Source organism: Methylobacterium pseudosasicola (assembly GCF_900114535.1).
Lineage (GTDB): Bacteria > Pseudomonadota > Alphaproteobacteria > Rhizobiales > Beijerinckiaceae > Methylobacterium > Methylobacterium pseudosasicola.
Genome location: NZ_FOTK01000007.1, coordinates 114,927 through 211,363, shown reverse-complemented (window position 1 = coordinate 211,363; position 96,437 = coordinate 114,927). Strand labels below are relative to the sequence as shown.

The 96,437-nt window shown below is 68.2% G+C and carries 90 protein-coding genes and 1 tRNA gene (1 of these 91 only partly in view); 50 read left to right on the top strand and 41 right to left on the bottom strand.

Translation table 11 applies throughout. The annotated features are described in order from the left end of the window. From BM228_RS09985 to BM228_RS09975, 3 genes are all read left to right on the top strand, one after another. The coding region (locus tag BM228_RS09985; RefSeq protein ID WP_139234071.1) for an integrase core domain-containing protein at positions 1-299 on the top strand (299 nt) is incomplete at its 5' end. A 168-nt stretch (positions 300-467) separates the two neighbouring features. Continuing rightward, on the top strand, positions 468-2,609 hold the full coding sequence (locus BM228_RS09980) for a tetratricopeptide repeat protein (RefSeq protein ID WP_092039475.1): 2,142 nt from the start codon (positions 468-470) through the stop codon (positions 2,607-2,609). A 657-nt stretch (positions 2,610-3,266) separates the two neighbouring features. After that, complete coding sequence (locus BM228_RS09975) at positions 3,267-4,460, top strand: flagellin N-terminal helical domain-containing protein (protein WP_092039473.1); 1,194 nt, start codon at positions 3,267-3,269, stop codon at positions 4,458-4,460. Between the two features lie 67 nt (positions 4,461-4,527). Here the strand turns inward: BM228_RS09975 and BM228_RS09970 are convergent, their stop codons facing one another. Then, on the bottom strand, positions 4,528-6,846 hold the full coding sequence (locus BM228_RS09970; protein ID WP_092039471.1) for a Tex family protein: 2,319 nt from the start codon (positions 6,844-6,846) through the stop codon (positions 4,528-4,530). 78 nt (positions 6,847-6,924) lie between these two features. Then, positions 6,925-7,164 carry a hypothetical protein gene (locus BM228_RS09965; protein WP_092039518.1) on the bottom strand — a complete coding sequence of 80 codons (240 nt, stop codon included), beginning with the start codon at positions 7,162-7,164 and terminating at the stop codon, positions 6,925-6,927. A gap of 409 nt (positions 7,165-7,573) precedes the next feature. On the opposite strand from BM228_RS09965, the gene BM228_RS09960 reads away from it, so the two are divergent. Further along, positions 7,574-7,774 carry a hypothetical protein gene (locus tag BM228_RS09960; RefSeq protein WP_092039469.1) on the top strand — a complete coding sequence of 67 codons (201 nt, stop codon included), beginning with the start codon at positions 7,574-7,576 and terminating at the stop codon, positions 7,772-7,774. An 11-nt stretch (positions 7,775-7,785) separates the two neighbouring features. Here BM228_RS09960 and BM228_RS34620 read toward each other — a convergent pair whose 3' ends face one another. From BM228_RS34620 to BM228_RS09940, 5 genes are all read right to left on the bottom strand, one after another. Further along, positions 7,786-7,944: a hypothetical protein gene (locus BM228_RS34620; RefSeq protein WP_167367703.1), complete on the bottom strand. Its 159-nt coding sequence runs from the start codon at positions 7,942-7,944 to the stop codon at positions 7,786-7,788. A gap of 41 nt (positions 7,945-7,985) precedes the next feature. Next, positions 7,986-8,777, bottom strand: coding sequence for a DUF3108 domain-containing protein (locus BM228_RS09955; protein WP_092039467.1), 792 nt, complete (start codon positions 8,775-8,777; stop codon positions 7,986-7,988). A 264-nt stretch (positions 8,778-9,041) separates the two neighbouring features. After that, positions 9,042-9,440 (bottom strand): (R)-mandelonitrile lyase, encoded by a 399-nt coding sequence (locus BM228_RS09950; RefSeq protein WP_092039465.1) that lies wholly within the window; start codon positions 9,438-9,440, stop codon positions 9,042-9,044. A 165-nt stretch (positions 9,441-9,605) separates the two neighbouring features. Next, positions 9,606-11,771: a glucans biosynthesis glucosyltransferase MdoH gene (mdoH, locus tag BM228_RS09945; RefSeq protein ID WP_092039463.1), complete on the bottom strand. Its 2,166-nt coding sequence runs from the start codon at positions 11,769-11,771 to the stop codon at positions 9,606-9,608. A gap of 38 nt (positions 11,772-11,809) precedes the next feature. Then, positions 11,810-13,387 carry an OpgD/OpgG family glucan biosynthesis protein gene (locus BM228_RS09940; RefSeq protein ID WP_092039461.1) on the bottom strand — a complete coding sequence of 526 codons (1,578 nt, stop codon included), beginning with the start codon at positions 13,385-13,387 and terminating at the stop codon, positions 11,810-11,812. 158 nt (positions 13,388-13,545) lie between these two features. On the opposite strand from BM228_RS09940, the gene BM228_RS09935 reads away from it, so the two are divergent. The 3 genes from BM228_RS09935 to BM228_RS09925 all read left to right on the top strand — a co-directional run bounded on the left by BM228_RS09935 (position 13,546) and on the right by BM228_RS09925 (position 15,073). Further along, complete coding sequence (locus BM228_RS09935; protein WP_092039459.1) at positions 13,546-14,142, top strand: ribosome hibernation promotion factor; 597 nt, start codon at positions 13,546-13,548, stop codon at positions 14,140-14,142. A 134-nt stretch (positions 14,143-14,276) separates the two neighbouring features. After that, positions 14,277-14,744, top strand: a complete 468-nt coding sequence (gene ptsN / locus BM228_RS09930; protein ID WP_092039457.1) for a PTS IIA-like nitrogen regulatory protein PtsN — start codon at positions 14,277-14,279, stop codon at positions 14,742-14,744. Continuing rightward, positions 14,744-15,073 (top strand): hypothetical protein, encoded by a 330-nt coding sequence (locus BM228_RS09925; protein ID WP_092039456.1) that lies wholly within the window; start codon positions 14,744-14,746, stop codon positions 15,071-15,073. Before ptsN ends, BM228_RS09925 begins: the two co-directional genes overlap by 1 nt. A 255-nt stretch (positions 15,074-15,328) precedes the next feature. Here BM228_RS09925 and BM228_RS09920 read toward each other — a convergent pair whose 3' ends face one another. From BM228_RS09920 to ftsE, 3 genes are all read right to left on the bottom strand, one after another. After that, positions 15,329-16,099 carry a YdcF family protein gene (locus BM228_RS09920; RefSeq protein ID WP_092039455.1) on the bottom strand — a complete coding sequence of 257 codons (771 nt, stop codon included), beginning with the start codon at positions 16,097-16,099 and terminating at the stop codon, positions 15,329-15,331. Positions 16,100-16,251: 152 nt separating this feature from the next. Then, positions 16,252-17,220 (bottom strand): cell division protein FtsX, encoded by a 969-nt coding sequence (locus BM228_RS09915; RefSeq protein ID WP_092039453.1) that lies wholly within the window; start codon positions 17,218-17,220, stop codon positions 16,252-16,254. Then, entirely contained in the window at positions 17,217-17,909 is a 693-nt protein-coding gene (ftsE, locus tag BM228_RS09910) for a cell division ATP-binding protein FtsE (protein WP_058193336.1), read from the bottom strand. Before ftsE ends, BM228_RS09915 begins: the two co-directional genes overlap by 4 nt. Before the next feature lie 197 nt (positions 17,910-18,106). Between ftsE and BM228_RS09905 the strand changes: the two genes are divergently transcribed. From BM228_RS09905 to BM228_RS09885, 5 genes are all read left to right on the top strand, one after another. After that, positions 18,107-18,859: a zinc-ribbon domain-containing protein gene (locus tag BM228_RS09905; protein ID WP_092039452.1), complete on the top strand. Its 753-nt coding sequence runs from the start codon at positions 18,107-18,109 to the stop codon at positions 18,857-18,859. Positions 18,860-19,369: 510 nt separating this feature from the next. Next, a complete protein-coding gene (locus BM228_RS09900; protein ID WP_244537083.1) occupies positions 19,370-20,236 on the top strand; it encodes a helix-turn-helix domain-containing protein in 867 nt (288 codons plus the stop codon). Between the two features lie 620 nt (positions 20,237-20,856). Then, positions 20,857-21,813, top strand: a complete 957-nt coding sequence (locus BM228_RS09895; protein ID WP_092039449.1) for a helix-turn-helix domain-containing protein — start codon at positions 20,857-20,859, stop codon at positions 21,811-21,813. Positions 21,814-22,070: 257 nt separating this feature from the next. Further along, entirely contained in the window at positions 22,071-23,027 is a 957-nt protein-coding gene (locus tag BM228_RS09890; protein ID WP_092039516.1) for a helix-turn-helix domain-containing protein, read from the top strand. A 380-nt stretch (positions 23,028-23,407) separates the two neighbouring features. Continuing rightward, positions 23,408-24,343 carry a helix-turn-helix domain-containing protein gene (locus tag BM228_RS09885; protein ID WP_244537082.1) on the top strand — a complete coding sequence of 312 codons (936 nt, stop codon included), beginning with the start codon at positions 23,408-23,410 and terminating at the stop codon, positions 24,341-24,343. A gap of 67 nt (positions 24,344-24,410) precedes the next feature. Here BM228_RS09885 and BM228_RS09880 read toward each other — a convergent pair whose 3' ends face one another. The 3 genes from BM228_RS09880 to BM228_RS09870 all read right to left on the bottom strand — a co-directional run bounded on the left by BM228_RS09880 (position 24,411) and on the right by BM228_RS09870 (position 26,513). Further along, positions 24,411-25,583 carry a glycosyltransferase family 2 protein gene (locus BM228_RS09880; RefSeq protein WP_092039445.1) on the bottom strand — a complete coding sequence of 391 codons (1,173 nt, stop codon included), beginning with the start codon at positions 25,581-25,583 and terminating at the stop codon, positions 24,411-24,413. A gap of 117 nt (positions 25,584-25,700) precedes the next feature. Beyond that, positions 25,701-26,096 carry a thioredoxin family protein gene (locus BM228_RS09875; protein ID WP_092039443.1) on the bottom strand — a complete coding sequence of 132 codons (396 nt, stop codon included), beginning with the start codon at positions 26,094-26,096 and terminating at the stop codon, positions 25,701-25,703. 120 nt (positions 26,097-26,216) lie between these two features. Beyond that, entirely contained in the window at positions 26,217-26,513 is a 297-nt protein-coding gene (locus BM228_RS09870; RefSeq protein WP_092039441.1) for a hypothetical protein, read from the bottom strand. A 273-nt stretch (positions 26,514-26,786) separates the two neighbouring features. On the opposite strand from BM228_RS09870, the gene BM228_RS09865 reads away from it, so the two are divergent. Beyond that, positions 26,787-27,434 (top strand): TetR/AcrR family transcriptional regulator, encoded by a 648-nt coding sequence (locus BM228_RS09865; RefSeq protein WP_092039439.1) that lies wholly within the window; start codon positions 26,787-26,789, stop codon positions 27,432-27,434. 57 nt (positions 27,435-27,491) lie between these two features. After that, on the top strand, positions 27,492-27,953 hold the full coding sequence (locus BM228_RS09860) for a DUF2852 domain-containing protein (protein WP_092039437.1): 462 nt from the start codon (positions 27,492-27,494) through the stop codon (positions 27,951-27,953). 54 nt (positions 27,954-28,007) lie between these two features. Here the strand turns inward: BM228_RS09860 and BM228_RS09855 are convergent, their stop codons facing one another. Next, positions 28,008-29,693, bottom strand: a complete 1,686-nt coding sequence (locus tag BM228_RS09855) for a methyl-accepting chemotaxis protein (protein ID WP_092039436.1) — start codon at positions 29,691-29,693, stop codon at positions 28,008-28,010. Positions 29,694-30,290: 597 nt separating this feature from the next. Between BM228_RS09855 and upp the strand changes: the two genes are divergently transcribed. The 3 genes from upp (at position 30,291) to BM228_RS09840 (ending at position 32,770) form a co-directional block, all read left to right on the top strand. Then, complete coding sequence (upp, locus tag BM228_RS09850; RefSeq protein WP_092039434.1) at positions 30,291-30,926, top strand: uracil phosphoribosyltransferase; 636 nt, start codon at positions 30,291-30,293, stop codon at positions 30,924-30,926. Between the two features lie 361 nt (positions 30,927-31,287). After that, positions 31,288-32,301, top strand: a complete 1,014-nt coding sequence (locus BM228_RS09845; RefSeq protein WP_092039432.1) for an NAD(P)H-quinone oxidoreductase — start codon at positions 31,288-31,290, stop codon at positions 32,299-32,301. 163 nt (positions 32,302-32,464) lie between these two features. Continuing rightward, entirely contained in the window at positions 32,465-32,770 is a 306-nt protein-coding gene (locus BM228_RS09840) for a hypothetical protein (protein WP_092039431.1), read from the top strand. Between the two features lie 62 nt (positions 32,771-32,832). On the opposite strand, the gene BM228_RS09835 is transcribed toward BM228_RS09840, so the two are convergent. From BM228_RS09835 to BM228_RS09785, 11 genes are all read right to left on the bottom strand, one after another. After that, a complete protein-coding gene (locus tag BM228_RS09835) occupies positions 32,833-33,714 on the bottom strand; it encodes a 3-hydroxybutyryl-CoA dehydrogenase (RefSeq protein ID WP_092039429.1) in 882 nt (293 codons plus the stop codon). A 190-nt stretch (positions 33,715-33,904) separates the two neighbouring features. After that, positions 33,905-34,858 (bottom strand): electron transfer flavoprotein subunit alpha/FixB family protein, encoded by a 954-nt coding sequence (locus tag BM228_RS09830; RefSeq protein ID WP_092039427.1) that lies wholly within the window; start codon positions 34,856-34,858, stop codon positions 33,905-33,907. A 73-nt stretch (positions 34,859-34,931) separates the two neighbouring features. Continuing rightward, on the bottom strand, positions 34,932-35,681 hold the full coding sequence (locus BM228_RS09825) for an electron transfer flavoprotein subunit beta/FixA family protein (RefSeq protein WP_092039425.1): 750 nt from the start codon (positions 35,679-35,681) through the stop codon (positions 34,932-34,934). Between the two features lie 369 nt (positions 35,682-36,050). After that, positions 36,051-36,623 (bottom strand): cob(I)yrinic acid a,c-diamide adenosyltransferase, encoded by a 573-nt coding sequence (locus tag BM228_RS09820; protein WP_092039423.1) that lies wholly within the window; start codon positions 36,621-36,623, stop codon positions 36,051-36,053. Between the two features lie 91 nt (positions 36,624-36,714). After that, a complete protein-coding gene (locus BM228_RS09815) occupies positions 36,715-37,341 on the bottom strand; it encodes an acyloxyacyl hydrolase (RefSeq protein WP_092039421.1) in 627 nt (208 codons plus the stop codon). 166 nt (positions 37,342-37,507) lie between these two features. After that, positions 37,508-37,693, bottom strand: coding sequence for a twin transmembrane helix small protein (locus BM228_RS09810; protein ID WP_092039419.1), 186 nt, complete (start codon positions 37,691-37,693; stop codon positions 37,508-37,510). Between the two features lie 143 nt (positions 37,694-37,836). Then, positions 37,837-40,500, bottom strand: a complete 2,664-nt coding sequence (locus BM228_RS09805; protein WP_092039417.1) for a TIGR02302 family protein — start codon at positions 40,498-40,500, stop codon at positions 37,837-37,839. Between the two features lie 124 nt (positions 40,501-40,624). After that, positions 40,625-41,401 (bottom strand): class I SAM-dependent methyltransferase, encoded by a 777-nt coding sequence (locus tag BM228_RS33720; protein WP_139234070.1) that lies wholly within the window; start codon positions 41,399-41,401, stop codon positions 40,625-40,627. Between the two features lie 162 nt (positions 41,402-41,563). After that, positions 41,564-42,772 carry a polyhydroxyalkanoate depolymerase gene (locus BM228_RS09795; protein ID WP_092039514.1) on the bottom strand — a complete coding sequence of 403 codons (1,209 nt, stop codon included), beginning with the start codon at positions 42,770-42,772 and terminating at the stop codon, positions 41,564-41,566. Between the two features lie 258 nt (positions 42,773-43,030). Then, positions 43,031-43,276 carry a hypothetical protein gene (locus BM228_RS09790; RefSeq protein ID WP_092039413.1) on the bottom strand — a complete coding sequence of 82 codons (246 nt, stop codon included), beginning with the start codon at positions 43,274-43,276 and terminating at the stop codon, positions 43,031-43,033. Between the two features lie 161 nt (positions 43,277-43,437). Further along, entirely contained in the window at positions 43,438-43,647 is a 210-nt protein-coding gene (locus BM228_RS09785; RefSeq protein WP_092039411.1) for a hypothetical protein, read from the bottom strand. Between the two features lie 372 nt (positions 43,648-44,019). Between BM228_RS09785 and BM228_RS09780 the strand changes: the two genes are divergently transcribed. The 6 genes from BM228_RS09780 to BM228_RS09755 all read left to right on the top strand — a co-directional run bounded on the left by BM228_RS09780 (position 44,020) and on the right by BM228_RS09755 (position 47,776). Then, positions 44,020-44,673 carry a Maf-like protein gene (locus BM228_RS09780; protein ID WP_092039409.1) on the top strand — a complete coding sequence of 218 codons (654 nt, stop codon included), beginning with the start codon at positions 44,020-44,022 and terminating at the stop codon, positions 44,671-44,673. Beyond that, positions 44,670-44,867: a DNA gyrase inhibitor YacG gene (locus BM228_RS09775; RefSeq protein ID WP_092039407.1), complete on the top strand. Its 198-nt coding sequence runs from the start codon at positions 44,670-44,672 to the stop codon at positions 44,865-44,867. Before BM228_RS09780 ends, BM228_RS09775 begins: the two co-directional genes overlap by 4 nt. A gap of 106 nt (positions 44,868-44,973) precedes the next feature. After that, positions 44,974-45,049: transfer RNA gene (locus BM228_RS09770), tRNA-Phe, on the top strand. A gap of 508 nt (positions 45,050-45,557) precedes the next feature. Next, entirely contained in the window at positions 45,558-46,607 is a 1,050-nt protein-coding gene (locus BM228_RS09765; RefSeq protein ID WP_092039405.1) for a ketopantoate reductase family protein, read from the top strand. A gap of 129 nt (positions 46,608-46,736) precedes the next feature. After that, a complete protein-coding gene (locus tag BM228_RS09760; protein WP_092039404.1) occupies positions 46,737-46,952 on the top strand; it encodes a hypothetical protein in 216 nt (71 codons plus the stop codon). A gap of 209 nt (positions 46,953-47,161) precedes the next feature. After that, positions 47,162-47,776, top strand: a complete 615-nt coding sequence (locus tag BM228_RS09755) for a PAS domain-containing protein (RefSeq protein ID WP_092039402.1) — start codon at positions 47,162-47,164, stop codon at positions 47,774-47,776. 18 nt (positions 47,777-47,794) lie between these two features. Here BM228_RS09755 and BM228_RS09750 read toward each other — a convergent pair whose 3' ends face one another. After that, positions 47,795-48,547 carry a Crp/Fnr family transcriptional regulator gene (locus tag BM228_RS09750; RefSeq protein WP_092039400.1) on the bottom strand — a complete coding sequence of 251 codons (753 nt, stop codon included), beginning with the start codon at positions 48,545-48,547 and terminating at the stop codon, positions 47,795-47,797. Positions 48,548-49,452: 905 nt separating this feature from the next. Here BM228_RS09750 and BM228_RS09745 point away from each other — a divergent pair. Both BM228_RS09745 and BM228_RS09740 read left to right on the top strand, forming a co-directional pair. Continuing rightward, positions 49,453-51,405 (top strand): methyl-accepting chemotaxis protein, encoded by a 1,953-nt coding sequence (locus tag BM228_RS09745; RefSeq protein ID WP_244537081.1) that lies wholly within the window; start codon positions 49,453-49,455, stop codon positions 51,403-51,405. A 116-nt stretch (positions 51,406-51,521) separates the two neighbouring features. Next, the gene (locus BM228_RS09740) at positions 51,522-52,511 is read left to right on the top strand and encodes a phosphoribosylaminoimidazolesuccinocarboxamide synthase (RefSeq protein ID WP_092039398.1); all 990 of its coding nucleotides are present in this window, start codon (positions 51,522-51,524) and stop codon (positions 52,509-52,511) included. Positions 52,512-52,550: 39 nt separating this feature from the next. Here BM228_RS09740 and BM228_RS09735 read toward each other — a convergent pair whose 3' ends face one another. The 3 genes from BM228_RS09735 to BM228_RS09725 all read right to left on the bottom strand — a co-directional run bounded on the left by BM228_RS09735 (position 52,551) and on the right by BM228_RS09725 (position 55,514). Next, complete coding sequence (locus BM228_RS09735; protein ID WP_092039396.1) at positions 52,551-52,832, bottom strand: DUF2312 domain-containing protein; 282 nt, start codon at positions 52,830-52,832, stop codon at positions 52,551-52,553. Positions 52,833-52,887: 55 nt separating this feature from the next. Then, on the bottom strand, positions 52,888-54,057 hold the full coding sequence (locus BM228_RS09730) for an alpha/beta hydrolase (protein ID WP_092039394.1): 1,170 nt from the start codon (positions 54,055-54,057) through the stop codon (positions 52,888-52,890). A 92-nt stretch (positions 54,058-54,149) separates the two neighbouring features. Continuing rightward, positions 54,150-55,514 (bottom strand): MFS family transporter, encoded by a 1,365-nt coding sequence (locus tag BM228_RS09725; protein ID WP_092039392.1) that lies wholly within the window; start codon positions 55,512-55,514, stop codon positions 54,150-54,152. Positions 55,515-55,754: 240 nt separating this feature from the next. On the opposite strand from BM228_RS09725, the gene BM228_RS09720 reads away from it, so the two are divergent. The 3 genes from BM228_RS09720 (at position 55,755) to BM228_RS09710 (ending at position 61,274) form a co-directional block, all read left to right on the top strand. After that, on the top strand, positions 55,755-56,540 hold the full coding sequence (locus BM228_RS09720) for a DUF1236 domain-containing protein (RefSeq protein WP_092039390.1): 786 nt from the start codon (positions 55,755-55,757) through the stop codon (positions 56,538-56,540). A 354-nt stretch (positions 56,541-56,894) separates the two neighbouring features. Beyond that, the gene (locus BM228_RS09715; protein WP_092039388.1) at positions 56,895-58,895 is read left to right on the top strand and encodes a methyl-accepting chemotaxis protein; all 2,001 of its coding nucleotides are present in this window, start codon (positions 56,895-56,897) and stop codon (positions 58,893-58,895) included. 378 nt (positions 58,896-59,273) lie between these two features. Next, the gene (locus tag BM228_RS09710; RefSeq protein ID WP_244537080.1) at positions 59,274-61,274 is read left to right on the top strand and encodes a methyl-accepting chemotaxis protein; all 2,001 of its coding nucleotides are present in this window, start codon (positions 59,274-59,276) and stop codon (positions 61,272-61,274) included. Between the two features lie 112 nt (positions 61,275-61,386). Here the strand turns inward: BM228_RS09710 and hrcA are convergent, their stop codons facing one another. Continuing rightward, positions 61,387-62,442: a heat-inducible transcriptional repressor HrcA gene (hrcA, locus tag BM228_RS09705; protein WP_092039509.1), complete on the bottom strand. Its 1,056-nt coding sequence runs from the start codon at positions 62,440-62,442 to the stop codon at positions 61,387-61,389. 166 nt (positions 62,443-62,608) lie between these two features. Between hrcA and rph the strand changes: the two genes are divergently transcribed. Genes rph through hemW form a run of 3 tightly spaced genes read left to right on the top strand, consistent with a single transcriptional unit; the run spans position 62,609 to position 65,162 of the window. Further along, positions 62,609-63,322 carry a ribonuclease PH gene (gene rph, locus BM228_RS09700; RefSeq protein ID WP_092039387.1) on the top strand — a complete coding sequence of 238 codons (714 nt, stop codon included), beginning with the start codon at positions 62,609-62,611 and terminating at the stop codon, positions 63,320-63,322. Continuing rightward, a complete protein-coding gene (gene rdgB / locus BM228_RS09695; RefSeq protein WP_092039385.1) occupies positions 63,319-63,948 on the top strand; it encodes an RdgB/HAM1 family non-canonical purine NTP pyrophosphatase in 630 nt (209 codons plus the stop codon). The genes rph and rdgB overlap by 4 nt, the downstream gene beginning before the upstream one ends. A gap of 38 nt (positions 63,949-63,986) precedes the next feature. Then, positions 63,987-65,162: a radical SAM family heme chaperone HemW gene (hemW, locus tag BM228_RS09690; RefSeq protein ID WP_208612010.1), complete on the top strand. Its 1,176-nt coding sequence runs from the start codon at positions 63,987-63,989 to the stop codon at positions 65,160-65,162. Here the strand turns inward: hemW and BM228_RS09685 are convergent, their stop codons facing one another. Continuing rightward, on the bottom strand, positions 65,163-66,449 hold the full coding sequence (locus tag BM228_RS09685; protein ID WP_208612009.1) for a penicillin-binding protein activator: 1,287 nt from the start codon (positions 66,447-66,449) through the stop codon (positions 65,163-65,165). A gap of 135 nt (positions 66,450-66,584) precedes the next feature. Between BM228_RS09685 and rsmI the strand changes: the two genes are divergently transcribed. Together rsmI and BM228_RS09675 are read left to right on the top strand one after the other, a co-directional pair. Continuing rightward, positions 66,585-67,559 carry a 16S rRNA (cytidine(1402)-2'-O)-methyltransferase gene (gene rsmI / locus BM228_RS09680; protein WP_244537079.1) on the top strand — a complete coding sequence of 325 codons (975 nt, stop codon included), beginning with the start codon at positions 66,585-66,587 and terminating at the stop codon, positions 67,557-67,559. A gap of 8 nt (positions 67,560-67,567) precedes the next feature. Then, a complete protein-coding gene (locus BM228_RS09675) occupies positions 67,568-67,945 on the top strand; it encodes a YraN family protein (RefSeq protein ID WP_092039383.1) in 378 nt (125 codons plus the stop codon). Between the two features lie 9 nt (positions 67,946-67,954). On the opposite strand, the gene BM228_RS09670 is transcribed toward BM228_RS09675, so the two are convergent. The 3 genes from BM228_RS09670 to BM228_RS09660 form a co-directional block, all read right to left on the bottom strand. After that, positions 67,955-68,344 (bottom strand): response regulator, encoded by a 390-nt coding sequence (locus BM228_RS09670; protein WP_092039381.1) that lies wholly within the window; start codon positions 68,342-68,344, stop codon positions 67,955-67,957. A 256-nt stretch (positions 68,345-68,600) separates the two neighbouring features. Then, the gene (locus BM228_RS09665) at positions 68,601-69,701 is read right to left on the bottom strand and encodes a L,D-transpeptidase family protein (RefSeq protein WP_092039501.1); all 1,101 of its coding nucleotides are present in this window, start codon (positions 69,699-69,701) and stop codon (positions 68,601-68,603) included. Positions 69,702-69,786: 85 nt separating this feature from the next. Further along, complete coding sequence (locus BM228_RS09660) at positions 69,787-70,680, bottom strand: extensin family protein (RefSeq protein ID WP_092039379.1); 894 nt, start codon at positions 70,678-70,680, stop codon at positions 69,787-69,789. Between the two features lie 182 nt (positions 70,681-70,862). Between BM228_RS09660 and BM228_RS09655 the strand changes: the two genes are divergently transcribed. Together BM228_RS09655 and BM228_RS09650 are read left to right on the top strand one after the other, a co-directional pair. Further along, a complete protein-coding gene (locus BM228_RS09655) occupies positions 70,863-72,938 on the top strand; it encodes a M3 family metallopeptidase (protein WP_092039378.1) in 2,076 nt (691 codons plus the stop codon). An 85-nt stretch (positions 72,939-73,023) separates the two neighbouring features. After that, entirely contained in the window at positions 73,024-73,908 is an 885-nt protein-coding gene (locus tag BM228_RS09650) for a hypothetical protein (protein WP_092039377.1), read from the top strand. 7 nt (positions 73,909-73,915) lie between these two features. Here the strand turns inward: BM228_RS09650 and BM228_RS09645 are convergent, their stop codons facing one another. Together BM228_RS09645 and BM228_RS09640 are read right to left on the bottom strand one after the other, a co-directional pair. Beyond that, positions 73,916-74,134, bottom strand: coding sequence for a hypothetical protein (locus BM228_RS09645; protein WP_092039376.1), 219 nt, complete (start codon positions 74,132-74,134; stop codon positions 73,916-73,918). Between the two features lie 220 nt (positions 74,135-74,354). Then, the gene (locus BM228_RS09640) at positions 74,355-74,747 is read right to left on the bottom strand and encodes a DUF2267 domain-containing protein (protein WP_092039499.1); all 393 of its coding nucleotides are present in this window, start codon (positions 74,745-74,747) and stop codon (positions 74,355-74,357) included. Between the two features lie 280 nt (positions 74,748-75,027). Between BM228_RS09640 and BM228_RS09635 the strand changes: the two genes are divergently transcribed. The 10 genes from BM228_RS09635 to BM228_RS09590 all read left to right on the top strand — a co-directional run bounded on the left by BM228_RS09635 (position 75,028) and on the right by BM228_RS09590 (position 86,863). Continuing rightward, on the top strand, positions 75,028-75,627 hold the full coding sequence (locus tag BM228_RS09635; RefSeq protein WP_092039375.1) for a cysteine hydrolase family protein: 600 nt from the start codon (positions 75,028-75,030) through the stop codon (positions 75,625-75,627). A 124-nt stretch (positions 75,628-75,751) separates the two neighbouring features. Next, positions 75,752-77,482 carry a ubiquinone-dependent pyruvate dehydrogenase gene (gene poxB / locus BM228_RS09630; protein ID WP_092039374.1) on the top strand — a complete coding sequence of 577 codons (1,731 nt, stop codon included), beginning with the start codon at positions 75,752-75,754 and terminating at the stop codon, positions 77,480-77,482. A 66-nt stretch (positions 77,483-77,548) separates the two neighbouring features. After that, positions 77,549-78,292, top strand: coding sequence for a (Fe-S)-binding protein (locus BM228_RS09625; RefSeq protein ID WP_092039367.1), 744 nt, complete (start codon positions 77,549-77,551; stop codon positions 78,290-78,292). Beyond that, positions 78,289-79,872, top strand: coding sequence for a lactate utilization protein B (locus BM228_RS09620; RefSeq protein ID WP_092039365.1), 1,584 nt, complete (start codon positions 78,289-78,291; stop codon positions 79,870-79,872). Before BM228_RS09625 ends, BM228_RS09620 begins: the two co-directional genes overlap by 4 nt. Further along, complete coding sequence (locus tag BM228_RS09615) at positions 79,869-80,456, top strand: LutC/YkgG family protein (RefSeq protein WP_092039363.1); 588 nt, start codon at positions 79,869-79,871, stop codon at positions 80,454-80,456. Before BM228_RS09620 ends, BM228_RS09615 begins: the two co-directional genes overlap by 4 nt. 69 nt (positions 80,457-80,525) lie before the next feature. Then, positions 80,526-81,386, top strand: coding sequence for a transglutaminase-like domain-containing protein (locus BM228_RS09610; protein WP_092039361.1), 861 nt, complete (start codon positions 80,526-80,528; stop codon positions 81,384-81,386). 64 nt (positions 81,387-81,450) lie between these two features. After that, complete coding sequence (locus BM228_RS09605) at positions 81,451-82,830, top strand: ethanolamine ammonia-lyase subunit EutB (RefSeq protein WP_092039359.1); 1,380 nt, start codon at positions 81,451-81,453, stop codon at positions 82,828-82,830. Beyond that, a complete protein-coding gene (gene eutC / locus BM228_RS09600; RefSeq protein WP_092039357.1) occupies positions 82,827-83,612 on the top strand; it encodes an ethanolamine ammonia-lyase subunit EutC in 786 nt (261 codons plus the stop codon). Before BM228_RS09605 ends, eutC begins: the two co-directional genes overlap by 4 nt. 631 nt (positions 83,613-84,243) lie before the next feature. Next, a complete protein-coding gene (gene ilvD / locus BM228_RS09595; RefSeq protein ID WP_092039355.1) occupies positions 84,244-85,974 on the top strand; it encodes a dihydroxy-acid dehydratase in 1,731 nt (576 codons plus the stop codon). Beyond that, positions 85,961-86,863: a tetratricopeptide repeat protein gene (locus BM228_RS09590; RefSeq protein WP_092039353.1), complete on the top strand. Its 903-nt coding sequence runs from the start codon at positions 85,961-85,963 to the stop codon at positions 86,861-86,863. Before ilvD ends, BM228_RS09590 begins: the two co-directional genes overlap by 14 nt. A gap of 116 nt (positions 86,864-86,979) precedes the next feature. On the opposite strand, the gene BM228_RS09585 is transcribed toward BM228_RS09590, so the two are convergent. The 4 genes from BM228_RS09585 to xth form a co-directional block, all read right to left on the bottom strand. Then, complete coding sequence (locus tag BM228_RS09585; RefSeq protein WP_092039348.1) at positions 86,980-87,603, bottom strand: glutathione S-transferase family protein; 624 nt, start codon at positions 87,601-87,603, stop codon at positions 86,980-86,982. Between the two features lie 188 nt (positions 87,604-87,791). Then, on the bottom strand, positions 87,792-88,415 hold the full coding sequence (locus BM228_RS09580) for a glutathione S-transferase family protein (RefSeq protein WP_092039346.1): 624 nt from the start codon (positions 88,413-88,415) through the stop codon (positions 87,792-87,794). Positions 88,416-88,561: 146 nt separating this feature from the next. Next, positions 88,562-89,065, bottom strand: coding sequence for a peptide deformylase (locus BM228_RS09575; RefSeq protein ID WP_092039344.1), 504 nt, complete (start codon positions 89,063-89,065; stop codon positions 88,562-88,564). A gap of 135 nt (positions 89,066-89,200) precedes the next feature. Then, complete coding sequence (xth, locus tag BM228_RS09570; protein ID WP_092039497.1) at positions 89,201-89,995, bottom strand: exodeoxyribonuclease III; 795 nt, start codon at positions 89,993-89,995, stop codon at positions 89,201-89,203. A 102-nt stretch (positions 89,996-90,097) separates the two neighbouring features. Between xth and BM228_RS09565 the strand changes: the two genes are divergently transcribed. From BM228_RS09565 to glpX, 3 genes are all read left to right on the top strand, one after another. Further along, positions 90,098-90,778 (top strand): ceramidase domain-containing protein, encoded by a 681-nt coding sequence (locus BM228_RS09565; protein ID WP_208612011.1) that lies wholly within the window; start codon positions 90,098-90,100, stop codon positions 90,776-90,778. Positions 90,779-90,894: 116 nt separating this feature from the next. Continuing rightward, the gene (locus BM228_RS09560; RefSeq protein ID WP_092039342.1) at positions 90,895-92,211 is read left to right on the top strand and encodes a homoserine dehydrogenase; all 1,317 of its coding nucleotides are present in this window, start codon (positions 90,895-90,897) and stop codon (positions 92,209-92,211) included. Positions 92,212-92,355: 144 nt separating this feature from the next. Beyond that, entirely contained in the window at positions 92,356-93,339 is a 984-nt protein-coding gene (gene glpX / locus BM228_RS09555) for a class II fructose-bisphosphatase (protein ID WP_092039340.1), read from the top strand. A gap of 23 nt (positions 93,340-93,362) precedes the next feature. Here glpX and BM228_RS09550 read toward each other — a convergent pair whose 3' ends face one another. Then, the gene (locus BM228_RS09550) at positions 93,363-94,325 is read right to left on the bottom strand and encodes a L,D-transpeptidase (RefSeq protein WP_092039338.1); all 963 of its coding nucleotides are present in this window, start codon (positions 94,323-94,325) and stop codon (positions 93,363-93,365) included. 342 nt (positions 94,326-94,667) lie between these two features. Here BM228_RS09550 and BM228_RS09545 point away from each other — a divergent pair, with 342 nt between their 5' ends. Continuing rightward, positions 94,668-94,895 (top strand): hypothetical protein, encoded by a 228-nt coding sequence (locus tag BM228_RS09545; RefSeq protein ID WP_092039493.1) that lies wholly within the window; start codon positions 94,668-94,670, stop codon positions 94,893-94,895. Positions 94,896-95,289: 394 nt separating this feature from the next. Next, on the top strand, positions 95,290-96,437 hold the 5' portion of the coding sequence (locus BM228_RS09540; protein ID WP_092039336.1) for a nitrate/nitrite transporter. It continues 97 nt past the right edge of the window; only the first 1,148 of its 1,245 coding nucleotides appear in the window; its start codon is at positions 95,290-95,292; its stop codon lies beyond the right edge, outside the window.

The window sequence follows — 96,437 nt, the reverse complement described above, 5'->3', positions numbered from 1 at the left end:
CCAAGACGGCTTACATCGCTCCAGGCTCACCATGGGAGAATGGCTACGTCGAAAGCTTCAACGCACGGATTCGTGACGAACTTCTAAACGGCGAAATCTTCTACACACTCAGGGAGGCGCAGATCGTGATCGAAAGCTGGAGGCGGCACTACAACACCGTACGCCCGCACGCCTCACTGGGATACCGGCCGCCGGCACCGGAAGTGTTCATGCCAGCCTTCACCGCTTGGCCGGCTGCGCTCGCCCGACCAGCTCCGCCGGCCAAGCTACCCGTGGTGGAGCGGCCAACCGTGCACTAACTTTAACCTTGGACCACCCCGTGGGGGCCGATCATTATCCCCGCACGTTTCGGGCCCGAGCCCCCTCACTACGACGAGCCGTCGATACGCCCGATAACGCAAATCTCGGCCGGATTTACGCGTCCTTAACCCTGCTTTCGCAATCTCCGCGCGACGGGAGGGCGTGGAATGCTCGATCAATATGGCGGGCGGGCACGCGGTGCTGCGCCGGCGGCGGCCTCCATGCGCAGCTTGGCGAAGGCCCGGGACCATCGGGCGGCCGGCCGTTTCGACCGGGCCGAATCCAGCCTGCGGCGCATGCTCGGCGCCGAGCCCGACCATCCCGAAGCGCATTACGAGCTAGGCCAACTCGCGGCGAGCCGCGCGCCGGAGAAGGCCGTGCCCCATTTCGTCACGGCGTTGCGGGGGGCGCCCGAGCGCCCGGGCTACTGGCTGGCGCTGGCCACCGCGCTGCTCGCCGTCGACCGGCAGCCGGACGCGCGGGCGATCCTGGAGCGCTACAGGGCGCAGAGTTTCGGTCCCGAGGCAAAGACCCTCGACGCGGCCTTCATGGAGCGCACCTTCGCGGCCGCGCAGATTCACTACGACCGGGGTGAGTACCGCCCGGCGGAGGCGCTGCTGGATCTCGTGCTCCTCCTCGACGACACCCACGCCCATGCGACCTACCTCGCCGGCGCCGTCGCGGCCCGCACGAACCGCCCCGAGCTCGCCTACGACCTGATCAGCATCGCGCTCTACCGCGAGCCCGAGAATGCGCTGTTCTTCAGCGGCCTCAGCTCGGTCCTCACCAATCGCGGCGACCACGATGGCGCCATCTCCGCCCTGGAGAAGGCCCTCGAGCTCGATCCGGATCTCGCGATGGCGCATGCCAACCTCGCCGGCGTCTACCAACGCCGGTTCCGGTACGGCGAGGCCCTGCGGCACGCCGAGCGCGCGATCGACCTGGAGCCCGGCAATGCCGGCGCGCACAGCAATCGCGGCAGCGCCCTGCTGGCCCTCGGGCGCCTGGGCGAGGCGGTGGAGGCTTTCGACCGCGCCCTCGGTCTCGATCCGACCAAGCTGTTCGTCGCCTCCAACCGCCTGTTCGCCAAGCTGTACGCCGCCGATATCCCGCATGCGGAATACGCCGCCGACGCGCTGGCCTATGGCCGCCGCTACGCCGACCTGCTCCTGCGCCGCCGCCCCTTCGCCAACGATCGCGACCCGGATCGCCGCCTGCGCGTCGGCTTCGTCTCGGGCGATTTCTGCAACCACGCCCTGGTCCGCTTCTTCGAGCCGTATCTGCGCGCCATCGATCGGGACGGCATCACGGTGCTGGCCTACATGACGCATGCGAGCGAGGACGCGGTCTCGGAGCAGCTCAAGACGCTGTTCGACGGCTGGCTCAACCTCGCCGGCCTCGACGACGACCAGGCGGCCGATCGGATCGAGGCCGACGCCATCGACATCCTGGTCGACCTGTCCGGCCACAGCGCCGGCAATCGCCTGCTGGTCTTCGCCCGCAAGCCCGCGCCCGTGCAGGTGACCTGGATCGGGCATCCCGGCACCACGGGGCTGACAGCGATCGATTATCGCCTCACGGACCCGACCACCGATCCGGTCGGCCTCGCAGAGCCCGTGCATGCGGAGCGGCTCTGGCGCCTGCCGCGGGTGACCGCCACCTATGCCGGCGTCGACGATCTTCCGCCGGTGCGCGCGCGGGCGCCGTTCGAGGATGCGGGCCACATCACCTTCGGCTGCTTCAACCGCCTGACCAAGGTCTGCGACGACGCGCTGAAGACCTGGGCCGCGATCCTGTCGGCGGTCTCGGATGCGCGGCTGTTCATGGTGGTGGGCGACATCGGCACGCCGGAGGTCCGCGAGTCGGTCGAGACGCGTCTCACCGCGGCGGGCCTGCCCCTCGATCGGGTGATCTTCCAGCCGCGGGTCAACAGCGGCTACCACGAACTCTACCACCGGGTGGATATCGCCCTGGATCCGTACCCATATAACGGCGGTACGACGAGCTACGATACCCTGTCGATGGGCGTGCCGTTCGTGACGCTGCGCGGCGGCCACGCGGCGGCGCGCACCGGCGTCTCGGTGCTCACCGCGATGGGCCTACCCGAGCTGATCGCCGACAGCCAGGCGGATTACGTGGCGATCGCCCGGGATCTGGCCTGCGATCGTGAGCGCTTGCGGACGGTCCGGCATGGGCTGCGCGAGCGCCTGCATGCCAGCCCGCTGATGGACCATGCCGGCCTCGCCGCCGATGTCGACGCGGCGTTCCGGGGGATGTGGCGGGCCTGGCTGTCCGAGGGGCAGGCCTGAGGCGCGACCCAGACGGAAGCAAGGCGGTGGATCCCGTCTGGGATCGGCGGAGCGTCGGCGCCCGCGCGAAGAGGTTGCGACGTCGCTAGTGCCGCGCTCGATCGCGCCAGGCGCAGGGGTGATCGATCGTTTATCCGACGCGCTGAACGGCTTTCACGGTCCGGTGCCGCGCGTTCCGAGCCCCGTGTTGCCCGCCGGATCTTGCGCACACTGTTCAGCGGATTCCGGGAGCGTCAAAACCTGTGACGCGGCTCTCGGCTGATCACAACGATCCTGTTTGTCCCGCGCGTGAGGGCCGCCCATGATCCGCCTTTGGGCCGCAGGGCCCAGGCCCTGATGGCGAAGCTCGGGTCGGCCGCAGGCGCTGTCAAATGGATCGACTTGGCATTTGACCGCCGAATATCAGTCGAGCTCATAGTCGTCTTGCTAAGCAATCAGGACTTGGCCTCGTCAATGACAGAAATAAAACGATCGCAATCTTGATATAGAGCGGGAGCAAGAGTTCGAACAATTTCTATTCGTTCGCGAAAAAAACTTATTAACGATGTCTCGCAGATACATTTTTTGGAGAATCGAATTAAGGTCTCAGCAAGTCGCCGGGCGATACACCGCAGGAGCCGCCAATAAGACGGCTTCGCGATCAAAAGGATCGACCCGATGTCTTCCAGCGTCACCCTCACCGCCGCCACCCGCCAGAACCTGCTCTCCCTGCAGGATACGGCCTCGCTGACCGCGACCACTCAGAACCGGCTCTCCACCGGCCTGAAGGTCTCCTCGGCCCTCGACAATCCGGTAAGCTTCTTCACCTCCCAGTCCCTCAGCCAGCGTTCGGGCGACCTCGGCAACCTGCTCGACGGTATCTCCAACGGCATCCAGTCGATCCAGGCCGCCAACCAGGGCATCACCTCGATCCAGAAGCTGGTCGATCAGGCCAAGTCAGTCGCCAACCAGGCCCTGTCCACCCAGATCACCACCACCGGCACCGCCTCGACCGCCTACTCGGCCCCGGCCGCCAACACCACGCTCAACCTCTACGTCAACGGCTCGGCGACCACCGTTGCCCTGGCCTCGACCGACACCCTCGACCAGGCCCTGACCAAGCTCAACACCGCAGTCGGCGCCGGCAGCTTCTCCAAGAGCACCGACGGCACCAAGATCGTGATGAACGCGTCCTCGGACGTGGAATTCAAGAGCTCGGCCGATCAGACGGCCCTCGGCTTCTCCGGCGGCACGGCCTCTTCCGGCCCGACCTACGGCACGACCACGGCGGTCGGCCAGAGCTCGGACCTGAGCGTGTCCGGCGTCTCGGCCCGGGCGACGCTGGCTTCGCAGTACAACAGCCTGCTGACCCAGATCGATCAGCTCGCCGGTGATTCGAGCTACAACGGCACGAACCTGATCAACGGCAAGGGCGACAACAACAACCTGACGATCAAGTTCAACCCGAAGGGCAACTCGAACCTCACGGTCACGGCGACCGACGAGACTTCGAGCGGCCTCGGCCTGACCTCGATCACCAGCACGTCGGCGAAGACCTCGACGGTCGGGCAGGGCAACTTCCTGCTCAACGGCGACATCAACACGACCCTGGGCAAGCTGACGACCGCGTCCAGCCAGCTGCGTACCGATGCTTCGACCTTCGGTTCGAACCTGTCGGTGGTGCAGAACCGTCAGGACTTCAGCAAGAACCTGATCAACGTGCTCGATACCGGCTCGTCGAACCTGACGGCGGCGGATCTGAACCAGGAGGCTGCGAACTCGCAGGCCCTGTCGACCCGTCAGTCGCTGGGCATCTCGGCCCTGTCGCTGGCCAACACGGCTCAGCAGGGCATCCTGCAGCTCCTGCGCTAAGTCTCAGCCACATCGACACCGAGACGGCCGGGGCCTTGCCCCGGCCGTTTCTTTTTGTGCGCCCGGGTCAGTTTCTTTTGGACGGGGCGGCCCCCGCCCGCCGGAGCGCGTCGGCCAAGGCCCCACCGCCGGTTGCCGGCGTCGGCTTGGATTGCATCCGCCGCGGGTCGGGGGCGGGTTCGCTGGCGCGCCGTGGCTGCGCGCCCGCCTCGATCGGGTCGTCGAGCCGCATCGACAAGGCGATGCGCTTGCGCGGGACATCGACGCTCAGCACCAGGACCCGGACGACCTCGCCGGTCCGGACCACTTCGGCGGGCGAGGCGATGCGCCGGCGTGCCATCGCGGAGATGTGGACCAAACCGTCCTGGTGGACGCCGATATCCACGAAGGCGCCGAAGGCCGCGACGTTGGTGACTACGCCTTCGAGCTGCATGCCGGGCCGGAGATCGCCGATTGTCTCGACGCCCTCCTGAAAACTTGCCGTCTTGAAGGCCGGGCGCGGATCGCGGCCGGGCTTCTCCAGCTCGCTGATGATGTCGCGCACGGTCGGCGGCCCGAAGCGGTCGTCGGCGAAGGCCTCGGGGGCGAGCTGGCTCAGGGTCGCGGTGTTGCCGAGCAGCACGCGGATGTCGCTCTTGGTCGCCTGCAGGATCCGGCGCACCACCGGATAGGATTCCGGGTGGACCCCGGAGGCGTCGAGCGGATCGTCGCCGCCCTGGATGCGCAGGAAGCCGGCGGCCAGCTCGAAGGTCTTGGGACCGAGACCCTGCACCTTCTTGAGGGCCGTCCGCGTCCGGAATGGGCCGTTGGCGTCCCGGTGCGCCACGATCCGGTCGGCCATCGACGCGCCGAGGCCCGAGACCTGGGCGAGCAGGGCCGGGGAGGCGGTGTTCACATCGACGCCCACCGCGTTCACCGCATCCTCGACCACCGCCGAGAGCTGGCGCGACAGCTTCGTCTCGCTGACGTCGTGCTGGTACTGCCCGACCCCGATCGATTTCGGATCGATCTTCACCAGTTCGGCGAGGGGATCCTGGAGCCGGCGGGCGATCGAGGCGGCGCCGCGATGGGACACGTCGAGATCAGGCAACTCCCGCGAGGCGATCTCCGAGGCCGAGTAGACCGAGGCGCCGGCCTCCGAGACGGTAACTTTCGCGAGCGTCAGGTCGGGATTGGCCGCCACGATCTCGGCGGCCAGCCGCTCGGTCTCCCGGGAGGCCGTGCCGTTGCCGATGGCGATCAATTCGACCCGGTGCTGGCGGCAGAGCCGACCGAGGCTCGCAACCGCCTCCTTCCAGCGCCGCTGCGGCTCGTGCGGGTAGGTGGTCTCCACCGCCACGATCCGGCCGGTCGCATCCGCCACCGCGACCTTCACGCCGTTCCGGTAGCCGGGATCGAGCCCCAGCGTCGCCCGCCCACCGGCGGGGGCGGCGAGCAGCAGATCTTTCAGGTTGCCGGCAAAGACTTTTACAGCCTCGTCCTCGGCGCGCTCGAACAGGCGGGTGCGCAGATCCTGCTTGATCCCGGTCCGAATCTTGGTGCGCCAGGCGGTGCGCACGACCTCCATCAGCCAGGCATCCCCCGGCCGACCTCGGGCCGCGATGCGATGCCGGCTGCAGATCGCGGTCTCGAACGGACCGGGCTTCCCGGGTTCCGAATCCTCGCCTTCGGCAGCGAGATCGACATCGAGCACGCCTTCGCGTTCTCCGCGAAAGATCGCCAGGATCCGATGCGACGGCATCCGTTCCAGGCACTCGCTCCATGCGAAGTAATCCGAAAATTTCGCGCCTTCGGCAGCCTTGCCCTTGCGCATCTTCGAAGCAAGTTGGCCGCAGCGCCAGAAATCCGCGCGCAGCCGGCCGACCAAGTCGGCATCCTCGGCAAAATGCTCGATCAGGATCGCCTTGGCGCCTTCCAGGGCGGCCTCCGTATCGGCGATGCCCGTGTCGGCGGACACGAACGGCGCCGCGGCGCGCTCAGGCGCGATCTCGGGCTTCGCCAGCAGCGCCTGGGCCAGGGGCTCGAGCCCGGCCTCCCGGGCGGTATGGGCCTTTGAACGACGCTTGGGCCGGTAGGGCAGGTAGAGATCTTCCAGCCGCGCCTTGGTGTCGGCGGCGGCGAGGGCGACGGCGAGCGGCGGCGTCAGCTTGCCCTGGGCGCGGATGCTCTCGACGATGGTGGTCCGGCGCTCGTTGAGGTCGCGCAGGTAGCCGAGGCGCTCGTCGAGCTTGCGTAGCTGCGCGTCGTCGAGGCCGCCGGTATTCTCCTTGCGGTAGCGGGCGATGAACGGGACGGTCGCGCCACCATCGAGCAGCGCCACGGTGGCGGCGACCTGCGCTTCCCCGACCCCGAGTTCTTCGGCGATCAGCGCGTTCACGGATGTCATGCGGGCTCCGGCGGGCGAAGGGCGGGGCCCTGCCATAGCCGCCGCACGGTCGGATGCAAGGCGCCGGGGGAAAGCCGGTCAGTCGTCGTCGGTCTTGGCATCAGCGGCGGCTTTGATGGCGCGGGCGAAGTCCAGAACGCGAAGCCTTTCCGACGAGTCCGCGATCGAAAGCCACAGGCCGAGCAATTCTTCGGCGTCCGCGAGATGGTCGGGCGGCGTCTCGCCGAAGAAAACCTCGGTCGAGCATCCGAGCGTCTTCGCAAGGTTCTGGAGTGTTCGGCGCGACCGTTCGACCGAGGTTCCGCTGCCGTCCGCCATCGATTCGGTCCGCTTCGTCGCCTCGGCCAGAGAGGCCGCACACACGACCGCTGATTTGGGGCAACAGGTGAGGGGAGGACGGTCCGTCGAACGAGGCACCTGCCGCATGCAGGAGCCGGGGTGACGACCGGACCATGAGGCGCGGAGGCTGCAGAACGAAGCAGGAAGCTTGCATCCTGTCGCAGTGGGATCGAACCGGTTCCGGGTAACCCGGTCAAGGGATGCGGTGCGACATTCCGGCCTGCGTACGGTATCAGACATTTCAACGGCTAAGCGCGGTGGACGTTCCCGAGCGGGCATCGGGAGCCGCGGGATTCTCGGATGCATCACCGGGATCGGGGGCCGTCATCCCCCTGTCACCGGTCCATGCTGAGCTTTTGGCGGCACGTTGTGAATCGGCGGTGAGCCAGTGCGCTTCGAGATTCGCGCCAGCAACCGATCGCACTGGTCCTGGGTCCTCGTGAACGAGACCGAGGAGACGGTGGTCGAGTCCCGGCGCGATTTCCCGTCCCAGGCGCAGGCGACGGCGGCCGCGATGGCCTTCGCGCAGCTCGTGGCGCGGGCCGGGCGAAACCTCGCCGGTGTCCCCCGCGCCAACGGCTTTCTGTGAGGTGTCCCGGCTCAGGCCCGGTGACGCAGCAGCCCCATCACGCTCCAGCAGGCGATGAAGCAGCCGACGCCCATGGCGCCGAGGCAGCTGATGGTGCGCACCGGCTCGCCGCGGGCCAGCACGATGGCGAGGGCGAGGGGCAGCAACAGCAACGCGAGCAACAGGGTCATGGACAACTCCGTTCGACCCGGTCGACCCTAGGACCCGATGGTTAATCGGTCCTGACGGATGCGGCCTGTGGGGCGCCCCAGGTGGTCGCATCGATCCGGGCCGTGCCCCAGCCGGTCCCGACCGCGATGCTGAGGGGCAGCAGCAGACGGCCGCCGGGGACGGGGGCGAGGCGGACCCGCAGATCGTCGTTCTCAGCCATCCGCCGAACCGACGAGCCCTTCGCCCGGTGGCCGGCGACCGGAACCCAGCGGATCCGGCAATCGAGAGCCGGGCCGCGATACGGGCCGGTGGTCACTGTCACGACCGCGCCGCGCGACAGCACGAGATCGGCCCGCACCGCCCCGTCGAAGACCGGGATGCGGCGGTCGCACAGGGATGGCACCAGCGGACCGGGCCCGACTGGCACGGCGAGCATGCCGATCGGATCGGTGACGCTACGCGTGTCGGCCGCGGTCACCGGGACCCGGTCGGGCTTCGGCACCGGTGCCGGCTCGACCTCAGACTTGCGCACGGTCCCGGCCTCGAAGGCGACATGGACGAGGACCGGCATCGTGCCGTAGTGGCTGTCGATCCGGAAGTCGGCCGGCACCGTGCCGTTGGCGGAGAGGTGTCCTTTCGAGCGGGCGCTGCCGGAACCCTGGAAGAACCAGCCGGCCAGGCCGGACAGGCCACCGTCGAGGCCGATCGCGTATCGTTCGCCCGTGAGATCCGCGGTGAGGTCGGCCTGGCCGACCGGAACGTTCAGGAAGCTCAAGCTGTAATGCGCGACGAAGCGCTGCCCCGGCTCCGCCGCCAGCGCGCCGCCGCCTGTGTGCTCCAGAAGCAGGGCCATCGCGACAGCACCAAACACGCGCCACCGCGCGACGATCGATCCGCGTCCGCGCTCGACCCGATCCGGTAAGACGGTGCCGCTCACCCTGATCCCCGTGCCGTCATGCGACGATCCAAGTTTCAACGGGACATCGCCCCGTTACGCCCCGATCCGGATGACCACCTTCCGCCGCTCGGGGGCCGCCTGCAAGATGAGGCGATAGCCAGGGCGCGGTCGTCGGTGCGCCACCTGGATCGGCGCCCAGGAAAACGCCCGGGGTGCCGCTCACCCGCCCCGATACTGATCGTCGCTCACGGGTTCCAGCCAGGTCACCGCCTTGCCGTCCTGGCGCTCCTGGATCGCGATGTGGCTCATCGCCGTCGTGGCGGTGGCGCCGTGCCAGTGCCTCTCGCCGGGCTCGAACCAGATCACGTCGCCCGCCGCGATCTCCTCGACCGGGCCGCCTTCCCGCTGGACCCAGCCGCGGCCGAAGGTGACGATCAGCGTCTGGCCGAGCGGGTGCGTGTGCCAGTTGGTGCGTGCCCCCGGCTCGAACGTCACATGCGCCCCTGCCACCCGGGCGGGATCCGGCGCGGAGAAGAGCGGATCGATCCGGACCGTACCGCTAAACCAGTCGGACGGGCCGGGCCCCGACGGTTGCGAGCCGCTGCGCTTGATCTCCATGCGCTATCTCCATCGGTTTCGTGTGCGACGATTCTCAGAGAACCAGCACGCGCGACGCGGGTCCAGCGAGTCTCGGCCATCCGTACCTGCGGGATGCCCGGAGGAGCGGCGGCGCAACAGGCGACAGATCATGGCGCCGCCCCTCCGAGCAACGCTGACGCCGCCCTAATCCAGCCGCACCAGCCGGTCGAGCAACGCCCGGTCGTGCAGCAGCGCCATGCGCTCCTTGGGCGACAGCCAGGCCCGGGCCTCGGCCACGGTCTCGGCCTCGCAGATCTTGGCGGTGGCCAGCGTCTGGTCCGGGTCGATAGCGCCGCGGGGGCGCGACAGGCCGGCGGGCAGCATGGTTGCGTGGGCTTCGGCCAGTTCCGGGTCGGCGTGGATGGCCGCCAGGGCGTCGGCGTCGTCGAGGCCTTGCGCCGCGTTGCGGGCGGCCAGGGTGCCGGCCCGGATTGCGATCTCCGGCGGGGAGGCCTCCTCGGGTGTGGCGAGCAGGAGGCGGCGCTTGAGGGCGAGGCCGAGGCCGAGTTGGCCGCTCGCCCAGGAGATCGGGATCGCCAGCACGAGGCCCAGGATCGTCGGGCTCATCCAGAGGAACAGCGAGGTCGCGAGCGCGAAGGCCGCGATCCCGGCGACGAGACCGAGGACCATGTGCCAGCGGTGCCGGGCGACGATGTCGCGCAGCGGGATCGAGCCGTCGTCCCGGCGCTGCGGGTTCCAGCCGGTGTCGCGGCCGAGCAGGATGCCCATCACCGAGCCGGACTGGATCACCATCGCCACCGGGGCGACCAGGGCGGAGAGCAGGATCTCGACCAGGCTCGACAGGATCAGCCGGCCGGCGCCGCCGCAGGCCCGGCGCACCGGGCCGTCGAGGAGAGCCAGGATCAGGCCGAGGATTTTCGGGGCCAGCAGCACCGCCATGGTCAGGCCGAACAGCTGGAGCGCGCGAACCGGGTCGAACCGCGGGAAGACCGGCGAGAATCCGGCGCCGCCGAAATAGTCCGGCCGCTCGGTGGCGGTCTGCAGGACGAGCAGGATGCCGACCACGAGCTGGCACAGCCAGAACGGCGAGGCGAGGTAGCCGGCAATGCCGGTGGCGAAGTGCTGCCGGGTCGCCGGGTGCAGGCCGGCGGCGCCGATCACCCTTGCATGCTGGAGGTTGCCCTGCGCCCAGCGGCGGTCGCGCACCGCCACGTCGATCAGCGAGGGCGGGCTCTCCTCGTAGGAGCCCGGCAGGCGGTGCAGCATGTAGACCGCCCAGCCGGCCCGGCGGATCAGCGCCGCCTCGACGAAGTCGTGGGACAGGATGTGCCCGCCGAAGGGCGGCTTTCCGGGGAGGTCCGGCAGGCCGCAGGATTGCGCGAAGGCGCGGGTCCGGATGATGGCGTTGTGGCCCCAGTAATTGCCGTCGCGCCCCGACCAGGCCGACAGCCCGGCGGCGATCACCGGCCCGTAGATCCGGGCGGCGAATTGCTGGAGCCGGGCGAACAGGGTGTTGCGGTTGATGATCAGCGGCAGGGTCTGGATGATGCCGGCATCCGGGTCGGCCTCCATGGCGGTGGCCAGAGCGACGATCGCCGGGCCGCTCATAAGGCTGTCGGCATCGAGCACCAGCATGTGGTCATAGTGCCCGCCCCAGCGGGTGACGAAGTCGCCGATATTGCCGGCCTTGCGGTGATGGTTCTTGGGCCGGTGGCGGTAATACAGCCGGGCGCCGGGGCCGAGGCGGCCGCGCAGGTCGAGGAAGGCGCGCTCCTCGGCGATCCAGGCATCGGCCTGCGTCGAATCCGAGAGTACGAACCAGTCGAAATGGTCTCCGAGCCCGGTGGCCTCCACGGCCTCGCGCATGGCCTCGACGCCCGCAAAAGTCCGGGCGGTGGCCTCGTTGTAGACCGGCATCAGCACGGCGGTGCGGGTGTGGAGCGCGGTCGGGACCGGATCCGGCCGCTTCCGGCGCAACAGCAGCGCGAAGCCGAGCAGGCCGCTGGTGAAGGCGAGCGCGATCCACGAGAAGGTCAGGCAGAACAGCACCACCAGGACGAGCTGGAGGGCGGTCGGGCTGCCGGAGACCGACACGGTCTCGACCATCTGCCAGCCGCCGTAGCCGGTGAGCGCCAGGGCGCCGCCGAACACGAACAGCCGGGAAGCCCAGGGCGACCTGTGCCTGCGCGTCGGCCGGTGGGCGGCGGCGCGATCCCAGCGCGCGAGATCCTGCACCGGCATCGCCAGGGGCGCCTCAGGCGGCATCGCGGCCTGTCTGTCGGGACGCGCGGCGCCGGCATCCGGGCGGGAGGCGGGCGGCGGCAGGGTGATGGTCTCGTCCAGGTGCACGGTCGGGTGTGATCCTCGGGGTGATGGGCGGAACGAAGTTACGGCGTCCAGCGGTACAACCAGGTCTCGCTGGCTCTTTCCTGACCGCGCCGGAGCCCGAGACGCAATTCGCTCGCCCGCTCGCTGCCGGGATCGAGCTCGAACAGCACCCGCAGGGTACGGCGCTCGGGGTAGTGGAAGCGGTCCTGCCGGGTGATCGTCCCGGTCGATGCGCTGAGCGCGATCTCGATCTCCTCGGGCCGGGCCAGCCCGTCGCCCTCGAAATCGACTGCGAACAGGCGCCGGTTGCCGGAGCTGCCGCGGCCGGCGCGGCTGTCCGTCACCCGGGCGAGGTCCGGGGGCAGGGGATCGGGCCAGCCCTTGGACCAGTGCTGGCGGCAGACGAAGCGCATCTCGCCGCCCTTGGCGAGCTTCGCCTTCGGGCGCCAATAGGCGAAGACGTTCTCGTTCAGCTCGGAATCGCTCGGGATCTCGAGAAGCGTCACCGCGCCCTCGCTCCAATCGTCCTGGGGCTCGATCCAGAGGGACGGGCGCTGCTCCCAGTGCCGCCGGTCGTCCTCGAAATCGGCATAGGCGCGGGCGCGCTGCATCAGGCCGAAGCCCTTCGGCCCCCGGTCGAGGAAGGCCGAGACCTGCAGCGCTTCCGGGTTGTGCACCGGGCGCCAGATCGGCTCGCCGGAGCCGTTGCGGATCGCCAGCCCCTCCACCGAGAAGGCGGCGGCGCGCAGGTCGTCGACCTTCTGCCGGTCGAGGGCTCCGAACAGGTAGCTGCCCTGCATGCCGCCGAGCCCGATATGGTCGAGCTCGGCCCGCGCGAACACGGTGCCATCGATCCCGGCTACGGACGCCTCCTTGCCCGGCGTCAGCGTCAGCCGGAACGCGGCGGCGGCGGATTCGGACTCCACCAGCGCGTGGACGATGATCGGCTGCCCGGGCGCGGGCGCCTCGATGATCAGGGCCCGGAACAGCGGGAATTCCTCGCCCCGGGAATCCGCCGGCCGCAAGGCGAGCGCCCGGGCGTTGATGCCGAAATCCTGGCCCTCGGCCACCAGGCGGAAGAACGAGGCGCCCTGGAACAGCGCGAAGTTCGAGACCGCGCCGCCGTCGCCGAACCGGGCGCGCAGGCGGAAGCCCGAGAAGGCGGTGTCGGCGGTCAGGTCCGGCAGGGCGATGTTGGCGGCGATCAGGCTGTCCTTGTCGTAGGGAATCGGCTGGACCAGCCCGTTCTCCACCACGAACAACGAGACCGGCGTGTCGAAGATCGAGCCGCGCAACAGCGGCTCGATCTCGTAGCCGAAATCCCGTCCGGCCCAGACGGCGCGGCCCGGCACCGGGTGGATCGCCTCGTAGGCGTCCCGGGACAGGCCCTTCAGCACCGCCGGCACGTCGTCGGTCTTCGGCGCCACGTAGGCGGAGGCGGCCCGGGCGCGAGCGATGTCGAGAAGGGTGTTGGCCTCGAACGGCGCCCCGGCGCCCGGCAGGGTGGTGGCCGGGTTCGCGCCCCCCGGCTCGGCCGCGCGGGCGATCGCCGGCAGGAACGCCGCGGCGCTGCCCACGGCCCCGGCCAGAACGGCACGGCGGGTGGGACAAGCGGCGGATCCGGCGGCGGTATTCATGCAGGTCTTCGTCTCAGGTGGCGGAACGATGCCTGTATACCGGGAGGTCGGCTGAACCCAGGGTTAAGCGGCGGTCCTGACGGAACGGGGGCGGCTCCGTTGACTTAGCGCAAGCCGGCTCTCTAATTCCGGGGCCTGAATCACACGGGGGAGGCAGCATGGGATCGTTGCGGGTCACGGGCCACGGCGTGGATCTCGGAGAGAGTCTGCGCGGCCGTATCGACGAGCGGATTTCCGCGACGCTCGACAAATACCTCGACTCGCACATGAACGATTCCTGCACTGGCCACGTCACGCTCAGGCGCGATGGAACCGCGTACCGGACGGGTTGCGTGCTCCACCTCGCCTCGGGTCTGACCATCGAGGCGGTGGGCGTGTCCCACGATGCCCGGTCGAGCTTCGAGCAGACCGCCGACAAGCTCGAGACGCGTTTGCGTCGCTACAAGCATCGGTTGAAGCAGCATGCCAACGGCCCGAGCGAAGCCGCGGCGATCGAGGCAGCCTACGCGGTGTTCGCCCCGCCCGAGGAGGCGAACGACGACGAGCCGGAGGATGGCGACGCCCACCCGCCGATCGTCGCCGAGAGCACCAAGACCCTGCAGCGCCGGACCATCGGCGAGGCGGTCACGGCCCTCGACATGACGGGATCCCCAGTGGTTGTGTTCGTCCACGCTGGCACCGGGCGCGTCAACGTCGTATACCGGCGCAGCGACGGTGCGATCGGCTGGGTGGACCCGCCGGGCGCCGTCGACTGACGCGTGTGGACCGTGGGAACGGAGCCGGAACCGGCCCGTTCTTCGGCCCATTGATAAGTCGGGGGCGTGGTGCGAGACGCCTCCGCGACGAGGCCCGTTCCGACGTGGACGGGTGACGGGGCAACGGTCGATCGATGCCAATTCTGGAATTCCTCGACCCCGAATCGGTCGTGCCGTCCCTGCGCGCGCGCGCCAAGAAGCAGGTGCTTCAGGATCTCGCGGCGCAGGCGGTTCGCCGGCTGCCGGCGCTCGAGGAGCGGCCCGTCTTCGACACGCTGCTCCAGCGCGAGCGGCTCGGCTCGACCGGGATCGGCGACGGCGTCGCGATCCCGCACGGCAAGCTGCCGGGTCTCGACCGGCTGTTCGGCCTGTTCGCGCGGTTCGACCGGCCGGTGGATTTCGAGGCCCTGGACGGCCAGCCGGTTGATATCGCCTTCCTGCTGCTCGCTCCCGAGGGGGCGGGCGCCGACCACCTGAAGGCCCTTGCGCAGGTCGCCCGGGTCCTGCGCGAGCCCGGCATGCTCAACCATATTCGCGCCGCCCGCGATTCCAGCGCCCTCTACGCGCTCCTGACCCGTTCGACGGCGCCGCAGGCCGCCTGATGCCGATGATTTTTCGTCTTGCCGCGAGCTTCGTTGTCCTCGCGAGCCTGCCCGAACTCGCGCAGGCGCAGAACGAGGCGACCTGCGGGCGCGACGTCCTGGTGGCGCAGTCGATGCAGCGCCAGGCCCTGGAACAGCTCGAACAGGCGGACGGCGACGACGCCAAGAACTGCCGCGTCTGGCGTCGCCATGTCGATACGATGCGCCGGGTCGCCAGCGTCTACGGCCGTTGCCTCTCGGGCTCGGAACGCGCCCAACGGCTCGCCCAGGTACAGGGCTCCGACCGGGAGTTTTCCGCGGCGATCAAGGCGCAATGCGGCGGGCGGTGAGGGCTGTTGCTAAAGATTATTGCGTCTTTAACGGTGCCGGATCTCCTCGGCGCTCCATCACACTCACTGTCATCCCGGGGCCGCGAAGCGGAGCCCGGGATCCAGAGCCGCTGGTGGAGCAGAGCCTTGCGCCGTCGGAGGCTCTGGATTCCGGGCTCGCCTACGGCGCCCTGGAATGACGGGATTGGTTCGATCAATCGGACTGCACTTCTGCCGATCGATGTGATCGGCTAGCAGCGCGCAGTTCGAAAAAATTCAATCGATGCCGCGCATCATCAGCGGCTCGGCGACCATCTTCACCGGCTTGCCGCGGCCGATCAGGATTGCCGCCCGGGACCGCTCCGGATCGTCCTCGAAGCGCGTGCGCACCCAGCTCGCCAGGAATTTTACGTATTCCGAGGCCAGGAGCCTCGCCGTAGGCGGGCTCTGCCACCAGCGGTCGGCGTCGAGCCCCTCGGTGACGACGGGGTGCGGCAGGACGCGGTCGCTGTCCTGGAGGGCGTGGTCCAGCTCGATCAGCGTTCGCGGCATGTGGTAGTTCGAGGTCACCACCGCGACCGTGTTGAAGCGGTGCGCCCGCATCCAGCGTCGGGTCTCAATGGCGTTGCCGATGGTGTTGCGCGCCCGGTAGTCGAGATCGACGCAGCAGGCGATCAGGGCGCGCTGGGTCGGGTTCAGCCGGGCGATCTCGTCGCGGCTGGTGCGCTCGTTGACACCGGTGATCAGCAGGCGCCGTCCGTAGCCGCCGGCCAGGAGGTCGATCGCGTCGCCGATGCGCTGCGCCCCGCCGGTCAGCGCCACGATTCCGTCGGCCCGGTCGGCCGGGCTGCGCTCGTGCCGGGCGAGGGCGCTGACGAAGACCAGGAAGCCCGCAAACAGCGCGAGGGCGCCGAGGCCCCCGCCGAGGCCGCAGGCCCAGAGGGCGAGCCGGCGCCGGGCTGGCGCGGCAGCGCGGCGGGGGCAAACCCCGTCATGCCAGGCCCAGCCGATCGCCTCGGTCGGGTAAGGGTCCGGTGCGCGTAGCATACGCGTGGTCATCCTCCGGAGGATCGGCGCCGATTGCGGCGGCCCGGAGGCAGCCCGCTCGGCCCCATCCACACCGCTGCGATAACCTTTCCCAATCGTTAACGTTGTGCCGAGACCCCCTGTTTCCCCTGTCTGCTCATGTTGTTGCACGGTCAGGAGAGGAACCGCCGCACGGTGATCCGAGACACCACCCCCGTCACGAGCGACGCGATCACCCCGATCAGGATCACGCTGGCATAGCCGCGCAGCCCGACCTGGAAGGCGCCGAACAGGGCCTCGACCTCCTGGCCGGCCGGACCCGAGCGGGCCGCCCGGGCGAGCAGGCCGGCGATCGCGAAGGCGAGGATCGCCAAACCGGCGCCGATCGCGCCGCCGCGCAGGCCCAGCCCGAAGAACCGGCGCTGGAAGGCGCGGGCGATGTAATCGTCGTCGGCACCGACGAAATGGAGCACCTCCACCACCTCGCGGTTGCCCGCCATGGCGCCCCGCGTCGCGAAGGTCACGGCGAGTCCGGTGGCGACCAGCACCAGCACCACCATGCCGATGCCGATGCCTACGAAGGCGTTGGCGGCGGTGGAGAGCCGCTGAAGCCAGAGGGCGTGGTCGTCGAGGCTCGCCACGCCGGGGAGGGCCTCTGTAAGGCGGGTGCGCAGGCGCTTCAGGTCCGCGCTCCGGTTGTCGGCGAGCTTGAGGGCGATCAGGCGTGGGACCGGCAGGTCGGACAGGTCGAGGCCGCTGCCGAGCCAGGGTTCCAGCAGCCGCTCGGCCTCCGCCTTGGAGAAGACGCGCGCCTCGGCGATCCCGGGCTCGGATTTGGCGATCGTCTCGGCCCGGGCCACGTCGGCATCAACGTCCCGGCCGGGACCGGGCCGCACCTGGATCGTCACCTCCTGGGCGACGTCGCCCTGCCATTGCCCGGCATTGGTGGCGACGATCTCGGCGGCGCCGGCGCAGAGGCCGGCCAGGAAGGTCAGGATCGCGATCACCGCCGCGAGCGAGCGTCCGGCCGCGGTGTCGGTGGGGACGAGGGCGGCGTTGCGGCGCAGGTTCGTCGGCAGGCTCGGATCGGCAGAACCGGACGGGGACTCGGCCTGGGCCCGGGTGGTGGCCGGCGCGCTCATTCCTCGATCCGCAGCCGGCCTTCGCCCAGCACCATGCGGCGGGCGTCGACGGCGTCCATGATGCCGAAATCGTGGGTGGCGATGATAACCGAGGTTCCGAGCTTGTTGAGTTCCAGGAACAACCGCAGCAGCCGGCGCCCGAGCCCGGGATCGACGTTGCCGGTGGGCTCGTCGGCGAGCAGCAGGTCCGGCCGGGCGATCAGCGCCCGAGCGATGGCGGCGCGCTGCTTCTCGCCGCCCGACAGGAGCGGCGGCAGGGCATGCATGCGCTCGCCGAGCCCGACCCAACGCAGCAGCTCGACCACTTCGGCGCGGTAGCTCGCCTCGGACCGGCCCTGGACGCGCAGCGGCAGCGCTACGTTCTCGTAGGTGGTGAGGTGATCGAGCAGGCGAAAATCCTGGAACACCACGCCCATGCGCCGCCGCAGACCGGTGAGCGCCTTGGCCGAGATGCCGCTCACTTCCTCGCCGAAGATCGAGACGAGGCCCCGGGTCGGGCGCACGGACAGCAGGATCAGGCGCAGCAGCGTCGTCTTGCCGGCGCCCGACGGGCCCGTGAGGAACTGGAACGAGCGCGGCGCGATCCGGAAGCTCACATCCGACAGCACCTCCGGCCCGAGGCCGTAGCGCATGCCGACATTCTCGAACTGCACCACCGGCCGCTCCGCGCCGGGCAGCAGGCTCTTCATGCTCGCCTGTACGTTCAAAGCCGTGCCGGGTTTCGCCGATCCATGGTTCGGAAATCGCCGGATGGGCGGGCGTTTTCAAGGCCGGTGCCGTTTCACCGACGCTTAACCCTGTTCAGGCACGGTTTCGCAACTGATGTGCAGTCCGGCTGCGGCCTGTCCGATCGGAAACGGTCCCCGATGGAACGAATGGCGCGCGTATGCTGATCGTCTGCCCGAGCTGCGCGAGCGAGTACCGGCTTGAGGCCGGCAAGGTCGGCATGGACGGACGCTCGGTCCGCTGCGCCGCCTGCCGCGAGACCTGGTTCATCACCCCCGCCGACGTGCTGGCCGGCCATGAAGCGGAACTGGCGGAGACCAGCGAGGCGGAGCCGGACCCGGTGGCCGATGCCGCTTGGCAGGAGGCTTCGGCCACCGTCCGGGCGGCCTCCGACACGTCCGAGGCACCGCCCACCCGCCGCCGGGCTCCGGTGCGCCCGACGACCCGCGAGGGCTGGCGCGGTATCCCGGGCCTGTCACCCTCCCTGGCCGTGGGCCTGACGCTGCTGGCGGCTCTGCCGCTCCTGTGCTTGGCCCGAACCAGCGTGGTCCGGGTCGTCCCGCAGAGCGCCGCCTTGTTCGCCCGGGTCGGGCTGCCGGTGAATGTCCGGGGCATCGAGATCCGCGACGTGGTGGCGTTCAGCAACCCCGCCGAGGACGGCCGGCCGGCGGAACTGGTGATCGAGGGGGATCTCGTCGGGATCGCCCGGACCGACATGCCGGTCTCGGCCCTGAGCGCCGAGATCCGCGATGCCGGCGGTCGCGTGGTCCGGACCTTTCCGGTGGCTGCGCCCCGGGCGGTGCTCGGTACCGCCGAGACGGCCCGGTTCCGCGGAACTCTCACGAGCCCCCCCGCTTCCGGCCGCGCCTTGGTGCTGCGCTTCGCCGATGCCGAGCCGTCGCGCGGGCCGTGACGGGGAACCCGCGGCGCGGGTCGATCCTGAGGCGTTGCCGCCACGCCGACCCGGCATTTCTCTGTGGCGGGGTCCGCACTCGGTTCGGCCTTGCGCCCCGTTGGCGGGCTCATGTCGCGAAGTGCTGAGGTGTTTCTGCTCCTAAGTGCGGAATTTTGACGCATGTATGTTATTAGAGGAGCAATTATCCTTATTCATTTAATCTGATATCCATCGATAGATCGATCAATTTTATTTCTTTGAGGCGTCCGATTTGTGTACGGAGCGGCCCAAAAGCGAGATTTTTGCACGAAAAGGCATTTTTGCGGCCCTTGGCCTGCCTGTTGCTTATTGTTGTCGGATCTGAAATTGTAAGCCTGCTGTTGCATTAACGACTAATAGCTTTCACCTAAATCTAAAATTGCGGGATCAATATTTTCCGTGAACAACAAGGATAAAATCCCGTTTTTCGTTCAAACGACTGAGTCCGTAGAGCAAAAGCAGGCCTTCGACTATTGGCGCAATACCGTCATGGTCGGAACGGAGGTCGTGCCGATCGATCCGGCCCTGCCATTCTCGGCGGCTCGAACGATCGTGGCTTCCGCGCATGGCGCGATCTCCCGCACGGTCAGCGACCCCTACAGCCTGGAGCGCACCGCGCAGCATGTGCGCCGCGACGGGCGTGAAGAGGTCGGCATCATGCTGATTCGACGCGGGAGCGGCTATATCGAGCAGGGCAACAACGGGGCGCTGCTGCAAGCCGGCGACATCACCTTCCATGCCTGGGACCGGCCGGGGGCCGGGGCCGGCCTCGACAATTTCGAGGAGCTGCGCCTCACGGTGCCCCGCGCCACCTTCCTCGAGCAGGTCGGCAACATGTACGATTTCGGCGGCCGAAAGCTGGCCGCGTCGCCGCTGAGCGGGATGTTTTCCACTTATCTGCAGACCTTCGCCAAGTCCGTTCAGCACATGTCGGTCGCGGAGAGCGGCATCGCCGTCGAGGGGGCGCTTTACCTGCTGCGCGGCGTCATCAACGGGCAGGAGGCGCGCGATGACGGAGAGCTCTCCTCCGAGGCGGTGCGCTCCCTGGCGCTCGCCCATATCCAGCGGCGCCTGCACGATCCCGAATTCAGCCCGAACGCCCTGGCCGCCTCTCTGCGGGTCTCCCGCAGCCGCCTCTACGCCGCCTTCGCCGGCGGGGAGGGCGTCGCGGCGACGATCCGCGACGCGCGGCTCGACCGTGCCCACGACCGGCTCGTGATGATGCGCAAGACCGGCGCCCGGATCGCCTCGATCATGGCGAGCTGCGGCTTCACCGATCCGGCCGCCTTCAGCCGCGCGTTCCGCCAACGCTTCGGCCTCTCGCCGCGGGACCTCGTCGCTCAGGGCGCCGGCTGATCGGATTGGATTCGGCGTGAGAATGGCGCGGCGATCCGGCCCGTGGTGATCCCTGGGCCATCGAGACGCCGAGCATCGATCGATCGCGAAGACGGCTTCGATCACGGGTTCGTAGGAGGGGCATCATCGGCAGATGGCTGGATTGCTTGCGATACACGCCCCATCCACAGGTTGACCGAAGATGGGCGAGATAATGAAACCGTGCACTCAAATCCGTGAGGATATGGTTTGATTTACTTACTTAAAATGCTGAATTTTGCCAAAAATATCATATGCCGTTCTGTGGTTTTGCGAGCTTTCTATTAACGAAAACCGATAAATGACTCAAAGCCTTCAACCCATCCGTGCAACTTAAAATTTGCCCTGAAATATGATTTCGAGGTGGTTCTTATTCGGCAATTCAATCTATGTACGATTAAGTATTTGATTTATTCCAAGTAAAAAGTGATCGATGACGAATGCCAGCGATTGAAAAAGCAGTGTGCAAGCAGCATTGGCCGTCTTCAGTCAGCCTGTGCTTTCCTATTGCCTGCGGATGTTCGATCTGAGACTCTAGGTCCGCGCTCGCCGAGGCGAGCGATCACCTGGGCTCAGACCCGGGACCTTGAGGCAGATCCACCGTGAACGCCAAGAAAACGGTCCCGATCTTTTTCGGAACGACCGATTCCGTCGAGCCGAAACAAGCGTTCGACTATTGGCGCAGCACGGTCGTCACCGGCACGGATCTGTCGCAGCTTGATTCGGCCAAGCCGTTCTCGGCCTCGCGTCTGGTCGCGTCCTCGAGCCACGGCGCGATCTTTCACACGGTCAGCAGCCCGTACAGTCTGGAACGTCGGCCTCTCCATCTGCGCCAGGATGGCCGCGACGAAGTCGGCATCATGCTGATCCTTCACGGGAGCGGTTACCTGGAGCAGGTCAACAACGGTTCGCTGCTCGGCCCCGGCGACATCAGCTTTCAGACCTGGGGACGGCCCGGCGCTGCGGGAGCCCTGACCGAATTCGAGGAGATCCGCCTCACGGTGCCCCGGGCCACCTTCTTGGCCCAGGTCGGCAACGTCGACGATTTCGCCGCCCGGAAATTCGCCGCCGGCCCGCTGAACCAGCTCTTCGCCGCCTATATGCGCACCTTCGCGGAGTCTGTCGCTCAGATGTCGGATTCGGAGACCGGCATCGCCGTCGAAGGCGCGCTCCATCTGCTGCGCGGCGTCATCAACGGCCGGAACGCGCAGGCGGATGGTGAACTCTCGGTCAACGCGCTCCGCTCCCTGGCGCTGGCGCGGATCGAGCATCGCCTGCACGATCCCGAATTCGGGCCGGATACCCTGGCGGCGGACCTTCGGGTCTCCCGCAGCCGCCTCTACGCGGCCTTCGCCGGCGGGGAGGGGATCGCGGCCACGATCCGCGAGGCACGTCTCAACCGCGCCCACGACCGGATCGTGATGATGCGGAAGGCGGGCGCCCGGATCGCGTCGATCATGGCGAGTTGCGGCTTCACCGACCCGGCCGCCTTCAGCCGCGCGTTCCGCCAGCGCTTCGGCCTGTCACCCCGGGACCTCATCGCGCAGGGGTGCGACTGATCGGGTCTGGGGCGGCGCTCGCGCGGCAGATTGGTCATCCGGCCGATGCAGCGGTGCCGCCCTTGCGTGCGATCGAGCACCGCGTTGGCCAGGGGGCCGTCACATAGGATTGCCCTGGGCGGCGCCAGGACAGCAAGCCTCATGCATCGGCCGCTTGGTCGATTGCGCAGAGTCGTTGGATCTGAGACGCCGTGATCGCTCTAGCTGGAGCCGGTAAGACATCCGGGACGGTTCGAGCGTTGCGAGGCGAGCGCACCGTGCGTGGCAAGGATAAAGTCCCGGTCTTCATCGCTGAGACGGGCTCCGTCGAGCAGCCCAAGGCGTTCGCGTACTGGCGCGATACGGTGATGTCCGCTGCGGACATCACGCCGTTCGACCCGATTGCGCCATTCTCGGCCAGTCGCATGGTTGCGGCCTCCGCGCATGGAACGCTCCTCCGCACCGTCAGCGGCCCGATCGGTGTCGACCGCGACATGCGCCACATCCGCCGGGATGGTCGCGACGAGATGTCGATCATGCTGATCGTGGCGGGCGAGGGCTATGTCGAGCAGGGCAACCACGGCACGCTCTTACGGGCCGGCGACGTGGCGTTCCACGCCATGGGCCAGCCTGGGGCCGCCGGCAGCCGGAAAGGCTACGAGGAGATCCGCCTCGTGGTGCCGCGCGCCACTTTCCTGGCGCAGGTCGGCAACACGCAGGACCTGGTCGGTCGCAAGCTCGGCGCGACGCCCGCGCGTGGGCTGCTGTCGGCCTATCTGAACGCGTTCACGACGTCGGTTTCCAACATGTCGGAAGCGGAGACCGGTATCGCCGTCGAAGGCATGCTGCATCTGCTCCGCGGCGTGATCCACGGGCGGACCGCGCCGGCCGATGGCGAGCTCTCCGCCGAGGCGGTGCGCTCCCTGGCGCTCGCCCATATTCAGCGGCGCCTGCACGAACCCGAATTCAGCCCGAACGCCCTGGCCGCCTCCCTGCGGGTCTCCCGCAGCCGCCTCTACGCGGCCTTCGCCGGCGGGCAGGGGATCGCGGCGACGATCCGCGACGCGCGGCTCGACCGCGCCCACGATCGGATCGTGATGATGCGGAACACCGGCGCCCGGATTGCCTCGATCATGGCGAGCTGCGGCTTCACCGATCCGGCCGCCTTCAGCCGCGCGTTCCGCCGGCGCTTCGGCCTCTCACCCCGGGACCTCGTCGCCCAGGGCGCCGGCTAACACCGGCACGGCTTCGTCGCTTGCAGGATCGAGTCAGGCAAAGCTGCGCAAGCCGGTCGGGCCGATCCGCGTTGATCTCCGGGGGCCTGCCGATCTGGCGTGCGTTCGGGCACCGCTTCGGGCCAGCGCGCGGCCCATAAAAAAACCGCATCCGGCGGCAAGACAATTTGCCTAACGCGGGGACTTCTTGGCCGATGGCATGGAGCTGCCGGATTTGGAACGGCATGCGTCATGCAAGCTTAACCGGGGCGATTTTTGGTCTGCAGGATGGTTTACGACGTGAGGGTCTCGTGAATGTCAAACATACAGTCCCGATACTTATTCAGTCGACGGACGCCGTAAAGCCAAGCAACGCGTTCGAGTATTGGTGCGATACCGTAATGCCGGCCGGGGATATCACGGCGTTCGACTCCATCGTACCCTTCTCGGCCAGCCGCATGCTCGCGGCGTCCGCACACGGCACGATCATGCGCACCGTCAGCGGCCCGATCGATGTCGAACGCGCGGCGCGGCACATCCGCCGCGACGGGGGCGACGAGATCTCGATCATGCTGATCACCGCCGGGCAGGGCTATGTCGAGCAGGGCAACAACGGCACGCTCCTGCGCACCGGCGACGTCGCGTTCCGCGCGATGGGCCAGCCGGGCGCTGCCGGAAGCCGGGACGGCTACGAGGAGATCCGCCTGATGGTGTCGCGCGCCGCCTTCCTGGAGCAGGTCGGGAATCCGCAGGATGTCGCGGGGCGCAAGCTCGGCAACACGCCGCTGAACGGGCTGCTGAAGGCCTATCTCGGCTCGCTGGCGACGTCGGTTTCCGACATGTCGGACGCGGAGACCGGTATCGCCGTCGAAGGCGTGCTGCACCTGCTCCGGGGCATCCTCCACGGGCAATCCGAGCCCGGCACTGGTGAGCTTTCGACGGAGGCACTGCGCTCGTTGGCGCTCGCGCATATCCAGCGTCGGCTGCACGAGCCCGACTTCGGTCCGAATGCCCTTGCCGAAGCCCTGCAGGTCTCGCGCAGCCGCCTCTACGCGGCCTTTGCCGGCGGGGAGGGGATCGCGGCCACGATCCGCGATGCGCGGCTCGACCGCGCCCACGACCGGATCGTGATGATGCAGACAACCGGCGCCCGGATCGGGTCGATCATGGTGAGTTGCGGCTTCACCGATCCGGCGACCTTCAGCCGCGCGTTCCGCCAGCGCTTCGGCTTCGCGCCGCGCGACCTCGTCGCCCAGGGCGCAGGCTGGGGCGCGGTCCCGAAAGGCACTTACCGGCCGGAGGACTCGCGGCGTCTGGCAGTGCCGTTGCGCGCGTAGCAGCCTGGCGCACTGTCAATCCTCGAATGCCGAGGGGATGACGCCAAGGATTGGACGGGGCTTGGGATCAGATCTGCCCACCGCGCGGATCGGCGACCGGACGCCCGGGTGTCGCCGAGTCCGCGGCCGACCGGGCCAGGCCGGCGACGCGCTGTACCAGCCGGATTGCCGCGACGCCGACCCGCGCCAGCCGGATCTGGCCCGGGAGCTGGCGTGGGCCGATCGGGCGGTACACCAGGCGCGGGCTCGCGCGCTCGGCCTCCGCGATGGCCTGCCCGAGCGGAAGCGCGGCGATCCGGCCGGCTTCAGCGGGGGCGATCCCGATGGCGCGAGCCCAGGCCGGGTTCGCGCGCAGGCTGCCCTTGCCGTGCAGGCGCCGGAACCGCCGCCGCCAGAGGTAGCGGCGCACCACCCGGGGGAAGGTCTCCATTCGGGCATCGCATAGGGCGTCCGGCTCCTCGCAGCGGGAGCGGATCGTGTCGGCGACCCCGCCCGGGGCGCGGCCAGTGAGCCAGGCCGAGATGGTCACGCAGACATCGGTGGCGTGCCGGACGCGCAAGCCGTGCTCGATCAGCCGCGCGATGAAGGCGCCATCCTCGCCGAGCGGGATCTCCGGCATGCCGCCGACTGCCAGATAGGCCGTGCGGGTCACCGCCAGGGTCGCGCCGATCGCGGTCCGGTGGCAGGGCCAGGGATCGTGCGGATCCGGATCGATCCGGGCCTCGGCCTCGGTGATCAGGGCGTCGTAGATGTCCTCAAGGCGGCCGCGGGCGGGCAGGGACGGCGGCAGCAAAGCAGCTTCCGCGGCGTCCAGCTCGACCCGCCCGGCCACCGCGTCGGCGCCGGCCTCGATGGCGGCGCGGTTGCGGGCGACCCAGTTCGGCGGCACGCGGCTATCCGCATCCGTCGACAGGATCATCCCCGCATTCCCCGCATCCCCCAGCCAGTCCGCCGCCGCATCCATGGCTTTGCGCCGGGCCCAGCCGGCATGCGCGCCGGAAAAATCCTCGGTCTCGACCCGCACCGGTATCGAGAGCGTCGGCAGCAGACGGGACACGAAGGCGTCGGTCCCGTCGGTGCAATTGTTCAGGAACAGCACCAGCCCGAGGCTTCCCGGGGCGAGCCCGACCTGGGCGTCGATGGCTCTGAGGCAGGCCTCGATCCGCTCGACCTCGTTGCGCACCGGGATCGCGATGATCGCGCTCGGTCCGGAAGCGTTGTGCGGGGTGGTGCGCGTCACCGGGTACGGTCTCCGTCTCGCCCCGTGACGAATCGGAACGGGGGCGAGCCGGCTATGCCGGACAGTGCCTGAACGAAACCGGAAGGTTTTCTGGGTCGATCGGTCGAGGGCGGCCGTTCAGAGCGTCTTCTCCAGCAGACCCTCGATCCATTCCGGCTGGGTCTCGCCCACCGAGCGGCCGGTCTCGGTCTCGCCCTTGTAGGCGATCAACGTGCTCTGCATGCGCGCGTTGAACCGGCGCAGCAGGTCCTTCTGGCTGTCGAAGTCGATGTCGAAGATCTGAAGGTCCTTGAAGCGCGGCTCCGCGGCGAGCCGCGCCAGGATCGGCTTCTGGGTCTTGCAGATCGGGCACCAGGGCGCGCTGACCTCCACCAGGATCGGCTTGCCGCTCTTCTGTGCGGCCTCGAAGGCCGCGGCCGAGAACGGCAACGTCTCGCCGGCCAGGGCGGGCGACAGGCAGGCGGCGAGACCTGAGCAGGCCAGCGCAAGGATGCCGCGGCGGCGCATCGTCATGGGTTTCCTCCGGCGGCACCGATTGTGTGTCGACTTTCGGTGTCCGTCCGGTCGTCGTTACACGAACGACAGGGAAACGCTGCCGCGACGGCGCGGCTCCCGGGGCTGCGGTCCGTCACATCATCGAGAGGTCTCGCCCGAGCGGTCCTGCTGGACCAGGTCGGCGATGTCCTGCGCGTCCACCGCATCCATCGGACGCCGGATCCGCAGAGCCCGGGTCGGGGCGCCGGCGCGCATCACGAGCACGATCGTTTCCATGTCCGGGCAGCCGGGATCCGCGCAGGCGATCTCGTTCACCGCCAGCGCGTCGGCCTCGGTCAGACCGAGGGCGACGATCAGGTCCCGTTTCAACCGCGACGCGATCTCGGCGCGTTCCGCCGAGCGCGTGCGCCATGCTTTCAGACTCACGAAAGCCATGCCGAATGGTCTTCCCTCTGGCGAAGGCCGCAGTGATATGCCCGTCTTCGGAGAGGGCGATGCGATTCGGCCGAGCGCGATCCGATCCTGGTGCGCCTTTTGGGGTACCTCACAAAACGCCCGTTCCCGGAGAGTCTTGTTCCGCACGACGCGGCGCAGCGGGAGTTGTGTGAGAGGCTCTGCGGCGGGTCAAGCGATCGGCGCCCGTTCGCCACCGCAACAAACGCCGTGCTTCGACCGTAATGCCTGCGCGCGCGCAGAGGACACCAGAACTTGCGACCCTGGCGAGACGGACCGGGCGACCGGCGGAGCTATCACCACGGGAACCTCAAGGAGGCCCTGATCGAGGCCGCGCGCCGGTTCATCGCCGAGCGCGGGATCGGCGGCTTCGCGCTGGTCGACGCCGCCCGCCTCGTCGGGGTGACGCCGGCGGCCCTGTACCGGCACTTCCGCGGTCGTGAGGCGCTGCTGGAAGAGCTGGCCGGGCGCGGCTTCGCGGAACTCGCCGCCCGTCTGGCCCGGGCGCTGACCTCCCGGGGCACGCCGCTCGAACGCTTCACCCGCATGGGCGAAGCCTACCTGGCCTTCGCCGAAGAGGAGCCGGCCTATTATGCCGCGATCTTCGAGACCCGCGGCCTCCCCGCCGAGCCGACCGGGGCGGAGGCGCCCCCCGGGCGGCCGTCCCCGTTCGACCTCCTGGTCGAGGCCCTGCAGGCGACCTTTGCGGATGGGTTCGGCGGCGTTGCGCCCCGATTCATCGCCCTCGAAGTCTGGGCTCTGGCCCACGGCATTGCGACCCTCTCGGCTGCCGGGCACTTGCCGCGGGGACCCGGCTTCCCGGACAAGTACGAATTGCTCCGCGCCGGGGTCCTCGCTCTGGTTCACGGAGTCGCGCAGCCGGGCGAGCGCCCCCGGTCTTGAAAGGCCGCCCGGGCACCCGCATGTTAACTCCGTTCACATGAACAGCGGAGCCAAGCCGTGACCACGCAAACCTCCTCTCCCTGGGCGACCGGCAAGCTCTGCCGTTCCGGCCCGTTTCCCCGTCGTTCCCTCGAAATCGGCGCGATCGTCGTCGGCTTCATCTACTGGTGGCCGATCGGCCTCGCCCTTGTCGCCTGGAAGATCGCCGGCTACCCGGCCTTCGCAGAACTGCGCGATGCCGCCCGTCGGGGCGTCGCCGGCTTCGAGGGCAGCGGACGTCCGGCCTCGCGCTTCGCCCGGGCCTTCGAGGCGGCCAATACCAGCGGCACCGGCAACGCCGCGTTCGACGCCTATCGCCGCGCCGAGCTCGATCGGCTCGAAGCGCAGCGTAAGGCCCTGGAAGACGAGAGCCGCGCCTTCGCGGAGTTCGTCGAGGAGCTGAAGCGGGCCAAGGACCGCGAGCAGTTCGACGCCTTCATGGCCAAGCGCCGGGGCGAGGGCGGCTCCTACACCGCCTGAGGCTTCCGCTTCGTGGGACCCGGCCGACGAGCCGGGTCCCGCCTTCGATAGGCGTTACGCCGCCCGCACCGTGTCGAGGAAGCGGGAGACTTCGGCGCGGAGGTGCTCGGACTGGCGCGACAGCTCCGAGGCCGCGCCGAGGACCTGGGTCGCTGACCGTCCGGTCTCCTCGGCGGCATCGGCGACGCCCGAGATGTTGCTGGTGACCTCGCCGGTGCCCTGAGCCGCCTGACCGACGTTGCGGACGATCTCCTGCGTCGCTGCACCCTGCTCCTCGACCGCGGCGGCAATCGAGGTCGCCACGGTGCTGATCTCCTGGATCCGCGCGGTGATCGAGCTGATCGCCGTCACCGCCTGACCGGTGGAGGCCTGGACCCGGGCGATCTGGCCGCCGATCTCCTCCGTCGCCTTGGCGGTTTGCTCGGCCAGGGCCTTCACCTCGGAAGCCACCACGGCGAAGCCCCGCCCGGCATCGCCGGCCCGCGCCGCCTCGATGGTCGCGTTCAGCGCCAGCAGGTTGGTCTGTCCCGCGATCGAGGAGATCAGCCCGACCACGTCGCCGATCCGGGCAACGGCGCTGCTCAGCTCGTGGACCAGCGTGCCGGTCTGCCCGGCCTCATCGACCGCGCTCTGCGCGAGCTTGGCCGAGCTGTCCATCTGCCGGCCGATCTCCTGTACGGAGGAGCCGAGTTCCTCGGTCGCGGCGGCGACGGTGTTGACGTTGCTGGCGGCTTCTTCGGCGGCAGCAGCCACCGCGCCGGACTGGGCGGAAGTCTCCCCGGCCATGGCCGACATCGCGCCCGCGGTGGCCTGGAGTTCGGTGGCCGAGGACGACACCATGCCGATGATGCCGCCGACCGCCTGCTCGAAGCTGTCGGCCATCTGGCGCATACCGGCCTTACGCTGCTCCTCGGCGGCGAGCCGCGCCTGCGCGGTCTCCGCCTCCAGCGCGCGGGTGCGGATCAGGTTGTCCTTGAACACCTCCACGGCCGCCGCCATCGCGCCGATCTCGTCGCGCCGGTTCCGGGCCGGAATCGACACGCCAGTATCGCCGCCCGCAAGCTGAGACATGGCGGAGGTCATGTGCTGGATCGGCCGCGAGATGCGGAATCGGCAGAACGCTGCGGCCGCCAGCGCCGCGACGACGGATAGGAGGCCGTTGCCCCAGGCGGCCGCAGTCGCGGTCTTCGCCCGGTCCATGGCAATCTCGACCTCCCGGGTCGCATTCCGCTCGTTCACCGCGACCAGGCGCGCGAGCGTCGCGCGCGCATCATCATAGAGCTTGACCGTGTCGGCGTTGGTGAGCAGCGCGAGCGCGTCGGCCTGCTTGCCGGTCGCGATCAGGCGGCGCATCTCGCCGTCCGTCCGCTCGTAACGGCTCCACAGGCTGCCGAAATCGTCGTACAGCGTCCGCTCGTCGGGGCCGGAAATCAGGCCCTCGTAGGCCCTGCGCCGCTCTGCCAGCTGCGTCAGCGTCGTCGCGACTTGAGCCTCGCCCCCCCTGAGATGATCGGGATCGTTGGACAGCGTCATCAGGCGAAATTGCTTGATGCGCACCTCCGAGGCCGCGATTTCGACCTCGTTGATCCGCGTCACCGAGGGCAGCCAGTTGCCGGCAATCTCGGTCATCGATTTCCGGATGTCGGCGAGCTCGATGATCGACAGGATGCCCTGTCCTGCGGCGAGCAGGGCGAACAACCCGAAAATCGCGGCGAGAGTAGTCCTGAGGGAAAGGCGCATAGATTTGACCGAGTTCATCAAGGAAGTCGCAATTTACAAGTTGTGCAGGCAGTCAAAAATTTTCCTACCACAGGACCTATTGCAAAGATGCGTCATTTCGATCTGCAACTCCTGGGTGCACTAAGACGATCTATGTGTCTAAACCCGGACTGATCTATATTTTAGGAAATAAATGCAGTTCATGAAGTAAATTTATTCTTATCGCGCCGATTTAAAAAATCGCATCCGTTTTGAATTTGTGTCACGTTTGCGTGATCCTGGCGATTTCACAGCCCAGTATTCTAAATTCATATTTCAAAACGGTTGTAATTACATGCAATACGATGCGGTTATTATTTGTTTTCCTGAAAATATATAAATCATTCGTCGTCGAATATCAGCAAGCATGCCGAATTCATCGCGAAGTAGCGGTTGAGCGGCAATCACGGGTCCGCCTGTATGGTCCCTCCCGATCGCGCCGCCGCGAGCGATGGCCCCTGACGGCGTCGGCCTTGTCCCCGGTCCATACCGATCTGAATACGCCTATTCGGACCGAGTCACGTTGCGCCCCGGCGCAGGCTCCGGCATTCCTGCCCCTTCGAAAGAGAGGGACGAGCGATGCCGACAAGTCGGGTCACGGTGGTCGATCACCCTCTGGTGCAGCACAAGCTGACCTATCTGCGGGACAAGAACCGGTCGACCAAGGGTTTTCGCCAGATCCTGAACGAGATCGGCATGCTGCTGGCCTATGAGGTGACGCGGGACCTGCCGCTGGAGCCGGTCACCATCGAGACGCCGATCCAGCCGATGGAAGGCCGGCAGATCCAGGGCAAGAAACTGGTCTTCGCCCCGATTCTGCGGGCCGGGGTCGGCTTCCTCGACGGCATGCTGTCGCTGGTCCCTTCGGCGCGGGTCGCCCATGTCGGGCTCTACCGCGATCCCGAGACGCTCGACGCGGTCGAGTACTACTTCAAGGCGCCATCGGATCTCGCCGACCGGACCGTGCTGGTGCTCGATCCGATGCTCGCCACGGCGAATTCCGCCATCGCGGCCCTGGACCGGCTAAAGGCCCGGGGCGCGTCGGATCTGCGCTTCGTCTGCCTCCTGGCCGCCCCGGAAGGGCTCGCTAAGTTCCAGGCCGCGCATCCGGACGTGCCGATCTGGACCGCGGCCATCGACAGCCATCTGAACGATCACGGCTACATCGTGCCGGGCCTCGGCGATGCCGGAGACCGGATGTACGGCACACGATAATCCGCGGTCAGCGCCTGTCCGTCGCGTCTTATGGGCCTCAATCAGAGATGATCGCGGCAGCGACCCGCGAAAGATTCCCGTAGATGTATCGGCGATCCCGGGAGGTGGGCTTCGAGGCCAGGCGCTCTTCGATCGTCCGGGGCTTCAGGATGAAGGACGTGATGGGCATCCATCCCTCGGAACCGTCTTCCTAATACGATCGCGCAGCCAACAGGCTCTCGGCCTGGGCCCGATCGTGAAGGCGTTGAGACGGGCCGTTCCGCCGGAACCGTGCTTGCCAAGCGCCTCCGTTGCCCCAAGGTGAGCCAAACCGCGCTTCGTGAGCGCGGCCCGGAAACACCCACGCGTTGAGGAATCTTCGATGGCCAGCTCCGCCCTGCCCGAAACCATGCGCCGGATCCATTTCACGGGTCCGGGCGGACCGGAGGTGATTGCGGTCGAGACCGCGCCGCTGCCGAGCCCGGGGCCGGGACAGGTGCTGATCGAGGTGGTCGCTGCCGGGGTGAACCGGCCGGACGTGATGCAGCGCGCCGGCCTGTATCCGCCGCCGCCCGGCGCCACCGAAATCCCGGGCCTCGAGGTCGCCGGCCGCATCGCCGCGCTCGGGGAGGGGGTCGACGGCCTCTCGATCGGCGAGGAGGTCTGCGCGCTGGTGATCAGCGGCGGCTACGCCGAGTTCGCCGTCGCCGAGGCGTCCCATTGTCTGCCCCGCCCGAAGGCGCTGTCGCTGGTCGACGCGGCCGGGCTGCCGGAGACCTTCTTCACGGTCTATTCCAACGTCGTGCAGCGCGGCCGGCTCGCCAAGGGCGAGCATTTTCTGGTGCATGGCGGGTCGAGCGGCATCGGCGCCACCGCGATCCAGATCGCCAAGCATGTCGGGGCTGAGGTGTTCGCCACCGCGGGCTCGGCCGAGAAGTGCAAATTCTGCGAAGAGCTCGGGGCCGATGCGGCGATCGACTACAAGCAGGCCGACTTCGCTGAGGAGATCAAACGCCTGACCGACGGGCGCGGCGTCGACGTCATTCTCGACATGATCGGCGCGAGCTACCTCGCCCGCAATCTCAGGTCTCTGGCCCCAGATGGCCGCCTCGTGATGATCGCCCTGATGGGCGGCTACAAGGTCGATGGCCTGAACATCACCCCGATCATGCGCAACCGCCTGACCTTCACGGGCTCGACCCTGCGGCCTCGCCCGAAGGCCGACAAGGCCGCCATCGCCGAGGGGCTGCGCAAGGATGTCTGGCCGGAGCTGGAGGCCGGGCGCATCCGGTCGGTTACGCACGCCACCTTCCCGCTGGAGCAGGCGCAGAAGGCCCATGAGCTGATGGAATCGAGCGCCCATCTCGGCAAGATCCTGCTCACCACCGGCCGCTAGAGGCTTCGATCTGGCGCGTTCGCTTGCGCCCGAACCGGCATCCCTGTCGGCGGCGAGCGCGCTAACCTCAGCGATTGCTAGGAACCCGTCTTGGCGACGCCGCGTTGGCGGCCGGTAACGAAATCGTGTCGCGCGCGTCGCGTTCGGGTGGGAGGAACTGGATATGGCCGAGAAACTGAACCCGCAGGATGGCCGGCAGGGCGAGCGCGGCAAGCCCGTGCTCTGGGTCCTAGTCGCCAGCCTCGTCCTGCTGGCGATCGCCACGGTTGGCCTGCTGACCTGGAACGGCGCCAATGCGCCGAAGGATTACGCCAGCCAGAGCCAGGACGCGTCGCGCCGCGAAGTGACCGGCTCGGTCAACGGCCAGTCCGGCGGCGCCGCGCCGTCGAACAGCAATGGGGTCCCGGGCGGCAACCCGTCCTACCCGCAGCCGGCCCAGCCCAACGCGAACGGCGGCACGGCCAAGTGATGTTTTGATGTGTGGGGCGGCGCCGCGCGCCGTCCCCGTCGTCAACCCGAAGCGACGAACCGTCAGCGGGTCGGGATCGGCGTCGGCCCGCGATAGTCGTAAAACCCGCGCTTGGCCTTCCGGCCGAGCCAGCCGGCTTCGACATACTTCACCAGAAGCGGGCAGGGCCGATATTTCGAATCAGCGAGCCCTTCGTACAGCACCTGCATCACCGACAGGCAGGTATCCAGCCCGATGAAATCGGCGAGCTGGAGCGGCCCCATCGGGTGATTGGCACCGAGCTTCATGGCGGTGTCGATCGACTCGACCGATCCGACGCCCTCGTAGAGCGTGTAGATCGCCTCGTTGATCATCGGCAGCAGGATCCGATTGACAATGAAGGCCGGGAAATCCTCCGACATCGTCGAGATCTTGCCGAGCTTGGCGATGAACGCCTTGGCCGATTCGTAGGTCGAGTCCTCGGTGGCGATGCCGCGGATCAGCTCCACGAGCTGCATCACCGGCACCGGGTTCATGAAGTGGATGCCGATGAACCGCTCCGGCCGGTCGGTGGCCGCGGCGAGGCGGGTGATCGAGATCGACGAGGTGTTGGTCGCCACGATCGCGTCCGGGCGGAGCGAGGCGCAGAGGCTGGAGAAGATCTCGCGCTTGGTCGCCTCGTTCTCGGTGGCGGCCTCGATGACGAGATCGCTCGGCCCGAGATCGGCGAAGCTGTGGGCGGCCTTGATGCGGCCCCGGATCTCCCGACTCTCGCCCTCGCCGAGGGTGCCCTTCGAGACGAGGCGCGCGAGACCGCCGTCGATCGACCCCAGGCCGTTCTCGAGGCGGGTCGGATCCCGGTCGTTCAGCAGCACGTCGAGACCGGCGGTGGCGCAGACCTGCGCGATGCCGCTCCCCATCTGGCCCGCGCCGATGATGCCGACCCGCTTGATCTCCATGTCCATCTGTCGACCTGTGCCCCCATACGGACGTTGCTGCGCGACTGCCCAAGGGGGTGGACTGCGCCAACGCCGCGGCCCGCGCGAAGACGGGCCGTCCCAGACTTCTAGACCATTCTTGTTCGCAGAAGGAACCCGCGGATACCCGCGTGGCGACAATGCTCGCCCGGTGAACCCGGCCGGGCGAGCAAGGCTGCTACTGACCCTTCGCCTTCCCGATCTCGGATTGCAGGTCCGGCACGACCTGGAACAGGTCGCCGACCAGGCCGTAATCGGCGACCTGGAAGATCGGTGCGTCCTCGTCCTTGTTGATGGCGACGATGACCTTCGAATCCTTCATCCCGGCGAGGTGCTGGATCGCCCCGGAGATGCCCACAGCGACGTAGAGGTCCGGCGCCACGACCTTGCCGGTCTGGCCGACCTGCCAGTCGTTCGGCGCGTAGCCGGCATCCACCGCCGCGCGCGAGGCGCCAACCGCGGCGCCCAGCGCATCCGCCAGCGGCTCGATCAGCGCATGGAATTTCTCCGAGGAGCCGAGCGAGCGACCGCCCGACACGATGATCCGGGCCGAGGCCAGTTCCGGCCGGTCAGACTTGGCGATCTCCTCGCCCTTGAAGGTCGAGCCGCCGGCCTCCGGCGCCGCCGCGGAAACCGGCTCGACGGGGGCTGCGGTGCCGCCCTCTTCGGCTGCCTTGAACGCCGCCGTGCGGACCGTGATCACGGTCTTGCCGGCGGGGATCTGCACGGTCTGGATGGCGTTGCCGGCGTAGATCGGCCGCTCGAACGTGTCGGGCGCGACGACCTTGATGATGTCCGAGACCTGCGCGACGTCGAGCAGGGCGGCCACGCGCGGCAGCACGTTCTTGCCCGTGGTCGAGGCCGAGGCGATGATGATGTCGTAGGGCTCGGCGATCGACGCGATCAGCGCCGCCACCGGCTCGGCGAGGTCGTGATCGTAGACCGCGTCCTCCGAATTCAGGACCTTCTCGACACCGTCGAGCTTGCCCGCCGCCTCAGCCACCGCCTTCGAATTGCTGCCCAGCACGAGGGCATGGACCGGCGCGCCGATACCCTTGGCGGCGGTCAGCGCCTTCAGGGTGCCGTCCTTGATCTGCCCGTTGCCGTGCTCGACGAAGAGGAGAGTGGTCATGTGCGCGTGAACCTCGGTTGCGGCTGGCCGCGCTCGACCGTCTCGACGGGAACGCGGCCCAGCTCAAAAAGAATCAGATGACGCCGGCTTCGACCTTGAGCTTCTGCACGAGTTCGGCCGCGGACCCGACCTTGACGCCGGCGGAGCGTCCCGGCGGCTCGGCGGTCTTCAGAACCTTGAGCCGCGGGGTCACGTCGACGCCCAGACCCTCGGGGTTCAACTCCTCAAGCGGCTTCTTCTTGGCCTTCATGATGTTGGGCAAGCTCGCATAGCGCGGCTCGTTCAGGCGCAGGTCGGTGGTGACGATCGCCGGGAGCTTGAGGCTCACGGTCTGGAGACCGCCATCGACCTCGCGGGTCACGTCGAGGCTGCCCTCGGAGGCTTCGATCTTGTACGCGAAGGTGCCCTGCGGCCAGCCGAGCAGCGCGCCCAGCATCTGGCCGGTCTGGTTCGAGTCGTCGTCGATCGCCTGTTTGCCGAGGATCACCAGCTGGGGCGATTCCTTCTCGACGACGGCCTTCAGGAGCTTGGCTACCGCCAGCGGCTCGCAATTCACGTCGGTCTTGACCAGAATTGCCCGGTCGGCGCCCATGGCGAGGGCGGTGCGCAGGGTTTCCTGCGCCTGCTGCGGGCCGATCGAGACGGCCACGATCTCGGTGACGGTGCCCTTCTCCTTCAGACGGATCGCCTCCTCGACGGCGATCTCGTCGAAGGGGTTCATCGACATCTTGACGTTGGCGAGCTCGACCCCGGAGCCATCGGCTTTCACGCGAATCTTGACGTTGTAGTCCACCACCCGCTTGACGGGCACCAGCACCTTCATGGCGGTCTCGATCCTTCCCCGGAATTTTTGTCGTCGTCTCCAGTCGGTCCGCAGGCGCTGGAAGCGCCAGAACCGAGGCTACGCAAGGCGGCCGGACCGTAACGGCCACATTTCCGCCTTGTCAACGCGGGGCGATGGCTCGGCGGGGCTGAGGTTGGGATCTACGGATCGACGGGACCGCCGGGCCAATGCTTCGTCGGCTCGTCCGCATCACCAGATGGCGGGGCCAGCCATTCTCTCGCTTTTCGCTTCCTCGGCCGGAATGCAAGGACGAAGGCCGCACCGATGGCCAAGGTACCGATGGCGATCCCGAGGACGATTTGAGCCCATTGAGGCATATCGTCTCCCGGATTCCCGACCGACTCCGCCTCAGCGATTGGCGCCCGGCACCCACAGCACATCGTCGGCTCCGTCCGCGTTCGCAGTGCGGCTCGCCACGAACAAGAAATCCGAGAGGCGGTTCAGATACTGGATCGCCTCGGGCGAGACGGCCTCGCCCTCCCGGTCGGCGAGGTTCACCGCCAGCCGCTCGGCGCGCCGGCAGACGGTGCGGGCGAGGTGCAGCGCCGCCGAGGCCGGCGAGCCGCCGGGCAGCACGAAGGATTTCAGCGGCGGGATGGTCGCGTTCAGGGCGTCGATGTCGCGCTCCAGCCGCTCGACCTGGCTGGCGACGATTCGCAGCGGCTCGTAGGGGAGGGGCTCCGGGCTCGGCGGGGTGGCGAGGTCGGCGCCCAGATCGAACAGGTCGTTCTGGATCGCCCCGAGCATCGCGTCGAGGTTTCCTTCGGTGTGCAGACGGACCATGCCGATGCAGGCATTGGTCTCGTCGACGGTGCCGTAGGTCTCGACCCGCAGGTCCGCCTTGGATCGGCGCTGACCATCCGCCAGCGCGGTGGTGCCCTTGTCGCCGGTGCGTGTGTAGATCCGGTTGAGCTTGACCAAGGTACCCGCGCCCCGAAGCGCTCGCCCCGTCGGCGAGTCCGTGAGCGCTAGGGCGTAGAGCCGTTCCGGCGGCGGCGCAATCAGCCGAAACTTAGAACGTGTAGCCGATCTTGCCGCCGAAATTGGTCAGGCCGCGGTTGTTCGCGCAGAGACCGGCATTCGACATGTGCTCGACGGTCGCCATGACGCTCCAGTGCTCGGTCAGGCGGTAGCCCAAAGCCGCGGCCTCGCGGAACATCGGCGAGCAGCCCAGGGTGTTGAAGCCGTAGGGCGTCTGCGCCTTGGGGCCGGTATAGCCGTTATGCGCAACGCCGCCGAAGAAGCCGTCCAGGAAGACGCGCCGGCCGAAGGTCTCGGGGAAGATTTCGACGGTCCAGGTGGCGCCGATATAGGCGTAGCTGGTCCGGCCGCCGGTGTTGTAGCTGCCGCCTACCGTCGGGCGCGGCACGAAGGCCTGCCAGAACGGATCCGGGCTGATCTGCGGCTTGGCGAACAGGATCTCGCCGTTGACGTTCGCCTTGCTGAAGCCCGGGAGCTTGCCTTCCGCGCTGCCGGGATCCTGCACCGCGCCGCCGATCCGCACTTCCGAGACGATGCTGAGCGGCTGGGCCGGCGCAGCGTAGGCTGCCGGCAGCGGGGGCGCATCGGCCGCGAAGGCCGGCAGGATCGCCGCACCCGTGATGAGGCTGACGGTGCAGATACGGAAGGCGGCAATCATGGGGCTCGGCCGGTTAGGCTTGGCGAACTAGCTCTACCGAGCGTAGCACGAGCCCCGCTCAGGCCCGCGGCCAATTCATCCCGGTCTCCCGCGAAAGCCGCGCGGTGCGGCGGCTCGGTCACACTGCTGGGTCGATGCGTGCCAGGGTTGCCGATTCACGCGGCGCTCAGGCGGAGCGCCACCAGACGACGCCCATGATGATCAGGATCGCCACGAACTGAAGCAGCACACGCAGGCGCATCAGCTTCTGCGAGAGGTTGGCGCTGCCGCCCCGCATCATGTTGGCGAGGCCGAACAGCAGCACCACGGCGACCGCCGCGCAGGCGACGAAGACGAGCAGATTGGACGACATGCGGGCGGGAATCCGAATCCGGCGGGCACCGGGATCCGGCGCGCCGCCGCTTGGCGAGACGATGGGCGTTCGACGCGCCGTCAGGGATCGCCGGTTCGGCGCCTAGGGGCGTGTCATGAGACGGAGATAGGGCACGCCCCCATTTAATTGCGCCGGAGCAGGCGCTCGAAATAGTCGAGTTCCTCCCGCGGTCGGGTGGGATCGCCGAGCTTCCGCCGCAACTCCTCCATGATGCGGCGAGCGCGCTGGACGGCCGACTCGTCGGCGGTCGGGACCCGGACGCGCCCGTCGCTCATATCGCGGCCCTTGGTCGGGCGGCCGAGCGGGTCATCGTCGCGGGCGCCGGCCTGGCCCTGCTGGCCGGGCTGCTGCCCGCCCTCTTGCTGGCCTTCGCCCTGGCCCTCGGCGATTTCCTGCATCTGCTGCGCCATGCCCTCGGCGCCCTTCTTAAGCCCTTCGAGCGCGCGGCCCTGGGCGTCGACCGCCTCGTCGGCATCGCCCTGCTTCAGGGCGTTCTCGGCCTCGCGCATGGCGTCCTCGGCGTCGGAGAGACCCTGTTCCCCCCGCATGCCGTTCTCTTTCATGCGCTGCTCGAGATCCTCCAGCCGCTGGCGGAGGGCCTGCTGGCGATCGCCGACACTGCCCTGCTGTCCCTGTTGGCCTTCGCCCTGCTGCCCCTGACCTTGCTGGCCCTGTCCTTGTTGTCCCTGGCCTTGCTGACCTTGGCCCTGCTTGCCCTGCCCCTGCTGCGGCTTGCCCTGCTGGCCGCCCCTGCCTTGCTGGCCCTGCTGCTGCTGGCCGCGATTCGACGGGCGCTGGCTGCCCCGGGGCTCCTGGCCATCCTTGAAGGTCTCGTCGCGCAGGCCCTGCTGCTCGCGCGCCATGGCATCGAGGTCGCGCATCTGCTTCTGCATCTCGCGGTTGGCCTGGTCGGACTTCCCGCCCTTCTCCGCGGTCTGCAGGTTTTCCAGGATGTTGCGCAGCTGCTCCATCAGGCGTTGCGCCTCGGCGGTGTCGCCGCGCTTCATGGCCTCGGCCATGTCTTGGATCATCTTGTCGAGATCCTCGGGCGTGACCGTCTTGGATTGCTGGTTGTTCTGGCTCTTCTCGCCCGGATCGCGCGGCTGGCGGCTCTGCTTCTCGGCCATCTGTGACAGGAACTTGTCGAGCGCCTGCTTCAGGTCCTGCGTCAGACGCTTGATCTCGTCGTCCGGCGCGTTGCGCTCGATCGCCTCCTTCAGCCGGTCCTGGGCCTGCCGCAGCTGCTTCTCGGCGTCAGACAGATCGCCGTCCTCGATCTTGAGGGCCATCTCCCAGAGGAGATCGGCCACGTCGATCAGGTCGGCATCGGTCTTGGCCTTGCGCAGGCGCTCCGTCGCAGTCTTGAGGCCGAGGAAGATCGGCGGCTGCGGCGTGAACATGGTGGGGGCGACCAGGAGCGCATCGAGGGCGCCCTGGACCCAGAGCCGGTCGGTATCGGGCGCGGTCACGAGGCGGCGGCGATCCTCGGCGAGCGCGCGCGCCAGCGGATCCCGGAACGGCCGGGCCGGCAAGGTGATCTCGGCGGCCGGGGTCCGACCTTCCTGGCCGGCCTCGTCCTTGACGACGATCTGGTAGCGCACCCGCGCCCCCGACCACGGGCTGTCGGTCAGATCGACCAAGGTCTTGGTATCGGTCTCGCCCGAGGCGTCGCCGGGCAGCGCCAGGCTGATCCGCGGAATCGGCGCCAGGGAGCGGCCGGCTTTCAGCGGCTCGATCACGCCCTCGGCGGAGCTGATCCCGTAATCATCCTTGGCCCGGTAGGTGAGGTTGAAGGTACCGCGGCCGTTCACCTCGGGGCCGCCCACGGCGGTCACCTCGGGCGGCTTGTCGGGGATCGCCTCGACGGTCAGGCGCTGGCGCCCGGCCGGGGTGACGATCACCAGCTCGGCGCCGCCGACGATCCGGTAGCGCTCTTCGCGCAGGTCCGGCCGCTCCTCCTGCCCGGGGATCGGAGACAACCCGGCATTCGGCGTCAGCGTCGTGTTCGCTGCCGCCCGGCCCTGGCCGGCGATCCGCACGATCAGCTGCGCGTTGAACGGCGCCCGCAGGTGCTGGTCGCTGCCATCCATGGCGATGAGGAGCGGCGGCAGCCGCGTGTAGAGCGGCGGATCGATCCAGCCGTCGACGCGGAAATTCGGGCCCGGGGCGACCGGCTCGTGCCAGTCGAACGCGGCGCCGATCCGCTCGCGCCATTCGGGACCGGCCACGAACAGGCTGGCCACCGCGGCGACCACCATGCCAGCACGCAGGGCGTAGGGGTCGCGCCGGGTCATGCCGGGGCGCGGCAATCCGACCTTGAAAGCGGCGACCGCCTGGGCGGCCCGTCGCTGATGCAGCGCCCAGAGGGTGCGGCTGCCCGGATCGCCGGCGCCGACCGCCAGGGAATCCTGTGCCGCCGAGGCCGGCCCGTGACGGAGCGCCGGATCACGCGAAGCCGCTTCCCGGTCCAGCCGGGCCAGGGCGACCCGGCGATCCGGCCGCGCGAGATGCACGAGGGGCAGGAGCGCCGCGATCAGCAGGAGGGCCAGGATTGCGAGGCCGATCTGGCGCCAGAGCGGGGCGAGATCGAGCCACAGGCCGACCCAGGACAGGGCCAGGAATAGCAGGAGGACGCCGAGCCCGCGCCAGAGCACCGGCCAAGCCTGCTCCCACAGGGACGCCGCCCGCGCCTGAGCCACGAGCCGGTCGAGCCGCGCGGCGGCTGCCTGTCCCGTGTCGGTGCCGGTCGTGCCGGCGCTTCTGCCGAAGCCGTCCCTGTCGATCACGCCGACCGTTCCGCCTCACGCCTGAGGATCTATTTGCGGTGCCCGGGGAGATCCGAACTCCGATATCCAGAGGCTAGCATGGTGGGCCGCGCCGGTCGGCGGGTCAAATCGGCGCGACCGCGGGCTACGAAGCCGCCTTGGTGGCCACAAGCATGTTGCCGCAGGCCAGCTCGGAAAAAGCATCCGGCGGAAGCGCGTTCAGGAACTTCCACCACAGCGGGTCTTGCTGATCCATCGAGACCAAGTCACTGACCTTCATCTGCGCGAACTCGTGGCGCAGTTGCGGGTCTTTGAGGTGGTGTGCGAAGCGCCCCAGAATCCACTGGATGGTGTAAGCGGCCGTCTGGTGGGCTCCCGTGAAAGCCAGATCGGTCTTGAACCCGTTGTCCTCGAAGAGGCTAACGAGACCTTCGCGCGTGGCATTGAAGAAATGCGACGGGTAGCCATGAACCGGCTGCAGAAACGGCCAGTCGATGAAGACTTGGCCGTTCGGCTTGAGCATGCGCGCTATCTCCTGCACGACCAGCCAGGGTTTACGCGTGTGTTCAAGAATAGCGAAACATCCAATGCCCGACAAAGTGCCCGATCGGATGGGATAGAGACAGTTCGGCTCGACAATCAGATCAGCAGAACGTGAAGGGTATACCTCAAGATAGAGACAGTTCTCGAAGGTGCGCTCCCGGTAACCGCACCCGAGGTCAAGGAATAATTCGTCAGGGCAAGCCCGGATAAGATTGTCGAACATTTCAACATTATGATTGGCGCTTTCGCTCGCGTAATCACTTAAATCAAAATGTCGAACTGTCGTAAATATCGGGAATGATCCGCTCGAATACTCATCGAATGGTGCCTGGAGGGCAGATTTAAAGCGATCGTATTTCTCTTTGCGCAAGTTGCGCATGACGACGCGTCCTCTTGTCGGAAGTCCTATGAAGGACCGAAGGGGCGTTGTTAGTCGTCGAAGACTGCTTCGAGCTTGCGTCGGTTCCGGCCGCCAAACTTCACTGATGCGGGGCCAAAAAACTTCGAAGGGCCGCGTTTCGGCTCCGTCTATGAACTCCAATCAGTTATGCGCCTGGATAAAATTCCGCACCTGCGGGTAGATCTGTGTCTCCCAGCGCTTGCCGGCGAATACGCCGTAATGGCCGACGCCGGCCTGGAGGTGGTGCGTCCGCATGTAGGGGGCGAGCCCGGTACAGAGGTCGTGGGCCGCCATGGTCTGGCCGGGGGCGCAGATGTCGTCGCGCTCGCCCTCGACGGTCATCAGCGCGGTGCGGCGGATCGATCGCAGGTCGATCGGCTCGCCGCGATAGCTCAGCTCGTTCTTGGCCAGGGTGTAATCCTGGAACACGGTCTTGACCGTCTCGAGGTAGAACTCCGCTGCCAGATCGAGGACGGCGAAATACTCGTCGTAGAAGGTCTCGATCGCCTCGGCCTTAGCCTCCTCGCCGTTGGCCATGTGCCAGAACAGGTCGCTATGGCCCTGGACGTGGCGCTTGGCGTTCATCGACATGAACGCCGAGACTTGCACGAAGCCCGGATAGACCTTCCGACCGGCGCCCTTGTGGCGGCTGGGAACCGTCGCGATCAGGTTCTTCTCGAACCATTCGATCGGCTTCGAGGTCGCGAGCTCGTTCACGCCAGTCGGGTTGATCCGGCAATCCACCGGCCCGGCCATCAGGGTCATGCTGCGCGGGGCCGCCGCGTCCTTGGCCTGCGCCATCGCAGCGGCGGCGACCAGCGCCTGCACGGCCGGCTGGCAGACCGCGACCACGTGCGAGCCCTCGCCCATGACCTGAAGGAAGTGGACGAGGTGGGCGACGTAATCGTCGAAGCCGAACCGGCCTTCCGAGAGGGGCACGTCCCGGGCGTTGTGCCAGTCCGTGATGTAGACGTCGTGGTCGGGCAGCATCGCGCGCACGGTGGCGCGCAGCAGTGTGGCGAAGTGGCCCGAGAGCGGCGCGACCATCAGCACCTTGGGCTGTTCGGTGTGGATGTCCTTCTTAAAATGCAGCAGCGTCCCGAACGGCGTGACCTCGACGGCCTCCTCGCTCACCGGCACGCTGCGGTTGCCGACGGTGACCGCCTCGATCCCGTAAGCCGGCCGCGCGAAGGTCAGGCCCGCGCGCATCATCATGCGGGCATTGGCCGACATCCAACGAGCCGGCTCGCTCCAGCTGATCCAGGGCGACCAGGCATCGTTCAACATTCGACCCCAGGCCCGGGTCTGGGCGGCGAGGTCTGTCTGAAGGTCGAACGCATCGTACAACATTGGGCGGGCACTCGCGGGCGCCCGGCCCGGCACGCGGGCGATCGGGACGGCAAACTTGGGCGGATGCCGGTATGGGAGATGCATCAGCATGGCCGAGGAGCATCGGGCCCCCGCCCTGAGCCTGCAACTGTCCAAAAGGCTGAGACCCACAGGAAAGCGCGGGCCGTGGCTTTGATGCACCAACTCTAAACTGTGGGGTCTGCGGGGCCGGACAGGGCCGTCAGCAAAACACCCTACCCGGGGGCAAGTCCGTCCGGCTTACGAGGCGCGGCGGATTATCGGGGCGGGCTCGGCCTCGGTCCGGCGGTGCTCGCAGGCGATCTTGAGGTAGCGGTCGCCACCGCCGGGCAGCCCCGCTTGAGCTGCCAGGGTCTGGGCGTGCATCAGGCACTCCATCGGCGTGTGGGCAGGCGAAACGATGATGTCGAGGGCGGTATCGCGGGAGCAATCCTGCGCCAGCAGGGTGCCGGCACAGACCAGGGCAACGGACAGCAATTCGGACATGACGGACCTCGGCTTCGATGGATCGAAAGGTCCGCGGGGTGCTCTGGCGTCCGAGCCACCGCGTTGTTGTTGCCTGGTCGTTTCCTCGCCTATTCCGAGATCCTGAAGCATGCGGCGTGCCAGCCGCGATGAATATTGCGAATCGATTGATTTCGCCGGGCTCAATCCCGCGTGGAAAGCCACTGGGTCTCCGGCTCGACGGCCGGGAGGAGGGCGGCGACGGCGTCGAGGTCGACGACGTAATGATCGGTGAGGGCCTGCCACATCTCTGCCGACGAGCTGACCTGGGGCCTCAGGCCATCGAGAGCCCGGGCGAGGAGCGCGGCGTTCACGAGCTTCGGGCGCGTCAGGAGCGGATCAGCGTTCAGCATCGGAATCGATCCCGTTTCGATGCTCGCACTCTCGCCGTGCTTTGGTTAATGGACGGTTACGGATCGGCGCGAAACCTTGTGGTCTTCTTAAGCCGACCTCATAAAGACTTGTTGGCCAAACAATTGTCGGTTGAGCGGAGACCTCGACTGCGTCCCTCGCGAGAGACTCGTTGTGCGAGGGTTCATCCGTCCGGAAAGCCTCGTGCCGGCACGCCTCGACCGGTGCTGATCGGTCCGGTTCACAAGCCCGACCCCATCCCTTATCAGGCGGGGGAGATCGAGACGGCCCGGGCAGAACCGGGGAGGTTCCGCCCCTTCGCGCGATCATCCGCACCGCGGGGCGGGCTCGACCGAACGTGCGAGCGGAACATCATGGACGCCACACCTGAAGCGATCGGCGCGACACAGGGGCCGGCCACCCGGTTCGTGCTCGCCTCCGGCTCGCCGCGCCGCCTGGCGCTGCTGCAGCAGATCGGCATCGAGCCGGATTCGCTTCTGCCCGCCGATATCGACGAGACGCCCCGCAAGGCCGAGCCGCCGCGCGAACTGGCCCGTCGCCTCGCCCGCACCAAGCTCGCCGCTGCGGAGGACGCGCTGCATCACCAGGACCAGAAGGTGCCGACCTGGCTCCTCGCCGCCGACACCGTGGTGGCGGTGGGGCGCCGCGTCCTGCCCAAGGCCGAGGGGCCGGACGAGGCCGCCGATTGCCTGCGCCTCCTCTCCGGACGGCCGCACCGGGTCTTCACGGCGATCTGCCTGCTGTCGCCGAACGGAAGGCGGGAGCGGATCGTCGAGACCCGCGTGCGCTTCAAGCGCCTCTCCGGCCGCGACATCCAGGGCTATCTCGCTTCGGGCGAATGGCGCGGGAAGGCAGGCGGCTACGCAATCCAGGGCCTCGCCGGAGCCTTCGTGGTCAAGCTCGTCGGCTCGTACAGCGCCGTGGTCGGACTGCCGCTCTACGAGACCATGAGCCTGCTCGACGGCGAGGGCTATCCGGTCCGGGCCGCCTGGGGCAGCCTCGCATGATCGAGATTCCCATTCCGCGAGAGCGCCGCCCCGCCTGCCCGATCTGTCGGCGCCCCGAGACCGAGGAATTCCGCCCGTTCTGCTCGCAGCGCTGCGCCGATGTCGATCTCGGCCGCTGGCTGAACGAGCGCTACGCGATTCCCGAAGAACTCGATCCTGACGCGCCGCCTCCGGAGCCGGATCAGGAGAGCTAAAATTTTTCCGGCCCCGCCGTCACGCCGATGTCACGGCAAGGCTGGACAGGCCGGAAACTCCCCACTATACCCCGCGGCGTCCGAGGCGCACAGCGGCGCGGACGTCGCCCAGGTAGCTCAGTTGGTAGAGCATGCGACTGAAAATCGCAGTGTCGGTGGTTCGATTCCGCCCCTGGGCACCATCATCCCGCTGAGCGGTGGATGGTGCTTTTCTAATCTATCCACAACAGTTTTGAAATGTTCTGCCCGTGAAGGCCCTAGGCACGCGCCGGGCTGAGCCTGTGCTCCTGTCGGAACGCGCCTCGGGATAGAGATTCTTCAGGTCATCCGCTTCAGGATCGACGGATTGCGAACGGTTCGTCGGCTTGTGCCGGCACGGACGATGCCTGTCTGCGTAATGCTTGGATTATCACCGCTCACGACAGGCATCACCTGTAAGCGCCCACGCGTTACGAAACGCTTCTGATCGATCGGCAGTCCGCGCTGAAAGCGAGCGCGACCCATCGCTCATCAAAAATCCTGCTCACCGGCGCAGTCAAATTTTTTGGTATGCCAGCCGAGTGGCATCCCAGGACAAGCTTCGCTACGCTGCCGGTCACACCGCCGGAGCGGCCATGCGGAAAGCCAGAACCCGTACGCCATACGGGTTCGCCGCAGGACAAGACGAAGACGGACCTTGGGAGTCGAAGCATGCCCCGCAACATCCTGATCCTGGGGGCGTCGTACGGCTCTCTGCTGGCGACCAAACTTCTGATGGCCGGGCACAACGTGACCCTGGTCTGCCGCCGGAAGACCGCCGACCTGATCAACCGGGAGGGGACCGAGGTCCGCATCAAGCTGCGGGACGAGCCGAACCATCGCGCGATCCTGTCGCGCGACCTACCCGGCACCCTGGACGCCGCCCCGCCGGAGGATATCGACCCGTCGCGCTACGATCTGGTCGGCCTCGCCATGCAGGAGCCGCAATACAATAACCACACGATCCGGGTGCTGATGATCAAGATCGCGGCGGCGAAGCTGCCATGCCTGTCGATCATGAACATGCCGCCGCTGCCCTATCTCAAGCGGATCCCGGCGCTCGCCGCGATGGACCTCGAGGACGCCTACACCAATGCCGGCGTCTGGGACCGGTTCGAGCCTGGGCTGGTCTCACTCTGCTCGCCCGATCCGCAGGCCTTCCGTCCGCCGGACGAGGAGGCCAACGTGCTCCACGTCGGGCTGCCGACGAACTTCAAGGCCGCCACCTTCGCGGATGAGGCGCATAATCGGCTGCTGCGCGAGCTGGAGGCCGATATCGACGCCGTGCGCCTCGACGGCCAGGACGTGCCGGTGAAGCTCAAGGTGTTCGATTCGCTGTTCGTCCCGCTGGCGAAATGGTCGATGCTGCTCACCGGCAACTACCGCTGCATCACCCCGCAAGAGCCGCAATCGATCCGCGACGCGGTGCATGGCGACCTCGCCAAGTCCCGGGCCATCTACGAGCACGTGGACGGCATCGCCCGGCAACTCGGTGCCGACCCGCAGGATCAGGTCCCGTTCGAGAAATACGCTAAGGCCGCCGAGAGCCTGCTCAAGCCGTCCTCGGCCGCCCGGGCGGTGGCGAACGGCACGCCGTTCATCGAGCGCGTCGACCTGCTGGTGAAGCTGATTTCGCACCAGCTCGGCTCCCCCGATGCCGAGATCGATCGCACGGTCCAGATCGTCGACCGCAAGCTCGACGAGCGGGTGATCGAGGGCTGATCCATCGTCGCGCGCGGTGCCAGTCGCATTTCGCGCGCGCCGTCCGTGAATAGTTTGCCGGATATGGTTGTAGGCGGCCCCAGGCCCAGGTAGACGCGCCCGCTCGGAAGTGGGAGGCGAGGGGCGTGGATGGGCGATGACGTGGCCGCTCTCCTCCTGGCGCTGGCCACCGAGAATGCCGAGCTGCGTGCCCAGCTGGCCGCCGCCCAGGACATGCTGATGGAAACGGCGATCGATGCCGGCCATCTGCATGCTCGGATCGAGGCGGTCCAGGTCGAGCGCGATTCCTGGCGCGCGGAGGCGGAACGGTTGTCCCGGCCGAGCACCGGAACCGGCTCACGGTGACGCGATGGACTCTTGACGATCGCGAAACCCGCCCGACAGGCACATCGGCGCTGGTACTGGAGCGGAGCTCGGTCATAGCATCGGAGAGACCGGGCAGGCGCCACGCGTTACAATCGCGCAAAAGTTGCGGTGAGATGTGATTATTCTTCTTGAAGTTGTTACGTGATGGCCTAAACCCGGTTCGATTCCGGTCCGGAACCAGACCCTGCATGCCAAAACCGAAGTTCTCCGAAAACCGGACTTGTGCGGCGTTCCAGGGCGCGCTCGACGCGCTGGATGTGATCGGCAACTGGTCATGGGATGCCGACACGGACCGCATCCAGGCTGATCTGTTCGTGGCGCTGCTGTTCAACGTCGATCCCAAGGAGGCCGAGGCTGGCCTGCCCCTCGACGCCTTCCTCGCCAGCATCCACCCGGAGGATCGGGACCGGGTGCAGGCCCATATCCACAGGGGCGGCCGCGGCGGTGGGCTCTACGTCATCGAGTATCGGGTCTGCTCGGCCGACGGCGTCACCCGCTGGGTGCTGGGCCGGGGCCGCTTCCTGCACGACCATCGGGGGCAGCCGGTCAGCGGCCGCGGGATCATCGTGGACATCACCGATGTCCGGATGGGCGAGGCCAGCAGCGGCGCCGTCGAGATGACCGAGTTCCATGAGCCCGAGCCGCCGCTGGAGCGCGCGGCCGATTTCGCCATGGCTGCCCATCAGGCGATCTGCGAACTGGAGGACCCGGCTCTCAAGGCCCGGGCGGACGCACTCCTGCTCGATCTCGGCCGCAAGCTCGCCGAGCAGGAGCAGCGCCTGCGCCGGACGCAGATGAACTGAGGCCGGCTCGGGCAGGATTCAGGCCGGGTCCGGGTCGGTCAGGTGCAGGTAGGCCGGGTCGAACTCGGCCGCGGCCTTCAATCCTTCCCAATCGTGGACGATCAGACGCCGGCTGCGCAGCGTGATCAATCCGGCTTCCTTCAGGTCGCGGATCGTGCGGTTGACGTGCACCGGCGTGATCCCGAGGGCATCCGCCAGCTCCGGCTGGATCATCGGCATCTCGCAGCTCCGATCCGGGGCGAGGCCGACGACGCCCAGGCGGATCACCAACTCGCAGAACAGATGGGCCATGCGGGCATAGGCGTCGCGCCGGCCGGTGTTGAGCATCCACTCGCGAACCATGGCGGCGTCGATCAGCGTCGCGCGCCACAGGACGTCGTCCAACCTTGGAAACGCGCGCAGCAATGCCCGCACCGCATCGTGCTGGACGAAGCCGACCCGGCACGGACCGACCGTGCCGATGCTGATGTCGAGGACCTTGAGGTGCAGGCTCTGGATGTCGGGTATGTCGCCGGCGACGTGGTACGCCATGACCTGCCGCTTGCCGCCCAGCGTCGTCTTGTAGGTGCAGGCGATCCCCTCGAACACCGCGAAGCAGCGTGCGGGACGATCGCCCTCGCGCACGATGTCCTGATACGCCTCGAACTGCGTCATCTGGAGGGGCAGGGCGAGAAGCGCAGCCCGTTCGTCGTCCGTGAGTGTGAAGAGGGCGATACTTTCGATCTTGCGGACAAACGGATGCTTGTCGTTCTGGTGAAGAGTTCCCGTCATCGCGCCTCCGCCGACCGGCGGGTCCCCTCGGTCTCGCCGTGATCGGCGCTCAAGGGCGCGCCGATCCAGGCACGACATAGCAGCCACACTTCCCCTCTGCCATAGTGGATTGATTGGTACTCACCGCCGGAAACTGTGCACAAATGCACAGTTTCGCAGTAGGATAGTGATGCTCACGGCGGCTGGCGTATGGGTGCTGAAGCAGCGTTCGAAGCCAAGAAGCCCTCAAGTCTCGATTGGTCGATAATCGTCGAGCCGGCAGATCCGACGCACGTCGAGGTGGCTTGGACCCGACTGGTCCGGTCCACCGGTTCCGCACAAGCCGGACACAAGCTTAATCTCGTCGATGAGTTCTAACGCATCACGCTGGCCAGCCGTGATCTCGTGACCCGCTGCGATGCGGATCGCTCTGAGGATACGTTGGCGTTGGACCGTTCAGCTTTAAGCACCGGTTCGCGCAGCCGTGCCGATCGCTCGTCTTGTGTGAATCTGCCATCCGAGCAGGGTTTTCCCATACGGACGAAAAATTTAAGTTGAGTTCCAGAACGCGCAGCAAATACGTTTTAGACGGCGAATAGCAATAATATAAATAGGTATTATTGATGTCAAACAATTTATTTAGATAGCGCAATTATGCAGAATAATGTGACTTTCATTGAATTCGTGTTTAGTCGATTCGGAAAACTAACGAATTTTATTCAAAATGACCGACCAGATGTTATAAAAATTTCATTCACAGGGAATTATATTAAACTTACAGATAGGAGAGAATTTTGAAAATATCGACATTGATCATTTTAGTCACTGCAGCAATCAGCACCGTATGCGTGACTGTAACTGGGCAATTGGTTTTCAAAGAACACCACGATTACGGGGGCAGCATCGATTCCCGGACTGGAGCCTCAGTGTCCCGGGCGTTGCTCGCAGCTTCGACGCGGATCTCCCAGGAACGCGGGCCGACCAATGCGGCCCTCGGAAGCGAGCAGCCTCTGGCTGCCGCGACCGAGAAGGCCCTGACTGAGATCCGTGGCGCGACCGACGCGGCGTTGCGCGATGCCGCATCGGATGTCGCGGCGTTGCCGGTGCAGTGGAAGACACAGACGGATGCTGCTTTGGCGGATGCCACGCGCCTCCTCGGCGCCGCGCGCCGACGGGTCGACGGCCTGACGGGCCAGCCCCTGTCGCAGCGGCGCCCGGAGGAGGTGGCCGAGGTGGTGGCCGCCCTGATCGCCGTTCCGCCGGCCCTGGATGCGGCCCTGAACGCCACGGATGATATGGCGGTGACGGCCGATTCGCGCCTCGGCTCCTGGATGACGATGACGCGGACCGCCACCGAACTGCGCGACGTCGCGGGTCAGATCGGCTCGGTGTTCACACCGGCCCTGGTGGGCAAACGGGCGATGACCATCGCCGAGATCGGCCAGTACAACCGCCTGAGCGGGCAGGTCGATGCCCAGATCCGGCAGATGCTCCTGGCGCGGGGCAAGATCGGCGAGGATGCCCGGGTCGACGAGTTCCTGAGGACGCTTCAAACCAAGTACGTGGAGGGCGGCCGGCGCCTCGCGGCCGGGATCGTCGAGCAGAGCCTCGCTGGGCGCCCCTCCGACCTCACGGTGCAGGAATTCGGCGCGCAATATGTGCCGGCGATGCGGTCAATCATCGAATTGCGGGAGCGCCTGTTCGACTTGGTTTCCGATCAGATCGAGCGGCGGATCGAAGCGGCGCGGATCCGCCTGTACGTCTACCTGCTGTGCGGTCTCGCCGTGATCGCGATCTGTGCCGGCGTGATCGTCCTGTGCATCCGCAAGGTATCGTTCCCGATACAGCGGATGGCGCAGGTGATGCGCCGGATTTCCGATGGCGACACCGAGATCCGCGTCCCCGATACAGAGACGAAGAACGAGATCGGCGCAATGGCGGCCGCCGTACAGGTGTTCAAGGAAAACCTGATCCGCACCCGTGCGCTGGAGGCCGAGGCCGCCGCGGCCCGCGTCGCCGCCGAGGCGGAGCGCAAGGCCGGCATGCGGCAGATGGCGGAGGCGTTCGAGCAGGCGGTGGGCGGTATCATCGGCATGGTGTCGTCCTCCGCCACGGAGCTTCAGGTGACGGCGGGCGCAATGTCGAGCATGGCCGGCCAGACCTCCGCTCAGTCCGGAGCCGCAGCTGCAGCCGCCGACGAGGCGGCCAGCAACGTCAACACCGTGGCGGCGGCAGCCGAGGAGCTGGGTTCGTCGGTCCAGGAGATCGGCCGGCAGGTGGACGGTTCGGCCAAGCTCGCGAACAACGCCGTCGACGAGGCCGGGCAGACCGCCCGCTTCGTACAGGAGTTGAGCGAGGCCGCGGGCCGGATCGGCGATGTGGTGCAACTGATCTCCGACATTGCCGGCCAGACCAACCTGCTTGCCTTGAACGCCACGATCGAGGCGGCCCGGGCCGGGGAGGCGGGCCGGGGCTTCGCCGTTGTGGCCGCGGAGGTGAAGGCCCTCGCCGAGCAGACTGCGAGGGCGACCGAAGAGATCGGTCAACAGATCGGCCAGATCCAGGGTGTGACCGGCCAAGCCGTCTCGGCCATCGGCGCGATCACGGCGCGCATTCAGGAGATCAGCGGCGTGGCAACTTCCATTGCCGCCGCCGTGGAGGAGCAGGGCGCGGCCACGCAGGAGATCGTCCGCAACGTCGCACAGGCGGCCGCCGGCACGGGTGAGGTCACCAGCAACATCGCCGGTGTCGCGGGAGCGGCCGAAGAGACCGGTGCGGCGGCCGATCAGGTCCTAGTCGCGGCCTCGGAGCTCTCGCGCCAGTCCGAGCACCTCACCGCCGAGGTCGCGCGGTTCCTCGACACGGTCCGTGCCGCCTGATTGATCCGCGCGGTGTGCATGTGTAGCGGGCGGCCTGCGGGGGCTGGAAATCTCCGGCCCGTCCGCGCACACACGCGGGGCGGCGCGGTTGCCGTGCAGCCTGACGGAACGGTTCGATGAACACGGCAGATCTCGCCCCGTACGCCCATCAGGTCCTGCGCGAGGCGACCCTGCCCGAGCTGCCGAACCATTACCGCGGCAAGGTCCGGGACAATTACGACCTGCCGGGCGGCCGGCGCATCCTCATCACCTCGGACCGGATCAGCGCCTTCGATCGGGCGCTCGCCGCGATCCCGTTCAAGGGCCAGGTGCTGACCCAGACCGCGCGCTACTGGTTCGAGCGCACCGCCGATCTCTGCCCGAACCACGTGCTCGCCTATCCGGATCCGAACGTCGTGGTCGGCCGCCGGCTCGAGATTCTGCCCGTGGAGGTGGTGGTGCGCGGCTACCTCGCGGGCACGACCTCGACCTCGGTCCTCACGCGCTACCGGGCCGGCGAGCGGGAGATGTACGGGCATCGCTTCCCCGACGGGATGCGCCCGAACGAGCGCCTGACGCAGGCAATTATTACGCCCACCACAAAGGCGTTCGATGGGGGCCACGACGAGCCCCTGACCGAGACCGAGATCTTGGAGCGCGAACTGCTCACCCCGGAGCAGTGGCGCACCGTGTCCGAGGCGGCCCTGGCCCTGTTCGCCCGCGGCCAGGAACTGGCGGCCGAGCGCGGCCTGATCCTGGCGGATACGAAATACGAGTTCGGCACCGACCTGGAGGGCCGGATCGTCCTGGCCGACGAGATCCACACGCCGGACAGCAGCCGCTACTGGTTCGCGCAGAGCTACCCCGAGCGCTTCGAAGCGGGCGCTGCGCCTGAGAGCTTCGACAAGGACTTCGTGCGCAATTGGGTCGTGGCCCGGTGCGACCCGTACAAGGACCCGATCCCCGAGATCCCGGCGGACGTCGTGCTGGAAACCGCCGCGGTCTATATCCGCGCCTACGAGACGATCACCGGCGCGCGCTTCATGCTGCCGGATCCGGGCGAGGCGCCGCTCGATCGCGTCCGGCGCAACATCGCTACCTATCTCGCGAACAACCCGATCGTCTGAAGGCGGGACGGCGCACGGGCGCCGTCCCCTCCCATCGCGTCAGGCGGCCGCCTTGATCGCCGCCGGGGCGGGCGCGTCCATGGCCCGCAGGTAGACGTCGAGCAGCGTCTCGTGCTCGTCGCGCTCGTCCTTGTCCTGCTTGCGGATCTTCAGGATCTCCTTGAGGATCTTGACGTCCAGGCCCTCGCCCTTGGCCTCGGCGAAGATCTCCTTCTTCGCCTCCATCAGGTCCTTGATCTCCTCCTCCAGCCGTTCCACGCGCTCGATGATCGAGCGGATGCGGTCGCCCGCGACGCCCACGGTGTCGGTCATGTCGGTCATGCAAAGCCTCGTCGTATGACGGGCCGTACCCTCGTGGCAGAGGGTAAGCGACGGGTTAAGGGCGAGGCTTTCCGGGGCTCGTGCGCGCCTCGATCCACCCAACGATCGCATCGGCCACCTGATCGCTGTTCGATTCCAGCATCATCATGTGGCTGTTGCCGTGGATGCCGTGCTCGGCGAGCGCCAGCCTGTCCGGCTTGGCCCCGGCCTGGGTGAGGAAGGCCGCGGTGCAATCGTCCATGGTCGCCCGGAACGAGGCCTCTGCGGTCACAATCACCGCCGGCACCTTGGCGAGATTCGGCAGCGTGCGGGCCGGCTCCGCCTGGAGCCAGCAGCGGATCTGGTCCGGACCCTCTGCGCGCTCGGCCTGGACCACGGTCAGGCCCGTCGGGCCGCTCACCGGCGGATCGAAATGCAACGGCACCCGGGTGATGCCGTAGGGGCGGGCGCGGGCGTCGCCGACCCGCTCGTACCAATCGGCGCCGCCCTTGAACCGGATGTCGAAAAAGGTCGGCCCGTTCGGCTCGACAGCGACATGCGCCTTCACGAGGTCCGGCCGCTGGTCCGAGACCGCCCAGCCGAACACGCCGGCCTGCGAATGGGTCAGGACAATCGCCGGCCCGATTTTTTCCAGGAGCGAGATCAGCGCCGGGTCGACCAGTTCCTCGCTCTTCAAGGCGCTCGCGATGTAGGGGACCTGCGAGCGGTAGAACTGGTCGAAGGCGGCGTTGCCGCGCAAGCCCGGGCCGCCCGGCCATTGCGTGTGCAGCTTCGCCTGCGGGTAGAGCGCCGACCGCTCCTGCCCGGTGAAGACCGTCTCGAGATCCTCCATGGGCAGGCGCGCATAGGGGCCGTACGTCTCCGCATCGCCGCCCGAGCGGCCTCGCCCGACCTGATCGACCACGTAGACCGCGAAGCCTTTGGCCGCGAACCGGTCAGCCCAGCCGGACCGGCCGTCGGGCGTGCCGAGGAAGTTGGTGCCGGTCTGCGCCGTACCGTGAACCATCACGACCGGATAGGGCTGCGTCACCCGCTCCGGCGCGCGATTTTCCACGAACATCTGCCCGAGGGCGGTGGTCCGATTGTTCGCGGTCTCGTAGCGGCCGCCGACGAAGAAGTAGCCCGACGGCGAGGTGGGCTTGAACGGCCCGGTCTCTTCGGCGCGGGCGAACCCCGCCCCGAGGCAGAGCAGCGTCAGCGCGCCGGCAGCGGCGTTCTTGAGCATGATATCCTCCCGCGGACGTCTGGCGCGTCCGACAGGGCGTATATCAGCGACAAAATACCAGTCGGTCCACCCGAACACCCGGTCTGCGGGTTTCAGGCGTGGGCGAAGCGGCGTTTTTTCCCGAGCGCCTCCTCCACGGTGCCGGCGCCGTCGAGATAGCCGTGCACCTTCGGGTTCGGCATGATCAGCGAGCCCACGAAGGCCACCGCCATCAGCACGGTGACGTACCAGAAGAACGTGCTCTCCATGCCGTTGTCCTTGAACCACAGGGCGACGAACTCGGCGGTGCCGCCGAACATGGCGTTGGCCAGCGCGTAGGACAGGCCCACACCCAGCGCCCGCACGTTGGTGGGGAACAGCTCGGCTTTCACGATGCCGCTGATGCCGGTGTAGAACGACACCACGGAGAGGCCGAGGGTGATCAGCGCGAAGGCGAGATACGGATCCTTGTTGGTCCCAAGCGCCGTCATCAGTGGCACCACCATCAGGGTGCCGAGCCCGCTATAGAGCAGCATGTTGGCCTTGCGGCCGATCTTGTCGGACAGTGCGCCGAACAGCGGCTGGATGATCATGTAGACGAACAGCACCACGGTCATCACCTGCGACGCCGAGGTCTTGGGCATGCCGGCGGTGTTGACCAAGTATTTCTGCATGTAGGTCGTGAACGTGTAGAAGCTCAGGGACCCGCCGGCCGTGTAGGCCAGGACCACGCAGAACGCCCGCCAGTGCTTGAACAGCTCGGCGAAGGTGCCGGCAGTCTCCTTGTCGCCGGCCTCCTTGGTTTCGGCGAGTGAGCGCCGGAGGTAGAGCGCCACCACCGCCAGCCCGGCGCCGATGAAGAACGGGATGCGCCAGCCCCAGGCGGACAGCTCCTGCGCCGTCATCACGGTCTGGAGCAGCACCAGGACCAGCGAGGCGAGCAGCTGCCCGCCGATCAGCGTCACGTACTGGAACGAGGCGAAGAACCCGCGCTTCCCCTTGATCGCGACCTCGCTCATGTAGGTCGCCGAGGTGCCGTACTCGCCGCCCACCGACAGGCCCTGAAGCATGCGCGCGAGCAGCAGCAGCACCGGCGCCAGGGTGCCGACATGCTCGTAGGTCGGCAGGATGCCGATCAGGAGCGAGCCGAAGCACATCATCAGCACCGAGACGACCATGGAGGTCCGGCGCCCGACCCGGTCGGCGATGCGCCCGAACAGCCAGCCGCCCACGGGCCGCATGAAAAAGCCCACCGCAAAGATGCCGGCGGTCTGGAGAAGCTGGCTGGTGGAATCGCCCTTCGGGAAGAAGGCGGGCGCGAAGTAGAGCGCAAAGAACGCGTAGCAGTAGAAGTCGTACCACTCCACCAGGTTGCCCGAGGACGAGCCGACGATCGCCCAGATGCGACGCTTGCGGTCCGCCGCATCGTCGGCGGCACTCGGCGCGATACCGATCGTATCGTCCCTCAAGGCGGACATGGCGTCTCCGTCTCATAGCTCATCGACCGGTAACAGCCGGCCTATTCTTCGATCAGCGCGACGTTACAGGCGACGACCGTGATCGCAAGTCCGTGATCGGACTTTGACCGGGACAGTGGCTGCCTGTGTCACTTCTCATCGGCCCCTATGGCAGGGCGGGACGGAACGGTTTCGCGCGGGACCCCGTTGCGGCCCGGCATGGGTGCCGTGGGCGCCTCAACCACAACGGGACGAAATGCCATGACGCGGATCTTCAGGGACACGGTGGCGGCCGCCATCCTCATCGCCGGCGCGGCGACGGCCTTCGCGCAGGGCGGCCCGGGCGGAGGCGGCGGTCCGGCCGCCGGCGGTGCCGGCGCGGGCGGCGGTGCCGGTCCGGCAGCGGGTGGCGGCGCAGGACCGGGCGGCGGAGGTCCGGGTGGCGCCGGTGGCGGCGGCATGCGCGGCGGCGCGGGCGCCGAGGGCGGCGCGCGCGGTGCGGAGCCCGGCGGTCCGGCCGGACGCGGTGCCGAAGGTCCCGGCCGGCAGGGTCCCGCCGGTGGGCCGGCCGGCGAGCGCAACGGCGCCGCGGACCGGAACGGGCCGGGCGGCAATCCCGGAGCTGCCGAGCGCGGCGGACGCGAGGGCGGCCCGGCCGAGCAGCGCGGCGGTCGCGACGAGACCGGCCCGGGCCAGCGCGGCGACCGGGGTGGCGTGGGCGAGCGCGGTGATCGCGGCGGCCGCGACGGTGCCCGGGGTGCGCGCGGCGGCGGTTCGGCCCGCGGTGCGGTGAACCGGCTCGATACCCGCCAGCGCACCGAGTTCCGCGGCTCGATCACCCGTCTCGGCGTCTCGCCGCTCCGGGACGTGGCGTTTGGGCTCGCGGTCGGTACGGCCATCCCGCGCTCCGTCAGCCTGCACCGGCTGCCGCCGTCGATCGTCGAGATCGTGCCGGAATACGAGGGCTACGACTTCATCCTCGTGCGCGACGACATCGTCATCGTCGATCCCGACACCTACGAGATCGTGGACGTGATCCCGGCCTAAGGCATCCGTCGGACATCCGGCCGCGCACCCAAGCGTAGAACACACCAAAAGCCCGATCGTCAGGTTGTCGAGCGCCTGGCGATCGGGCATTTTTGCGAGATCTGCGAAGAAAGACCCGACGGCCCGACCGATGTGAGATGGCCTATTGAAAGGAACGTGAAAGATCCAGGAGATTAAAAGAACGAACGGCACAGCTGATGCGTCTGCATCGAGCGCTGTGACGATTGGTTGGACGATCCAGCGTCCAGTGCCTGGGACTTGCGCTCCCATGACGAGCGATGACGTTCATTGCGAGACTTGGCGCGCGGGGCCTGCGGGATGGCCGATCGTTCATAGGCAGACGAGGGATGAAGCATGTCGAAACCCGATTTCAACGCGGCCAGACTTGCCAGCCTCCCGCGCCCGCGCCTCGGCGTATCCGGTCGTGCCGTGCTCCTGATCCTCGCTGTGGTGTGCACCGCCTTCGCGGCGAGTTCCGCCTACCTTTACGCCACGCAATCCGCCGCCCTACGGGCCAATCTCAACGCCACCATGTCGAACCTGAGTGCTGCGTCGGCGCGCAGTGTCGGCAACTGGCTGCGCGGCAAGCTCGACTTGACTCAGCTCATCGCCCAGCAGATCGCGGTCGCCGGCGTCGGGCCCAAGGCGGATGACGTGCTCGGTTTGCCGTTGGCGCGCGAAGTCTTCTTCAGCACCTATCTCGGTCGTCCGGACGGATTCTTCACGGAGATGCCCAAGACGGAGCTGCCCGCAGGCTTCGATCCGCGTGAGCGTCCCTGGTACAAGGATGCGCTGGCGGCGGGGCAAGCCGTGCTGACCGAGCCCTACACCTCGGCCGGAACGGATGTCGTCACCATCACGGCCACGGGACCGATCTTCGGTGAGAACCGGGCGATCCTCGGCGTGATCGGCGCCGATTTCGACAGCGCCGCCCTGACCCGGATGATCGCGGAGGTCGCAACCGGTGACACAAGCTACGCCTACCTGGTGTCGGGCTCCGGAACCGTGCTGGTCCATCCGCGGGCGGAGCTGATCGGCAAGCCGCTGTCGGACCTGCTGTCCGGGCCACTCCCGAAGATCGGCGGTCCCCTGGCCGAGACCCGCGAGGGCGACCGGGCGACCTTCACAGTGTTCGCCCGCGTCCCGAACCTGCCGCGGTCGCTCGACTGGTACGTGGCCCTCTCGGTCGACAGCGCCACGGCGCTGGCCCCGACGACGGCCCTGGCGCGGGACCTCGCGGTGACAACCCTTCTCGTGCTGCTTGTCCTCGCGATCGTGATCGGCCGGCTGATGACGCTCACCGTCTCGCGCCCGTTGAACCGCCTGGTCGGAGTTCTGCAGCGGATGAGCCAGGGCGCTCTCGATACCGACATCGCGGAGGCCCGGCGCAGCGACGAGATCGGCATGGTCGGCCGCGCCGTCGACGACATCAAGGCGCTGGTCGCCCGGAAGGCCCGCGACGAGGCCGAGGAACGGCGCTTGGCCGATGAAGCCGGTGCGGCCGAGCGCAAGCGCACGATGATCGCGCTCGCCGACGGCTTCGAACAGGCGGTGGGTGCGATCGTCGGCATGGTCTCGTCCTCCGCGACCGAACTCCAGGTCACCGCCCAGACCCTGACCGCCACCGCGACACAAGCGGCGGCCCAATCGACGAGCGTCGCCGCGGCGGCGGAAGAAGCGGCCACCAACGTCCGCACCGTCGCGGCCGCCGCCGAGCAGCTCGGCTCCAGCGTGCAGGAGATCGCCGGGCAGGTCGGTGGTTCAGCAAGCCTCGCCCAAGCCGCGGTCGGCGAGGCGGACCAGACCGGACAGCTGGTGCAGGACCTGGCGCAGGCCGTGTCCAAGATCGGCGAGGCGGTCGGGTTGATCTCCAGCATCGCCTCGCAGACCAACCTGCTGGCCTTGAACGCTACGATTGAGGCAGCGCGCGCCGGAGACGCGGGCCGCGGCTTTGCCGTCGTCGCCTCCGAAGTGAAGGAACTGGCCGCGCAGACCGCCAAAGCGACGGAAGAGATCACCGGCCTGATCGGCCGGATCCAGGGCTCGACCGATCACGCTGCCGAGGCAATCGGTGGGATCGTGACCCGCATCCGCGACCTCAACCAGGTGACCGGTGCGGTGGCGGCGGCTGTCGAGGAGCAGGGCGCGGCCACCCAGGAGATCGTCCGCAACGTCGGCCAAGCGGCCGCGGGCACGGAGGAGGTCACCACCAACATCACCGGCGTCGCCGACGCGGCCGAGCAGACCGGGCATGCGGCCCATCAGGTCCTGGACGCGGCCTCCGAACTCTCGCGGCAATCGGCCCAGCTCACCGAGGAGGTCGCCCGCTTCCTGCACACGGTGCGAGCCGCCTGAATAGACCCTCCACCTGTCGGGATGCCGGCTCTGGCCCGGCAGGTCCCTATTGGAGCCGGCGGCCATTGCCCGAGGGACGGCCGCCGGCCTCATCCCTTTCCGGAGTGGGGCCTTGAAGAAAAATCTCTTTCTACTTCAATGCATCTGAAATGAAACGATCCGTTGCGGAGTATTTGTTCCGGGTCAATCGAGCATTAATCGTACTCAGGCAGCTGAGCATGGCGTCTGATACTCAGCGTGAAGCGGAAAAAGTTTTCGTCTCGGATTTTTTAAGCGCAGATCTGCAGGGGATCTCGCCCTGATTGCTGGACGGATGGCGTCGAAAGCGCCACCCTCGATGGCGAGTCGTTCGTCGTCTCCCGATTCGAGGAAAACCGCGTGTCTGATCTTGGCGGCAACGCGTCCGAGCCTGCGACCCTCCCGCATCCGCGCCTCGGCCTGGCCGGTCGCGCGACGCTCCTGATCCTCGGGATCGTCTGTGCGGTCTTCGTTGCTTCCTCGACCTACATCTACGTCGTCCAGGCGGGTGCTCTGCGGGGCAACGTGGCGCTCACCATGACGAACCTGAGCGCCTCGGCGGCGCAGAGCGTCGGCAATTGGCTGCGGGGCAAACTCGATCTGACGCAGCTCATGGCGCAGGAGGTCGTCACCGTGGGGCCGGGCGCCGAGGCGAGTCGCGTCCTCGGCGCACCCATCGCGCTGGAGGCCTTTCTGATGAATTTCTTCGGCCGCACCGACGGGTTCTATACGCGGATGCCGAAGGGCGAGGTCAAAGCAGGCTACGATCCGCGCCAGCGCCCCTGGTATAAGGGCGTGGAGGCCGCCAAAGGCCCGTTCCTGACGGAGCCGTATATCGGCTCGAGCAACGGGAAGCTCACGATCACCGGTGCCGCTCCGGTGGTGGACGAGACGGGGACGTTCCTCGGTGTGGTCGGCAGCGATTTCGACTCCGATGTCCTTGCCCGGATGATCGGCGCCGTGGCCACCGGCGGGAACGGCTACGCCTATCTGGTGTCCGGTTCCGGCAAGTTGCTGATCCATCCGTGCACCGAGTTGATCGGCAAGCCGCTGTCGGAACTGCTCTCCGGGCCGCTGCCGACGATCGGCGAGCAGGTGTCCGAGACCCGGGAGGGCGACCGGGCAACGCTCACGGTCTTCGCCCGGGTCCCCAACCTGCCGGCCTCTGTCGATTGGTATGTCGCCCTCTCGCTCGACAAGACCGCGGCCTTCGCGCCGGTCGAGCGTCTGGCCCTCCTGCTGGCGGCGGCCACGCTGATCGCGCTGCTGGTGCTCGGCTTCGTGGTCGGCCGGCTCATGACGATCACCGTGTCGCGTCCGCTGAACCGCCTCGTCGAAGCGCTGCGGCGCATGAGCCAGGGTGAAATCGATGCCGAGATCGCCGAAGCCAGGCGCAGCGACGAGATCGGAATGGTCGGCCGCGCGGTCGAGAGCATCAAGGCGCTGGTCGCCCGGAAGGCGCGTGACGACGCCGAAGCGAAGCGCCTCGCCGACGAGGCCGCCGCGGCCGAGCGCAAGCGCGCGATGATCGCGCTCGCCGACAGCTTCGAACGGGCGGTGGGCAGCATCGTCGGCATGGTCTCGTCCTCCGCCACCGAGCTGGAGGCCACGGCGCAGACCCTGACGGCGAGCGCGACCCAGGCGGCGGCCCAATCCACCAGCGTCGCGGCAGCGGCCGAAGAAGCGGCTACCAATGTCCGCACCGTCGCGGCGGCGGCCCAGCAACTCGGTAGCAGCGTCCAAGAAATCGCCGGGCAGGTCGAGGGCTCGGCGAGCTTGGCGCAAGCGGCGGTCGGCGAAGCGGACCAGACCGGTCAGCTGGTGCAGGACTTGGCCCAGGCGGTGTCCAAGATCGGCGACGCCGTCGGGCTGATCTCCAGCATCGCGGCGCAGACCAATCTTCTGGCCCTGAACGCGACGATCGAGGCCGCCCGCGCCGGAGAGGCGGGGAGGGGATTTGCCGTGGTGGCATCCGAGGTGAAGGAATTGGCCGCGCAGACGGCCAGGGCGACGGAAGAGATCACCGGCCTGATCGGCCGGATCCAGGGCTCGACCGATCACGCCGCGCAGGCGATCGGCGGGATCGTGACCCGCATTCGCGACCTCAACCAGGTGACTGGCGCGGTGGCCGCGGCCGTCGAGGAGCAGGGCGCGGCGACCCAGGAGATCGTCCGCAATGTCGGCCAGGCGGCTGGCGGCACGGACGAAGTGACCACTAACATCACCGGCGTCGCCGGCGCCGCCGAGCAGACAGGCGCGGCGGCCCAGCAAGTCCTGGCCGCGGCCTCCGAACTGTCGCGGCAATCGGCGCAACTCACCCAGGAGGTCGCCGGGTTCCTGTACACCGTGCGCGCCGCCTAGAGCCGTTCCCGATCGCGTTGCAATGGGGAACGGCTCCAAGTCCTCGATTGGACGCGCTCGCTGACGCCGAACCGGTATCCACTTCGGCGGCGAGCGCTCTAAGCCAGGATCATCACCGCCCGCCGTCGAGCAGCTTCGAGACCACCCGGGCGGTGTAGTCGACCATCGGCACGATGCGGGCGTAGTTCAGCCGCGTCGGTCCGATCACCCCGACGACGCCGACGATCTTCTGCGAGCCGTCCCGGAACGGCGCGGCGATCAGCGACGAGCCCGACAGCGAGAACAGCTTGTTCTCCGAGCCGATGAAGATCCGCACGCCCTCGCCACCCTCGGCTCGGGCCAGGAGGTCGATGACGTCCTTCTGGGTCTCCAAGTCGTTGAAGAGCAGGCGGATGCGCTCGAGATCCTCGACGGCGCGCAGGTCGTCGAGCAGGTTCGCTTGGCCGCGCACGATCAGCTGACGGGCCTCGCTCGGACCCACCGGTGTCGCCAGTCCGGCATCGACCAGGCGCTCGGTCAGTGCGTCGAGCTCCCGCTTCATGGCGGTGCGGCCGGCCTCGATCTCGGCCCGCAGGGTCCCGAGGGTGCGGCCCTGCAGCCGGGCGTTGAGGAAGTTCGTGGCCTCTTGGAGCGCGCCGGCGGGCAGGCCGGGGGGCAGGTCCACCAACCGGTTCTCCACCGAGCCGTCGTCAGAGACCAGCACCACCAGGGCCCGGGCCGGATCGAGGCGCACGAATTCGATGTGCTTCAGGTGGACGTTGGCCTTGGTGGTCAGCACCACGCCGGCCCCGCGCGAGATGCCCGACAGCATGGTCGAGGCAGCGGCCAAGGCCGAATCGAAGGTGTGGCCGGAGGCGGCGGCGCGCATCTCCGCCTCGATCCGCGCCTGCTCCTCCTGGCCGACATCGCCGAGTTCGAGCATCGCGTCGACGAAGAAGCGCAGGCCCAACTCGGTCGGCAGGCGGCCGGCCGAGGTGTGTGGCGCGAAGATCAGGCCGGAATGCTCCAGATCCGCCATGACGTTGCGGATCGAGGCCGGCGATAGCGTCATCGGGAGGATGCGCGCCAGGTTGCGCGATCCCACCGGCTCGCCGGTCGTGAGATAGCTCTCGACGATCTGCCGGAAGATCTCGCGGGCGCGCTCGTTGAGGGCGGCGAGCGCCTGCATCGATGGGCCTTGCGGAATGTTGAGGTTCAGGTCGGTCACGCGGTCATCCTGTCGTCCGATCATGTCCGCCCGGTGTCCGGGGATCAATCCGTACGGCGATGCTTGCCCGCGCCGGCCCAGCGGCCTAAGAGCCCGGCCCTCACTCTCTCACCAGAAAGGGCCCGCCATGAGGCCTTCGAAGCGCGCCGCCGACGAGCTGCGGCCCGTGACCCTGGAGCGCGCGGTCTCGCGCTACGCCGAGGGCTCGTGCCTGGTCAGCTTCGGCAACACCCGCGTGCTCTGCACCGCCTCCCTCGAGGAGCGCGGGCCACCCTGGCTGCGCGGTTCCGGCAAGGGCTGGATCACGGCCGAGTATGCCATGTTGCCGCGCGCGACGCACGACCGGACCCGGCGCGAGATCAATTCGGGCAAGCCCTCTGGCCGGACCCAGGAGATCCAGCGCCTCATCGGCCGCTCGCTCCGGGCGGTGACGAACCTGCCGGCCATGGGCGAGCGCCAGATCACGGTCGATTGCGACGTGATCCAGGCCGATGGCGGCACCCGTACCGCCGCGATCACCGGCGCCTGGGTGGCGCTCTACGATTGCTTCGCCTGGATGCGCACCCGCTCGATCATCTCGGTGGACCCGCTGCGCGACCACGTCGCCGCCGTGTCCTGCGGCCTGTACAAGAACACGCCCGTGCTCGACCTCGATTATGCCGAGGATTCGGCGGCCGAGACCGACGCCAACTTCGTGCTGACCGGCAGGGGCGGCATCGTCGAGGTGCAGGGCACCGCCGAGATGGAGCCGTTCTCTGAAGCGCAGCTCCTCGAATTGTTGCGTCTCGCCCGCGCCGGCACCGACCGGCTGGTGGCGCTCCAGAAGGAGGCGATCGCGTGAGCCGCCCTCTCACCGGCAAGGTGGTCATCGCCACCCACAATGCGGGCAAGCTCTCGGAGATGCGCGAGCTCCTGGCCCCGTTCGGGATCGAGGCGGTCTCGGCTGGCGACCTCAAGCTGCCCGAGCCCGACGAGACCGGGACGATGTTCTCCGAGAACGCCGCCATCAAGGCCCACGCCGCTGCCCGGGCGACCGGGCTGCCGGCCTTCGCGGACGATTCCGGCCTGTGCGTCGATGCCCTCGACGGCGCGCCCGGCATCTTCTCCGCCCGCTGGGCCGGCCCGACCAAGGACTTTTCCGGCGCCATGGCGCGGATTTTTTCCGAGCTGGACCAGCGCGATGCGAGCAACCGGAAGGCGCATTTCGTCTCCGCCCTCGTGCTCGCCTGGCCGGACGGCCATACCGAGCTGTTCGAGGGCCGCGTGTTCGGCACCCTCGTTCCGCCGCGGGGCGAGGCCGGCTTCGGCTACGATCCGATCTTCCAGCCGGACGGTTATGCCCGGACTTTCGGGGAGATGAGCGCCGAGGAGAAGCACGGGGTCGATTGGCAGAAGGGCGAGGGGCTGTCGCACCGGGCCCGGGCCTTCGTGCTGCTGAGCCGCGCCTGCCTGGCGCCGGCTTCCTGATTGCCAAACCGGGCCGGCACGCTCACATCCCGTCGATCATGACTTCGACCGGCCCGGACCATCCGACCCGCGACGCGGGCTTCGGGATCTACCTGCACTGGCCCTTCTGCGCCGCGAAGTGCCCGTATTGCGACTTCAACAGCCACGTCCGGCACGCTGGCGTGGACCAGCCGCGCTTCCTCGACGCCTTCCGGGCGGAGATCGCGCACAATGCCGCCCGTACCCCCGGCCGGACCGTCACCAGCATCTTTCTCGGCGGCGGCACGCCCTCGCTGATGGAGCCCGCGACGGTGGCGGGGCTCCTCGATGCGGTGGCGGGGCACTGGGCCATAGCGCCCGATGTCGAGATTACCCTGGAGGCGAACCCGTCAAGCGTCGAAGCCGGCCGCTTCCGCGGCTACCGGACAGCCGGGGTCAACCGGGTCTCGCTGGGCGTGCAGGCCTTCGACGACGCCTCCCTGAAAAAGCTCGGCCGGCTGCACAATGCCGAGGAGGCGTTCGCGGCGATCGGCATCGCGCAGGCCGTGTTCGCGCGGACCTCGTTCGACCTCATCTATGCCCGGCCCGACCAGACGCCTGATCTGTGGCGGGCCGAACTGACGGAAGCGCTGGCGCGGGCCGCCGAGCACCTGTCGCTCTACCAGCTCACCATCGAGCCCGGCACGCCGTTCCACGGCCTCGCCGCCGCCGGCAAGCTGGTGACCCCGGACGACGAGACCGGCCGGGTCCTCTACGACGTGACCCAGGAGGTCTGCGGCCAAGCGGGCCTGCCGTCTTACGAGATCTCCAACCACGCGCGGCCGGGCGCCGAATCCCGGCACAACCTGCTCTACTGGCGCTACGGCGAATATGCCGGCATCGGCCCCGGGGCGCATGGCCGGCTGGTCACGCCGGAGGGCCGGATCTGCACTGTCACCGAGCGCGGCCCGGAGGCCTGGCTGGCGCGGGTCGAGCGCGAGGGCCACGGCATCGTCGAGACCGAGACACTCTCGCCCGCCGACCAGGCCGACGAGTTCCTGGTGATGGGCCTGCGGCTCGCCGAGGGGATCGATCCCGAGCGCTACGCCGCCCTGAAGGGCCGGCCGCTCAACGGCAACCGCATCGGCATGCTGTTGGGCGACGGCCTGCTGCACCGCCTGCCGGGCGGCCGGATCGCCGCCACGCCCCGCGGGGCGCCGGTGCTCAACGCCGTCGTGGCCGAGCTGGCGGCTTGATCAGGTCCCCGGCTTCGCCAGAACGCGCGGGGCCGGGCTGACCAGGGTCGCGGCGTTGTTGCGGATCTCGTAGACCGCCAGAGACCGCTCGCTCAGGCCCTCCGGGCGGAACCGGAACGTGCCGTCCGTCCCGGCGAAGCCCGAGGCGTTGGTTAGAGTCGTCTCAGCGAAGCGCTGGGACCCATATTGCCGGGTCAGCGCCGCCGACAGCATCACGGCGTCGTAGGCGAGCGAGGCGACCCGTGGGGGCACCGAGCCGAACCGGGCCTGATACCGGCCGCTGAAATTGGAGAAGCCGTTCCGGTCGGGCGAGGCGAAGCGTCCGCCCTGGAGCGCGGGTAGGGCGAACAGGGCCGGCTCGTTCCAGAGGGCGGTGCCGACCGGCCGGACGCGGGCTGGGTTGTAGCCGGCCTTGGTCAGGGCAGCGGCCACCGCCGGCATGGCCTCGGCGGTCTCCGGGATGAACAGCGCGTCGGCCGTGGCGCCGGACCCGGTGATGACCCGGGCCAGCCGCTCGACCGCCGGCCCCGGCGCTCCCGGGGCGTAGCGCTCCACCGCCGCGACCCGGGCGCCCTTGCGGGCCACCGCCTCGCGGAACTCGGCCTCGACCGCGTTGCCGTAGGCGGTCTCCGGAATCAGGGCCGCGAAGGAGCGCTTTCCGTCGGCGACGGATTCGTCGACGATCCGGTCGACCTCCGGCTGCGGCAGGAAGCTGAGGAGATAGATCCCCCGGGACGCCACGGAGGCGTCCGTCGAGAACCCGATCACCGGCTTGCCCGCGGCCTTGGCCGGCACGGCGGCGGCCTGGACGTTGGCGGCGAAGACCGGGCCGAGCACGATGTCGGCGCCCTGCTTGAGGGCATCCTGGGTCGCGTCCCGGGCGCCGTCCGGGCTGCCGCGGTCGTCCTCGACCAGGATGGTCAGGTCCGGCTGCTGCCCCTCGTCATAGGCGAGCTGGGCGGCGTTTCGCATCGCGCTGCCCACCGCCATGCCCGTGCCGGTGAGCGGCAGGACCAGCGCGACCTTGACGGAGCCGGAGCCGATGCGGTTGCCACCCGCAGCCGCGGGCGTCAGGGGCGGTGAGGAACCGGCCGGATTCGCCGGCGTGACACTCAGCGGCACATCCGCGGGCGGCGACAGCTCGGCCCGGGCCGGAGGCGCGCGCCGGGACGCGCTCGAACCGCCGAATCCGAGGCAGCCGCCCAGCGTCAGCGACAGGGTGCCGAGGATGGCGGTCAGGGCGGCGACGCGCGCGAGACGGTCCCGCCCACGTTTCGGACGCGCCATGGCGCAGTCTCCTTCGGGCGGGCACGAACAACCTGACCGGGCGTTTTTCAAATGTAAACGCACCGGTGGCGACTTGCCCCCGGTCTCGACGCGCAGCCGCGACGTGGGGTGCGGAGTGTGGCAAGATCGCCCGCGATGACACGCCGATTCGATGACCCGGGGTCCCCGATCTCAACCAAACCCACGTCTCACAAACCGGGTGCGGACCGTCCGCGCAACACCACCTTCACGGCCTTCGGGCTGGCCAGCGAGACCGAGCCGCTTTCGCCGGGGCTGCACATCGTGGCGACGCCGATCGGCAACCTGCGCGACATCACCATCCGGGCGCTCGCGACCCTGGCGGCTGCCGATGCGGTGCTGGCCGAGGATACCCGTGTGACCCGGACGCTGCTGGCGCATTACGGCATCACCACGCCGCTGCTCGCCTATCACGAGCATTCGAACGAGACCGTGCGCGACAGGATGGTGGCGCGGCTCCAGGCCGGCGAGGCCCTGGCCCTGGTCTCGGATGCCGGCACGCCGCTCGTGTCGGACCCCGGCTACAAGCTGGTCCAGGCGGCGATCGAGGCCGGGATCGCGATCACGCCTGTGCCGGGGCCGTCGGCGGTGATGACCGCCCTGGTGGCGGCCGGCCTGCCCACCGACCGGTTCTTCTTCGAGGGGTTCCTGCCGCAGAAGGCCGGGGCGCGGCGCAATCGGCTTGAAGCCCTGATCCAGGTGCCGGGCACGCTGGTCCTGTTCGAGTCGCCCCACCGCCTGCCCGAGATGCTGGCCGATGCCGCCGCCGTGCTCGGCGCCGACCGTCCGGCCGCGGTGACGCGCGAGCTGACCAAGTTTTATGAGACCATCCGCCGGGACACGCTGGGCTCCCTTAGCGAGCGGTTCGGGCAGGAAGGTGCGCCGAAGGGCGAAATTGTCGTGATCATCGGCGCGGCCACGACGCCGGACCGCCCGGCCGAGGGGGATGCCGCCCTCGACGCGTTGATCCGCACCGCTCTGGAGCGGCACTCGATCAAGGATGCGGCGAGCCTTGTCGCGGACGAGACCGGACAGCCGCGCCGCGCCGTCTATGCCCGGGCGCTGGTGCTGGCCCGGGACAGCCAGGGTTGAGTTGAGCCGTGCCGGACCAAGCCTTGCGGCGTCGCGCCGCCCATCTGCGCGGACACCGGGCCGAATGGCTCGCCATGGCGGCCCTGCTGCTGAAGGGCTACTGGCCGATGGAGCGGCGGGTGAGCTTCGCTGGGGGGGAGATCGACCTGATCGTCCGGCGCCCGCGCACCATCGTGTTCGTCGAGGTGAAGGCGCGGTCGAGCCTGGACGATGCGCGCGTGGCGATCGATGCGGCGAAGCGGCGGCGCTTCTCCCGCGCCGTGCGGGCCTGGATCGGCCGTAATCCCTGGTGCGCGGGGATGACCCTGCGGGCCGACGCGGTCTTCGTCGGCCCCGGCGAATGGCCGGCGCATCTGCCGGACGTCTTCACCATCGAGGGGCTGTGACGCGAAGCGTCAGCCCCGGGCGGCGCGGATCGCGCCGATCAGCGTGCGCTTGAGATCGGCCTGGCTGAACGGCTTCTGCACCACCGGCCGGTCGCGGAACGGCTCGCGGATGCCGGCGCCGCCGTAGCCGGTTGAGAACACCAGCGGCAGGTCGCGCTGCACGATCGCTTCGGCCACCGGGTAGATCGGCTCCCCGGCGACGTTCACGTCGAGGATCGCGATCTCGAACGTCTCCTGGGAGGCCATTTCGAGGGCGGTTGCCAGGCGCGCAGCCGGGCCGACCACTTCACAGCCGAAGTCGAGCAGCATGTCCTCGAGCAGCATCGAGATGGCGGCTTCGTCCTCGACGACGAGCACGCGGACGCCGTTCAGGACGTCATCGTTGGGGTCAGCAGTCACGCCGGGCCGTCTTCCCTTCGATCGCCCCCGTACCGGGGATCTTGCCGTGCAATTGGTTCGCCTCGCGAGCCGCAAGAGCAGCGCTGGGAAGCGCCGAGGCGGCATCGCCAGGCGGTCCGCGAGACCACCTGTGGCGTCGCCCGGAATACCGGATGTGTCAAGCGTTCCCTTGCCGTTCCCGGAGCAATGACCGCATCGATGTTAACCGGCGATACATTTTTGTCGGCATTCGGGCCGGGACAACGCGCGGGCCGGCTCAATCATCCTTGAAAGACACCTTGGCGCCGCGGGTCACGTGGGCGGCGAGGTCGCGGGCGTTCCAGTTGGTCAACCGAATACAGCCGTGGGACTCGGTCTTGCCGACCTTCTCGGGCTCGGGCGTGCCGTGGATGCCGTAGCTCGGGATCGCGAGGTCGATCCAGACCAGCCCAACCGGGTTGTTCGGCCCCGGCTTGATCGAGAACTTCTGCTTGGTCTTCACGCCCTTGAACGCGTATTTCGGATTGTAGGTGTAGTCCGGATCGAAGGCGACGCCCTTCACCTTGGTCTCGCCGCTCGGGGCGGGCTTCTCGGTGCTGCCGATGGAGGCCGGGTAATAGCCGAGCAGCTTGCCGTCGGCCCCGAAGGCGCGCACGTCGCGGCTGGTCTTGTCGACCTCGATCCGCTCGACCTTGGGCTCCTGCGGCAGGTCCTTGCCCTTGGGCTTGTCGGTGCCCATCGGGTCCACCGCCGCCACGATGATCGACGTGCCGGCCTTGTCGAGGGGCTTGCCCGGATTGAGCGCGCTGACGAGGTCACGGCTCATGTGGAACCGCTCGGCCAGCATCTCCCGCGGGTTGGTGTAGCCGAGCTCCTTGAGATCGGCCTGCTCTTCCATCTTGGGCGGGATCTTTTCCACGTAGGGACCGGAGGCGTCGGCCTCGGTGAGCGCGTAATCGGACACGGCCGGCTTGTCGCTCGTCGCCTGGAGCTTTTCCCAGAGCTCGGGCGTCAGGTCCTGGCTGGCGGGCAGCCCCTGGGCCACCGCGAAGGCCGAGAGCGCGCGCTGGTAGTTCTCGCCCTTCAGCCCGTCGATCGCGCCGGGGAAGAACCGCGCCCGGTCGAGCAGGACCTGCGCCTTCACGATCAGCGGGTCGGGCTTGTCGTCGGATTTCTTGGCGCTCCGGGCCTTCTTGCCGGACTTCTTGGTCTCGGCCTTCTTCGCCTCCGGCTTGTCGGCCTCGGGTGCCTTGAAGGTGGCGGCGTTGATCGCCTCGGATGTCAGCGCCGGCGCCTTGTCGGGCTGCGCCAGCGCGCCCGAAGTCGCCAATCCGAACGCCAGCAGAGCCGCGCAAACCGGCCGCGTGGATCTCTGCATCATCGACGTCGAACGCTCCAGGAGCGGGGGCACTCCGGTCGCACAAGTATCGAGCGGGCTTGAACGTTCCGCCGCTAAGGCCGCGCTACTCGCACAGGCGATGGCCGGCGTTGCGCTCGCGGTCGTCGAAGTGGAAGTGGTTGGCATGGGCCGCGTTGCTGCCGGGGCCCAGCACCGTCCGGAAGAACCCACAGGCCTTGCCGCGGACGGAGGCCAAGAACTCGGATTCCTCCGATCCCGCCGGCATCGCCTTCACCGGGACGCTCGCACGCCCTGCGAACGAAAACCCCATCACGTCGACCGCCGCCGCAAAGGCGTGCTCGCTCAGCTTGGCGTCGACATCGTGGTTCTGGCCCCGGCAGACATAGGTGCCGCCGAGTTCGAGCCCGGTGAGCGGATGCTTGAGCGTCTTTTCGGCCGCAACCTGCACCTCCGTCGCCCAGCGCGCGAAGGATTCGGCCACCTGACAGGTGAGGGTCGCGCCGCCCGGCAGCGCGATGTCGTCGGCGAGCTTGGTCACCTTGAGCGGCAGCGGCGCGGTGCACTGGCCCTCGGCGATGGCCGGCAGCGGCTCGAACGCGACGCCGAGGCGCTTGAGGCGGGTCCGGCAGGCGGTGTCGTCCGGGGGCGCGACCTTGAGGGCGAGCGCCGCCTCGCCGGACAATTCCGGCGGCCGCTCCGGCGGGGTCGGGGGCGGCGTCGGGATCTCGGGTTTTTGGGCCTCCTGGGCCGGCTCCTTGGCCGGTGTCAGCTCCGCCGGCCGGGCCGGCGGCGTGGGCTTCGCGGCTTCGGATGTCGGCGCGGGCTTCTGCTCGACCGGCTGGACAGGCTTCAGCTCTCTCGGCCGCTCCGGCGGAAGCGGCGGCGGCACCGGGACAGCCGGAGCCTCGGCGGCTGAAGTTGGCGCAGGCACCATCTCGCAGAGTCCGAGAGCGAGGCTGCTGAGTGCCAAAAAAAACATCGGTCGGCGGGGCGGCATGGGACCTCGAAGCGCGGGCTTAGGCCGGGGGAAACGAACGGAACCGCATTCGGATCGCTCCAATCCGGTTGACGGGGCTGCCGAACGGGCTTCTGTCTTTCCTCAAGCGGCCGCGGACCCCATCTCGCGGCCCGGATGACGGGCCGACCGACCCGTCGGACTGACGCACCATCGAGGACCGAATGCCGGATGTCGCCGATGCCGGGCTCCCGAGCCTGCCGCAGGACAACCCCTTCCGCGACGCGCAGTGGAGCACGCCCTACGGCCTGCCGCCGTTCGAGCGCATCCGGCCTGAGCACTACATGCCGGCCTTCGACGCGGCGCTGGCGGCCCACGACGCCGAGATCCAGGCTATCGCCGCGGACACAGCGCCCGCGACCTTCGCCAACACCGTCGCGGCGATGGAGCGGGCCGGCCAGGCCCTCGAACGGGTGGCCGGTGTCTTCTACAACCTGACCGGCAGCCACACGAACCCGGAGCTGCAGGCGATCGAGCGGACGATAGGTCCGAAACTCTCCCGGCACGGCAGCGCCATCTACCTGAACCCGCAGCTCTGGGCGCGGATCTCGACGGTTGATGCCGAGGCCGAAGGTCTCGGGCCGGAGGAGCGCCGGGTCCTCGATCGCTACCGCATCCGCTTCCGCCGCGCTGGCGCCGATCTCGGACCCGACGACAAGGCTCGCATCGCCGAGATCGCTGCCCGGATGTCGGAGCTCGGCACCCAGTTCAGCCAGAACCTGCTGGCCGACGAGAGCAGCTTCACCCTGCCGCTGACCAGTGAGGACGATCTCGCCGGTTTGCCGCCGTTCCTGCGCGCCGCCGCCGAGAGCGCGGCCCGGGAGCGCGGGCTTGAGGGGCACGTCATCACCCTGTCGCGCTCGCTGATCGAGCCGTTCCTGGTGTGCTCGACCCGGCGCGACCTGCGCGAGAAGGCCTACGCGGCCTGGACCCGGCGCGGCGAGAATGGCGGCGCCACCGACAACCGGGCAATTATCGTCGAGATGGTCGGGCTGCGCGCCGAGCACGCGCGGCTGCTGGGCTTCGACAGCTTCGCGCATTTCAAGCTCGACGACACGATGGCGGCGAGCCCCGACGCCGCCATGGAACTGCTGCGCGACGTCTGGACCCCGGCCCGGGCGCGGGCCGGCGAGGAGCGCGAGCGGCTCCAGGCCCTGGTCCAGCAAGAGGGCCACAACTTCGCGCTCCAGGCGCATGATTGGCGCCACTACACTGAGAAGCTGCGCCGGGCCGAGCACGACCTCGACGAGAGCGAGGTCAAGGCGTACCTGCCCCTCGACCGGATGATCCAGGCGGCCTTCGACACGGCCTCGCGCCTGTTCGGCTTGACCTTCGAAGAGCTGTCCGACGTGCCGCGCTACCACCCGGACGTGCGCGTCTGGCGGGTCGGCAACCCGGACGGGTCCGAAGTCGGCCTGTTCCTCGGTGATTACTTCGCCCGGTCCTCCAAGCGCTCCGGCGCCTGGATGAGCGCGTTCCGCTCACAGGAGCGCCTGAACGGCACGGTCACGCCGGTCATCGTCAACGTGATGAACTTCGCCAAGGCGCCGGCCGGCGAGAGCGCGCTCCTGTCCTTCGACGACGCCCGCACCCTGTTCCACGAGTTCGGCCACGCCCTGCACGGGCTGCTGTCGGACGTGACCTACCCGCTGCTCTCCGGCACATCCGTGTCGCGCGACTTCGTCGAGTTGCCGTCGCAGCTCTACGAGCACTGGCTGGAGCAGCCGGAGGTGTTGCAGGCCCATGCGCGCCACCACCGGACCGGCGAGCCGATGCCCGACGCGCTGCTGCGCAAGTTGCTCGCGGCGCGCACCTTCAACCAGGGTTTTGCCACCGTCGAATACACCGCCTCGGCGATCGTCGACATGACGCTCCACCTCTCGGCGGGCGGCGAATCCGGGCTCGACGTGCCGGCCTTCGAGGCCGATGCCCTGCAGCGGATCGGCATGCCGGCCGAGATCAGCATGCGCCACCGGACGCCGCACTTCGCCCATATCTTCTCGGGCGACGGCTATGCGGCGGGCTATTACAGCTATCTTTGGTCCGAGGTGCTGGACGCCGACGCCTTCGACGCCTTCCGGGAGGCGGGCGACATCTTCGACCCGGAGACGGCCAAGCGCCTGCGCACCTTCGTCTACGGCGCGGGCAACCTGCGCGACCCGCGCGACGCCTACACGGCCTTCCGCGGCCGCATGCCGAGCATCGCGCCGCTGCTGAAGAAGCGGGGGCTTGCGGCCTGATCCCAAGGGTGGCCGGTAAGGGTTTCGTAAACAAACGTCCTTAACGAACGCTTGCAGAGATACCCTGCAGGCGGAGTTGGGGGCGATGACGAAAACTGATGCCAAGCCGGCCCTCTCTCCCGCGGAACTGCTCAAGGCCGTTGTGGCGGGCAAAGGCGAGCTGAAGCCCGAGCCCGTCGCCGCTCCGGCTGCGCCGCGCTTCGCGATGCCGTCGCTGTCCGCGATCGACCTGCGGCGCTACGCGATTCCGGGTGCTGCCCTCGCGGTCGGGCTGGTGCTCGGTGCGGGCGTCGCCGCCCGTTCCGGGTCCGGCGGCGTGGCGAGCGATGCCGTCGTGGCGCTGAGCGCCACCGTCGATGCCGGACGCACCGAGACCGCCCGGCTCGGCGCCGACATCGCCCAGCTGCATCAGGTGCTGGCCGATCTGCGCGCCGCCACCGACACCGCCCGGAAGGAGGCCGGCACCCGCAGCAGCGCGCTCGGCGAACGCTTGGCGCAGCTCGACAAGAACCTGAACGCCAAGACGGCTGCCCTGGGCGAACGCCTCGAACAGGTCGAGCGCGAGCAGAGCGGCCGGATCGCCAACCTCGCGACTCAACTCGAGCGACGCACCGCCGCCGTGGCGGCCGTGAAGGCTGAGCCGACGCAGACCGGGAGCCTCGCCGAGACGCGCAGCGTCGACGCGAAGGTCACTGAGGCGAAAATCTTCGAAGCGAAGAGTGCCGAGGCGAAGGTCGCGGACACGAAGCCGAAGCCCGTCGCGGCGGACAAGCCGCCTGTGATCGACGGCTGGGCGGTCCGCGACGTCTATGACGGCGCGGCCATTCTTGAGAATCGCCGCCGCCGCATCGTCGAGGTCGGGCCCGGCGACGTGCTACCGGGCGTGGGACGCGTCGACAGCGTCGAGCGTCGCGGTCGCGAATGGGTTGTGGTGACCCGCCAGGGCCTGGTCACGCCGCAGCCCTGGTAACGACGGTTCAGCGACCCTGGATGGTAGCCGCCGCGAGCTCGTCGCTGGGGGTCGGAAAGCGCGGCTCGATGGTCAGCGGATCGGCCATCGCGGCGGCGCGCTCGGCGCGGCGGCGACCGTGGCGCAGGGCGCGGGTCTGCGCCGCCCGGGTCGGGTGCAGGATCGCGGCGAGGAGCGCCTGGCCCTCGAACGCGCTGTCCAGGTTCTTGGATTCGAAGACGGGCATGGCCGGCCTGCTCAACTGCGCACCGACCCCCCGCCGAAGACGAAGGCCCGGATCGCATCCCGAATAACGGGGATCGCGTGGACGGGTTCCGCCAAGCTTTCGCGGCGAAACCACATTTTTACGATCGGTCAGGAGCGGCTTTAAAACGGTGCGGCGGCGCACCTGCCGCCGGCACCCTTTGCATCCCGAACGGTGGTCCCGCCGTTCGGGGGTTCGGCCCTCAGACGAACTGGTTGAGCCCGGGGATCGAGCCGATGATGGGTCCCATCGCGTCCTCGCCGACCTTCTCGCGGCCGAAGGCGAAGAGCTCCTGGCCGAGGGGTTGCATCTGGCCCATGGGCACGCCCGCCGCCATCAGCTTCTGGCCGAGGGCCATGACGCCGCCGCCGCCCATCATGCCGCCGAGCATGCCCATGAGGCCGCCGCCGCCGCTCTCGCCGGCATTCGAGTCGGCCACGAGCGCTTCGGAGCCCGGCAGGGCGGCCAGGAGCTGATTGACCTCGGTCTCAGGCCCTTCCTTTTGCAGGAAGGCCAGGATGTGTCCGATGGCCGTCTGTGCCGTCGCGGCGTCGAGCCCGGTGCGGGCGGTGACGCGGGCGAGCAGTTCTTCCATGGCGCTGATCTCTTTGACGCTGATCTCTTCGGAACGTTTCCAGAGGTCCTTCGACTCTGAGGCGCCGGAAATCAAGCGTGGGCCCCGACTTCCCTGGGAAACAGGGCTGCCGAGCCGCCCGCCGGTGCCGACCGTCCGACTCGCAGAGCGCCGTGGCCCCGTAGGCGGCGAAGCAGGACGGGTCTATGGTTCGGCCCCCCGGACGCCTCGGCGCGGCGATTCTCGCCGCCATCGTGGGGCCTTTCCGGCGGCCGACCGCACGCGCATTTGGGAGATACGGGTGAGCGATCTCAAGACTCTTCGCGGCCTCTCCGGCCTGAGCCCGGAGCCTGCCAGCCTGAAGAAGGCCGCGCTCATCCTCATCGACATCCAGAACACCTATCGCGACGGGGTGCTGCGCCTGACCGGGGTCGAGCCGGCGGTCGCACAGGCCAAGATCCTGCTGCGGCGGGCGCGGGAGGCCGAGACGCCGGTGATCCATATTCGGCACAATGCTGGGCCGGGCTCGCCCTTCGACATCACAGCCGCGAACGGGCAGATCTCCGAGGAGGTCGCGCCGCAGGACGGCGAGGCGGTGATCACCAAGGCCTTCCCGAGCGCCTTCGTCGGCACGGATTTGGAGGATCAGCTCAAGCGGGCCGGGGTTACCGACCTGATCCTGGCCGGCTTCATGACCCATATGTGCGTCAACTCGACGGCCCGCTCGGCCTTCAACCTCGGCTTCCAGCCGACCGTCATCGCCTCCGCCACCGCGACGCGGGACCTCCCAGCCCCGGACGGCTCAGTGGTGCCGGCGGCCCAGCTCCAGGCAGCCAGCCTCGCGGCGCTGAGCGACCTCTTTGCCGTCGTCGCCCGGGATGTCGACGCCGTTCGGCACTGAGGCCTGAGCCTTCGGCGGGGATGCCGCCGCGGCGGACATGTGTGCATTGCACCATGCGGCGGCTGTGGGCGGAACATCACCACCGGCGCAGCGGTTCGGATCCGAAAATGCGGAGTGCCGAACCATGCGCATCGAGAACGTCGCCGATCTCATCGCCGAGACCCTTCAAGAAGCAGGCGTCGCCCGCATCTACGGGGTGGTGGGCGACAGCCTGAACGGCATCACCGAGGCCCTGCGTGCCCGCGGGCGGATCGACTGGATCCACACCCGCCACGAGGAGGCGGCCGCCTTCGCGGCGAGCGCCGAGGCGCAGGTCACCGGCAAGCTCGCGGTCTGCGCCGGCTCTTGCGGCCCCGGTAACCTCCACCTGATCAACGGCCTCTACGACGCGCATCGCAGCCGGACCCCGGTCCTGGCCATCGCCGCCCAGATCCCATCGGCCGAGATCGGCTCGGGCTATTTCCAAGAGACGCGGCCCACCGAGCTGTTCCGCGAGTGCAGCCATTACTGCGAACTGGTCTCCGATCCGTCGCAGATGCCGTTCGTGCTGGAGAACGCGATCCGCGCCGCCGTGGGGGAGGGGGGCGTCGCCGTCATCGTCATCCCGGGTGATGTCGCCCTGCGCGATGCGCCCAAGCGCGCGCTCGCCCCCCATGCCGGGCTGATCCCGGCCAAGCCCGTGGTGCGCCCGGCCGATTCGGAGCTCGACGCCCTGGCGGCGCTGCTCAACGCCGGCAAGCGGGTAACGCTGCTCTGCGGACGCGGCTGCGCCGGGGCGCATTCCGAACTGCTGCAACTCGCCGAAGCGCTCAAGAGCCCGATCGTTCACGCGCTCGGCGGCAAGGAATATGTCGAGTTCGACAATCCCTACGATGTCGGCATGACCGGCCTGATCGGTTACGCGTCCGGCTACGCCGCCATGATGGCCTGCGACACCCTGCTGATGCTGGGCACGGGCTTTCCCTACAAGCAGTTCTACCCGCAGGACGCCAAGATCGCCCAGGTTGACCTGCGCCCGTCCGAACTCGGCCGCCGCTGCCGGATCGAGCACGGGTTGGTCGGCGATGTCGGGGCGACGATCCGGGCGCTGCTGCCCCGGCTCAAGCCCAAGGCCGACCGATCGTTCCTCGATGCCAGCCTGAAGCACTACGCGAAGGCCCGCGCCGGCCTCGACGAGCTCGCCACCGGCAAGGCCGGCGGCCCGCTCCACCCGCAATACCTCGCCAAGCTGATCAGCGAATCGGCCGCGGACGACGCGATCTTCACCGCCGATGTCGGCACGCCGACCATCTGGGCGGCGCGCTACCTGGCGATGAACGGCAAGCGGCGCCTGCTCGGCTCCTGGGTCCACGGCTCGATGGCCAACGCCCTGTCGCAGGGCATCGGCGCCCAGGCCGCGGAGCCGAACCGTCAGGTCGTCGCGCTCTGCGGCGATGGCGGTTTCGCCATGCTGATGGGCGATTTCCTGACGCTCCGTCAGCACCGCCTGCCGCTGAAGGTCGTGGTGTTCAACAACGGCACCCTCGGCTTCGTCGAACTGGAGATGAAGGCGGCGGGCTATCTCGAGACCGGTGTCGCGCTCGACAATCCGGACTTTGCCGCGATGTCCCGGGCCGCCGGCATTTTTGCGATTCGGGTCGAGGACCCGGCCGAGCTGCCGGGCGCCATGCGCGAGTTCCTGGCCTTCGACGGCCCCTCGCTCCTCGATGTCCGCACCGCCCGCAACGAGCTGTCGATGCCGCCCAAGATCGACGGGCAGCAGGTCAAGGGCTTCAGCCTCTACGTGCTTCGAGCGGTGATGGATGGGCGCGGTGACGCAGTTCTCGACCTCGCCAAAACCAACCTCATCCGGTAGACCTCCCTGGGTAATCTAGACCCGTTCCAGTGCATCGGCGCGGGCGATCCAGGGAGGTTCCGGACCATGCGGGTCGGCCTGTTCGTGCCGTGCTACGTCGACGCCTTCGAGCCGGAAGTCGGGATCGCCACGCTGGAATTGCTGGAGCGGGTCGGCTGCACGGTCGAATACCCGTTCGACCAGACCTGCTGCGGCCAGCCCATGGCCAATACCGGCTGCCACGCCGAGGCCGCCGCCACCGAGGCCCTGTTCGTCAAGAATTTTTCGGGCTTCGACTACGTGGTCGCGCCGTCGGGCTCCTGCGTGCACCAAGTCCGCGAGCACCTGACCGCGATCCCGCAGACGGACGAGGTCAAGAAGGTCCGGGCCAGCACCTACGAGCTGGTCGAGTTCCTGCACGACGTGCTCAAGATCGAGGCGCTGCCCTGGGCCGAGTTCCCGCACAAGGTCGCCTATCACGGCAATTGCAACGCGCTGCGCGGCATCCATCACGCCCGGCCGTCCGAGATCGTGAAGCCGTACTTCTCGAAACCCCTCGACCTGCTCCGGCTGGTGAAGGGCGTCGAGCTGGTGGACCTCGCCCGACCGGACGAGTGCTGCGGCTTCGGCGGCACCTTCTCGGTGTTCGAGCCCGCGGTCTCGGCCAAGATGGGCTACGACAAGGTCGCCGATCAGAACCGGGCTGGGGCGCAGTACGTGGTCTCGGCGGATTCCTCGTGCCTGATGCACCAGAAGGGCTGCGCCGAGCGCCTCGGGCTGCCGCTCCGCTACATCCACATCGCGCAAGTGCTGAACGGAGCCGCCGCATGAGCGTCGAGGATCTGAACCCACGCGCGCGCGAAGGCGTCATCCACCCCGAGGTCCGCGCCGCTGACGACGAGAGCGAGCGCGGCCAGGATGGGGGCCGCCTCCAGCACGCCGAGGCCGCCACCAAGCCGATCCGGGCGCCGCAGATCCGCGAGCCTCAGCCCCGGGGCGCGAAGATTCGCGGCGACCGGCCGATCGACCAGGCCGAGGCCGCCGAGCGCTTCCTCGCCGCGCCGCTGCACCAGGCCGCCCATGACGAGCGCCTGTGGGATCTGCGCAAGAAGCGCGACACCTCCGCCCACGGCATCCCGGAATGGGAGGAGCTGCGCGAGCTGGCCTCCGCCATCAAGGCGCACACGCTCACCCATCTCGACCAGTATCTCGAACAGTTCGAGGCCGCCGCGAAGGCCAACGGCGTGCAGGTCCACTGGGCCGCGGACGGCGCCGACCATAACCGCATCGTCTTGGAAATCCTGCGCAGCCGCGGCGCCAAGACCCTGGTGAAGTCGAAGTCGATGCTCACCGAGGAATGCGGGTTCCGCCATCACATGGCGGCCAACGGCATCGAGATCATCGAGACCGATCTCGGCGAGCGCATCCAGCAGCTCGACAACGAGGAGCCGAGCCACATCGTGGCGCCGGCGGTCCACAAGACTCGCATGGACGTGGCCGAAGTCTTCGCCAAGACGCTAGGCACCGATCCCGACAACGACGACGCGCACTACCTCGCGGAAAGCCAGCGCGAGACGACCCGACCCTACATCCTGAAGGCCGATGCCGGCATGACCGGATGCAACTTCGCCATTGCAGAGACCGGCACGGTCGTTACCTGCACCAACGAGGGCAATGCCGACCTCTCCGGCAACGTCCCGCCGTTGCAGATCCACTCGATCGGCATCGAGAAGATCATTCCCAAAGTCGAGCATCTCGGGGTGTTCATCCGGCTACTGTCGCGCTCGGCGCTGGGCTCGCCGATTACCCAGTACACCTCGCATTTCCGCGGTCCCCGCAAGGGCACCGAGATGCACATGGTGCTGGTCGATAACGGCCGCTCCGCCCGGCTCGGCCTGGAGGAGTTCTGGACCTCGCTCAAATGCATCCGCTGCGGCGCCTGCATGAACACCTGCCCGGTCTACCGGCGATCGGGCGGGCTCTCCTACGGGGCGACCTATTCCGGGCCGATCGGCCTGATCATCGACCCGACCTTCAACAAGCGGAAATACTCGACCCTGCCGTTCTCCTCGACGATGAACGGCTCCTGCACCAACGTCTGCCCGGTGAAGATCAACATTCACGAGCAGATTTTCGCCTGGCGCAAGGTGCTGGTCGAGGAGCACCACATCCCGGCGCTCAAGCAGGGGATGATGAAGGCCGCGGGTGCGGTCCTGTCCCGGCCGGCCGCCTACCGCGCGGCGATCGGCGCCGCGGATTCGGCGCTCAAGGTGCTGCCGCGCTTCGCCGTCTACAACCCGCTCAACACCTGGGGGAAGAAGCGCGAGATGCCCGACGCGCCGCGCCAGACCTTCCACGCCTGGTACAAGCAAAACCGGATGCAGAAGCCGGCCAAGGACAACGCTCGATGAGCGCGCGCGCGGGCATCCTGGCGGCCCTGAAGGCCAACCGTCCGGCGGGTGACTATCCGCTGCCGACCGTACCGGACTTCACGCCGCTGGTCGGCGACGATCTGGTCGAGGAGTTCGGCGAGCGGCTGAAGCGCATGGGCGGTCGCATCGAAGATGGCCGCGTCGGCGAGCCCCTGGCGGGCGTGCGCGAGCGGCTGGCCGAGGCCAAGGTGATCGCCTCCGCTGTGCCGGAGATCGCGGGCAACCGCGACCTAAGGGCGGTGCGTTACCCGCAGGAAGTCGAGGATGTCGACGTGGCGGTGGTGCGCGCGGTGTTCGGCATCGCCGAGACCGGCTCGGTGCTGTTCACCCAAGACGAGTTGATCGTGAACGCGGTGGCCTATCTCGCCCAGCACCTGATTGTGCTGCTCGACCCGGCCGACATCCTCCCCAACGTCCAGGCCGCCTACAAGCGCCCGGAATTCGGCAGCTCGGCCTACGCGGTGCTGCATACGGGCCCCTCGGCCACCGCCGATATCGAGGGCGTGCTGATCCACGGGGCACAGGGCGTGCGCTCGCTGACGGTGCTGCTGCTGCCGCGCTGACCGGGAACCGCGATCGGGCGCGCCGCTTGCTTGGGCAGCGATCATCTCGTCGCCCGGCAAGGAGATCCGATGCGCTATACCCTCGGTTGCAGTCTGTCCTACAATATACTCTCGGACACGACCTTCATCTTCAACCTGGAGGTCGCCAAGCTGAGGAGCGTCGAGATCCTCAGCGAGAGCCTCGTGCTCACGCCGAACCTGAAGCGCGACCTCTACACCACCCCCGACCTTCTGAACCGCTATCTCGGCGTCAACGTGCCGATGGGCCAGTTCGCCCTAGAGTACAATGCGGAGGTGGATCTGACCGTCCACCGGGCCGACCCGGCGACCATCAAAGAGACCCCGATCGGCGAGCTGCCGCTCGACATCCTACCGTTCCTGCTGCCGAGCCGGTTCGTCTCCTCCGACCGGCTGACCCCCTTCGCCCAGGCCGAGTTTGGCGTGCTGCCCAAGGGCCACAGCCGCGTGAACGAGATCTGCAACTGGATCCACGATCACATCACCTATCAGCCCGGCACCAGCGACGGCGAGACCACAGCTGATGAGTCGCTTCTGAAGCGGGCCGGTGTCTGCCGCGACTTTGCGCATATCGGCACGGCGTTCTGCCGGGCGCTCGGCATCCCGGCCCGGTTCGTGAGCTGCTACGCCCACGGCCTCGTGCCAAGTGACTTCCACGCGGTGTTCGAGGCCTATCTCGACGGGCGCTGGTGGCTGTTCGACGCCACCCGTCAGGCCGACCTCGACGGGCTGGTCCGGATCGGCGTGGGCCGCGACGCCGCCGAGATCGCCTTCTCGACACCCTTCGGCAACATGCAGCCGGTCAACCAGCAGGTCCGGATCCAGCGCACGGACGGGCAGGGCAGCCCGATGCCGCGCACGGTCGACGCGATTTCCACGGAAGTGCCCGCGCCGAATGCCGGCGCGGCCTGACCGGACATTCGCACCGGATCACGGTATCCTGTGATCTTCGGAAGCAAGGACGGGGTGAAACCGCATGGCCTACCGCCACGTCGTCGGCCCACGCACCCATGTCTTCGCCGACCTCGCTACCCTAATGGCCAAGGCGACGCCGGTCCGCTCCGGCGACCGGCTTGCCGGCATCGCGGCCGAATCCGCCGAGGAGAACGCGGCGGCCCGCTGGTGCCTCGCCGAGGTGCCGCTCGCCGAGATCCTGGCCCGGCCGTTGATCCCCTACGAGCAGGACGACGTCACCCGGCTGATCCTCGACACGCACGACGCGGCGTCTTTCGCGGAGATCGCCCACCTGACGGTCGGCGATTTCCGAGAATTCCTGCTGACCGCCACCCCGGATGGGCTCACCCGGATCGCCCCTGGCGTCACGCCGGAGATCGCGGCGGCCGTCTCAAAGATCATGCGCAACCAGGATCTGATCTCGGTGGCGCGCAAGGCTCGCGTGGTGACCCGCTTCCGCAACACGATCGGGCTGCCCGGGACGCTTGCGGTGCGGCTGCAGCCGAACCACCCCACCGACGATCCGAAGGGCATCACCGCGGCGATCCTCGACGGGCTCACCCTCGGCTGCGGGGACGCGGTGATCGGCATCAACCCGGCTTCCGATTCGGTCCAGGCGCTCGGCGACCTACTCCAACTCCTCGACGGGGTGATCCAGACGCATGCGATTCCCACGCAGGCCTGCGTGCTCACCCACGTGACCACAACGCTCGCCGCCATGGAGCGCGGCCTGCCGGTTGATCTCGTGTTCCAATCGATCGCCGGCACCGAGAAGGCCAATGCCGGCTTCGGGGTGACGCTCGCCCTGTTGAAGGAGGCCCACGAGGCGGCGCTGGCGCTTAAGCGCGGTCCGCTCGGCGACAACTGTATGTATTTCGAGACCGGCCAGGGCTCGGCGCTGTCGGCGGATGCCCATCATGGCATCGACCAGCAGACCCTTGAGGCCAGGGCCTACGCGGTGGCCCGGCCGTTCCGGCCACTCCTCGTCAACACCGTCGTGGGCTTCATCGGGCCCGAATACCTCTACGACGGCAAGGAGATCATCCGAGCCGGGCTGGAGGACCATTTCTGCGGCAAGCTGATGGGCGTGCCGCTGGGCGTCGACGTTTGCTACACCAACCATGCCGAGGCCGATCAGGACGACATGGACACGCTGCTGACGCTGCTCGGGGCGGCGGGCTGCACCTACATCATGGGCGTCCCGGGGGCCGACGACGTGATGCTGAATTACCAATCCACGTCGTTCCACGATTCCCTCTACCTGCGCGAGGTTTTAGGGCTGAAGCGCGCCCCCGAATTCGAGGCCTGGCTTCACGGGATCGGTCTCACCGACGAGGGCGGCGCGCTGCTGCCGGGTTCGGGCGCCCCGCTCCTCACCGCCGCGCCGGACCTCGCCGCGTGAGCGACCCCCGGGAGATCTGGGCGCGGCTCGCCGGGCTGACGCCAGCCCGGATCGGTCTCGGCCGCGCCGGAAGCGGGCTACCGACCCGGGAGGTGCTGCGCTTTGGCCTCGACCACGCCCAGGCCAGGGACGCCGTGCACGCGCCGATGGATGCGGAGGCGCTGGCGAGTGCGATCGCCGAACTTGGCCTCGCCACGATCCCGGTGGCCTCCCAGGCCCCCGACCGCGCGACGTACCTGCGCCGCCCCGATCTCGGCCGCCGGCTCGACCCGGAGGATTTTTTGGGACTCCAGGCCGCGGCGGAGTCCACCGATTTGGCTCTCGTAGTGGCGGACGGTCTCTCGGCCCGTGCCGTGCACGAGAACGCGGCGCCGCTGCTCAAGGCGTTCGCGCCCCTGGCGGAACAATCCGGCTGGCGCCTCGCCCCGGTGGTGATCGCCAGCCAGGCCCGCGTGGCGCTCGGCGACGCGATCGGCGACGCCCTGAAGGCCCGGGCGGTGGCGGTACTGATCGGCGAGCGGCCGGGCCTGTCCTCCCCAGACAGCCTTGGCATCTACCTGACGCTGGATCCGAAAATCGGCCGCTCGGATGCGGAGCGCAACTGCATCTCGAACGTCCGCACGGCCGGCCTCACCCACGCGAAGGCGGCGTTCAAGCTGCACTGGCTGCTCGCCCGCGCGCTCACCCTGGGCTTGAGCGGCGTCACGCTGAAGGACGAGAGCGACCGCGCCCTGGAATCGGGCGCTGCGGCGCCGGCCTTGCCGGAGCCGAGCCGCGGCTGAACGGACGAGCCTGTTTCGCGCTCGGTGCCCAACCGAATGTTGGGGCAGTCATGTGGATAGCAGTTCAAGGCCCATGCCTGCGATCCGGAGATTGTCATCGACCTCCGATCCACCCGCCGCGTCATCCCGGGGCCGCAAAGCGGAGCCCGGGATCCAGAAACGTAAAGGATTCAGTATCTTGCGCCGTCGATGGCTCTGGATGCCGGGCTCGCCCGCGACGTCTTAGAATCAGTCTGGAACGTTCCAAGCGGCATGGCTCCAGCGATACCGATCGTCTGTGAGCTTCAGAAGCGGTGCCGATGATGCCTAATTGGCCGAGTTAAGCGGCCAAAGGATTATCCTTAACCTAATCTCGCGCCGGCAATCGACCCGAAGCGTGGCTGTGGCGGGGTCGCAACACCGTAAAACGATCCCGGGTCTGCCCCGAGACCTGCCCGCAAACGCCGCGATCCCGCCATAGTCCGAGCCCACCTCAACATCCGCGGTAAACGGCAAGTTCGACAACGATTTACCGTTTCGAAACGAGGATTTCCCGAGCACGCGGACGGCCCTCACGGCGCATCGCGAACGGCGACGCGCCGCGGTCTCCTGCACCCTCGGGACTGGCGGCGCGAAGGCTTGGTTCGGGTTGATGGACACGCGTTTGAACGACAAGTCGAAGCTGCCCAGCCGTCACGTCACGGAGGGTCCGGACCGCGCTCCGCATCGCTCGTATCTCTACGCGATGGGCCTGACCCGGGAGCAGATCCATCAGCCGCTGGTGGGTGTCGCCTCCTGCTGGAACGAGGCCGCCCCCTGCAACATCTCGCTGATGCGCCAGGCGCAGGCGGTGAAGAAGGGCGTGGCTGCTGCCCACGGCACCCCGCGCGAGTTCTGCACCATCACGGTCACCGACGGCATCGCCATGGGCCATGGCGGCATGCGCGCCTCGCTGCCCTCGCGTGAGGTCATCGCCGACTCGGTCGAGCTGACCATGCGCGGCCACGCCTACGACGCCTTGGTGGGTCTGGCCGGCTGCGACAAGTCGCTGCCCGGCATGATGATGGCGATGGTGCGCCTCAACGTCCCGTCGATCTTCATTTACGGCGGCTCGATCCTGCCCGGCTCGTTCCGCGGCAAGCCGGTCACCGTGCAGGACCTGTTCGAGGCGGTGGGCAAGGTCGCGGTCGGCGACATGAGCCTGGAAGACCTCGACGAGCTGGAGCAGGTCGCCTGCCCGTCGGCCGGCGCCTGCGGTGCGCAGTTCACCGCCAACACCATGGCGACCGTTTCCGAGGCGATCGGCCTGGCGCTGCCCTACTCGGCCGGCGCCCCGGCGCCTTACGAGATTCGCGATCAGTTCTGTGCCCTCGCCGGCCAGCAGGTCATGGAACTGCTCGCCAAGAAAATCCGGCCGCGCGACATCGTCACCCGCGAGGCGCTCGAGAACGCCGCCACCGTGGTGGCCGCCTCCGGCGGCTCGACCAACGCGGCCCTGCACCTGCCGGCGATCGCCCATGAATGCGGCATCGAGTTCACGCTGTTCGACGTCGCCGAGATCTTCCGGCGCACGCCGTACATCGCCGACCTGAAGCCCGGCGGCCGCTACGTCGCCAAGGACATGTTCGAGGTCGGCGGCATCCCGTTGCTGATGAAGACCCTGCTCGACCACGGCTTCATGCACGGCGACTGCCTGACGGTCACCGGCCGCACCATCGCGGAGAACATGGACCGGGTGACCTGGAACCCGGACCAGGACGTTGTCTACCCGGCCAACCGCCCGATCACCCCCACCGGCGGTGTCGTCGGCCTCAAGGGCAACCTCGCCCCCGAGGGCGCGATCGTGAAGGTCGCCGGCATGGCGGCGGAGAAGCAGGTTTTCACCGGCCCGGCCCGGGTGTTCGACGGCGAGGAGGCCTGCTTCGAGGCGGTGCAGTCGCGGACCTACAAGGAAGGCGACGTGCTCGTGATCCGCTACGAGGGTCCGCGCGGCGGCCCCGGCATGCGCGAAATGCTGTCCACCACCGCGGCCCTCTACGGCCAGGGCATGGGCGATAAGGTCGCGCTGATCACGGACGGGCGCTTCTCCGGCGCGACCCGCGGCTTCTGCGTCGGCCATGTCGGCCCCGAGGCGGCGGTGGGCGGCCCGATCGGCCTGATCCGCGACGGCGACATCATCACGCTCGATGCGATCCAGGGCACGCTCAGCGTCGCCGTGTCGGACGAGGAGCTGGCCGAGCGCCGCAAGGCCTGGACGCCGCGCACCAACACCGCGACCTCGGGCTACCTGTGGAAATACGCGCAGGGCGTCGGCCCGGCGCTGTACGGCGCCGTCACCCATCCGGGCGGCGCCAAGGAGTTGGAGAGCTATGCGGACGTCTAGGACTGACCTCAGCCGGCGCAGGGCGCCGGCCGGGGCCGATCCCGGTCGGTCCCGCTTCCTCGGCAAGATCGCAGCCGCGGCCGGTGTCCTTGTCCTGCTCGCCCTCCCGGTAGAGGCGCCGTGGGCCCTCGACGCCAGCGTCCGCACGCCCGTGCAGGTGCCGGTGGCGGATAAGAGCTACCGCTCGGCCAAGGACGCGCTGCGCGCCGGCGTGCGCGAGTACAATGCCGGCGACAAGCAGGGCGCGGCCCGCGCCCTCGAATACGCCGCCGGCCAGGGCCATGCGTTGGCCCTGTGGAAGCTCGGCCGGATGTATGCCGAGGGCGACGGCGTGCCCCATGACGACCTCAAGGCGTTCGAGTTCTTCTCCCGGATCGCCGATGCCAGCACCGACGATGGCCCGGACCCGCAGAACTCGGCGGTGACCGGCAGCGCGTTCACGGCGCTCGGCACCTACTTCCTGGAGGGGATCAAGGGCACCTATGTGCGCCCGAACCCTGAGCGCGCCTACGACATGTTCAACTACGCGGCGTCGTATTACGGCGAGCCGAACGCGCAGTACAACCTCGCCCGGCTCTACCTCGACGGCACCGGCGTCGAGGCCGATCCCCGGCAGGCGGCGCGCTGGTTCAATCTGGCGGCCGAAAAGGGCCACCACCCGGCACAAGCTCTGCTCGGCGACATGCTGGTCAATGGCTTGGGCGGCGTGCCGATCCAGCGCGTGAAGGGCCTGATGTGGCTCTCGCTCGCCCGCGAGGGTGCGGAGGGCCGCAAGGACGACTGGATCGTGTCGCTCTACCAGAAGAACTGGGCGGCAGCGAACGAGGACGACCGGGCTGAGGCCCAGAGCCAGCTCCAGACCGTCGGGTCAATCCGGCGGCGGCACTGAAGCATGATGCGGAAAAGGGGATCCCGGTTTTCCGAAATCATCATGCGATCATAAAGATAGAGACCATGCCACTGTTTCCCGGAAACAGTGGCATGGTCTGACGCCGCCGGCTGGACTCAGCCCTTCTTGGCGTCCTGGGCGGCCTTGAACGACGGCCGCGCCAAAGTCTCGGCGACGTAGGCCGCGAGCTTCGGCCAGCGGCCGGCATCAACCTGCGCGTCGGCCAGGTGGAAGTTGTAGAAACCCGTGGCGATCGAGATGTCGGCAATGCCGAATGCGTCGCCGACGAGATACGGGCCCGAGATCTGCCGCTCCAGATAGTCGAACAGCGGCGGCAAATCCTTGTCGAGAGCCTTGGCGACCGCGGCCTCGTCGGTGGGCTGGCTCATCATGTTGGGCTTCAGGATCCGCTCGACGAACGGCACGACGAGCTTGGCGAACAGCTCGGTGTCGCCGAACTTGTCGAACCAGACCGCGCGACCGAGCGCCTCCGGGTCTGACGGGACCAGGGCCGGGGTCGGATGCTTGCGCTCCAGGTACCAGAGGATCGCGGAGGAATCCGCCAGCTTGAACCCCCCATCCTCAATGGCCGGGATCTTTCCGAGCGGGCTCGCCGCCTGGAAATCCTGGTCGGGTGCGTGGAACATCACCGGCCTGTGCTCGTAGGGCACGTTCTTCTCGCCGAGCGAGACCAGGACCTTGCGGACGTAGGGCGAGTAACCGGTACCGTAGACGATCATTACAACTCCATCGGGGAAGGGACCGCGATCTGTCGATCCGCCGGTCCATGACGATGGAGATAGGGCATCTTTCAGAAAGGTGGCGGCCGGCTTTCGGAATGAGGCTCAAGGACAACCCGACGCCCGCTCCCGGATGCCGCATCCGGGACCGGGGCGCGCACACCGGCCCGTGACGCAGCCGCGCAGGCTCACCAGGCCGGGGCGGCGATCGCCGTGACGAAGGACGGCCGGTCGAGGGTCAAGGCCGCCCAGCCGGCGAGCTTGGGCCAGCGCCCGGCATCGACCTGGACATGGGCGAGCCGAAGATTGTGGAACGGCGACGCCACCGCGATGTCGGCGATCCCGAAGGCATCCCCAACGAGGAACGGACCGGTGATCTGCGTTTCGAGATAATCGAACAGCGGCGGCAGGTTCTGGTCGAGGGCCTGCTGCGCCAGCGCCTCGTCGCCCGGCACCTTGAGCAGCCGCGGCTTCAGGAAGCGTTCCGTAAACACGACCGAGAGCTGCCGATCGAACTCGACCTCGGCGAACTTGTCGAACCAGCGCGCCCGGGCGGCATGCTTGGGATCGGCTGGGATCAGCGCGGGCTGCGGATACAGGCGCTCGAGGTAGTCGAGGATCGCGCTGGAATCGGCCAGCCGGAAGCCGTTATCGTCGATCGCCGGAACCTTGCCCACGGGGCTCGCAGCCCGGAAATCGGCATCCTCAGCCTGCGGGGCCACTGGCCGATGCTCGTACCGGATGCCTTTCTCCGCCAAAGCCACGAGGACTTTCCGCACGAAGGGCGAGATGCTGGTGCCGTAGACGATCATGATCGATTCCCCCGAACGCTCGGCGGTTTCCTAGACTCGTTGCCGATCGCGTTGCAATCGGAGGCGTGCCTAAGCCATTGATCGCTCATGATTGCTTGCGCGGCACCGAGATTGACTTCGGCGGCGCGCATCTTGGCAATCGCTTACTAGGACGAGGCCGATTTCAGCTTTCCGAAGCGCTTGAGCAGACGATCCCGCTTCAATCGCGACAGGCGATCGATCCAGAAAATGCCATCGAGCTGATCGATCTCATGCTGGACCACCGCGGCCTCGAAGCCGTCCACCTCCTCCTCGTGGGCTGCTCCGTCGAGATCGCGGAAGCCGAACCGGATGCGGGTGGGCCGAGTGATCCGCTCCCGCACCCCCGGCATGCTGACGCTGCCCTCGTCATGGGTTGATGTCTCGGGGGACGCCCAGAGGATCTTTGGGTTCATGTAGACGCGCAGATCCTCATCCGGCGATAGCCGGATCACCATGATCCGCTCCGGCACGCCAATATGCGGGGCCGTCAGGCCGATGGCGCTCGCAGCCAGCAGGGTGTCCCGCACATCGTTGGCGAGGGCTTTCAGGCCGGACCCGAACGCATCGGTCGGGGCTGCCGGAAGCGAGAGCCGGGGATCAGGAAACAAGACGAGAGGGCGGGCCGGCATGGTTGGTCAGTCCCGTTGCGACGCTGCGGGGGGGGGCGGATCCGCAGTTAAAACGACCGGTGCGGACACCGACCGCCCCATGGTGAACACGAAGGCCCTGCACGGGGCGCCGAAATTCACGCCCGGCGGCACCCACTATCCCGCCGTCAGCTCCACCGTCACCGGCACGTGGTCGGACGGCTTGTCCAGGCCGCGCAGGTGCTTCTGCACGGCGGCCGAGACCAGGCGGTCGGCGGCCTGGGGCGAGAGCAGGAGATGGTCGATCCGGATGCCGGCATTCCGCTGCCAGCAGCCGGCCTGATAGTCCCAGAAGGTGTAGAGGCCGTCGCGCGGGTCGCAGGCCCGCAGGCCGTCGGTATAGCCTTCGGCCAGGAGGGCGCGGAACGCCGCTCGCGTGCTGAGCAGGAACAGCGCGTCGGAGCGCCAGGCCTCCGGATCGGCCGCGTCGGCGGGTTCGGGGATGACGTTGTAGTCGCCCGCCAGCACCACGGCGTTCTCGTCCGCCATGAGGGCGCGGGCGTGGAGCCGCAGGCGTTCCATGAAGGCGAGCTTGTAGGGGTATTTCGGGCTGTCGACCGGGTTGCCGTTCGGCAGGTAGATCGAGGCCACCCGCACCGGCTTGGTGTCGGCGCCCGAGATCAGCGCCTCGATGTAGCGGGACTGCTCGTCGGATTTGTCCCCCGGCAGGCCGCGCCGGATCTCGCTCATCTCGAGCGGCGCCCGGACCAGCAGGGCCACGCCGTTATAGGCCTTCTGGCCCAGGGTCTCGACCGCGTAGCCGGCGCCCTCGACCTCGGCGCGGGGGAACGCGTTGTCCTGGCACTTCAGCTCCTGCAGGCAGACCACATCGGGCTTTGCCTCGTCGAGAAACCCCAGCAGATGCGGCAGCCGCTGCTTGATCGAGTTGACGTTCCAGGTCGTGATCCGCATCGCCTCGCTTCCGGTCGTCACTGGGCCGTCATCCGCGCTTCGCGGCGCGCTGACAAGGCCACGATCACGCAAGATTGGGGAGGTATGGGCGCCGGGATGACGATGGGGTGGTTCGAGCCGGTCATGGCCTATTGCGAGCGGACCGGTCCGGATTTCTGGGCCGAGCCGCTCAACGCGGCGTCGAACGTCGCGTTCCTGCTGGCGGCCGCGGCCGCCGCGCGCCGGGCCCGGACCGCGGATCCGCCGGATCGCGCCTGCCTCGGATTGGCCGGGCTGATCGCCGTGGTGGGCGTCGGCTCGTTCCTGTTCCACACCTTGGCGGTGACCTGGGCGATGTATGCCGACGTGATCCCGATCACGCTGTTCATCGTCGCTTACCTGGCCTTGGCGCTGCACCGGTTCCTGCAGCTGCCGCGCCTGCGGGTGGAGGCGGCCACCGCCGGCTTCGTGCTGTTCAGCTTCACCCTGGTCCCGACCCTCGACGGGCTGACCAAGTCCGACATCTCCGCCCTCACGGACGGCTCGATCGATTACCTGCCGGCGGCGCTCGCCCTATTCACCGTGGCGGCGCTCGACCGCCCGGAGACGCGCTTCGTCGGCACCGGCCGGCGGCTCACGGAAATCGGCGTGCTGTTCCTCGTCTCGCTCACCGCCCGCACCCTGGACCGCAGCGTTTGCGCGGCGCTGCCGATGGGTACGCACGCGCTGTGGCACGTCCTCAACGCCGTCGTGCTCTACGCCCTGGTCGCCACGGCCGTCCGGCACCGGGCCGCCGTCGGATGAGCCGGCAAGCGGTTTTCTAAAGGCCCGTGGTTTTCTTGCGGGCGGCCCGGAATTCTTGCACAGATGCGCCGCATCGGGGGCCCGGCCTCATGCGGGCGCCCGGCACGGAAGGAATCATGACAGTGAGCTACCGCATCGGCGTCGCCGGGCTCGGCACCGTCGGCGCGTCCGTCGTCCGGATGATCGCCCGCCGCCGTGACACTCTGACCGCCTCGGGTCTCGACATTCGCGTCGCTGCCGTGTCGTCCCGCGACCGGAGCCGCGACCGCGGGCTCGATCTCGCGGGCGTGACCTGGTTCGACGATCCGGTGGCTCTGGCGCGCTCGGGTGAGGTCGATTGCGTGGTCGAGTTGATCGGCGGCGCCGAGGGGCCGGCCAAGGCCGTGGTCGAGGCTGCGCTCCAGGCCGGCAAGACGGTGGTGACCGCCAACAAGGCCCTGCTCGCCCGGCACGGCGCGGCTCTCGCCGCCCTCGCCGAGGCCCACGGCGTCGCGCTCGCCTACGAGGCTGCGGTGGCCGGCGGCATCCCGGTGATCAAGACCCTGCGCGAGGGCCTGCCCGGGAACGCGGTCGCCCGCGTCTACGGGATCCTCAACGGCACCTGCAATTACATCCTCAGCCGCATGGAGCGCGAGGGCCTGACCTTCGAGGCCTGCCTCAAGGACGCGCAGGCCCTGGGCTATGCCGAGGCGGATCCGACCTTCGACGTCGAAGGTTTCGACACCGCCCACAAGCTCGCGATCCTCACGAGCCTCGCCTACGGCACTGCCATCGATGCCGACGGCGTGTCGGTAGAGGGCATCTCCCGGGTGCAACCCCTCGACCTGCGCATGGCCGACGAGCTCGGCTACCGGATCAAGCTGCTCGGCGTCGCCCAGGCCTCGGAGGCCGGGATCGAGCAGCGCGTCCACCCGACGATGGTGACGAAATCCTCTGCCATCGCCCAGGTGATGGGCGTGACCAACGCGGTCACGATCGACGCGGACGCGGTCGGCGAGCTGACCCTGATCGGCCCCGGCGCCGGCGGCGAGGCCACCGCCTCCGCGGTGGTGGCCGACATCGCCGACGTCGCCCGCGGCATCGTGCGCCCGACCTTCGGCGTGCCGGCTGCCGCGATGCGCGCCAGCGAGCGGGTCGCGATGCAGCGCCACGAGGGCGGCTACTACATCCGCCTCACCGTGCACGACCGCCCCGGCGTCGCCGCGGGCGTCGCCCAGCGGATGGCCGAGCGGGAGATCTCCCTGGAGAGCATCCTGCAGCGCCGGACCGAGGGCGCCGACACCGATCCGCGCGGGCGGTCCGGCCGGCCGGTGCCGCTGGTTCTGATCACCTACGCGGCCACCGAGGGCAACATCCGCGCCGCCCTCGACGCGATCGGGGCCGACGGATTGCTGGCCGAGCCGCCGCAGGTGATTCGCATCGAACGGGAATAAGAGTGCATTGTTTGGGCACAGTGCCTAAATCTTGATGCAAGATAAGTGATAACGGTGTGCCGAGCGTAGGCTGACCAGTGTCGGTCGACGACGATCAAGCCGGGATCCGACCTCAAGATCGGGCCCGGACACAGGCAGGAAGCGATGGCCGTGCCCCCCAAGTCCGAACCGCGTGGCGTCCCGCGCACGCTCGCCCTCGAACTCGCCCGCGTCACGGAGCGGGCCGCCATCGCGGCGGCGCGGCTGCGCGGCAAGGGCGACGAGAAGGCCGCCGACCAGGCGGCAGTCGATGCGATGCGCGACGAGCTCAACGGCCTGCCGATCCGCGGCACCGTGGTGATCGGCGAGGGCGAGCGCGACGAGGCGCCGATGCTGTTCATCGGCGAGCAGCTCGGGAGCGGCGAGGGGCCGGAGGTCGACATCGCGGTCGATCCGCTGGAGGGGACGACCCTCTGCGCCAAGGATATGCCCGGTGCCATCGCGGTGATGGCCATGGCCGAGCGCGGCTCGCTGCTGGCCGCTCCCGATGTCTACATGCAGAAGATCGCGATCGGTCCGGGCTACAAGCCGGGCATCGTCGATCTCGATGCCAGCCCCGCCGACAACATCGCCGCGCTCGCCCGGGCCAAGGGCGTCGAGCCCGACCAGATCACCGCGCTGATCCTAGACCGGCCGCGCCACGCTGCCCTGGTCGCCGAAGTCCGCGCTGCTGGCGCCGCGGTGCGGCTGATCTCGGACGGCGACATCGCCGGCATCATCTTCACGGCGAGCCCGGCCGAGACCGGCATCGACATCTATCTCGGCACCGGCGCCGCCCCCGAGGGCGTGCTGGCGGCGGCCGCCATGCGGTGCATCGGCGGCCAGATGCAGGGGCGGCTGATCCTCGACACGCCGGAGCGTCGCCGCCGGGCCGCCGAGATGGGCATCGACGATCTCAACCGGAAATACGATCTGGTCGATCTCGCCAGCGGCGACGTGATCGTGGCCGCCACCGGCGTCACAGACGGCGCGCTCTTGCGCGGCGTCCGGTTCCGGCCCGACCGGATCCAGACCGAGACGGTGGTCTACCGCTCGGAAGCCGGCACCGTCCGGCGGATTCTCGGTGAGCACCGCCGCGGCGTAGCCTGACGGCGCTCCCCAATCCCAAAAAATCAGTTCAGGACGACGACCTTCGAGCCGACATTGACCCGGCTGAACAGGTCGATCGCGTCCTGGTTGATCATCCGGATGCAGCCCGAGGACACGCTCTTGCCGATGGAGAATGGCTCGAGGGTGCCGTGGATGCGGAACAGCGTGTCCTTGTTGCCCTGCCAGAGATACATGGCGCGGGCGCCCAGCGGGTTGCGCAGGCCGCCTTCGACTCCGAGGCCACTCTGAAGCTTGTCGACCTCACTGGCGAGTTTCGGGCTGCGGGCGATCATCTCCTTGGGCGGGTACCAATCCGGCCAGGCCTGCTTGGAATTGACCGTCGCGGTCCCGGACCACGAAAAGCCCTGCTTGCCGACACCGACGCCGTAGCGCCGGGCGCGCCCGCCGGTCTCGACCAGTGTGAGCTGGTGCGCGCGCGGGTCGACGATGATCGTCCCCGGCTCGTAGGGGCCGTTATAGGCGATCTCCTGCCGGAGGAAGGCCGGGTTCATCTTCTTGTAGTTGAAGGCCTGGACCGGGAACACGTCGTCCTGGATCGGACCGTAGGCCTTGGCGTAATCGATCGGCCCGTCATCGGGGGTGCGGAGCACGGCCTTCGCCTTGGCGGCCTCAATCGGCGAGAGGCCCTCGGCCGGGGGCGCCCCGGCTGCCCGCCGCGGCGGCGTCGCAAAGTCCTCGTCCTCCGGCGCGTAGACCGGAGCGGCCTGCGGCACCGGGACAGCCTGCGGCGCTTGGGCTGCCGGCGGTGCAGCGCGGACCACCGGGGCCCGGCCGGTATAGGGCAGGTAGCGGCCGCCCCGGCGCACGTAGAGCGCGCCATTCTGGTCCTGATAGAGCTGGCCGTCGTCGCCCAACCCGTCGATGCCGGACTCGGCCACTGGGCCGCGGCCCTGGGCGTGGGCGGTCGAGGCGAGTGCGAGGACGGTGAAGCCGGCCAGGAACAGGCGGCGGATCGGGGCGGACATGGTTCGGTTTTCCCTGGATGGCGCGGCGTCACCGAAAGCGTGCGGCGGCGCGCGATCGAGCAGGCCGGCACGAATACAGGGCCAAGCTCATCCCAGGCCTTAGCAAAGATCGCGTGGTATCGCCAAGTTGCGCGAGTCCCCTACGGACGAAGTCTGATGATGCGAGCGGTACTTCTCTTCGCCTGTGTTGCCTTCGTGCCTCAACAGACGGGCCGCCCGTTCACCCTACCGCGCGATCGTGCGGGACGGCCCCCGGTTCCCGGCCGAAATGGCCTTGCGCCAGTCCTCAACGCAGGGTTGATGGCGCCGACCGGCATCTCCGCCGGGCGAGAGGTTTTGGCCGTGCGCGCAAGCGTTTTACGGGGCGCCGCTATCCTGGCCGTGGCCCTGGTGCTCGGCCCGCCCGCGGAGGCGCGCCGGGCCGCCACCGCGGAGCCACCCAAGGTCGCCGAGCCCGCCGGAACCTGGACCTCCGGCACTCAACCCGACCGCGATTGCGGCCGCGCCCGCCGCAAGTTCTGGCTGCCGCAGGAAGGCTGGATCGTCCGCACCGTGGTCTCGTGCCGGTGAGCGGGGCGCTTTCAGGCCGCGCCCGATTCCCAAGCAGTGCTGCCCGGATGAAGGGCAATCTTTCTTCCCGATAAGATCGAGTCTCGGAATAAGCGCTGCCACCCGCATCGTTATTGCGCGCGCAGCGAAGCAACCCAGGGCAGCGCGCCATCTCGGAGCGTAGCGTTTCCGAGGTAGCATTGCTGCGCTCGCCATGACGGCGTGCGTCGATCGGAGGCCGTGCTCGTCACCACGCCGATCCCCCCAAAAGCTGGCACGCATGCTGCATTGCCCACTGCGCCGCGCTTGCTGCGGCGGCGGAGCAACGGCGCTCCAAACAGCGGACGGTGTGAGTCCGGATCCCCGGCATGAGCGACCGCGTGACGGTTCGCCTCTCTCAAGACGAGCACCAGCTATGGCCAGCTTCAAGACGGCGATGAAGTCGGGTCACCCCCCGACGCTGTTCGCGGCATTCCTCTACTTCGATTTCTGCTTCGCCATCTGGGTCCTGAACGGCGCCATGGGGCCGTTCATCACCGAGACCTACAAGCTCACCCCGGCCCAGACCGGCTTCATGATCTCGCTGCCGATCCTGGCCGGGGCTCTGATGCGCTTCCCGCTCGGCGTGCTGGCCCAGTATATCGGCCGCAAGAACGCGGCGATCACGGAGATGACCGTGATCATGATGGCGATGGCCTACGGATACTTCGTGGTCTCGTCCTACAACGACGTGCTCGCCATGGGCGTGCTGCTCGGCATCGCCGGCGCATCCTTCGGCGTGGCTCTGTCCCTCGGCTCGGGCTGGTTCCCGCCGGAGCACAAGGGCCTGGCGATGGGCATTGCGGGCGCCGGCAATTCTGGAACCGTGCTCGCCGTGCTGTTCGCCCCGCCGCTGGCGCAGGCTTATGGCTGGCAGACCACCTACGCCTTCGCGGGCGTGGTGATGCTGATCCCGCTCGCCGTCATGATCGTGCTCGCCAAGGAGCCGCCGGACAACGCCCACCAGTCGTTCAAGGAGCACATCTCCTGCCTGTTCACCAAGGACGGCTGGGCCTTCTCGCTGATCTACGTGATCACCTTCGGCGGCTTCGTCGGCTTGTCGAACTTCCTGCCGACCTTCTTCTACGAGCAGTTTTCGGTGACGAAGGTGGAGGCCGGCCGGCTGACCATGCTGGCGGCTTTCATGGGCTCGGGCATCCGCATCGTCGGCGGCTACTTCGCCGACCGGATGGGCGGGATCGCGGTCCTGTCGGTGGTGCTGCTCGCGGCGATCGCCACCTTCCTGTCGCTGATGGCGACGCCCTCGCTCGCGGTGACCACGCTGCTGTTCATGCTCTGCTTCGCGGCGCTCGGCGCCGGCAACGGCGCGCTGTTCCAGCTCGTGCCCCTGCGCTGGCCCAGCAATACCGCGGTCGCCGGCTCGATGATCGGCGAGGTCGGGGCGCTGGGCGGCGCGATCCTGCCCAACGTCATGGGCCTCTCGAAGCAGTATACCGGCTCGTTCTCCCTGGGCTTCGTCGGCTACGCGGTGTTCACCGCCGCGGTGCTCGGCTGCCTGATGCT

Excerpts from the sequence above, each read along its gene's own strand:
- BM228_RS09825 (WP_092039425.1), bottom strand. The coding sequence starts at position 35,681 with ATGAAGGTGCTGGTGCCCGTCAAGCGGGTGGTGGACTACAACGTCAAG.
- BM228_RS09645 (WP_092039376.1), bottom strand. The coding sequence starts at position 74,134 with ATGCCCGTCTTCGAATCCAAGAACCTGGACAGCGCGTTCGAGGGCCAG.
- BM228_RS09875 (WP_092039443.1), bottom strand. The coding sequence starts at position 26,096 with ATGACGATGCGCCGCCGCGGCATCCTTGCGCTGGCCTGCTCAGGTCTC.
- BM228_RS09795 (WP_092039514.1), bottom strand. The coding sequence starts at position 42,772 with ATGTTGTACGATGCGTTCGACCTTCAGACAGACCTCGCCGCCCAGACC.
- BM228_RS09915 (WP_092039453.1), bottom strand. The coding sequence starts at position 17,220 with ATGAGCGCGCCGGCCACCACCCGGGCCCAGGCCGAGTCCCCGTCCGGT.
- BM228_RS09935 (WP_092039459.1), top strand. The coding sequence starts at position 13,546 with ATGGGATCGTTGCGGGTCACGGGCCACGGCGTGGATCTCGGAGAGAGT.
- BM228_RS09560 (WP_092039342.1), top strand. The coding sequence starts at position 90,895 with ATGACAGTGAGCTACCGCATCGGCGTCGCCGGGCTCGGCACCGTCGGC.
- BM228_RS09955 (WP_092039467.1), bottom strand. The coding sequence starts at position 8,777 with ATGGCCCTGCTTCTGGAGCACACAGGCGGCGGCGCGCTGGCGGCGGAG.
- BM228_RS09780 (WP_092039409.1), top strand. The coding sequence starts at position 44,020 with ATGGACGCCACACCTGAAGCGATCGGCGCGACACAGGGGCCGGCCACC.
- BM228_RS09830 (WP_092039427.1), bottom strand. The coding sequence starts at position 34,858 with ATGACCACTCTCCTCTTCGTCGAGCACGGCAACGGGCAGATCAAGGAC.
- BM228_RS09640 (WP_092039499.1), bottom strand. The coding sequence starts at position 74,747 with ATGGAAGAACTGCTCGCCCGCGTCACCGCCCGCACCGGGCTCGACGCC.
- BM228_RS09775 (WP_092039407.1), top strand. The coding sequence starts at position 44,670 with ATGATCGAGATTCCCATTCCGCGAGAGCGCCGCCCCGCCTGCCCGATC.
- BM228_RS09740 (WP_092039398.1), top strand. The coding sequence starts at position 51,522 with ATGAACACGGCAGATCTCGCCCCGTACGCCCATCAGGTCCTGCGCGAG.
- BM228_RS09725 (WP_092039392.1), bottom strand. The coding sequence starts at position 55,514 with ATGTCCGCCTTGAGGGACGATACGATCGGTATCGCGCCGAGTGCCGCC.
- BM228_RS09950 (WP_092039465.1), bottom strand. The coding sequence starts at position 9,440 with ATGGAGATCAAGCGCAGCGGCTCGCAACCGTCGGGGCCCGGCCCGTCC.
- BM228_RS09655 (WP_092039378.1), top strand. The coding sequence starts at position 70,863 with ATGCCGGATGTCGCCGATGCCGGGCTCCCGAGCCTGCCGCAGGACAAC.
- BM228_RS09650 (WP_092039377.1), top strand. The coding sequence starts at position 73,024 with ATGACGAAAACTGATGCCAAGCCGGCCCTCTCTCCCGCGGAACTGCTC.
- BM228_RS09565 (WP_208612011.1), top strand. The coding sequence starts at position 90,098 with ATGGGGTGGTTCGAGCCGGTCATGGCCTATTGCGAGCGGACCGGTCCG.
- BM228_RS09940 (WP_092039461.1), bottom strand. The coding sequence starts at position 13,387 with ATGAATACCGCCGCCGGATCCGCCGCTTGTCCCACCCGCCGTGCCGTT.
- BM228_RS34620 (WP_167367703.1), bottom strand. The coding sequence starts at position 7,944 with ATGACCCTGTTGCTCGCGTTGCTGTTGCTGCCCCTCGCCCTCGCCATC.
- BM228_RS09765 (WP_092039405.1), top strand. The coding sequence starts at position 45,558 with ATGCCCCGCAACATCCTGATCCTGGGGGCGTCGTACGGCTCTCTGCTG.
- BM228_RS09615 (WP_092039363.1), top strand. The coding sequence starts at position 79,869 with ATGAGCGCGCGCGCGGGCATCCTGGCGGCCCTGAAGGCCAACCGTCCG.
- ilvD (WP_092039355.1), top strand. The coding sequence starts at position 84,244 with ATGGACACGCGTTTGAACGACAAGTCGAAGCTGCCCAGCCGTCACGTC.
- BM228_RS09870 (WP_092039441.1), bottom strand. The coding sequence starts at position 26,513 with ATGGCTTTCGTGAGTCTGAAAGCATGGCGCACGCGCTCGGCGGAACGC.
- BM228_RS09755 (WP_092039402.1), top strand. The coding sequence starts at position 47,162 with ATGCCAAAACCGAAGTTCTCCGAAAACCGGACTTGTGCGGCGTTCCAG.
- BM228_RS09660 (WP_092039379.1), bottom strand. The coding sequence starts at position 70,680 with ATGCCGCCCCGCCGACCGATGTTTTTTTTGGCACTCAGCAGCCTCGCT.
- BM228_RS09835 (WP_092039429.1), bottom strand. The coding sequence starts at position 33,714 with ATGGACATGGAGATCAAGCGGGTCGGCATCATCGGCGCGGGCCAGATG.
- rph (WP_092039387.1), top strand. The coding sequence starts at position 62,609 with ATGAGGCCTTCGAAGCGCGCCGCCGACGAGCTGCGGCCCGTGACCCTG.
- BM228_RS09590 (WP_092039353.1), top strand. The coding sequence starts at position 85,961 with ATGCGGACGTCTAGGACTGACCTCAGCCGGCGCAGGGCGCCGGCCGGG.
- BM228_RS09625 (WP_092039367.1), top strand. The coding sequence starts at position 77,549 with ATGCGGGTCGGCCTGTTCGTGCCGTGCTACGTCGACGCCTTCGAGCCG.
- BM228_RS09965 (WP_092039518.1), bottom strand. The coding sequence starts at position 7,164 with ATGGCGGACGGCAGCGGAACCTCGGTCGAACGGTCGCGCCGAACACTC.
- BM228_RS09715 (WP_092039388.1), top strand. The coding sequence starts at position 56,895 with ATGTCGAAACCCGATTTCAACGCGGCCAGACTTGCCAGCCTCCCGCGC.
- BM228_RS09840 (WP_092039431.1), top strand. The coding sequence starts at position 32,465 with ATGGCCGAGAAACTGAACCCGCAGGATGGCCGGCAGGGCGAGCGCGGC.
- BM228_RS09885 (WP_244537082.1), top strand. The coding sequence starts at position 23,408 with ATGCCGGCCGGGGATATCACGGCGTTCGACTCCATCGTACCCTTCTCG.
- BM228_RS09550 (WP_092039338.1), bottom strand. The coding sequence starts at position 94,325 with ATGTCCGCCCCGATCCGCCGCCTGTTCCTGGCCGGCTTCACCGTCCTC.
- BM228_RS09580 (WP_092039346.1), bottom strand. The coding sequence starts at position 88,415 with ATGATCGTCTACGGCACCAGCATCTCGCCCTTCGTGCGGAAAGTCCTC.
- BM228_RS09810 (WP_092039419.1), bottom strand. The coding sequence starts at position 37,693 with ATGTCGTCCAATCTGCTCGTCTTCGTCGCCTGCGCGGCGGTCGCCGTG.
- BM228_RS09685 (WP_208612009.1), bottom strand. The coding sequence starts at position 66,449 with ATGGCGCGTCCGAAACGTGGGCGGGACCGTCTCGCGCGCGTCGCCGCC.
- BM228_RS09750 (WP_092039400.1), bottom strand. The coding sequence starts at position 48,547 with ATGACGGGAACTCTTCACCAGAACGACAAGCATCCGTTTGTCCGCAAG.
- BM228_RS09980 (WP_092039475.1), top strand. The coding sequence starts at position 468 with ATGCTCGATCAATATGGCGGGCGGGCACGCGGTGCTGCGCCGGCGGCG.
- BM228_RS09790 (WP_092039413.1), bottom strand. The coding sequence starts at position 43,276 with ATGTCCGAATTGCTGTCCGTTGCCCTGGTCTGTGCCGGCACCCTGCTG.
- BM228_RS09605 (WP_092039359.1), top strand. The coding sequence starts at position 81,451 with ATGGCCTACCGCCACGTCGTCGGCCCACGCACCCATGTCTTCGCCGAC.
- BM228_RS33720 (WP_139234070.1), bottom strand. The coding sequence starts at position 41,401 with ATGCGCAACTTGCGCAAAGAGAAATACGATCGCTTTAAATCTGCCCTC.
- BM228_RS09920 (WP_092039455.1), bottom strand. The coding sequence starts at position 16,099 with ATGCTACGCGCACCGGACCCTTACCCGACCGAGGCGATCGGCTGGGCC.
- BM228_RS09900 (WP_244537083.1), top strand. The coding sequence starts at position 19,370 with ATGGTCGGAACGGAGGTCGTGCCGATCGATCCGGCCCTGCCATTCTCG.
- BM228_RS09845 (WP_092039432.1), top strand. The coding sequence starts at position 31,288 with ATGGCCAGCTCCGCCCTGCCCGAAACCATGCGCCGGATCCATTTCACG.
- BM228_RS09720 (WP_092039390.1), top strand. The coding sequence starts at position 55,755 with ATGACGCGGATCTTCAGGGACACGGTGGCGGCCGCCATCCTCATCGCC.
- BM228_RS09815 (WP_092039421.1), bottom strand. The coding sequence starts at position 37,341 with ATGATTGCCGCCTTCCGTATCTGCACCGTCAGCCTCATCACGGGTGCG.
- BM228_RS09970 (WP_092039471.1), bottom strand. The coding sequence starts at position 6,846 with ATGACATCCGTGAACGCGCTGATCGCCGAAGAACTCGGGGTCGGGGAA.
- BM228_RS09665 (WP_092039501.1), bottom strand. The coding sequence starts at position 69,701 with ATGCAGAGATCCACGCGGCCGGTTTGCGCGGCTCTGCTGGCGTTCGGA.
- poxB (WP_092039374.1), top strand. The coding sequence starts at position 75,752 with ATGCGCATCGAGAACGTCGCCGATCTCATCGCCGAGACCCTTCAAGAA.
- hrcA (WP_092039509.1), bottom strand. The coding sequence starts at position 62,442 with ATGCAGGCGCTCGCCGCCCTCAACGAGCGCGCCCGCGAGATCTTCCGG.
- BM228_RS09760 (WP_092039404.1), top strand. The coding sequence starts at position 46,737 with ATGGGCGATGACGTGGCCGCTCTCCTCCTGGCGCTGGCCACCGAGAAT.
- ftsE (WP_058193336.1), bottom strand. The coding sequence starts at position 17,909 with ATGAAGAGCCTGCTGCCCGGCGCGGAGCGGCCGGTGGTGCAGTTCGAG.
- ptsN (WP_092039457.1), top strand. The coding sequence starts at position 14,277 with ATGCCAATTCTGGAATTCCTCGACCCCGAATCGGTCGTGCCGTCCCTG.
- BM228_RS09610 (WP_092039361.1), top strand. The coding sequence starts at position 80,526 with ATGCGCTATACCCTCGGTTGCAGTCTGTCCTACAATATACTCTCGGAC.
- hemW (WP_208612010.1), top strand. The coding sequence starts at position 63,987 with ATGACTTCGACCGGCCCGGACCATCCGACCCGCGACGCGGGCTTCGGG.
- upp (WP_092039434.1), top strand. The coding sequence starts at position 30,291 with ATGCCGACAAGTCGGGTCACGGTGGTCGATCACCCTCTGGTGCAGCAC.
- BM228_RS09855 (WP_092039436.1), bottom strand. The coding sequence starts at position 29,693 with ATGCGCCTTTCCCTCAGGACTACTCTCGCCGCGATTTTCGGGTTGTTC.
- BM228_RS09785 (WP_092039411.1), bottom strand. The coding sequence starts at position 43,647 with ATGCTGAACGCTGATCCGCTCCTGACGCGCCCGAAGCTCGTGAACGCC.
- xth (WP_092039497.1), bottom strand. The coding sequence starts at position 89,995 with ATGCGGATCACGACCTGGAACGTCAACTCGATCAAGCAGCGGCTGCCG.
- BM228_RS09975 (WP_092039473.1), top strand. The coding sequence starts at position 3,267 with ATGTCTTCCAGCGTCACCCTCACCGCCGCCACCCGCCAGAACCTGCTC.
- BM228_RS09730 (WP_092039394.1), bottom strand. The coding sequence starts at position 54,057 with ATGCTCAAGAACGCCGCTGCCGGCGCGCTGACGCTGCTCTGCCTCGGG.
- BM228_RS09620 (WP_092039365.1), top strand. The coding sequence starts at position 78,289 with ATGAGCGTCGAGGATCTGAACCCACGCGCGCGCGAAGGCGTCATCCAC.
- glpX (WP_092039340.1), top strand. The coding sequence starts at position 92,356 with ATGGCCGTGCCCCCCAAGTCCGAACCGCGTGGCGTCCCGCGCACGCTC.
- BM228_RS09905 (WP_092039452.1), top strand. The coding sequence starts at position 18,107 with ATGCTGATCGTCTGCCCGAGCTGCGCGAGCGAGTACCGGCTTGAGGCC.
- BM228_RS09925 (WP_092039456.1), top strand. The coding sequence starts at position 14,744 with ATGCCGATGATTTTTCGTCTTGCCGCGAGCTTCGTTGTCCTCGCGAGC.
- BM228_RS09735 (WP_092039396.1), bottom strand. The coding sequence starts at position 52,832 with ATGACCGACATGACCGACACCGTGGGCGTCGCGGGCGACCGCATCCGC.
- rsmI (WP_244537079.1), top strand. The coding sequence starts at position 66,585 with ATGACACGCCGATTCGATGACCCGGGGTCCCCGATCTCAACCAAACCC.
- BM228_RS09585 (WP_092039348.1), bottom strand. The coding sequence starts at position 87,603 with ATGATCGTCTACGGTACCGGTTACTCGCCCTACGTCCGCAAGGTCCTG.
- BM228_RS09575 (WP_092039344.1), bottom strand. The coding sequence starts at position 89,065 with ATGCCGGCCCGCCCTCTCGTCTTGTTTCCTGATCCCCGGCTCTCGCTT.